This is a genomic window from Bacillus timonensis, assembly GCF_000285535.1.
Taxonomy (GTDB): Bacteria; Bacillota; Bacilli; order Bacillales; family Bacillaceae_L; genus Ferdinandcohnia; species Ferdinandcohnia timonensis.
The window spans coordinates 388,085-503,427 of the sequence record NZ_HE610986.1; the positions used below are offsets into that span (position 1 = coordinate 388,085).

Below are 115,343 nucleotides of genomic sequence, written 5' to 3' on the forward strand. Positions count from 1 at the left end.
CGCTATTTCTATCAAATAGGATTGCATGGCCGGTGAAATTGCCCAACTGAGTATCCCCCATATCACGATGAGTGCAAGAAATAGTGCGAAGAATTCTGTTGTATATGGAAAAATAAAAAATACACCACTAAAAATGATAAGGGAAATAACCATTGTTTTTCTTGAGCCCAGTAAATCTGCCATTACACCACCAAGTCCTCCACCACATACAGCTGAAAATCCAAAAATGAAATAAATGATACTAACCCATGTAGCATTAAAATCAGTGGTTGCTTCTAAATAAGGTTTAAAATAGGCATACATAATCGTATGACCTGTCATATAGAGAAATGTTGTTGTTAGCCCTAATGTAATTTTGTGATTTTTAAATGCTTGAAGCTGCTGCCTCAATGGAATTTGAGGTTTTGGTTGTATTTTTCCCATTAATATATGAACGCCAATAATTGATAAAGCTGTCAATACAGTTATGAGTACGAATGGTGCCCTCCAGCCAAAACGATCTCCAATGATTAGCCCGAGCGGTACCCCTAGAACTAACGAAGCACTTACGCCCACAGACACGATTCCAATTGCCCTACCTTTATACTGTTCGCCTACTAAGCTAGGTGCCATCACTAAACACAATATGATTAACAGTGCCCCACTTAACGCCAAAATAATTCTTCCGATAAACAAAATGGAAAAAGCAGGTGCAAACACTGTTACAATACACCCCATTAAAAAGATGTATAAGCAAATTAATGTTAGGCGTTTTCTCTCTATTTTAGCTGTCATGACAAGTAAAATTGGCGATGCGACTGCAAATATGACAGCAAAAACAGTAATCAGCAAACCGGCTTGTCCTATACTTACTTGTAAATCCTCTGCAATTAAATCTAATATCCCACTAATAATTAATTCAACTAATCCTATGATAAAGGAGATGATCATTAAAAAGTAAATACGTTTATCCATGTTGTCTTCCTTCCTACTGATGTCCAAAACTATATACTAGCTTTTATTAATAGCTTACTCAAGAGTACCATAATCATGTTTTAAAAACATATTGTACGAAAAAAACATGATGGAAGGTGCACGCTTTCTCGTTTTTATTTGATTGTTAATATAAGTAGCTTATTTGTTGAAAAATCTAAATCACGCGAGGCACTTTATTATTTCTTGAATTGATGTCCGTTCTTTGAAAATAGCACGATGTAAAAAATTCTCCCTAGATTCTTGTAATTTTATAGACTCATAGTACGATAGTATAGAATAGGAGTTGAGTGATTTGGAAGCGATACTACATGGAATCGTCTTAGCATTCGGACTGATTTTGCCTTTAGGCGTCCAGAATGTCTTTGTTTTTTCACAAGGGGCTACACAGCCAAAACTACTTCGGGCATTTCCTGCAACGATAACAGCTGGTATATGTGATACACTTTTAATTCTTTTGGCTGTATTTGGTTTATCCGCTATTGTTCTACAATTTGGATGGCTCCGGATTGCTCTGATGAGTGCTGGAATCCTGTTTTTAGTTTACATGGGATTTGCAATCTGGCGGTCTGTACCAACTACAAATGAAACGAACAAAGCATTGCCAATCCGCCAACAAATCATGTTTGCTTCATCCGTTTCATTATTAAATCCTCACGCCATTTTAGATATCGTCGGTGTAATTGGGACAAGTGCGTTAAAATATGTGGGAACAGAACAAATGTTATTTACTGCCGCTTGTATTCTCGTTTCATGGATGTGGTTCTTTGGATTAACCCTAGCAGGTGCAGTCATGAAAAAGTTAGATGGAAAAGGTACTTTAATGAAGGTCTTTAACAAATGTTCTGCCTTGTTTATCTGGGGAACGGCGATTTACCTTTTGATTGGGTTGGTTTGATTGCTAACCCTATTTTTTAAACATCGCCGTTTTAGCTTTTCCTCATTTCATAAAGTACTTTTATATTTTGATGATAAACTTCAGGTGAGCCCCAATTTTTATATTTAGATGGTATCTCAATTTCTTCTAAACTTTCATTTTCACTTACTACGGTAGTAATTTCTGCTATGTAATCGATTAAATTGGAGATGTCTTGCTTTGTGCCTATAGAACCATGTCCTGGTATTGCCACGTTAAAATCTAAACGTTCAACTTCTCTCAATATCTGAATCCATTGGTTAGGATTTGATTCTTCGAAAAATGTAGGATGACCATTAACAAATAATAAATCTCCCATGAATATCACTTTTTCTTCTGGGATATAAAGACAAGCATCACAAAAAGAATGACCTCCACCTAAAGTGAATAGCTTTGCACGACATGCTGTTCCACTGAATGTATGATTTCTTCTAAAGGTTTGATTGGGTAAAACAAGCTCGAGCGTTGGTAATGATTTTTCGATTTCTCGTAAAAAATGTAGCTGGTCATTTAATTTGAGATTTCCTTGTTTTTCTAATGATTGAATATAAGTAGATAGACCTTGGAGGTCGTTTTTCTGTTTGCTAATTCTAGAAGGATGAAACCCTCTCATTTTTGAATAAGTAACTTCACTGGAGATAATTTTGCTTTCCTTGAATGTTTGGTTGCCACGAATATGGTCACCGTGCCAATGACTATTAATAACCCATGTTACTGACTGATTTGTTATTTTTTCTGCAATCTTTTTTAAATCTGCTGATGCCTGTTGTGTATTAAATGTATCGAAAATAAGTAGCTGATCGCCGAGATTGACAAAGCCTGCATTCGCTACCGAACCACTGCCTTTTTTTGCAACTGCAGCATAAACATATGAACTAACTTTTTCAAGTGTAAAATGCGTACTATGGAATTCTCCCATTCATATTCTCCTTTTCATTTTTTATAAAAAAACAGGAACATCTGGAAGGAAACGATATGACCTAGTAAGCCTGACAATCACAAATCTTTGTTTGTTAGTAAAAATGAAAAAACCATATAAAAAATCTTACTTATATGGTCGAATGTATTGTGTATTTAGTTTTTATCTGTGTAAAAATAGCTAAATATAGTAATCACAGTACCATTCAACTTTCATTACAGAGCAAACGGTTCATAAGGTTTATACAGATAACGTTCAATAAAATCAGCTAATCCGTCATTTTGGTGGTGCCCTGTAACAAAATCAGCTGCTGTTTTTACTTCTTTACTTGCATTTCCCATTGCCACACCTGTACCTACACGACGAAGCATCTCGATATCATTTGGCCCATCACCAATAGCTACGACTTCTTTTGGGTTAATTCGGTATGCGTGAAGTAAGCTTTTTATCGCGGACCATTTAGAAACGTTTGGAGCAACTAACTCGAATCCGTCATTCCAATCAATGACTTCTGCTTCTTGTTTAAATAAAGCAGATAACTCAGGATTTGCTGTGCCTGTGCGAACACTATATTTAAGAACATCTTGATAGTTAGCTTGTCGCAAATCCCCAATATATCGTGGCGGATTTTGCCCAACGTTTGTCCAATACTCAATTTCATCATCTTTTTCCTTACAATATAGTCCATTTGCTGTGTGAACTAAAACATTACAAGGAATTTCTGTTGTTAGATGATGAAATCGCTCTTCATTTAATTGGAGAGTTCTCATTTGTAACGCTCTGCCCGTCAATGCATCGTGTATAGCAGCACCGTTCAAACAGATCATCGGAGTTCGCAATCCAATTTCTTTATGATAGGGAACAGTTACTTCATAGTGTCGACCAGTGGCTAGAAACACTTTGACTCCCTGATTCATCAGCCTATAAATAGCCTCTAAATTTCGTTGAGAAATATTGTTTGAAGCCGTTAGCAGTGTACCATCCATATCAATAAATATTGCACGCACATTCATGTAAAATGCCTCCTCATTCGTTGATAAACCAATCATATCATCTGAATATTAAAGCCAGGTTAACGTAGTGTTCAGATAACATAAAGTTTATCGCCGAAGCAGAGGAGAGGCCAAATCAAGTAGCGTAACACGTACTAATTGAAATGCTATTTCCTTGAACTTTTTATTGGTGTGCTGAAAAATAATTCAAATAGATTTTGCTTACTTCACCCGTGAATGCCTTTTATCAGCAGCACTTAGTATAAATAAGATAGCAAAGCCCCAGATAATGCCTTGGATCATCATCGTCATCCAATTACCTAATGAAAAGGAAAACGAAAATAGAAATAATAATAATGGGCTCATTACGATTATCGAAAGGCCAATTAAGAATGCCTTTTTCTCAGGTAGTGCTTTAATTTTTGCTAACATTTTTTTCACCCCGTACGTTTTTTATTGCGTTTTTCCTTTTTTTTATCCAAAACATGAGCTATAGCACCAAATAAATTTTCTAGAATGGTATAGATTGCTTCCACCAACACTTCTCCTATCGTTCATCTTTCTTGTGTATACGAAATGAAAAGAAGAAGGTTTCAAATACCGGAACAACAAATAAAAAAGGTGCTATTCCTGCTTGGATGGACGCACCTGAATTTGAAGTTACTTATCAATTATTTTGATTTCTGTAATAGGCCAAATAACGATATTTGTAGTTCCAACTACTTTATCCATAGGGATTGCGCCGATATGACGACTGTCCATACTATTTCGCCGATTATCTCCTATTACAAATAAATGCCCTTCTGGAACTACATCGCCTCCCACTGGGGTTTCCATTAATGTAAATGAATAAGTTAGCGGACCATCAATGACCTCTTTTTTACCTTTGTCTAAATAAGGCTCATCATATGGTTTTCCATTGATGTACAAAGTATCATCTTTATACTCAATACGATCTCCCGGCAAACCAATAACTCTTTTAATATAGTCCTTTTCCTCTGTTGCATGAAATACCACAAGATCGAATCGTTTCGGCTCACCTATTTTTGTTACAATCATTCGATTTTGGTCTTGCAAAGTAGGCTGCATCGAGGCACCTTCAACAACAGCAGGAGTAAAGAAAAACATACGAACGATAAACGCTATTACGATTGCAATGAAGATGGCTTTTATCCATTCCCAAATCTCATTTCTATCTTTAACCACACTTTCACCTTCTCACTTTTTCTCTTATGTAATAAGTTCCACAATATATAGTAGTAATCCTTCTTGGATATCTCAATAATAAGTAACTTTCATTCATTATATTAATCGTTTATTTCTTTTAGACTCGGCTCTGGTTTTACTGTCACTAAGAAAAAGCAACAAGAAAGCATGCAGATTCTCCTCCTCTGCATGCTCTACTATTAGTTTCCTACCTTTAAATGCTTTTTGAATTTTGTTGAAATCACTTCAAGAAGAATGGCAACTGCTAGGATGAAGTAGGTGATTGTACCAATTTCTCTAATATCAAGGTAGAAATTACTTGCCATAAACATATCAAAACCAATTCCTCCAGCACCTGCTGCGGCTCCCATGGCAACAGCGACGGCAAAGTTAATTTCAAAACGGAGGAATGTCCAGGAAATCATATATGTGAGGGAGGATGGAATCACAGCTTGGAAAATAATCTGCCACCAGCTTGCTCCACTTGCTTGAAGAGCTTCGATTACCCCTTTGTCTAGTTCCTCAAACGACTCTGAATAAGCTTTTACTAAGTAGCTGACAGAGTGAAAAGTCATTCCAATGACGGCTGCAACACTTCCTAGTCCAGCTGCTACTGCAAAAATTAAAACCCATAATACAGTCGGAATCGCACGGATAATTGCGACTGCACTCTTAATAATCGAAGATACTCGCTTAGACGTTAAATTTTCTGCAGCAAGTAATCCTAGAAGTACAGCAATAATCGCGCCGAATAAAGTTGTGAGAAAGGCTAACCCAAGTGTCACAAAGACTTGATGGAACGCATGTGAAAAGGTGAAATGGTTAAAATGTGGCTCCAAAAACATTGATTTCAAATTCACAAGCGTATCCTGGACAGCCTGTATAAAATTTAGCTCCTTATAATCAAAGCTAATAAATGCGTAAACCGTTAACAGAGCCAGCGCCAAAAGCGTCATCCTTGTTACAATCGTTGATTTTGTCATTGTTTTGGTTTTAAATTGCTTTTGTTGGTAGGTGCTCTGCAGACTTTTTGACGGTGTTGATACCTTTTCGATTTGTTCGTTTATCTCCATTACAGAATCACCCGCCTTACATAATTTGAGATGGTCTCAATCGATAGAATTGCAATCGCAATGACAATAACCACAAGCGATGCAATATCATAGTTCAGGCTTTTATAGTACAAATTAAACGTAAATCCGATTCCCGAACCAGTTAATAAGCCAATTAATGTTGCACTTCGGATATTCGTCTCAATCATAAATAATACCCAGCTTATCATTTGTGGTAGACTTGACGGTACGACAGATTGGAAGATGATTGAAAAATAACTGGCCCCGGTGGCACGTAATGCTTCAACTGAACCTCCACTAACCTCATCAATCGTTTCGACAAACGCTCTCGTTAAAAACCCGAACGAACCAAAAAACAAGGCAAAGTACCCAGTCAATGAGCTTTGTCCAAACGAAAAGAGGAGAATCATTGCCCACGCAGCCACATCAATATTACGAAAAACGGTAGCAACCCCTCGACTGATGCTTCCAAAAAACAGATTTACTTTCGTCGTGTTTGAACCCATTATCGCAAACAGGATAGCAAATGCAGCGCCTACAGTTGTAGCAGCAACTGAAACGAGAATGGTTTCGATTAGCTTGTCTAGAATATCAGGAAGTTTTGACAAAGAATCGAGTGTCGGATAAAAATTTCCAAATGCCCACTCTACTGCCTTCGGAAGAGAAGTAAAGCCTTTTACAATATTGTACTCCGTAATCAAAATAGCCAAGATTGTGACAACACCTAAAATCAAGAGAAATGAAAATGAATTTCGTCTCTTCTTAGCAAAATAATTAGCTTGCATGGATGCCTCCTAAATCAAAAATTAACTCATCCGCTTCTGATCCGTAAATCAACTGGATGTCTCCTTTTGTGATGGTTTCAGGAGTACCTTCAAAGACAACCTTGCCACTGTTAATCCCAATAATTCTATCAGAATACTTTAACGCAACATCAACTTGGTGGAGGTTGACTAGAACGGTAATGCCCATTGTTGTTGAAATATTTTTCAAATGATCCATAATTGTCTTCGCTGAGTTAGGATCAAGAGAAGCAATTGGCTCGTCACAGAGCATCATTTTCGGATTTTGAATTAAAGCACGGGCAATGCCGACACGCTGTTTCTGACCACCGCTAAGCTGATCAGCCCGTTTGTATATGAAATCTTCAAGGCCGAGTACAGATAAAATATGATTTGCTTGCACCTTTTCTTCCTGGGTGTAGATACCGAGAACACCTGCAATCGTTGATTTTTTCCCTAGATTGCCATGCAATGTATTTTCTATTACACTCAAGCGATTAACCAGATTATAATGTTGAAATATCATTCCAATCTGTGTACGAACAACCTTTAGCTCTTTCTTTCTTAGTTTCAATACATTTTGATTATCAAACATGATTTCCCCGCTTGATGCATCAATCATACGATTGATACAGCGAAGGAGAGTTGATTTCCCTGCTCCAGACGGACCAATGATTGAAACAAACTCTCCCTCTTTTACGGAGAAGGTAACATCTGATAATGCCTTTGTATCACTGCCGAATTGTTTAGATACTTGATTTACTTGCAGTAAGGCTGTCATTGCTAACCTCTCCTTATTCAGTATTCTCCGGATTCCTACTTAGAAAGCTCGCGAATTGGATTAAACCAAGCATCATCTACTTCTACTAAACGCTCATCTGCTGTTTTCTTAAATAGACCCGAGAACTCAGAATCCTCTGGTACAAATACTTTCTCGTTATTTGTAATGTCATCAGATGTCATGATTTCAAGAAGCTGTTTTTGAAGTTCTTCATCAATTGTTTCTGTGTTAATTACAAATGGTGCATTTAAAACTGGAGTAACAGAGATAAGAGAAAATTCTTCCCCCGTAACCGTGTTAAATGGCTCTGCTGCGTCATCTTTAACGCGGTAGACAGCACCTGGTCTATTTTCTTCACCGTCAACTAACTCCACATAGTTGTTTACGCATGTATCACAGAATGCTGCTACATCAGCTTTACCCGATAAAAGGTTAACAGCTGATCCTTGATGAGAACCGCCATATAATACTTCACTAAAGAAGTTGTCGCTACCACCTTCAAGTAAATCCTCTGCTGTTAAATCTTTGAACTCATCTTTCTCGGTAAAATAACTAACAATTCCAGCTGAAGGTACTTTAAATCCTGATGTGGAGCTGTTTGAAACGAATGAGAATTTTTTTCCTAGAATATTATCAATTCCAAACTCATCGCCATTTTTATATTCTTCTGCATTGTCTTTTTCAACAGACAACCAGCTATAGTAAATGGCGTCCTCAAGTGTTCCAGATTCACCTGTTGGAACAACAAGTGGAAGAACCTTGTCATTTTTGTTGTGTGCTTCAATGTAGCCTTGAGCTCCTAAGAAAGCTATATCTGCATTTCCATTTGCGATTGCTTCAATCGCTACGATGTAATCAGTTGTTGTTTGGTGCTCTACTTTTTTACCCGTTTTCTCTTCAATCACTTTACCAATTTCATCACGTGCTTCTGTTAGATCTGCTCCAGATTCATTTGGAAGCCAAGCAATTGTTAACGTATCTTTCGTACTTGCAGAAGATGAACAACCCGCAAACACAACTACCATTGCTACAGCTACTAAAAACAACAAAGTCTTCTTCATGTAAAATCTCCTCACACTATTTTGATTTTTTAAAAACATCTCTTGCTGATTACTATAGCTTCTTAATATAAAGCTACCGTTAATAGAGTCTTAGAGTTTATTAAGATTTCGTAAAAGAACAAATGCGCAAGTCCGACAAGCATTGACGGATTGGCTTATGACCTCGAGTGGCTAGGCGCTGGAACTGGATGTAGCTACGGGAGAAAAAACGCCATTTTGCATGTTATATTCGCGGTCACATAGATCATTCATAAACTCAAGATCATGAAAGATTCCAAGCATTGTTGTTCCCTCTTTCATTAACTGCTCAATCAAAAGCTTTACCTTGATTTTTGATTCGTGATCAAGGCTGGCAGTCGGCTCATCTAATAACAGAAGCCGTGGTTTCTTGACCATCGCACGCGCAATGTTTAGGCGTAGCTTTTCACCACCCGAAAAAGTGGTTGGGTAGCTATCCCATAACTCAGGATCTAATTCAAAATGGGAAAGAATGTTTTCCGTTTCCCTCTCCGCCCTATCATGGTCGTTCCCCATTTCAAGAATAGCCTGCTTCACCAACTGTCTTGCAGTTGTCCTTGGCATGACATTTAAAAATTGCGAGACATAGCCAATTTCATGCTTGCGTAAATACAGCATTTGTCGATTTGATGCTTCTGCTAGGTTTATCGGACCAAACCTTTTCGAGTGATAGAAAATGCTTCCCTGTTCAATCCGATAGGTCCCGTAGATGCATTTTAAAATTGTTGACTTTCCACTACCACTTTTACCTGTAATTCCAACAAACTCTCCTTCTTTCAGTTGAATCCCTACATTTTCAACCGCACGGATATGTTTTCCCACATGATAAAGATGAAAGGATTTAGTTAAATCTCTAATCTCTAGAAGCGTCTCCATCTGACCACCTGCTTTCTATAGTTATTGCTACCACTTTACATACGATAATTCGTCTTCTGAATCAGCTTCCCGTCGACAAAGACACTTGTGATTACTGGGAATTCATCTGTGATTTTTTCAATGATTAGTATATCTGCCTTTTTCCCTTCACAAATAGAGCCGATTTCATGTTCCATTTTGACCGCCTTTGCTGGATTAATGGTGATGAGCTTAACCATCTCCACCAAGCTTTGGTCGTATTGTTCCACTAATGCAAAAATCGAATGGAGCATGGCTGCAGGGTAATAATCACTGCACAAAATATCAATAACCTCATTTTGGATGGCTTCAGCAGCCCCTAAATTCCCACTATGGGAGCCTCCAAGAAGTACGTTAGGCGCACCCGCAATTGTGTACATTCCAAGTTCCTTTGCCCGGCGTGCAACCTCCATCGTTATGGGGAATTCACTAATTGTTGTTCCAAAGCTTTTGACGAGCTCAAGCTTTTCAATCGAATCATCATCATGAGACGCTACTGCGATATGATGCTCGTGCGCAAGCTCTGCAATTTCCTGTATATCCTCCATTGACAGCTTCTCCTTCGTTTCATGCTTTTTAATCAGCACATCAATAGAAGCGTCACTCATATTGTTATAACTTCTCACCGTATTACGCCAAATTTCCAAATGGCGGTATTGGCCCTGTCCGGGTGTGTGGTCCATAAAAGACACCAAATGCACTTTATCCTCTTTTATGTAGTTTTTTAGATTTTCAATGTCTTCCACATTATCAATCTCATATCTTGCATGGAACCTATGGCGTACGAGGTGTTTCGTGTTATGCGTATCGTCAATGAGATCAATTAATTTCTGGACATTCTCAGGTTCCCGTATTGGTTTATAGGAGTAATCCGACCCTTTATATAAAGAAAGGGAGTGGAACATCGTTGTAATGCCGTGTGAAATCAGTTCTTTCTCTGTTTCTCGTAGACTCAAATCAAAATTCATAAGTGAAGTCGGTCTTGGTGCTGCCATATGCTCAATGTAATCAGAATGAATATCAATAAAACCGGGCGTTACATACCCTCCAGCTGCATCAATAATTTCCATTTGCTCCTCAAATTTAATCTCACCCTTTGGTGCGATTCTCTCAATTCGATCCTCTTTGATAAAAAGGTCATAGCCATGCAATATTGCGTCTTCTGTGATTAGTCTTCCATTTGTAATAACAAACAAACTACTTCCTCCTCGTGTATGAATGGAAATATCTTTTTTAACGGAATGCGATTAATCTCGATTACAGCAAGGAGTGAACCAGCTGTTGAGTATACGCATGCTGTGGGTCCTCGAGAATTTGATCGGTTAACCCTTGCTCAATCACTCTACCTTCGAGCATTACCATCGTTCGGTCAGCTAGCATCCGAACCACACCTAAATCATGTGAAACGAGCACAATACTAATGTTCAGTTCACGTTGCAAACCTTTAATTAAATCAAGGACACTTGCTTGGACAGATAAATCCAACCCTGTCGTAACCTCATCTAATAAAAGCAACGGGGGATTATTGGACAAAGCTTTCGCGATTTGGACACGCTGCTGCATTCCCCCAGAAAACTTCTTCGGTTCTTCCTTCCGGCGGTGTATCGGAATATTCACCTTATCAAGAAGCTCTGTTCCCCTCTCTTCCATCATGCCGACATGATAACTGCCAGCGGCAATTAATTTCTCCGCAATATTACCAATGGAAGAAAAATTCATTTTCAATCCAAGGATTGGATTTTGATACACCTTGCCCATCATATGATTGCGAATATAACGCTGTTGCTGGGAAGACTCTTCAAATAAGTTCCTCTCACCATGTTCATAATCGGCAATATAAGCCTCGCCACTTGTTACATCCTGGTCAAAGTACAGGCATTGCATTAATGTCGACTTCCCGCTACCGCTTTCTCCGACTATACCAAGCACTTCTCCGGGAAAAACATCAAACGAAACATCACGGCACGCATACACGGTACCGCATATTTGACAGTAGTTTTTCACCAAAGATGGGGAATCAGTGGCTTGACAGTGCACACAGCCAGGACCATATTGTTTATTTAAATGTCGTACCGATAATACCGGCATTTCAAATTCAGCCATTTATTTCACTCCAACTGGTTCGTTTAGTTTTTCAAGACAATAGCTAGTATCATTACATTGATACACTGTTTCATTCGTCACTTCATCAACTAGTTCATCTAAGAAAACATCGGTTGATCCACATAGTCTACAATGCTTCCCATAAAAGGACTCTAGTTGAAACGGATAGTCCTCAAAGTCCAACGAAACAACCTTTGTATATGGTGGGACAGCATACACCTTCTTTTCACGGCCAGCCCCTAATAAAATGAGTGCTTCACTATCATTCATTTTCGGATTATCAAAACGTGGAATGGGACTTGGTGCCATTACATACCGATCATGGACAAGGACTGGGTGATCCGCGTCTGTTGTCATACTTCCGTATTTCATAATCTGTTCAAACAGCATAAGCCAAGCACCACTGTATTCTTTTTCTGCATGAAGTTTTTTCGTTTCTGTTTCACTCGGCTCATAGTAGCGAAGCGGTTCTGGGAGCGGTACCTGTAAAACTAGAATTTGATCCTTGTTCAGTGGAACCTCTGGGATTCTATGTCTCGATTGAATAAGGGTCGCTTCCTTTGTATGTTCTGTCGTCTTCACACCAGTTGTGTCCGTCACGAGTTTTTTGATATTGACGGCATTTACTGATTCATCCGAACCCTGGTCAATGACTTTTAGTACATCCGATTTTCCGATTAGCGATAATGTCAGCTGCAAACCTCCCGTTCCCCAACCACGACCAATCGGCATTTCCCTTGATGCAAATGGAACCTGGTAACCAGGGACGGCAATTGCCTTTAGGGTGGCTCTTCTGATTTCTCGTTTTGACCCTTCATCAAAGAATGCGAAATTGTATGTAACATTCATCAACTTCTCACCTCTTCCCTTTCCTTTTGCTTCGTTTTCCTCACGCTATCAAGCTTGGATTGGAACGTGACATAATGAGGCATTTTCAAATGGGAAATAAAGCCTGTCGATTCGACAGAATCAATATGGAATAAAACAAACTCCTCATTATGACTTGGAAACTCAAGGTTTGGATGCTCGAGACTGTTGTCTAAAATGCCCATTGCGATTGCCTTTGTTTCATTCTGACCAAAGCAAAGTCCATACCCAATCTCAAACTCGATTTCCTTTTTCCCATATTCTTTTTCTACCGTTACCGGCATAAGCATTTCTGCTTCGGTTACCTTGATTTCCCCAATATAAAATGCATCGTCCTCATTCTCTGGATGGATTGGATGATCAATTGTTACCGGTAGCCTACCCACACGGAGTTCACCAACCGTCGGATGTAAAGCCCCATACCCCCTAATGACCGCATATGCTAACGAGGTTACCGCCCCAGTTTCACCTCTCGTTAAGATTTGCAGCCGCTCGCTTCGACTCGATGGAAAGGCTAGGCTTTCTCGCGTTACGTCGTCTGGCTCTTTGTCATTGTTTTCACAAGGAGGTATCAAGCCTTCCTTGCGTAAGTAATCAAGTACCTTTGGCAATTTAAGTTGTGCATTCTCCTCATGTTTTTGCTTGTTTTCCTGTTCATACTCCTCCAACCATTCTTGAATGCTACAATCGGTTTCCTTCATTAATTTGAAATCGAGTAGACGGTGAGTATAGTCAGTCGTTGCCCCAAGGATTTGACCACCTGGAATGTCTTTAAAACTTGCAGAAATTCTTCTCTCAATCTTCATTTCTTCAGACTCAATGACTCTCGAATAGTGCTTACGTGGAATAGTTGAGCGAAATGCCCTTAATAAAAACACTGCTTCTTCCGGATTTCCTTCTGCTTGCTTGATTGCCAAGGCTGCTAATGTCTCATCGTATAGACTGCTTTCAGACATTACCTGGTCAATTAAACCGCGCATGCCAGCTTTGATTTTTTCGACTTCCATCGTTAGCCCTTTTTGTGTTCTTTCATAGGTAAGACGCTTAATCGATTCTTCAATTGCCTGCGTTCCACCCTTAACTGCTACATATCCCATTAAATCATCACCCTATTTTCGGTAATTTGTGTAGTTCGCGGCAATGATAAGAGCTGATGTGCTCCATCAACAAACATCAAATCAATGCCGAGTGGATATTCTTTATTCTTTTCTTGACGAACTTCAATCCAATCACCCTGTGTGACAATTTCAACTGACACGGTTGACTGAATACCAGGTCCTTTTAATAGCAGTGAACCACCGCTACGTACTTCCTCCGCTTCAATGAAGACCGTCGCAGAGTGCTGTGGATTTCTTAATGTACCGGGCTTTGCTTTTGTGAGAACATCTGATAAGATGCTAGCTTTTGCATCCTTTAGTACGAAAATATAATCAGCCTGTTCGATGTTAGCAGGCTTTGCATATGTATATTGATGAATGATTGCAGAAACCGTTTCTTCATTTTCAGAAACAACCTTAAAGGACACTTCTTGATCAAGTAGTGTAAGTGCCACTACTATGAGTGATGCTGTGCAGTCTGTTTGAATATCAGCTTCAAGGAGTTCCGCCTCTTTTTGGAGATTCGAAATAAGTCCTGGCCTTGAGGTGGAATCAACCATTTTTCGGTACACAGCTTGAAGATCATGAACGAGATCAAGCTTCATTTTCTCTACCTCCTATAAATCCATCGTTTCAAAGTTTACTTTTGTTTTTAAAATGGAGTGATTAACAGATTCTTGCTGTTTTAGAATCATTTTCTCCTCCTCCAAAAGCCTATCAATCCATTCTTTTGTTTCTGGAAGTCCTGCTACAAAGGCTGCATCAATAATGGCAAGCTGATAAGCAAGCTCGGGTTGATCGCCCGCTACAATACCAATTCCAATCTTGTTAAGAATCTGTACCTTGGACTCGGTCACAAATACCTCACCTGGATAAAACAAGCTTTTCTTTGACGTTTCACGCATCTTTACCATAACTAAGCTATTCTCTGGCTCTTGAATCACATTCACCTCATAGTGATTTTGAATAGACTTTGCGAAAGCCTCTACCAGGTCACGCGAGCCATTGATTAAAATTTCTGTTCTTCGTCTTCTCTTCATTTAAAGGCCACCACCTTTCTTTCTTCTACACCTATTAATCTACCTTGTTGCCAAGTGAGTGCACGTAAAAGAAAGGTGAAGTTTGTTTTGTTTTTGTAAAGGGTGTCCGAACCAAATAAAAAAAGCCACCATACGGTGACCATACTCTTTTCTATATCACATAAGTGAAACAATCACTTCTATAAATAATCTTTGAATATTCAAGCATTGTACCGGTCTTCCTGTCACCACAACCGGATTCCACGAGCAATAGTGGTACAAGGCTTGGACACTTTAATACCTCCCGCTCCCGTTCATTTGGAAACATGACACTTAATTGACTTCTACCCGGCTTAAAATCAGAATAGCCTTGGTTACGATAATATTGAAAAATAGAAGTAATCCCACTTCCATCCCGATTGATATTTTCGAACACCGATTGAGCCAAGTAAGAAGTGTGCACCGCAATTGGGCAATCCTCAACAATGCGTAACCTACTAATTTTAAATACCGAATCTCCCTCACATACTTGTAAAGCGTGGTAAATAGAGGAATCATAGACTATTTGTTCGCAAGAAAGATTGATTGTTTCATAATCATATTTAAGCTCTCTCATTTTTTCGCTAAAGCTAACATCTCCTGTTAAGATAAGCGGGATTTGGAGCTTTTGATTTTGAACATAGCTTCCTTTTCCTTGCTTTGAAAAAATATAACCAAGCTCCTGCAAGCGTTCATAAGCTTTCCGGACAACCATTCTTGGCACTTTATACTGGTCTGCTAGCTCATTCTCTGACGGAAGCTTGTCATTCGGCTTATAATTCCCCTGACGAATATCCAAAATCAGTTTGTCAACCAGTACCGTTTTTTCAAACATCTAGATTGCTCCTTTCAAAACCAACGAAACTTCAAATTATTTAATTGTGTGGTGTCACCTCAGATGGTAAACCTTGCTTTCTTCTACTCTGAATAGCTGCAATTGTTTCAACACCAGGACTTTTACTACCTAGTCGTACAAGCTTTTCTCCGTAGGATCCATGGAAATCAGAACCACCTGTTTTAATAAGATTATAAACGGCTGCTAGCATTGTTGCCCTTTCCTCATGCACTTTCTGATGGAGAGGATGCCACACTTCAATTCCCTGTAGTCCCGCTTCAACTAATTCCGGGACCATCTCAAAATTTCCATACTGCCCTGGATGAGCAAGCACGGGTACTCCACCTGCATCACGAATAATTTGTATCGCCACTTTAGCATCTATATATTTCATCGGAATAAAAGCAATGCCTGGTTCCTCTCCATTTTGTCCCCGATTAAAAAGCTTATTATAAAGGGGACCGTATATTGAATCCGTATAGTTCGCTTCAATTAAGGCTTGCATGATATGCTGCTTATACACACCCGTGCCTCCTCGAGATATTTCTAAGCAGCGTTCCCATGTAATTTCATAGCCTGCTGCGATAAGGCGCTCAACCATTTCCTTCGATGCCAAATGTCTTTGTTCAATTAATGGCTGGCAAACGGACTCAATCGCTTTATGTCCTGGTTCAATATAATATCCCAATATATGTACTCGTCTGCCACGTTCGAAATCATAGCCTGAAACTTCAATACCTGGGATGATTTCAATTCCGCTGCTCTTACCAACCTTAACTGCGTGCTGAAGCCCTTGAGTGGTATCATGGTTTGTAACGGCTAAATGTGTAACACTTTCCTGAATCGCTAATGAAATGACTTCCTCAATCGAGAGTGGGCAATCGGAAATATTTGTATGACAATGAAGTTCTACCTTCAAGTTATTCCCTCCTTACGCTTTTCTTTAGAATAACTTGGTACCATGTAAAATAGGTTAATAGAATGTAAATTTGTATAAAAGTTACGTAAAGTCATAAGGAGCTATCTACAAAAAAGTAGCGCTAATCCCTAGGAACTGGATTAACGCTACTATTGAAAATATGGATGGGGCGAAAAGGCACCCTTATCCCCTTCCACTCAACTTACATCTTAGGTGCTTCCCTCCCTATCATCCCCCATTCCTCTTTGGATGGCCCGTAAATTCCGGGAACAGGTAAACCTGCTTGTCGCATAAGAATAGTCATTTGACCACGATGATGAATTTGATGTTGGATCATAAAAAATAAGAGTTGTGAATTAGAAAACTTCTGTCCGAAAACATCCTGTACTTCTTCAAGTTTTTTGTCATTCCACTGTTCTTTTAGAGCTTGACACAATGCGATACTTGCTTTTTGATAGCACTCTGCTATGTATGTAGCTGAGGTTGGGACAGGATAATCTTCTTTCGGTGACTCAAAGGAAAGATCTGTTTGTGAAGCGATAACGCCAATGGCTGTTACAGTGTGCCAAGCTACTCTTCCCAATGTCCAATTCTGAGGCGTTACCTCTTGGAACAAGGATTCATCTGTAAGTTGATTGAGAATCTTTTGAGTTGCATCTGATTCAAAATTCCATAAGGCGAAAAAACCATTTAGTGTTTTAAACATGTATTTCCTCCTCTCTTAAACATTCCATATATATTCCACATGGTGTTAAAATTTACTGTTTCTTTAACAATATTTTTTCTAGCCAGATTTGACTTTAACCTCGGTACAGTCCAGAACTAGTTTGAATTCTTCTGGGTTACGCATACTTTGAATGAATAAGGGAGAATCAGTTTTTTAGGTTTGACTTTGCTATAATGGCCATTATGGAACTATATTTTTATTAAATTGGAGCGTAAATGATGGAAAATAACGTATTTGAGCAAATGGCAAAACGATATGATACAGAAGAAAGAATTGAATTAGCAAAAGTGATTGTGAAGGAAGTAAGGCCTGAATTACAAAATAGTAAATCAAAGTCGTTAATCGACTATGGGAGTGGGACTGGGCTCGTTAGTTTGGAATTATCAGATTTAGTAAATTCTATTTTACTCATTGACTCTTCCAAACAAATGTTGGAGGTTGCGCAAGCGAAGATTTCTAACCGAGGAATAACTAACTCAAAAGTGCTCTTTTCTGATTTTACTCAAGACACTCCTGGACTGAAGGCAGACATCGTTTTATTATCACTAGTTCTTCTTCATATTCCGGGCACTAAAAAAATCTTACATGAATTGTTCAACATCTTGAATATTGGGGGCAAGCTCATTATTATTGATTTTGACAAGAACGAGAATATACAACATCCGAAAGTTCATAATGGCTTTTCGCATGAAGAACTGAAAAAAACATTATCCGAAGTTGGATTTACATCCACTGAAATAAAGACGTTCTATCATGGAAATCGTATTTTTATGAATCAAGATGCTTCAATGTTTAAATCCATTAGCATAAAGTCTTGATTCAATCATTAATCTAACTACTTGTCCCTAGATTTTCACTGTATATTTTATCCTGAAACTCAAAGGATAAAGGTGGAGGTGAATGATATGCCTGAAGAGAATACTACTTCCCAAAAATACGATTAAGTACAGTATCTGGGATACAAAAATAGATAAAAGCCATGCTCCTTCTATCGAAGATTCGCCTGGATTAACTAACAAGCAAAATGCCACACAAAACAAAAAAGACAGGTAACCCATTATTAACCCAAAAGCTACTCAGATTGAGTTGGCTTTTTTTGTATTTTAATTTATCAAGTTATGTAAATTAAGGCGTGAACTAAACCCAGTTTTGTTCACCTATCCATTCCGTACCGCACAATCGATAGTAGGCGGAGAGTTTCCGGTTAAATGCAGAATGAAGCTCTTTATAAGGGAAATAAGGGGAGGTTTTCCGATTATGAAGTGAAAAGTCTCCCATTTTTGAACGTTTCGAGTGAATAGGCGTAATCTCTCCGTCTATATAAGACTTTTTTAATAATAATTTTGAAATAAGAGAAATCTTTCCGTCTATTTATCAGCTCAAGTGATCAACCTACTCTATTAAATTTCTCCCTCTTAACAAAACTACTTACCTGCATATTACACTCTCTTATTTTAATAAACTTAAAGATACCATTCACCTTGAGCTATTTTTACAACTTTACCTCCTACATGCACGTTAATTTTCCCAAGTTCCTCATCTGCTTTTAAAAATAATAACGAAGGTCTCCCAATTTCATATCCTTGTTCCACCCGAATGTTAATCTCTCTTTTATTGAAATATTGGTATTTTACTAGGTAAGCAGCTAGACATCCATTTGAACTACCCGTTGCTGCGTCTTCGGGTATTCCATAATATTCAGCAAAGTCACGAACATTTATATCATTTTCAGTCTGATACGATTCAGGAGAAAAAACCAGAATGGACTTTGCTTCCGTATGTTCAATTAACGCAAAATATTTTTCCCGATTGATGTTTACTTTCTTTACTGCCTCTAACGTTTTTAACGGGACAATAATAGCTGGCAGTCCAGTCGAAACCTCTTGGATTGGATACCGATCGTCAATGAACTCACTGTCTATGCTTAAAACATCAGAAACTCTATTCTTATCTAACATTTGACCAAAAGTAGGTTCCTTTTGTTTCATCCAAAGAATTTCTTCCTTATTATCAAACGAAACTGGTATCTTTCCTGCTTTAAAATTTAGAAAAAGGTTTTCCAGATGCTCCTTTTCTATTTCGTTTCGAATGATATATGCCGTTCCCAATGTAGGATGACCAGCAAACGGAACTTCTTCATTCGGCGTAAAAATTCGTACATCAAAACCATTATTTTTTTTACATCAGATAAGATAAAAGTTGTTTCGGAAAAATTAATCTCTTTGGCTATTTGCTGCATTTCACGATCAGAAACATGCTCGGCGTTTTTAAAAACTGCAAGTGGATTTCCCGTATATTTCCCCTCTGAAAACACGTCAACAATGGAATAATTAATTTTCATGATTCGTTTCCCCATGTTCATTTTTAATATGATTTATTCTTTTAATTGTAGGGAACGATTAATTGATAAGCAATACCCTTATACCGGTATTGCTTCTGATTAGAGAAAAAACGGCATTTGTAACTAATTCTTTTTACTTGCTAACTCCCCTCTGTCCGGCGTTTTTGGAGGTTCTTCCATATATCCGTATTTAATCATTAAATTGACTCCATCTTCAGCATATATTCCAATTTGAGCTATGATTTTTGTATAATGGACAAATAAATCCCTTCTTGTACTTTCACTTAATGCTAACCCATAAACAGATACAGCATAGTGATTTAGAAAGTTTATTAAGCTTAGCATTAATTTATCTGAGAACGGCGCTTCTGTTGACTCTGTCACACCTAATCCTCCAAATGCAGGAACATGTACTTCATCATCTTTTAAAATTGAGCTAAATATATCTAGTAACTTTACAGTAACTTTTTTTCCTCTGATCAGATAGTTACGAATTTCATCTGATTTCGCTGTTTGGCTAAATCCAGTAATTAATTCTTGTCCTAAGGCATTACGCGTTATATTTAGAAATAAGTGAGTGATTTGTATGGCGTGAAGAGGTCGTCGTTCCCCAAACCAACCCGTTAAATAACTCTGTTCTTTAACAAAATCAACTTTTGTTGGGTATGGTATAAATGGTGCACGAGCAAAGATTCCCTTTTGTAAGAGAACATCCATAATCTTATTTTGAATGTCAGCAAAAAAGAGCAAACTTTCATAACAATAGTTGCGTATATCGGAACGAGGACAAGTGAACATTCCGAGCTCATACTGCTCCACTCCTGCTCTCGCCATAAAGTAAATATATTGAGCCATCAATACATCCGTAAAAAGTCTAGGTGCTTTTAGATTCACATCCAAGTCGGTGTATCCATGGGGCTTGGGAATTCCTTCTTGATGATAAAAGGAGTTTAGTTTTTCTATACGCTTTTCTTTTGCTTCTAGCTTCGTTTGAATGAGCTTTTGAATATCTGCATCTTCTACGGTTGCTAAAAAATGCTGCAGCACACAACGGTTTAGGGTTTCAAACATATACATTTTCCACAAAGCACCTAGTTCTGCAGTCGTCATCTTTATATTTGTGTGGTCCGTCATCATGTTTGACTCCTTTCTATGTATACAAGGTATTTTGTCCAATTGTAAAAATAAGTCGAATTTCTTTTTCATGAATCGCTTTGGAAATTATAGCCTATAAGCAATCACAAAATGATTGGATAATGGGTTCTTTTAAACAGTTACTGAATCAAACAAATTGGAAGATGATGAACAATTTAAGAAATGGATGATCAGAGCATTTGCTCAAGAATAAACTGTAGGATAAAGGTTCTTTGTTGCTAATAGCTGAAATAAACCATTGATTGTAGCGGAAAGCGTCCACCTGCAGCAGAAATCCATTGTGTCATTAACCACAAAGTTTGCGAAAACAGCCATGATGAAGCAGTTTAACGGATGAGCATGTAATAGAACTATCTAAGCTCTGACGATAATAAATTGGTTTAAAAAATATGAGTAAAAAAACAAAGGGGAAAGGACATGGAAAAACTAAGTGAGTCTGCCATTCAAGATAAACTAACAGAAAATCCAAACTGGAAGTTGATTGATGGAAAATGGATTATACGGAAATATCGGTTCCAGGATTATCTAAACGGTATTGAATTTGTACAACATGTTGCCCAACTGTCAGAAAAAATGAATCATCACCCCTTTATCTCCATTGACTATAAACTCATATCCATTAAAATGACTTCTTGGCGAGCAAGGGGACTAACAGAGTTGGATTTTACTCTAGCTAAAAGATTTGATGAGTTGTATTTGCAGCACAAAAATTAGGAATGCTATAAAATAAAAGGACCACACTTGTTAGAAAAAATCGACAAGGTGTGGCCCTATTTTTTTCAAATTACTTCTTCAATTGTAGATTTCCCTTCGGTTTGTTCATTATCTAGCCATTTCCAACTCTCATGGAGTCTAATTCTACCGTCTGGAAGGGATTCAGGAGTTGAATAACATTGTCCTCCCCTTATCTCATTTCTTGTATTCACATGGTTATACCTGAAATTCAAACAGCCATTATCCTCCACAATACCAATCAGAGTGCCTTTTACAATGTCTCCACCACTATAGGAAGCAGAAAGAATATTTCCTTCTTGTTTGTAATCAAAAAACGTCTTTGAAGAAACCTCTCCATTTTCGGTGTTTGCAATTGAAACAAATCTTTTTCCATTGTAATTTATCATATAACCGCCATCACACCTTCCTTATTTAACAATTAAAGGTTATTCAGCTAAATCTAGTTCGTAATGGTAAAATTCAGAATCCCTTTTATAACCATTTCTTTCATATAGTCTTTGAGCAGAATCATTATCTGGTGCTGTTTCCAAACTAATATATTTTGCACCTGTTTGAATTGCATATTCTTTGGCTTTCTGTAAAAGCATTTCTCCTACTCCTTGTTTTCTTGCTTTTGAATCCACATATAAGTCATTTAATACCCATGCCCTTTTCATAGATATGGATGAAAAGGTAGGATAAAGTTGAGTAAAGCCAACATAGTTTTGATCGTCCTTCACCACAAAAATGACAGACTCCTTCCTTTCCATACGTTCTTTTATGTAAGTCTTTGCGCCTTCTAAATCGGATTTCTGCTTATAAAACATACGATATGAATTAAATAAATGGGATACACTCTCTACATCCTCAATTGTAGCTTGAAATATTTCCATCGTTTATCCACCTCACAAATAATTTTCTTTATCAAATTACTTTACACTATATTTGGAATTTTTGCTCTAAATTCGCAAGACTTTTTGTTATAATTAGGTATTCACCAATGATGAGGGAAAAAGTAGGAGGAATAAACGTGGATCTGCTATCAGTTATATCTTTTTTGGGTGCGGCAATCGTCCTCACTCTTATGCCAGGACCAGATAACTTGTTCACCCTGGCACAGAGCATCGCAAAAGGCAAAAATGCAGGTATCTTTACTACCCTTGGCCTTTGTACAGGATTACTCGTCCATATTGCAGCTGCGACCATTGGTATTTCAGCCGTAATTTACAAGTCCGCATTTGCATTTACAATCGTAAAATATGCAGGTGCAGCATACTTATTGTTTTTAGCATTTAAGTCTTTCAAGGAAAAAGCTTCAACTTTTAACCTAAACAACGAGGACTCGCTAGATTACAAATCTTTATATAAAAAAGGGGTCATCATGAACCTATTAAATCCTAAAGTTTCGTTGTTTTTCCTTGCCTTCTTCCCACAGTTTATTAACTATGAAAATGGCAGTGTCTCCATTCAAATGCTTGTCCTAGGAATCCTTTTTCTAGTCCAAACATTTGTCATCTTTTCTTTCATAAGTATCTTCGCTGGAAAGGTTGGGTATTTCCTTCGTAAAAATCCGACACTCTCCAAAAAGATTAACTACATACAAGGGACTCTGTTCACACTTATCGGACTAAAAATTGCCCTTAGCGAAAAATAATGAGTAGATCGTTATAAAATGACCGCACCCCATTTACTTTTAGGATAGAAAAAATGTCTTTGGGTTTCCTGTTAAAAGTGAAGTGTCCTATGACAATGGCGTTGCCCCGTACGGATACATAACAGCAAGTTCGTAAAAAATTTTATGTTTATGAAGGAATAACGGAGGAATTTTCTTATTTAAATAATGAGTAGTCGAGAAAGCAAATCGTAAAATATTTTAAGCCGGAAAACTCTATTTAAGTTTCCGGCTTTTTTGATGTTCTTACTAACGTTGGTAAGAAACTAAGTCAATTCTATTTCTTCTTTAATTATTATGAGCAATCTGAATAAGGTTACCACAGGTATCATCGAAGACAGCTATTGTAACTGGCCCAGCATTTGTTGGTTCCGTCTTAAATTTTACACCAAGCTGTTTCAATCGTTCGTACTCTTTGTGAACATCTGAAACCCCAAACATTGTTGCTGGAATTCCGTCGGCGAAGATCTTTTTTTGATACTCTTTGGCAGCCGGATGGACATTCGGTTCGAGCAAAAGCTCGGTACCTTCTTGATCCTCAGGGGAAACAAGCGTTATCCACCTATATTCCCCCGCGGGAACGTCATGCTTGATTTTAAAGCCCAGGGTTTTAGAATAAAACGTTAATGCCCTCTCTTGATTTTCTACAAATAAACTAGTAACAATAATTTTCATCTCAGTTTTGCCTCCTTTACTAGTTGTGACACATATTGTTATATATTATCAATATGCCCTCAGGGAAATCAACCTGAGCTTTAGTAGAAGACCTGTTATGTAAATTACTCTTTAAACAATTATACTAGTTTAGTAGCTACTTTTACTTGAATGGGGACCTGAATTTTCAGGTATTTGTATTTTAGCAGACTTCTTCTGTTTGTCGATACCTGCCCAGATCACGATTGGAATAATCACCAATGAAAACATACCACCAGCAACTGATAGCACTGGATAACTTGAATGTGCAACAATCACTCCAGATATGCCTCCTCCTAAAGCCCCCGACAAAGCTATCCCAACATCAACAGAGCCCTGGGTCTTAGCCCGAGAGGATGGTGATGTTGCATCTACAAGGATGGCTGTACCACTAATTAAACCGAAATTCCAGCCAAGCCCAAGTAAAACAAGCGCTATAACGAGTACTACCATCGAATCGGCAGGTCCCAAAGCAGCTAGAAGACCAGCGGCAAGTAGGGTAACTGCAGAAGCAAAAGCCATCATGGCACGGCCAATTTTATCAACCAGAAACCCGGTTATCAATGAAGGCAGAAACATAGCTCCTATATGAAATCCAATCACAAGTCCTACTTCATTCAAATGATGGCCATAATGTCCCATATGTATCGGTGTCATCGTCATAATTGCAGTCATAACAAATTGAGTTAGGACCATTACTGAAGCTCCTGCAAGAACTCCTCGCCTGTTTATCAATGTGGAGTCAGACTCTTCCTCTAAACGTAATTTATCGGTTGAACGTTGATTATCAGATATTGCTTTTGCAACAATAAGAGGATCTGGTCTTAGTAAAATTAAGAAAACCATACCAGCAAGAATATAAGCGACTGCAGCTAATAAAAATGGGCCCGCTAAAGCTGGAATTCCGATTGATGTCGCAAATTCTCCCATTACATCAACAAGGTTTGGGCCTGCGACAGCACCGAATGTGGTGGAAACCATGGCTATACTAATCGCCTTCGCCCTTTGTCTTGAATTAGCCAAGTCTGTTCCTGCATACCGTGCTTGTAGATTTGTAGCTGATCCAGCCCCATAGATAAGTAATGAAACGAATAATAGTAGAATACTATTTGTGAGAGCTGAAATGACGACTCCAATGGCACCTAATCCTCCTGCTAAAAACCCAAAAGCAAGTCCAAACCGACGTCCATAGCTTTGCGAAAGTCGCCCCACAAGAAGTGCAGCTCCCGCTGACCCTAGAGTAAATAACGCGGTAGGAATACCTGTGACACTATCTGCACCCAACATATCCTGGGCTAGAAGTGCTCCCACTGTTATTCCTGCTGCAAGTCCCGCTCCTCCAAAAATTTGGGATAAGACCACAACCATTAATGTTCTCTTATATAGTTGTTTTTGTTTTTCTGAAGAACGAATATAGTCTTGTAACCAAGCTTTTTGATTGTCTTTCTTTTTTGCATTTTTGTTGAACACATTCCCACCTACCAATCTATTATCAGAATTAATCCTAATTTCAAACATTTTAACACCAATAAAAATGCCATACAATAAATTAATTGTATGGCAAACACTTTTATAGTAGTTGTGATAGTAACCGTTTAAGAATGATTAGTCCTTTTTCAAGCTCTTCAATTGTTTCTGGAGCACAGACTGCAACCCTTACAGCCCGCTCTGGACAACTATTTCCAACGACAAAACGTTCAGCAGCATACACTTGTATTCCCTGTTGTGCAGCTACTTTTTCAAATTCAGCACCTGTAATCTTACCTGGTAGCAACAACCAACGAAAGATGCCTGTTTCAGCACCTAAACACGTATAGTCTGCCAAATATCGATTTACCACTTGGTTTCTGAGAATGGCTTGTTCACGATGCCTTTCAATTAAGTCCTCAAATTGATTTGATACAATAAGACGTGCTGTTAATTCAGCTAATAACGGTGAAACAGATATATTTATATTATATAGTGCTCTTGAAATTATTTCTTTGTATCGCATCGGGACTGCTACATACGCGAGTCGTAATCCTGGTGCTATTGATTTCGATAAGCTCGCAATATGGATGACATGATCGGGTGCAAATGATGCAACTGCTGGTAGTGGGTTTTCGTTATGGAGATGGTATGTTGCATCTTCAATAATGAACAGATTACACTTTTTGGCAACTTCCGCTATTTTCCTACGATTCTCGATAGACATTCTTGAAGTTGTCGGATTATGATAATCTGGAATGATGTATATCCCTTTAATATTCTCATTTTTACACGCATATTCAACAGCATCTGGACTCATTTCATTGTTTACTGATTTAATCGGGACTACTTGCAAACTTAGCATTGAAGCAACAGTTTTTAAGCCCGGATATGTATGATGGTCAGCACCGATGCGATCACCTGGTCGGCAAAGACTCGCAAGTGTGGCAGCCATCGCATTTTGTCCTCCATTTGCAAACACAATGTGATCAACGTTTGTTTCAAACCCACCTCTTCGGATTAGTTGTACAGCAGCATCCTTTTGCCATAGACTTTCTCCCGTTCTACCATAACCAAACCATTTCTCATAATCTGTCTCTTGCAACATACTTTTCAGTTGCAGCAGTAATGGCTCATAAGATGCATTATCTGGTAGGGTTGCTCCCATTTCAATGAGATGCTTCGGCTTCGAATCTTCAAGTAAATACGCATTCGACAAAGCATCATACGATACAAAGGTACCACTTCCAACAGATGTACTTAACAAGCCATTTAACACACACACTTTAAAAGCTTTTGAAATCGTGCTCAAATTCACATCCAAATAATCGGCCAATTCTCGCTGTGGAGGAAGTTTTGTACCGGGTAATAAAACTCCGTTAATAATGTCCTGTTTAAGCTGATTTGCAAGTGCTTGATAAATTGGCTTGTTGGTTTTGTCCATAGACGGCTTCCAGCTCATCGGATAGTTGTCAAAAGAATTAACCGGCATGATTCTCACCCTTTTTCACACATTTTCTTTATAAATCTGTATCCATCATTCTAATCCTTTGACCTTTTATTGCACTCACTTTCAAACTACACGTTAGCGTCTTGTAAACTGGCAACCACTGAATGATTCGGGCTTAGAGAAATTGGTGAGTAAACCATATTTCACAGCCACTACTTCAATAAGGAGCTTTTCTTATTTTTTTAAGGTTGTAAAAATCCATCTTATAATTCCAATGATAAAAATGACAATACCAATTCCTAATGTTATAAGCCCTAAAAATGCACCACCAAATCCAGCGCCTTCTCCAGTTCCCCCTGAATCCCAATCATAGAAATGAAGAAATAAAGCACCACTTGAAAAACCAACTATTGGTGCAAGTATCATCATAATGACACCTGATACAATAAGGCTTACTTTTCTTTTTTTGAACAAGACTATAAAAGTAATAGTAAGCGAGATAATAAGTAAGATAAATAAAAACAAAATGAAATCTTCCACCACTCAATTCCCCTCTCTGACAGTGTTACTTCTTTTCTTATCACAGCTCAAAATTTATAGTTTTAATATTAACATAATATTCCGAATGTTACCCTAAAAATAAAAGACCATCTTGTGTGATGATCTTTTCTGCCGATAACATGATCATTTTCATAGGGAATCTTTTCTTAGTAAAATTAAACTCTTAGTGCGCCACGAAAACCCCTAGCCGCATAGTAAGAATCAGCCCCATTGTGGTACGTAAAGACAGTGTCATAGCGACGGTCACAGAAGATGGCTCCCCCTAGTTTTCTAATTGCAGCTGGAGTTTGTACCCAACTTGAGGTTTTTAAATCAAATTGATCAAGTTCCTGCAATCCTCGATATTGTTCTTCTGTTAATAATTCAATCCCCATTTCGGTAGCCATATCAATAGCACTATTTTCTGGTTTATGCTTTTTTCTTGACCCCAGTGCTTCACGGTCGTAACAAACACTTCTACGGCCTTTTGGACTTTCCTTTGAACAATCATAAAAAATATATTCGTCCTTGTCTGTATCATGTCCTACTACATCCGGTTCGCCGTCCGTACGTTCCATTTCATGAAGTGACCACTGTTTTTCTGGATTTGCTTCTAACTTTGCTTGAACTTTATCCCATACAAGACCTTCATGACGGTGCATGTTTTTTTCAAATCGTGCTTTCAAGGTTTTTAGTAATTCTTCACTTTGTTCTGGTGATAGTTTTCCGCTGATTTTATTTTCTTTTGTCATATTTGTTCTCCTTTATCTTATTACTATCATGGTTATTACCCCAATCCACTCAGACAACTTTTCTAAGTTTCATATTTCTCACCATTTTACCTACTAGTAAGTATTTTAGCTTCTACGATACTTATCCTCAACTATCATGACATATTCACATTACCATCAACAAAACTTCCCGTTACGAAAAGCCACAAGCTGACAACAACATTTATTACGTGAGGATTGGCAAAAACACCTCCACTTCTTCCATACCGTTATCCATTTGATGATAGGTTTCAACAATATACGTTTCTAAATTTTGATTATCTCCCTGGTCAACTGTCCAATTTAGTAATTTATCATGGAGGTTACCGACATGATTTATGTTTCCCCTAATCGTCGTATACGTTTGGTGGACCTCCATATAAACCATTCCAAATGGAACTTCTGTTAAAGGCTCATGAACAATTACCCCTACATAATAGTGGCCTTCAAGATGGTTTACATCTCTTTTCGGTTCAAATAGGGCGATTTCAACACCTGAACTATTTTCAATTTCGTCTATACGTTTCATAAATTGGTGAGCGAGTTTGGGAACTTCACTACCAAAATCCGCAAAAGCTCCACCACCTTTTATGCCTACAACTCTAAAGAGTTTCTTAGCCTTTTTACATTCCATCATGATTCCTCCAAAGTGTTAATTATATATAAAATCTATCCAGTTTGTAGACTTTTGGTTTGAAACGCTCTACGATTTCCGGATGTTCAATACACAGAAAAAGTGTGCCTTTGTTGAATTGTTGGGTGAATAAACATTTCCACAAGAAGCACACTATTTTAGTTAATGGTCATAAATCTTTTATCTACTTTCACAGCTATTAAAGCAAAACTAGCGTTCACAGTTAGCCTATAATACTAAGCTTCTATCTCTACAAATCTTATAAATATCATGCCATGGTTTTAGTTGTTCAAAAACGGAGCTTGCGGCAAACACATCACTGTCTGCATTTCGCTTTCCAATAATTTGCATTCCTACAGGATACCTACCTTCTGCAAGACCAGCTGGAATGGATGCAGATGGATGGCCAGTAAAGTTTGTAAAATAGGTTAAACACCAACCAATTAACGGGTCAACTTCAACACCATTAATGTGAGTCGGACCTTTCGTATTTCCATCTGTCCGATTATCTACTGGCAAACAAGCAAGTGTTGGCGTGATAATCAAATCATAATCCGCAAAAACCCCTTCGATTGCATCATAAATCTCTGAGCGCATTTCTTGGTCACGAATAAAATCAGTCATGTTCATTTCATAGCCTTTGCTAATCCATTCAATGAATTCAGGTGGCAAATCATCTCTTTGATCCTTTAATAAGTCGATTCCTTGCTTTTTAAATCCTTCAAAAGCACCAATGTTTCCATACATCATCATTCGGTTCCATAAATCACTTAGTTCTTTCTGGTCACGATGAATGTTAAATCGAACCTCTTCAACCTTTGCACCAGCGTCCTCAAATAATTTTACGGCATTTGAGACAATTTCTTTTACTTTATTATCAACAGGGAACACGCCAAAGTCAGGACTATAGGCAATTTTCATGCCTTTAATTGGCTTCTGTAATGCACCCATATAGTCTACTTTTTCATCTAAACTAAATGGATCTCTAGAATCATATCCTGTTAACACACTCATGCCCATCGCTGCATCTTCCACGTTCCGGGTTAACGTTCCTTCAAATAAGAATGGATGTATACCACCAAAAGCGTTTGGCCTTGAAACAAAAGGAACACGACCAAAGGATCCTTTATATCCGTACAATCCACACCAAGAAGCAGGAATGCGGATGGAACCTCCACCGTCTGTTCCTTCTGCAATTGGGACCAATCCATCGGCAACAGCTGCAGCACTACCACCTGAAGAACCACCACTATTTTTCCTTACATCAAATGGATTCTTCGTAGCACCAAACAAGTAGTTATCAGTCACACCTCTTAACCCCATTACAGGGCTGTTCGTTTTTCCTACTAAAATAGCACCCGCTTTTTCAATTCGATCAGCATATGTACAAGAAAAGTCGACAACATAATCCTTAAATGCTGGTATTCCTCCAAACGTTGTTACCCAACCCGGTTTAAAGTCGAATAAGTCTTTCATCGCTGTTGGAATTCCATGGAGCAATTCTAGTCTTTCACCTTTCATAACCTTTTCTTCCGCTACCTTTGCTTTTTCCCGTGCTTCCTCAAAACCAAGGTAAACGAACGCATTGATTTCAGGATTACGTTCTTCAATACGTTCAATTGTTGCTTCCATGACTTCTACAGGCGAAAGTTTCTTTTCAGCAATTAATGAGGACATTTCTTTTACACTCATGTATGCAAGTGGTTCATTATTATTCATAGACTTTCCTCCTTTTAAAAATAGTATATCACCATTTTGTAAACGTTCCCAAATAATTATAAGACTCTTTTGAATTATTAAAACACCGAAAAAGGGCTCTTTTCCTCTCAATCACCTAAGTATAAAGTCATCATTTCTTCTTCTACAATACGATTTTGTACCTTTTTCACAAAATAGGACTTTGCGTTTTGTCTGGAACTAACTGATGTAGATAGGGTTTCATTTATAAAGTGAAGGGCTACACCATCATCCACGCCGTAACCTTCTTTTATTTTACCTTCCAAGATTAACTGGTGATAGGAAGGCTTCCTTTTATTCTCACCATCATAATGGGGACAATTACTTCCCTTTAACAAGCCTAAACAATCCAGTTTATATAATGGAGCATGTAACGGGTCTGTTAATCCTTCCTCAAACCAACATATCGAACCAGCACTAATACCAGCAAGGATAACCCCATTTTCATAGGCTTTTTTTAAAATGGTATCTAATCCCCATTCCTTCCATAAAAGAAGCATATTTCTCGTGTTTCCTCCGCCAACATATATTACATCTTGCGCTAACATGTCATTTTCCAAATCCTTAAAATTGGGTTCAAATAAGGATAAATGAGTTGGCTGACAAGGAAGTGTATGAAACGCCTGGTAAAACCGTTCGATATAATTGGTTTGGTCACCACTGGCGGTAGGAACAAAACATATTTTTGGAGTATCTTTTTTTACTTGAGTAAGGGTGTATTGATCCAGTAAAAGATTTTCTGGTTCCATTGAAAATCCCCCGCCACCCATCGCAATTATCTGTCTCATCTCTCCACTCCTTGTAAAATGCTTAATTTTTTTCGTGCAGAATGAACGGTTAGTCTATGAAATGTAATCAATTTATTTTTATAGATGACTCCATAGATTCCATATGGAGTTGGTGATAGTTTCAATAATTCTTCTCTGTTTTCAATGTTAATTATCTCCGCGTGAATCCCCAATTGGTTTGCTGCCTCGGTTACATTATCGGTTGCTATCTCGACAAATGGACACTGCTGAGTCCGAAGAATGGTTAATTTGTGAAACCTGTTAAGCCGCTCCTCCCAGTCATTCGGGAAATAGGGTTCAGGTGAATTTCCAAGCTTATAAAGTAGTAATTCGAATCCATATGGTGCCTGGTCAACCTCGATGAAATTATTTTTTATAAAAATATCTTTACTAGGTGTCCATGAAGTGTCAGTGTTCGTCACAACAATAACTCCAGCTTTGTTTTGTTCCTTTGCATCCTGAATACATTTTTGAATTAGGGTTGAAGCATAACCCTTTCCCGTTATCTGCACCCATAGACAATGAATGACTAAGTAATTTTCACCGTAGACAACTCTAGACGAATGCTCAATCGGAGTATATTCAATGAAACCCGCTGGTTTGTCGTCTTCCATTATTTTTATATACGTTAATCCTTCGTTTAGCCTTCCCTTCAACCAGTTGTTTTTGTTCTTATAGCCAGTTGAGTTTGGTTTACTACGAAGGCAATAACACCCCACTTCATCTACGTTCCCTTCATTTAGTTCGACCATTGTTGCCAATGTAGATTCCTCCTAAAAATTCCTTTGTCTATTTTATTCTCCATATTTAACCAATTACCTTTTTTAAACGTAACGTTTTTAGTAGGACATTCACCCGGTACATCCAAGATGAATACTCTAATAAACATCTATATTGTTCTATTAAAAAGGAGTGTCAAAAATTGAATCGTTTTTACACACATGCCATTCAACCGGGGGATAATCTTTGGCAATTGGCACAGGCATATAAAACAACGATAGAAGACATTTTCGCAGCAAATCCAGGAATAAATCCATATTATTTGCGAGTGGGAGAATTCATTAAAGTTCCAAGTAACCCATTAAAAAAGGATCGTTGTATTAGCCAAGCAGAAGTCGATTATCGTAACGATTTACGCAGCTTATGGGAGGAGCATGTCGCGTGGACAAGGATGGCGATTATTAGTCTAACTTTCAATCTACCAGATTTACAATTTGTCCTTACGCGACTTCTAAAAAACGCAACAGATATGGGGAATATGATTCGCCGATTATATGGTGATGAAGCCGCCACGACGTATGGAAACTTAATTAAGGAACATCTATTGATTGCGGCTGACCTAGTAAAAGCAGCCATAGCAGGTAACCAACAAGCTGTTATGACGGCCGAGAAAAAGTGGTATCAAAACGCAGATGAGATTGCGAAGTTTTTAAGTACCGGAAATCCATTTTTAACGGAAGAGGCAGTACGAAAGATGTTCTATGAACACCTAGATTTAACGAAACAGGAAGCTGTCTCTATGATTAATAAGGACTATCAAAAAGACATCGAGGTTTATGATGCCATCGAAAAGCAAGCTCGCGCAATGGCCGACATGATTTCGGACGCCATGGTGCTGCTGTATCCGGATATGTTTAAAGTAACGACCCTCCGTTAATAGCAAGGAGGGTTTCGTTTTATTTCTCTCCAAATCTTTTAGCTGATCGAATGCGTGCACGCTCAGCTTCTACCTCACGATTGCGAGGCTCCGCACTGGTCTCCAACGCGTTTAATAAATTTTGAGTAACCAACGCGATTTCATTGATTGCCTGGTAAAATGCCTCTTCATTAACCTTGGAGGGCTTGTTAAAACCTGTTATCTTTCTAACGTACTGTATAGATGCTGCCTGAATCTCTTCATCGGTAGCAGGTGGGTCGAAATTAAATAAGGTTCGTATGTTTCTACACATAATTTACTCCTCTTTGTTTTATTTCATCAAGGGATTAGTCGTCTCCCAGGTTTTTATGTATTATTCAATAAAAGCTTGCACTAATCCTGCTAGCTTTAGACACTTTTACCCGGTTTGCGAACATTTTCGCTAAATGTGATGTCTAATGTGTGATTGCTAAAATGTTCAACCTCTCGTCTATCATCCAGTTGTTTTCGTAATAATACAAGATATAATTGAATTATCTTTCTATCAGGTAGGTAAACAATGAAGCTATTTACACTAAAAGCGCCATTTATGGGATATAAAAGAGGAACTCAATTTTACTTAATTGCTGAATCAGAATTTATCGGGGTAAAAGAGTTTGTGTTACGAACAAAAGAATTAACGGAAAGTATCACAATCTCTGAAAGGGAGCTTCTTCAAAATTTCACTTTCATAAAAAATCTTTAAGCCCTGACTAGGAATGGAGAAAGGATATGTTTATTCGAGGCTTCATTATTCTTATGAAGGACTTTCTCACCGGCCAGGCTGCTCGTTCGGGGCTTCATCGGCCTTATGAAGGACTTTCACATCGTCTGAGATGCTCGTTCGAGGCTTCATCGGCCTTATGAAGGACTTTCCCACCGGCAGGGTTGCTCGTTCGAGGCTTCATCGCCCCTATGAAGGACTTTCTCATCAAACCAGCCGGCCGTTCGAGGCTTCATCGACCTTATGAAGGACTTTCACAACAATCCAACCCGCCGTTCGGGACTTCATCCGCCTCATGAAAACTTCACACCAACAGATTTGCTTGTTCGTACCCATCGACCTTTTCTAATACTCCAACACAAAAAGCGTTAATCCAGCTTGGATCAACGCCCCGACATATTTATTATTGGCGAGCAGTTAGTCTAGCTAATCGCTCATTCAGCATGTCTTTCCACTCATCTGCCAATTCATCAACTGCCAAAATCTTGTTTATTCCCTCGACATCCCGTGGTCTTTTAAAATAAATCTCATTCGCCTCAAGAATGGAAACTTGATTTGGATTTCGCTCCACTAATGTAATTGGAGAATCCTTTCTTACTGTACCTTCTTTTAAAACACGCGCCAAGTATCCGGTAAAACCAGTTTGAACCATCATTTTTAAAAGATACGGATTGTTGGTTCTTTTTGTAATGGTACTACATGGAATTCGACCTTGGGTGATTTGCATAACAGCCTCCCCAACCTGGAAAACGTCTCCGATACAGACATCTTTTTCTTCCATATTGGTCAGGGTTAAGTTCTCCCCGAAAGTTGGAAGTGGTAACTGCACTAAAAACTCATTTTGCCACAATGAATAATGTTCATACGGATAAATACAAACAGCGCGATCAGGCCCACCGTGATGCTTTAAATCGGCAACCCCGTCCCCACGGAATCCATCTTTCGTCAAAAACGCCTCTTCCACGGCTTGTTTCCGAATCCCAGTGATTACTTCCTCATTTTTTCCGTACGTCATTTTTTTGGGTAGCCCAATTGAAAAATTCTTCATTTCGATTGTCATGGCTGTTCCCCCTTTCTAATTACCATTTTACTATATTTGATGAAACGATATGAGCAAGGAAGGCAAGCGGCATTTGGGCCGCAAAACCAATAACAAAATAGGTTATTTGTTTCTTGACCGTTACTTCTCCCATCGTTATCAAAAATCTTGCTGTGAAAAAGGAATAAGGTACTAAAATGAAAATTGACGTTATAATCCCAGGCACATACTCTTTGAAAATCAAACATGGCAGGATATGACCAACAGCATTTGCCAAAATAACTCCTGGGACTAAAAACGAAAGATAGGTACCTGGTTTCATTCCGAGAAATTTCCTACCTTGAAATGCCTGATAACATCCGACCGAAGCCAACACCCATAGCAGCAAAAAAGCAACTGTAAACTCTAACGTCGTTACGCGAAACGGAATAATATCCGAATGCTCAATCAAAAATTTCTCCACGGTTAAAATTTCTTCGATATCATGTATGAGATAAAGTAGTGGGAACAATATGAGATACAAATGGAATCGTGATTGTTTCATCATATTCACATGCCGGTCACAATACCTCTTCTTCCATCAACCGGTTCCGTTCTCCTTTGTAAAATTCTTTCGTGAATTCGGGATGCTGTAGTGCTCCAAGCCCTTCAGCAATAGCGAGTGCAAACTCCACATAGGCATGACCCTGTGCTGTGATGACATTCCCTGATTTGACAACAGATTCATATTGAAAGTTTTCCTCTTCAAAGCAACCGAGAAAGTTTCGCTGCTCTTGATGAAGAGTGACTGTATAGGGTTTCCCTTCCAGTACTCCCGCTCTTGCTAACACATATGTACCACTGCAAATGGCAGCAGTTAGTTTATGTTGGTCATTCAGTGTTTTTGTAATATCAAACAATTCCTTTGTATCTTTCACATGGATGAGGTCTCCGCCCGGAATGATAATCCCCTCGTACTCTGTCGGGTCTACCTGCTGAAACATGACATGTGGCACAAATTGGAGCCCTGATTCGCCAGTGATTGTTTTTAGTGAGTCCGCTGCTGTTACAATCTGGTAAGCCCCTCTTAGTGAAGCGGTCGCAACGGTTATCTCAAACTCAGAAAAAGAATCATAGATTGCTAGTAGTATTTTTTTCATTAAAAACTCCTCTTTCTCTAGACATTCTACAAAGTGAAAACAAATCCCTTCTAGGATTCTATTATAAAAAGGACTGTTGGTAGAACATGATTATTCCTTCCCGACTAAAGCTTTAAATACTTCTACAGCCGTTTCGATGATTTCGTCACGGAAATCATATTCGTAAGTATGGATGGAAGGATATTGTTCACCGTTTCCAATATAAAAGAAGGCACCTTTTACATGTTTTACATAATGTCCATAGTCTTCCGATGCACGATATGGCGCGTTCAGTTCACGTAATGGAATACCTTTTTCAACGACAACTTGACGCACCTTATCAATCGATTCCTTGTGATTAACCGTTTCTGGGAACTCATCCTGAAAATCGAAGCTCACTTGGATACCATGCTCTTTTCCAATTTTTATTGCAAATTCTTCAATCGCCTGTTGGAGTGCGTGTAATTCCGCTTCCTTTTCTGCACGGATGGTTAATCGTAGGACACCTTTATGGGCTGCAATTCCGTAATTTTCGGAGCCAATATTCACTTGAATAATGGTGCATAGAACAAGCCCTTCATATTTTTCTGAAGACGTTAACTCGGGTAAAGTCTCAATGATTCTAGCAAATGCAAAAGAGGGATTTATTCCATCTTCTGGTTGACTTGCATGGGCAGGCAATCCGATCATTTCGATGGACATCCCTTTTGACGCAAAATGGGTTGTTCCATCAATGACATGTACGGTATTAAACTCGATGCCCGACATATTGTGGTAGCCATAAATTTCATCGACTTTTTCTTCCTTCAATACGTCGATACATTCAATCGCTCCTTGTCCTGTTTCTTCCGCATGCTGGAAAAGAAAAACAATATTTGTATCCGCACCCTTTTGGTCCACTTCAAGAGCAAAACCTGCCAGAGTAGCCGTGTGCCCATCGTGGCCACATTTATGGGACACACCTGGAACGTTTGATTTCCATGGTAGGTCAATCGTTTCAGGGATTGGGAGCGCATCAAAATCAGCTCTAAAAGCTAGCATCGGTTTATCCTTACCAGCTGTATATTTTGCATAAAAATACTTGCCCTTATCGATGATTTCTAAGTTTGTTGTATGCATATGAAGAAAATCCATTACATGCTGTTTTGTCCAAACCTCTTGATAGGACAATTCAGGATGTGCATGTAATTCGTGGCGCAACTGAATCGCGAGCTCTAGATTTTTCTTATCCATCGAAATCCCCCCTATTCATTCCATTTTCGAGTAAAATAAACCAGGTTATCTTTTAATTCAGGTTCCCTTTTAAAATTCAATATTTCCATAAGTTTCAATGACCGTATATTTTCAGGTTCGACAGTTGCATCTAGCATATAAAAGCCTACCTCTTCAAAACCATATTGGATAACAGCTCTCATCACTTCTTGCATAAAGCCTTTTCCCCAATACGAAGGTGATAAGTCAAAACCAATTTCCGCCAGTATTCCGTCAGAAGTTTCTCGTAGGTAATGAAAGCCACAGGTCCCAATAAATTCATTGTTTTCCTTATTAAATAAACCCCAGCGACAACCTGAATCTTCTAGATGATAAGTGATTATTCCCTGTGCTTCATCACTCGTTTTACATGGTTCTATATCCATGAACTCCGTAATTTTAGCATCTGAAAAATGGCTAAACACCTCTTCTGTATCTTGAAGCGTTAGTATTTTTAAAATGACTCTTTCCGTTTCAATCCTACCATAATTAAATGGATTCATTCTCATTCTTACCCTTCTGTAAGGAATGCTGTTACTGTAATAATATAGTCTCTCACTACTTTTACATTAGAAAATACTGCCAAAAAAATCAATAAAAAAATCGACAAGTGAAATACTTGTCGAGAACGTTCTTTATGGTTTTAAGACAACCTTGATGCAATTGTCATCACGGCCATTGAAAATTTTGTAGCCGTGGCTTGCTTCTTCAAGGGACAATTTGTGAGTAATGATATCAGTTGGGTCAAATTCCTTATTCACGATTTTTTTGTATAACTCAGGCATAAAATGGACAACAGGAGCTTGCCCCATTTTTAAGGTAATGTTCCGGGAGAAAAATGCTCCAAGTGGGAACATATTATAGTTCGCACCATACACTCCAGTTAGATGCACTGTGCCACCCTTTCGAACCGCCTTTGTTGAAATTTGAATCGGACCAAGTGTCCCACCTTGAAGTTTTAACTTTTGTTCGATGAACTCTAGTGGTGATTTTTTCCCATCCATCCCAACACAATCTATGACAACATCAGCGCCACCGCTCGTGATTTCCTTTAAATGTTCACCCATATCAGGGTTTTGTGTAAAATCAAAGACTTCTACTTTATTTGTCGCCTTTGCATGATCCATTCTGTAACCAATATAGTCGACTGCAATAACGCGTTTTGCTCCCTTCATCCAAGCAAATTTTTGCGCCATTAAGCCAATCGGCCCACACCCAAGAACGATGACTGTGTCTCCTTCCTTTACCCCGGCGTTCACCACACTCCAATAAGCCGTTGGAAGAACATCACTTAAGAAGAGTAACGCCTCATCTTCTAATTCACACGACTCTGGAATTTTAAAAGGAGTAAAGTTTCCAAATGGAACTCTTAAGTATTCCGCTTGACCTCCTGGGTGGTCACCAAATTTCTCCGAATAGCCAAAATACCCCCCTGAATCATAGTGTGGATTCGCATTGTCACATTGGCTTTCCAATTCATGTTCACAATAATAGCATTTCCCACAAGCGACCGTAAACGGAATAACAACCCGATCTCCTTTTTTAACATGGGTTACTTCAGGACCTACTTCCTCAACAACCCCCATTGGCTCATGTCCAATTACATAACCATCTGGGAGTGGAAAATTCCCTTGATATAAATGAAGGTCAGAGCCACAAATAGCGGTTGATGTGATGCGGACAATTACGTCATCCTTTCTAATAATTTTTGGATCCTCGACTTCTTTGACTTCCACTTTATATGGATTTTGATAGGTAACAGCCTTCATGTTTACACTCCATTCCCGTTTTGGTTTTCACGTTATTTTTTGCGATATGCGAGAACTTATGCTTTGGCATAAAAATCCTTGGTTCGTAAAAGCTAAAATTTAACGAGTAAAAATGATTGACACACTTGTATATACAGGTTAAACTGTAAACGTAATCACGACATGTATATACAGGATTCGACATATAAAAAGTGTAAGGGGGAAAAAACATGAGTAAGTACACAGATCCTGCGAAGGAACTGCTTGACCATATTGGTGGTAAAGAAAATATCGCGGCAGTTACACATTGCGCGACAAGAATGCGTTTCGTTTTAAACGATCCAAAAGATGCAGATATAGAAAAGATTGAAGGAATTGGGCTTGTTAAAGGGACATTTACACAAGCAGGTCAATTTCAAGTCATTATTGGAAATGAAGTTTCTACATTTTATAACGAGTTCGTAAAACACGCCGGTGTTGAGGGAACAAGTAAAGATGAAGCAAAAGTTGCTGCCAAACAAAATATGAACTGGCTGCAACGAATGATGGGACATTTAGCGGACATTTTTACACCGCTTATTCCAGCCCTTGTTGTTGGGGGTCTTATTCTAGGTTTCCGAAACGTAATCGGGGACATTAAATTACTCGACAATGATACAAAAACAATTATTGAAGTTTCACAATTTTGGGCTGGGGTTCACTCATTCCTATGGTTAATTGGGGAAGCTATCTTCCACTTCCTACCTGTTGGAATCACGTGGTCGATTACACGTAAAATGGGAACCTCACAAATTCTTGGGATTGTGTTAGGGATTACGCTAGTATCTCCGCAATTGTTGAATGCATATGGGGTTGCTACTGCAGATGAAATACCAGTTTGGGATTTCGGTTTTGCACAAGTTGAAATGATTGGGTATCAAGCACAAGTTATACCAGCGATATTAGCAGGTTTTGTACTTGTTTATCTAGAGCGTTGGTTGCGTAAGATTTCACCAAATTCAATTTCGATGATTATTGTTCCGTTCTTTGCATTAATCCCTACTGTATTAATCGCACACATCGTTCTTGGACCGCTTGGTTGGACAATTGGATCTTGGATTTCTGATATTGTATACAATAGCTTAACATCAGCATTTGGTTGGTTATTTGCAGCAATCTTTGGTTTTGCTTATGCACCACTTGTTATCACTGGTCTACACCATATGACAAATGCGATTGACCTTCAATTGATGAGTGAGTTTGATGGTACAAACTTATGGCCAATGATTGCATTATCGAATATTGCACAAGGTTCTGCCGTACTTGCAATGATTTATATTAATCGTAAAAATGAAGAAGAAAAACAAGTTTCCATCCCTGCATGTATTTCATGTTACCTCGGTGTAACAGAGCCTGCGATGTTTGGTATTAACTTAAAATACGGATTCCCGTTCTTAGCCGCAATGATTGGGTCAATGATAGCCGCTATTATTTCCGTAGCTAGTGGCGTTATGGCTAACTCCATTGGCGTTGGAGGTATTCCTGGATTCTTATCCATTCAAGCAGGAGACTGGGGTATGTTCTTCATCTCAATGGCAGTTGCGATTGTCGTTCCATTTATCTTAACGGTGATCTTTGCAAAAGCTAATATTGGCAAGGTATCATTCGGTAAAAAATAATACAGATGGGAGGGGGAAAAAAATTCCCCCTCCCTTTTTTCGCATTAACGCGGTAAAATAGGAATAATAATTATACATCGATTGGGGATTCTTTATGACTAACAAGTATCTAACAATCTATAGTGATCTAGTAGATGAAATTAAAAATGGAAACATCAAAGCAAATAGCCTTTTACCTTCTGAAAATGAATTGAAGGAAACGTACAATACCTCTCGCGAAACGATTCGTAAGGCGCTGAATCTGTTATCGCAAAACGGGTATATTCAAAAGATGAAAGGAAAAGGCTCCATTGTCATTGATGTAAATAAGTTTGACTTTCCAGTTTCAGGGCTAGTGAGCTTTAAAGAACTAGCAGAAAAGATGGGAAACAAGCCGAAAACGAATGTCCATGAGTTGACAGTTGGCAAACCAGATACCTTCATTAAACAACAGCTTCAGCTTTCAAGTAAGGACCAAGTCTGGAAGGTCGTCCGCACAAGGGAAATGAGTGGCGAAAAAATTATTTTGGACAAGGACTTTATTTCGAAAAAATACGTCCCAGAGCTAACAAGGGAGGTTTGCGAAGATTCAATTTATGCCTATATGGAAAATGAGTTGCAACTAACGATAAGTTTTGCGAAAAAAGAAATCACAGTTGTGGAGCCGACAGATGAGGACCGTGAGCTTCTGGATTTGGACGGTTTTCATAATATTGTCGTCATCAAAAACTTCGTGTATTTGGACAACGCAAGTCTGTTTCAATACACAGAGTCCCGTCATAGACCCGATAAATTTAGATTTGTAGATTTTGCGCGAAGGACACATGTGTAAAACGGTTTTTGACTAGCTAATTTAGTTCGATTTTTTCTAACATACATTAATTAACACTTCATTATTTGCATAGTAAAACGCTCCGAGTGTGACTCAGAGCGTTACTTTTATGTCTACTTAAACAAACGCATCATTTAGTGAATTACATCTCCCACGACCTACATGGCTACCTGTGAGTTATATACCTTTTTGAATTTCATAAAACTTATGATCCTCCATAAGCCAACATACACAAACAGAGAAATAATCGATAACGCATTTAACGTCAAAATATCAATGCCTGGTAAATAGGAATTCACTACTCGTCGGCTAACAAATACTGCGATTAACGCAATCACAAAACCAATGCTCTTTTTTGCATATATGTTCCCATCCTCTCGAATCTCGTAACCAGTTGTATAAATCAATGGAATAGATAAGAGAGTGCCAAATATAACAGAAACAATAATTTCTACTGAAGTCATGTGAACAGAAGGTTGTAACACCACAGAAAAGGCAGGTGACATATAGAGTAGCGGTAGCAAAATTCGAAGGCCAGAACCTTTTATTGGGCGGACCATGGCTCTTGTTCGCCTCCAAAGTATCAATCCAAAAATAACAAGTAAAATTGCGTACATTCCATATTGCATGTTTATTGTCCACTCCATCTCTTATGCTTCAATAGTAATCGAACAGCTAGATTGATAATTGCAAATAACTTGAGTAGATTTATAGTACTTTAAAGGAATTTTATTTTCACTCTCCCATGAACCCAGATTGATATTTAATTTTCATGTTTATATATTCAATGAAAAAGGGCATAAATCCTTTCTGGATTTATGCCCTTTTTACATTTTCTTCTATAACTATCCTGCGTTAATAGTTGTAGAAGAAACAGCCTTGAAAAGGTACCATCTGATGTTTTTAAATTCCTAGTGAGTCTTTTAAAAAGGTTGTTAAATATTCAACATTCGTTATTTTTTTATTGCATTCACAGCTGTCGACACAGATAAGATTGCCGATGGACCTGTAATAGTCCGGATTTTTAGACTTTCTCGCTTTTGTTACGGTGGAAAAATAGGCAACTTCACCAAAGCTATTACAGATGGAACAAAGATTTTTGTTTCTATTTGGGGAAATCTCACATTCAATGCCAACCATTTTCCCCTCTAGCTCATATACGATAAACTTTTTATTATATCCTAGGTCATTCCAGCTTAAATAAGTCAACTGGTTGTGGTCTACATTTGATAAATCAGGTAGTTTCATTTTTTTATGTTTTGGAAACATTTTTTTCAGTTGTTGTTCAGTGATTTTTGGAAAGGGTAGCAAATAGTCCGAAAGTTGCTGAATATATTGTTCATACTCTTTATCTGTTTTCAGCTTGGAGAGATCTAGCATTGCTTGTTGCTCCAATGATGCTTTCGGAAAGAGAGTCAGGATTTTAGCATTAGCTAAGTCGATTACAGCAGTCAAAACGTTTTGAGGTACGTTCTTAGTGGTGCTGTCTTTAATTAACGCAATCTGTTTTTTAATATAATTTAACTGTTCATTTTTAATAAATTTTTCGATCATCTTGTATTTCTCCAATCATTTTGTAGCCATATCTTTACTTATATTATAAACAGAGAAAGTAACCCCTAAAATGGATAAAATGATTTAGAAATGTTTTTTACATAGAAAAGCACTGCTAAAAAATTTTAACAGTGCTGCTCGCCTACCTACTTTTTATGCGAATAAACTATTTTTTTAATGGTTTCGGTTGAAAGGTAATAGTCCTCAGCTAGTTGCTGGATACTGGTGCCATTCATAAAAGAATGCCTGATGGAGTCATTACGTCGGTCAAGTATACGTCTTCCACCACTTGAGGTTCCCCATTTTAGATGCTTCGTTTCCGGCTTAGGAATGTAAATGGTTTCCCCTTGGACATACTTTTGAATTTCTACAAGTAGCTTTTCAGGTAAAACCTTGTTTGCATTAACATACTTCAATTTTGCTCGCTCCTTATTTTGATTTTTGAAAAATAAGGTGCAAAGCCAAAATATTAGAAAAGCTTGTTTAGCGATAAAATTAAATGTTTCGCCCCATGCAAAGTATCGCCTTTCCAATAATAGGCTTTGCATGAGTGGAAGAAGTACCAGATATTCTTAAGTGATTATCCAACTGTAAGCACCCCCCTTTAAATTGAATTATAGCGGAATTTACGATTAGATGAAATCGTCTTTTTATGGATACTTTACATCTTTTTAAATATAAGCACCGAAACTATCAATTTGTTAAACATATTAATCAAAAGCTACTTAAACTATTCTCAAGACTTACCCATAACCAAGCTAGTTCCATATTGACTGAATCAAGTGCTACATGGATAGGCAGTTGGAATGGTTTGAGTTTCCCTGGGATGTTTCCAGCGAACATTAAATCAGCTGAAACAATTGCTTCATTTTACCATTTTCTTTTTTCCCACAGATACCTTATTATCTTCATTAAAAACGCGATAATCCTTCTTGGACTATCGCGCACTTTGGCCACACATAAAAGCAAAAACAGCAAATCAATCATTTCAATCTATCAATCAGCCTCTAAAAATCCCTTATTCCCAACTCATCCCAGTACGCCGGATTGTATAATTGAAGGTCACTTTTATCTCTATATCTTTGTAAATTTCCGACCATTTTTCATCGGTCTTAACTTCCTCGTCCCAATACGTACCGAATTTAGCTCTAATTCTCGCGCCTAACCCTAGGACATCTGCCCCTTGCTCCTGTAGCTGTTTAATGAACTCGCTACTGACTTCTTCCATTTTTTTATTAGCGACTTTTTCAATTTGATTGATTTTGTCTCCACTTACGGTTACGTCAATGGCTTCCTCAAGAATTGCATCTATTTCTACGTCGATTGTTGCGCTCGGTGCACCGTTTTTTACAGTGACATTTATGTTAGAGTTTCGTTCTTGAGTTTGAATCATGTAAACACTCTTATCATCTAATGAAACGCTTATAGGGTAACCGCCGGAGGCTCCCTCTTTCATATCCATAAATGCACCTATTTCAATTGGGGATGAAAGACCCACCATTTTTTCACCTCGAAAATAGACAATTCCATCCACCATAATCCGATCGTTTTCCATGACTTTTACTCCCGGTAGTACTGGATCAATCCCTTTATCTGAAACATCTATCCAAAAGTTTCCAATATATTCCCTTGGTAACTTTCCAAAACGAACCGCATTATCTAAAGTATCTGCTAAATAAAGTGCAGGTACTGTTTCAAGTGGTGGCGCTGCTCTCAAAACTTTTGCTGCATCCTTTTTATTAATAACCATCCATGCTGTTCTTCTGACCTCGTAATCTCGTTTTAAAAACTCACTTATATCGCTTATCCCTTTCTTCGCAATTTCATCAGATACCACAATAATCTGTAAATGACCAAGATAAAGTTTTTCAGCAAGCTGTTGCTGCAGATTTGACATGGCATCTTTTATTGTATGACCATATGTTTCTAATATCCACGCTGTTTTCTCAGAACCCTGTCCACCCCCGCCTTCAGGGCCCAGTTTGATTTTTCCGGGTAATGCTACTTGAGCAGTAACCTTATATAAAATATCTTTTTGTCCCTTTGGAAAGTCTCCATCCCGATGTGTTACATCTCCACGATCATTCCCCTCAGCGAGATCAATTGCAAGTGCCAGTATATTTGCACGATCCTCCAGTTCGTACCTGTCCCAGCATCCTGTTAATAATAGAGTACATACAAGGAGGATTATATGAACTCTGACGATCTTCATCCCGACACTCCTCCTTTATTACGAAACTTTGCTATGCCTAATAGGACCACAGGAAATACAATCGTTAAAGGAAGACCACAAAATGTTACTAGCAATAGTAAATCATACATTTGATAAATATTTTGTGGGAAGATGGCTATAGAAAAAACAACCGGAAAACCTGCTAGTGCGATCACCCGGTAATTGTAGTATCGAAAAAGTTCACCAATTCCACGAACTATTATAAAGTAATAGGAAAGGAGGGTCGTAAAAACACCATATATCCAGGAAATGACCAGAATAGCATCCACCCTTGCTAAAATTTCGCCAGGTACAGTAATCATTCTACCTAGAATGAGTGTTGGCCAAATCGTTTGAAGAATTTCTTCATCTCCAAATACCCCCACCGTCATGAACACAATAAAAATGACAATAAATCCAGCTATTAATAGTCCCCAGACTCCACCCTTTACACATTTTTCTGGTTGTTTCATATAGGGGATGACCATTGTAATAATGAAAAAACTTAACATCGACTGTGTGACCGCTATACTGCCTTTTAAAAATTCACTCCAGGTCGGGTCATTTCCTAAAAATGGAGTAATATGATACACCTCGATATCACCAAAGGCCGGGAGTAAGACGAGTGCTAATGGAAAAATGATCAATGGCATATAGAAAAAATGAATATAGGCAAAGGTTGAGACATTCTGAAACCCAGTCGTTGCACATAAAAAAATCATCATAAAGATAGCAATTTGAATGGGTGTAGTCGGTAAAAGTGCACCTGCAACAACTTCTGCAAATTGGCGTGTTTCAAGGCCCATGTTTATTGTGAAAAACAGAATGATTATCATACTAAAAAGACGACCTATCAATTTCCCTAAGATAATTTCGTTGTATGTAATGAGGGTATGTTTCGGGAATCTTTTTCCTAAATATACGACTGCTAAAAGACCGATGAAAGTAATTCCAACTCCAATTATGCTTGCAAATGGAGCTCCTATCCCCGCTCCCTTGACAACAAACTTCGGAAAGGCAAGCATTGCAACACCAAGGATAGAGCTGACTACAATAAATGCCAATTGTACCACCGTAATTTTTTCTCGTTGCTTATCCATTGGACTCACCATCCTTTTGCCCATTCAATGTCGACATCGGAATCCTTTCTTCTTTAGGGTCCATTCTTTTAGCATCCTGTGGCTGTAACTCAGCAGGCCGATTCTTTAACCATCGAAGAGGAGCACGAATAAAGGAATCTTTCATGCCCGTAAAATTCCCTGGGGCAACAGGTGCCATATACGGAATACCGAAGGAACGCAATGATAGCATATGATTGAGGATGAAGATTACTCCAAACGCTAAACCTAGTAAACCGAAAGTTCCAGCGAGAATGATTAAGGGGAAACGGAGCATCCGAAAAGCGGTTGCTGCATTATACGAAGGTGTTGCGAACGACCCGATTGTTGATAATGCGATAATGACAACTGTAATGGGACTAACAAATCCAGCCATAACAGCCGCTTGTCCAATAACAAGCACACCCACAATCGACAGCGCACCACCGACCTGCTGTGGCATTCGGACAGTTGCTTCACGTAATATCTCCATCGCCACCTCCATCAGGAACACTTCAATAAACACCGGGAAGGGAACCCCGGCACGACCGCTCGATGCAGCAACAACAAATTTTGCTGGAATCATCTCTGGATGATACGAAAGAACGGTTACATAAAAGGACGAAAACGTTAAGGAAAATATGAGAGACATAAAACGAATTAGTCGAATCGCACTCGTAATCAAGTATCTCTCATTATAATCCTCACTCGTTTGATAAAATTGATTAAAAGTGGCCGGTACAACCAATACAAACGGTGAACCATCTACTATAAGTACAACTCTACCCTCTAGTAAATTACCTACCGCTTTATCTGGCCGTTCCGTATTTTGAACTTGTGGAAACGGGGAACGAGGGTTATCCTCAATAAACTGCTCAATATATCCAGCATCCAGTATCCGGTCGATATCAATCCTTTTTAAACGCTTTTTTACCTCATTCAATAACTCTTTGTTCACAATATCCTCTATATAACAAATTCCCACTCTCGTTTTTGTGCGTCTGCCGATTTCCGTATGTTCTACTCTGAACTCAGGTACAGGCAACCGATAACGTAGGAGAGAAACATTCGTCATGATTTGTTCAATAAACCCGTCTCGAGAACCTCGAACCACTCTCTCCGTCTCAGGTTGTGTAAGACTCCGTTTTTCAGGCTTGAAAGTATCAAGTAGGAGTGCATGATTGGAACCATCTAGTAAAACGATACATTTCCCTCGTAACAGACCAGACAGTAAGGTTGATAGTCTCGATTCGGATGTTCCTGAACAATGATAGAGCACATCTTCAAGTATGGCGGACGTGAGACTTTTTGCACTAAGTTCGGATGCAAAATAGGACTCACTGAGTTTCCTCTCTTGAAGAGGCTTAATTATATCCCTATCTAATTTTTCTTGATCAACTAAGCTACTCATATAAAGCACAACAGAGAAGGTTTCACCAAATAAACGAAACCTTCTCGTTGAAAAATCGATATCTTTTTCGAATATTTGTTTAAACTCCTTAACTGTTTCTCCGACATCACCGCTTATCTCAACCTGCTCTGATTCTAAGATTCGATTCTCAGGTAAGGAGACTTTCTGTTGATGGTTTTCTTTCTTTTTAAAAAATGACGGCATCCTTCTCCCTCCTTTAATAAGGTATTTTGTTTCATACACTTTTTCCCATGCATAATTCGGGAAATATAGTACTTTTTTAGGCCTTTTGGATTATAGGGTAGTTGAATGAGGCAAAAAGTTAGAGAGAAGGGGAAGCAAAAGAAAAGTCGCTGTTGGTCCTACCCCCTATTTTTTAAATTGAAGAAAAATTGTTCATTAAATGGGTTCAGGATGTAAAGGATTATTCAGCAGGGAGGTCGGTAGGGTTGTATTTCATCACCAACATTAAAATCGTAAATATAATACATTAGACGAATAAGGAGGGTTAAATAAGATGAATGATTTCAGACTAACAAGCAGCGTACGGCAACCATTATTTCCATGGTACTTTGGTGTCCCGTATTTTTCACCTGGAGGATACCCCCAATATGGATCAGGTTTTTTATATACCCCTTCGTTCCAACCATTTCCACTCATACCCATAACACCATCGTTTGGCGGCCAACTCGTTGGTGGTTTTCATGGGGCTCACGGTTTTCATGGTTCACATGGATTTCACGGAGGAGGTTTCCACGGTTATCACGGTGGAGGATATTCGGGAGGAGGACATCACGGCCGTTCCTTTTAACCCATTAAGCCCATTACGCTAAGTCCTTCTACTAACTTCTTTAAAGATTCTAGTTGTTGGGGCTCGTTCCCTTTTTATAAATTCTATAACTAGTTAAGAAAACTATTTTAATAGAATCTAATCGATTTGTCCGTTTCAAAATATATCACTTCCTCATCTACTAGTAAGGAAAAGGGAGGTGAAATATAAATGTATCGTTCAAGACCAGTCTATAATCCTCCAAAATATCGAGTTCGAAACGAATATGTCAGACGAGTCCACCCTATCATCCAACCAATTGTCGAAGTTAATCGTATTAATGTAATTGATGTACCAAAACGTATTATTAAACCAATAAGAAGAACTGAAGTTGTGCATCATAGACGTAGATACTAATCGTGTTGTAATTCCACACTTGTCCATGTCGTGTTCTATTGTTGATGCATAGACTATGCTATCTTTGAAAAAAGGGGGTGTATCTATGGGCTACGAAGGCGGATACGGTTCGGGAGCAGGATTCGCATTAATTGTTGTGCTCTTCATCCTACTAGTCATTGTCGGGACTGCTTACGTTGGCGGCGGGTACTAATCCCCCCACTTGTCATTGAGAAGTTGAAACCCTAGTAAATAGTCCCCACCTTCAAAAGGTCGGGACTATTTACAAATTATTTTTTCTCCATAACCGCAAAGTAATTTTCTTCATTATCGGCAAAGTTAAATACTTTACCTGAAGGCATTGATACAATTTCGCCTACTGTCACATTTTTGCTTGATAAGTTGCTATGTAGTTGTTCAAGGTTCTCTGTAAAAAACATTAAAGAAGGTGTACCAAGATGTAAGTCAGGTGACATTTTCGCAACGAATTCCTTGTTGTGTAGAATAATGCTTGTTTCTGCATCCTTTTTAGGAGCGATTTCAATCCATCTCATTTGGCCATTATCTTCCTCAGCAATGACCGAAAAGCCCAATTTTTCTGTCCAAAATTTGACTGTCTCGTCTTGATTATGTACATATAACATAATTTGTCCCACTTGATTAAACATACGGATTTTCTCCCTTTCTGGAAATTTGACATCTAGTACTTATATGTTCCCAATTGGTCAACAAACGAATCAGTATCACCCAATATAAGTAGTAAAACTAACACCAGGTGCATTTCTTCCTTTGTCGATTAGGTTCCTCTTTTAGCTTTTTGATCAATTGCCTACATATATAGTCTTTAGTTCATCTTCCACAATTTTAATATGATTCTGCCTTTGTTCTTGTCCAACGTTGCCGAGATACCCTCCTACTGATCCTCAATCACTAGCATATTAGACTCATCGAATTCCCACATTTCCCCGTATGCCACTTCCCAATAGTAGCCATCAAGGTCCGCAAAATAGCCCCCATAGCCACCCCAATCGGTTTTTTTAGGCGCTTTTTGAATGATTGCTCCCGCAAGCTCTGCCTTTTTTAAAACCTCATCCACTTCTTCCATGGATTTAGCGTTATATGCAAGCGTTATCCCTGGAAATCCTGTTCCAATTTTAGGAGGATAATCTTCATTAATATCCAACGCCAATTCCTCGATGGGATAAAGAGCAATTCTCGTACCTTCATTTCTGAAAAAAATAATGTCTGGATTCGATTCGGTACCTCTTATGGAAGTATCAAACCCTAGTTTTTTGAAAAAGTTATGCGACTTAACAATGTCCTTTGTGCCGAGTGTGATAAGGTTTAGTCTATTCATCCTTTTTCCTCCTCAACAGTCTTTGCTAATGTAGTTCTCCAAATTCACCCAATTACCTTCTTTATATTATTTAAAATTTATTGTCCAGTCTCCTAGTTCTATAAATCTCGAGATAGACGAATCATATCCCTACACTGTATTCCATTCTCAAAAATCTCTTCCTGATAGTGCCTAATGAAAAAGTCTCTATCAATACCCGTTATTCTAAAACCACATTTTTGATAAAGGGCGAATTGTCCTATACTGGAATTTCCAGTTCCAATTTCAATTGTTTTGTACCCTTTTCCTTTGGCTGTTTGAATGGCATTCATTACTAACATTTTCCCTATACCTTTACCCTGATGTTTTTCTGCAACTGAAACATTCACCAGCTCCACAGTTTCTGGTCTTGTGGGGAGTAATACAAAAACGCCAACCACCTTTCGATCATTCTCTACAATAAAGCAATCTCCTCTTTTTACATACTCCTCAACAATTTTTCGAGAAGGGTCCGCTGCTAATAACAAATCTAATGGCGGGTTTTCATCTTTATTTAGCAATCTAATCTCCATCATGTTCTCCTCTAAATTAAAAATTATGACTTATTTTTACTATATTATATTCCATGCACCGTTAGCTAACTAACTCCAATAAAAAATGCCTTAATCCTGCTTGGATTAAGGCACTCTCTCGTACAAATGAAAATATGACAATTAGTTTAAAAAGAACATTCCAACGAGTCCACTTAAGGTACTTAAAATAACAACAGAAGCTGCCACGAAGAACAATACCTTTTTAGGAAAAGACCGGCCGACGAGCAACAATGATGGAAGACTCACGGATGGTAACGCGATTAAAAGTGCAGCTGCGGGGCCGCCGCCAAGTCCAAACGAGATAAAGGTTTGAATAATTGGAATTTCTGCTGCAGTCGGAATGACAAACAGCATACCAGCAATCGCAAAGCCTATTACAATTAAAAGACTGTTAGCAGCCGCATCGCTGATATTCGGGAACAACCATACGCGCACCGCACCCATAATCAAAACGGATAAAACATAAGTGGGAACGATGTAAAGAATCATACTGCCCATGGATTTCAGCCATCTGGAAGCGAAAGAACCTTTTGCTTCTTTATCCGCTTTTTCTAGAACTTTTTCAATATCTACCGGATTAGCATTCGGTGCAAAACGGTTTGCCAGATAACTTACACCAAATGTTAAGATAATCCCAAAAAACAAACGAAGCACAGTAAACTTCCACGATAATACAAATGTCATAAAAATTAATGTTGCCGGATTAAGCGTAGGATTGCCTAGCCAAAAAGCTAAACTTGCTCCAACTGAAACATTCTTTTTACGCATCCCGACTGCAATTGGTGCTGCACAGCAGGTGCACATCATTCCTGGAAGTGATGCAAGCCCGGCTGCAGCAGTACTTCCGAATGTGGTTTTACCAAATACTTTTAACAGCCAGTTAGCTGGCAGTAAAACTTGAATCAACGAACCTAGTAATATACCAAGTATAGCTGCCTTCCAAACAGCATTAAAGTAAGTAAGAGCATAAGACCATGCACTCGCCCAGGATGCAGATTGCATATCAGTATTGTTACCTAAAATCGACTCGCCAATTGAATGGGTTGTCACAGCAATAATCGACTTATCATAATAAGGAAGCCATTTTACGTACAAGAGTCCTGCAATTGTTATCAATAAAAAGATAATAGCATACATAGCGGCTCTTCTGGATTTTTTTGGTTCTATTCCCAAGGATGTGTTTACTTGAGCCATTTTCATTCCCCCATAACATTTTTTACAACCTTAAAATTATATCATATTTATAAAGGAAAGATTCTTTTACTGAGCATGGAAATTTCAGGTGGATTTGTATGTCATGATCATAACAATAAGTTGAAACCATGCAATAAACCACTCATTCCTCTTTGGCAAGAGAATAGCAGACAGCTTATACTACATGCTATGTACGTTTTCTAAATGATAAATTCCCTATACTCTCTTTACTCATTTTGGTTTGGTACTGGCATAAATTCTAGTAATCCAGCGTATTTATATTTACCATCCTCAGTTTAAAAACAATCTGATTTTTTCCTTTATGTGAGCCAGATTAATAAACAACTCATAAAAATGCACACAGTAGCCCACGAGACCTTTCTCATTTTTATTTTTCGAATACAAGTCTATCAAGGATTAAGAAAGTGAAAGAGGGTTAGGGGAATGAAGAGTAAAATACATCGGTGCAATTGTAGAAATACTTGGACAGTCCAAAACAGGAAGCGATCTCTTACCGCAGACACAATGCTTCTTAATGGAAAATGGTATGTAGAATTGAAACCTGAAAGGACATACAATCCTAAAGGATTTGTTGCAACTGATAATAGTGAAGAAATTATTATAAATCCATCAGAACAATTAATTAAACGATTTGATAAAATAAAAAAACTTGTTTACGACAAAGAAAATGTAACTTTTAATGTGAATCACGGGGAATATCTATATTTTGCATATGATGGTGCTTGTTACATTCTTCAAATCAAAAAGTAGCAAATTATTCACATCGTCTTACAAAGTAAAGCTGATTGAACAGCTAGTTTGCTTTTATGCACTGTTTTGCAATCATAAACCGAACCCGTTTTTCAACTTCACACCTTCACTTTTCCTACATAAAAACAGGATGGCCCAACGATAGGGCTCATCCTGTTTTTTCCATCATTAGCGAACTGTTTTTAAAGCTCCGCTCCAAGATACTACTTGGTCTAGCATTAAGTTTACATTGTCTAGGTGTAAAGCTTGTGGTTTGAACTCTGAACCATTTTCAAAGTCAGTGAATAAAGAAAGTGTTGGATGTGTACGAACGTCCGCAATCATTAATTCACCCATGATTCCACGTAGGTGTTCAGCAGCACGTGCACCACCAGTTGAACCGTAGCTTACAATACCAGCAGCTTTGTTATTCCAAGCTTCACGAGCAAGGTCTAATGCATTTTTCAATGCTCCAGTGATTGAGTGGTTATATTCTTGAACAATGAATACAAATCCATCAAGGCTAGCTAATTTTTCGTTCCAAGCGCCAATTCCAGGTGCATCTGCTTCACCAAGGAATGGTAATTTGAAGTCTGCAATATCTACGATTTCGTAGTTTGCATCTCCACGCTTATCAGCGATTTCTTTAACCCATGCTCCTACTTGGGGACTTACGCGACCTTCGCGTGTACTACCTAAGATAATACCAATGTTTAATTTTTCGTTTGACATTACTTTTTCCTCCTTTTGTTGATTACCAAAAAGTTTATCTAGTAAACCCATGTTGTCTCTCCTTTTATATATTAAAGGATATTTTTGTAAAATACCTTTAATTTATTTATCTCCGAAGTATTTATCTTAACTTCAAGATAAATTCTAAATGAAAAATAGACTCTTGTCAACACAAACGCCTTTAAAAGAACTTAAAATAAAAACGCCTAGTTAAACTAAGCGCTCGCAAACTTTATTCATCAACGATTTCTTCTTGTCGTTTTGTTCGTAGATGATGGATTAACACACGAGCAAAGATGGCCCGCCTTATCTATATCGTACATGTTTCAACGAACATGCTAATCATTTAATCCTTTTCCCTCAAGAATGTGAGGAATGTATTTTTCAATTCTTGATACTCGCGTTTTTGATTGTTTGGCTCCAGAAAAGTAGAAAATGTATGCTCTTTGCCGTCCCGGTGTCAATGCTTCAAAAGCAGTTTTTAAAGTAGGCATTTCATTAAATTTAGTTTGAAGTTCTTCTGGTACTTCGTAATCCTCAGTTTTCTTCAGCTCTACCTTCAACCCAGCTTTTTCAACTGCAATTGCTTCAAGAATATAGGCTTTTATGATTGGTTCTTTTTCTACGATTTCTTGTACATTTGTGAAGCGAATTTGGCGCGCCGCCTGAACATTCTCCGTTTGTTGGATGAGAATCCCATGGGGATCTTTTAACAAGGCACCCTTGTGAAACAGAAGTGCACAATATTCTTTAAATCCATGCATTAAAACGATGTTTTTGTTGTCATACATGTAACATGGATGCATCCACTTAATATCTACCGTTAGTTCATCACAGTCAAGAATGATATTTCGTAACGCCTCAAATTCTTCTTTCCACTGCTTAGCTTTTTTTAAAAATCCATCAACCTTACGATTCCTTCTATTCTCTGTCATCTAAACACACCTTTACAATTATTCAGTCAGAAAGCAGGAAAGTACACTCTTTCTCAACCTAGTCATGGTGTTATTTTAACTTAACTCAATACTCTAAACAATGACTGTAAAATGGTTGGCGGACTAACAAAAAGGGTTACAATCGGCATGAAACCAAATGGTAACCCTTCATTCTTTAATTGTTGTTGTGTTTAAGCTTCATGATTAAATTGCCATTGGATGTTGAACTTATCAGTTAGGCTTCCGTACATTTTGCTCCATGGTACTTCTTGCAACTCCATTTGAACAGTACCGCCTTCTTTCAACTTTTCGAAAGCATCTTTCATTGCTGCTTCATCGCTACTTATGTATGCAAGTGTAAAATTGTTGCCCATTTTAAATTCCATTCCTGGAAAATTATCAGAAAACATCAATTTGCTGCCCGCTATCTCTAGGTTCGTATGCATGATTAAATCCTTTGCTCCTGGAGGCAGTTCTTCTTCAGAGTGCACCGACCCAAAAGTCATGAATGTAGGTTCTTCAGTTCCAAACACTTTTGCATAAAACTGAACGACCTCTCGAGTATTACCATCAAACACTAAATATGGATTCAACGCCATAAAATCACTCCTACCATTTTTTATTGTATGCTTGAATTTTAGCATTGTATAGTCTTGTAGTCAAACGTATGTTCCTATTTATTTTTATACCTTAATCAAAATTTTGTTATTCTAGCTTATCTACTATATTTTCGATTACCGAACCTATATCAGCATAACCATAATAACGGACAAATATGACTTCTTTTCCCTTAGAAGCAAATACTTCTTTCAATTCCCTATCTTCATGTACAATTAAAAGATCAAAGCTTGGATGCTTCGTTTCAATATATTCATCTAAACTATATTCATAGTTATATCTTTTTATCAAATCAGAGAGTAGGTTATCCGCCATAGATGATAAACTCAGTCGATAATACCTTGTTTCAATACTTGGCGAATATTCACCACTCCCATCATTCCACATTTTCCCCGGAACTACCCCGTTTTCATCTGTTTCATATTGCACGGTTGCAAACAGACTCCAATTAGTTGAATATCGATTAGACCAGTCCACATTGTCATTCATATATTCAGATTCCCCTCGAACTAAAGCTGGATTCTGCTCAATATCTGCTAATCTCACAAACGGTAAGTTGGGACTTTCTACCGGCAAGGTTTTCGTGTCCATTTTTACAAGTTGTACGAATGGGAGTATAGCGCTCAGTCCAGCAACTACAGTAAAAAGGATTGCGATAACTGAATTTACTCGATGGTGCTTCTTCCATGGAGCTTGATGATCAATTGGTTTTCCTTCAATTAAACCTTTTCTTAGTGCGCGAATGGATAAAGCCGCCTGCAGTGAGGTATAGGCAAAATACCCAATAATGATGGATAAAATTGTTTGTTGAACAGCGAATCCCTCAACTAAAATATAGGTAGGTGTTCTATCAAGAAACCAAACTGAAGACAACATGCCTATCATTACTAGCAACCCGATGACAACAAATCCAGCATTTAAGACTAATTTCTTGTCCATTTCCTTTAATGTATAGGATTGCTCGGCTGGGTCTGTGTGTAGCTCTGGTGCATCTCGTTCAACAGGTGATGAAAACACTTGAAAATATTGATAGCCTGTCACGTAATCCCAGCCACTTTCTGAATACATCTCGATTTGTTCTGGTGACATTCTCTTTTTCATGGATACTTCGATTCTGTATCTCATTTTTTTCGGTTCACCTTTTGCAAAATGTGCAAAATATAACCCCATCTTTTTTAGATGGAATCCCTTAGCCGCCATGTCTTGAAACCAGCTCTCATGCTCACCAATTCGCCAATAATCACTAGGCCGCAGTTTACGAACCGTTTTAATCATTTTCATCACCACCCTCTAAAATTTCGCCGTCTTGTATCATAGATTTTAATCGACTATACTCCATTCTTAGTGCACTCTCTCCCTCTGGAGTAATTTCATATGTTTTTCTTCTGCCATCATCTTCAGCTAATGAAATAAGACCATCTTTTTGCATGCGTGAAAGCACTCCGTAAAGAGTCCCCGGACCCATTTTTACTCTTCCACTCGAAACTTCTGTAATGGCATGCATCAGCTGATACCCATGGTTTGGATGCATTAACGCAAGCAGAACATAGTACATTGCTTCAGTCATCGGTCCACCGTTATAGGCCACTCTATCCACCCCTGTTAAGTATTATGTCTCTCGATATTATGTATAGCGATATATCGCATAACATAATAGTACTTTATAAAATATATATTGTAAACCACAAAAAAACGACTGCCCTACAATTCAAAGAGGTCCGATTTCGGGTGCATTCTTAATATTTGGCACAAGAATTGACGTATGGGGGATGGCATACATCTTTTTCTTTATTGATCAACGATTTTACGGAATTTCATCCACTTTGACATAGGAATTGACATCATTATTATGATGGACAATAAGTATTGTACAATGAATAAAGGTGGGCAACCTTCTGTCATTTACAGTGCTATTTTTTAGTTCGCTATAAGATGTTCGATAAAAGCTGCGGATTCTTGTTGCTAGGATCAAAAGGGTCTGCACTTATTGGTAGGGGAATAGGTTAGTTAACCACCCGGGCTGATAAATAGACGGAAGAGTTCCGTTTATTAAGTAATTTTTAGTAAAAAAGGGGTAAATAGACGGAGAGATTCCGCCTATTGACTTGAAAAGCGTTGAAATGGAGGATTTTGTTTTCCATAACCGGAAAACCTACCCTTATATACCCCGAAACGAGGTCAATTCTGAATTTAACCGAAAAATTTCCGCTTATAATATTTTTACTAATGATTCGATTAAGGACAAGACATCCTGTTTAATAAAAATAAGGTCTTTTTCCCCAATAAAGAAACTCGCCAATACTATGGCGAGTTTTACTTTTTATCTACCAATAAGGAAGCATTTCCACTGTCATTACGGCATGTATTTTGGGAATTGCACCTCAAATCGAACGGTTTACTTACAACTGCAATCGCTCTTTTTTCCGTATATCTTAATCGGCAAAAAATGGTACACGAAGGACAGGGTCCATGTCCAAATTGGAACGAGGAACCTATCCTTTGTGTACCACATTATACTCCACCATATCTTCTTTTTCGTTGTTGGTATTCTTGTAATGCCTGTAGGAATTCTTCTTCACAGAAATCTGGCCACAGCACATCGGTAAACCAGAACTCCGTATAGGCTAGTTGCCATAATAGGAAATTGCTAAGACGTTTTTCACCGCCAGTGCGAATAAGTAGGTCTGGCTCTGGCAGATCCGCTGTATATAGGTATTGATTAAACTGCACTTCATCTAGCTCATCGAGACTCAACTTCTCGTCTTTCAAATCCAGAAGCATTGTTTTCATGGCATGAAGAAGCTCGTGTCTGCTTCCATAATTGAGCGCGAAATTCAGAAGAAGTCCATCGTTATCTTTTGTACGTTGGATTGCATACTCGATGGCTTCACGTGTATGACTTGGAAGATTCTCCATATCACCAATCGCCTCAATCCGCACATTGTTAGAAATTAGTTCTGGTAAATAAAGATGCAGAAATTCCTTTGGAAGTCTCAAAATAAATTCTACCTCAGGCTTTGGACGCTTCCAATTTTCAGTGGAAAACGTATATAATGTCAAAACCTTCACATTATATTTGACTGCTGCCTTAACCGTTTTTAAGACTGCAGAAATCCCTTCCTTATGGCCAGCAACTCTAGGCAAGCCCCGCTTCTGAGCCCATCGTCCATTCCCATCCATAATAATCGCGATATGTTCCGGAGTTTGACCTTCACGATAATCGAAGGATTCTTTCGATTGCTTCTGATTAAAAAAAGGAATTCTCATTGCCATCATTTTATCTCCTCAAAAATTAGTTTTGCCAGTGGGTCACAGTGACAGGTCCTTTGTCCTCTCATTCATCACTTCGGTATTCTAATATATCCCCTGGCTGACAGTCTAAAGCTTTACAAATTGCTTCTAATGTAGAGAAGCGCACCGCTTTTGCCTTTCCATTTTTTAAGATAGAAAGGTTTGCCATTGTTATGCCAACTCGTTCCGAAAGTTCAGTTACGCTCATTTTCCTTTTCGCCAGCATCACGTCAATATTTATGATAATTGCCATTGTTTTCACCTCAGACTGTTAAATCGTTTTCTGTTTTGATATTGATTGCTTCTTGTAAAAGTTTTTTGAGTACGGCAGCAAAGACTGCAATCACCATTGAAGCACCAACAATGACTAATCCGATTAGTACGAGGCCTGGTGCGTCATCCCATTCCGCTACGATAAAGACAAACGGTAAGGCTAGCACGTACAATCCACAGATTGTGATGGCACAGGTTCTTATTTTCTTTAAAGCATTCACAGAAACTTGAGAGAAGGCAATGTTCTTATCAATATAATTTAAAAGCTTAAGAGCTTGGTACAATGCAACGTAAAATGGGATTGCCGAAACATACATAAGTGTTAAAATGCCAAGAACCATATAGCCCAACGTTGCACCATTTGCTGCTTCTTCAAATGCGACACTCACAATCCGTGGAAGCCCAAATAAGCAAAGAGCTAAAACGGGAACCCCCATCATAAAAACAGCAAACCTTAAAAAACGTGTTGAACTTAGTTTCATAAACTGCACCTCATTTATTTATTGTCAATTTAATTTACCATATCTTTTATCGTTTTACAATAAAATATTATTGATTTAAATTCTATTTTTATTGTGACCATCTTGATTTCAGGACATATAAAAAGCATTCTTCATGACCGAAAGAATGCTTTAACAGACATATATCTATTTGTTACTCATGGATATCATGATTATTGAATCGGATTGCCCGCGCGAACTTTTTCCGGTATATGCCTTCTAATTGCAAAAAGGAGTTCACCAAGGAAATACAGACCTACTGTTGGCCAGATCCATGCCCAATATCGTCCAACTACTTCATACAAAGCAACAATCCCTGGGTGTACATATGCCAAGCAAACCAAGGAAAGGAAAATCCAGCAGATCGAATATGAAAAACAAATATGGCCTTGTAGCTGCCACTTATGCCCTGAGTAGTCCCACCATTTCCGACCAAAAAACCACTCAAGTAACATCCCGCTACAATACTCCACAACGGTTGGGATGAAAAAACAAAGAAACAACACCACCGACCAATGCATGTCTTTTCCAATTAAAAGGATTAGGAAAAGAGGAGCAAACCCGTACATCGGCTTAAATGGCCCAAAGAAAAAGTTATCCTTAAAAAACACTCGTTTCCTTGCAAAGTTATAGCTATTTTCTAGCAACCATCCTAAAAATGAATAGGCTGTAAAGAAAAAGATAACAGCCATTACACCATCCCAAGAAAACAAGATTGGCATCCCAAATTCAAAACCGCTTGCTAAACTTTGTAACACTGATAAATCACCTCAAGGATAATATTCCCATATATGATTTGCAGTTTTTTGGTTAAATATACCTTACTTTAGATGTAGAGTTTTAACTATCAAGCAACTACTTAAAATGCTTTTGCACACTTGGGTTGTATACTCGATATATCTATTTAATGCCCATGGATGATTACTTGAAACACTTGGAAATAGCCAATCAAAAAAAGTGCCCATATGGACACTTTAATGGCTGACACATGTTACACATAAAATCTAATATAAACCCCAACGGCAATCAGTGAAAGCAGGATAACCACCGCATAAATGACTGTTAAGTTTATGCTGTTTCTTTTCGTCTTTTCACGGTAGTTTGCATCCCCTTTTCCTGCAATCAAAACTGTTCCGAGTAATGCAGCGATACCAAGGATAATTACGATGATAAATGCAATTTTCATTTTTCAAAATTCACCTCGATTATAAAGATGTCTCATTATCCATCAACGTTTTTTTTGGAAGCTTTTCACTCTTTTCTTGAACGATGATTACGGCTGCTATTACCATGATAATCCCAATATATTGCCACATGAGCAATGTTTCTTGAAAGATAAAAAAGCCAATAATTGCAGCAACGACAGGTTCAATCGTTGCAATAATAGATGCCCGACTTGACTCAATATACTGTAATCCTTTTGTATATAGGATGAACGCCATCATCGAAGAAAGAAAACCAAGTCCAATAATATAAATCCATGATTTTAGTTCTGTAAACAGATTTGCCACCGACCAAATTCCGCTGAACGGTGTTACGGCGACTGCTGCAAAAATAAACGTATACACTGTGACGGTAAGAGAATCATATTTTTCGAGAGCAAACTTGCCAAAAATACTATAAAGAGCGTAAAAGAAGCCGGAAGCAATTCCTACTACTAGCCCGAAGAGTGAGATTGTACCTGTAAAGTTTGGAAAGACTCCGACGACAAAGGCACAGCCCACAATTGTTACCACAAGTGCCAACATCTTTCGAATGGTCAATTTCTCTTTAAATAGGATTCTTGCAAAAATCGTGACAAACGCTGGTGCCGTATAAAGCAAGATGGCCGCAACGGAAATCGAGGTTTCCTCAATCGCAACAAACATACACCAGTTAAAAAAGACAATACTTATGATTCCAGTTCCAATAAAGTATTTGCTATCCGTTACTTTGATTTTGAAGACTTGGGGATTTTTTAAAAGAGCATATGTAATCAGAAAAATGGAGGCAGCGATTGCTCTTACTGTTACAACCTGTAGTGGCGTAAAGCCAATTTCATACAAGTTGCTTACAAATAAGCCAATAATCCCCCATAATGACGCACCCGCTGCAATGTAAAGCCCCGCCATCCGTTTGTTCATCAGCACTTCCTCCGATTTATGTATTGCCAATATGTTACCAGAATTTGAAAGACTTGAAAAGCAATTATGCTCCTTTTATCTATATATGAAGTTTATAAAAAAAGGCCAAGCAAATAATCTTGCTCAGCCTTACCTTGTGTTTCTCACTATCTATTTTTTATCTTATCGGCAATTCAAATTCTTCTTCACCTAAGAGCACTTTCAGAACTAATGGTTTATCAGTTTCAGAAACAGGTGTTGGAACTTGGAAATAGATATGTACATTCCCCTTTGTTAACGGATCAACACTAGCCCCACCAAATTTTGTACCATTCTCTTCTTCGGTTGCTGCTAAACTTTCAAACTCATGTTTCCCATCATATAATAAAAAGAATTTTACCGGAGCAAGCTTGTGACCATAGTTAAAAATTTCTGTTGTATCATTGTTAATAGTACCTGTTATATGAAAGTAGATTTGCGAATCAGAAGTTGTACCACGAGTTGCCCATGTATCATTAGGATCTGCATTGGACGTTGAAAACTCTCTAACAAATGAAGCATTTGTTAGCTTAATTTCGACAGCGTCATTATCATAATAGATGACTTTGTCTGAATCAAATAAGTTTTCAGCAGGTTGTGCTTCCTTTTCTTTATCTTCACCTGAAGATCGAATCACTTCTGCTTCCTTTTCATCAGCTTCATCCTTATTTTTTCTGTTTCTTCTACTTTTGTGCCCGCTTCCTGAGCATTTGTCTCTTTGTCTTCTATAGTCGTATCAGGCTCGTCATTATTTTTTGCAGTTTCATTTGAACTACCGCAAGCGGTTAAAAAACCTGCAACTACCAATGTTATAAGTATACTTCCCCATTTTTTCTCCATAACTCTCCTCCTATCTTTTCTCCAAAGGTAATTATAGTATCCAAATTTTAGGCGAACAACAAGAAAGGAGGAAAAGAGGAAAAGATAGGAAAAAGGTAGCTTATCCTCCAAAGCAAGAGACATGACTTATTAATCAGCCATCACTAAAAACCACAACTTTTTACCTGTATGAAAAAGCTGTTCATTACTAGCTATTGTAAACATGATACTGGTTTTTCCCTTTTCGTTTTGCTTCAAACATGGCCATGTCCGCGTGTTTCATGATGGCCTTTGCTGTGTCTCCGTCTTCCGGAAAAAACGCAATGCCAATACTTGAGGTTACGAAAATAGACTTATCTTGAATGACAACATCTTCCTGTATCGAATGGATGATTGTTTTAGCCAATTGTTTTGTATCCTCAACATTTGTATCCGGAATGAAGATGTTAAACTCATCACCTGCCATCCTTGACGCAACAGCCTTTTCCGGTAAAAGATCCTTTAATCTTGTTGAAATATGTTGAATAAGCGTATCACCTACATCATGACCGTATGTATCATTAACATCTTTAAATCCATCTAAATCAAGAAATAACACGGAAAGAGGTTGGCCCTTGTCAATTGCTTTGTTCAGTTCTTGGGCAAAGTACCTCCGATTTGGCAAACCAGATAATGCATCATAAAACGCAAAATGATACATCATTGTCTCGGCTTCTTTTCTAGCCGTAATATCTGTGAAAAAGACTTGTACATATGTTTCACCATCAATTTCATAAGGGAAACCTGAAACTTCAGCATAAATGGACTTTTTATCGAGCCGAATCATTTCTTCTTCCATTACTCCAACAGACTTATCGTTACGAATTGTCTTCCATCTGCTTTTTATCATTTGATGGTAATTTGGATGAATGAAGTCAAGAAAATGCTTTCCAAGGATTTGCCCTTAATGGGTGCCTCCTAAAATTTTAATACCGGTCGGATTGATATAGTGAACAATTCCAAATTTATGAATAACGATTCCGACAGGCGCTAATTCTACTAAACGTTTATAGTGTTCCTCACTAACTAATAAACGAGATCTTAGCTGATTATCGCGACTTGCTTGAAAAAGGAGAAGAGCAAGCAAAATGAGAATGAAAATACTAATGGCTGTTGCGATTGTATATCCAGATAAAACATATCCTGCAAAGCCTTCTTGAGAATGAAAATGCATTTTTTCAAAAGATGTCGCACTCATTCCAATATAGTGCATACCAGCGATGCCGCTACCAAACGTAATGGGGCCGACAATCCGATACCAGTTTTCATCACGATAGGAAGAAAATAGAGCAAATGTAACCCAAGCCCCGAAAATGGCCACCAAAAGTGAAATCAGCAACAACATCGTCGAATAGGAAAGATTGGCCTCCATTCGCATCGATCGCATGCTTAAATAATGCATGCTAAAAATTCCGAGACCCATTAATAAACTACTAATCGCCACTGATTTTGTTTGTTTCCCTTTGCACATAAGGGAAAAAGAAAGAATTGAAAACATCACAATCAAAAATAAGGAGGCTAGGACGAGCCAAATATTGTAGGTAACAGTTACTTTAATATGGACCGCTAACATTCCAATAAAATGGACTGCCCATACACCTCCACCCATTACAAATGAGGCTGAGACCAGCGAAAACTTATCATTTCTTTTATTTTTCAAATGTTGATTTACTAAATGAAGTGCAACATAAGAGGTAAAAATTCCGATTATGATTGAAAGAATAACCAACCCTACATGATATTCTGTCACATAGCTGCCTTGCGTAGAAGATAACATACACGTACACCTTTTCTATTTTTTTGCTTTGACGTTATATTTACCTAGTATTTGGATGGATGATACGAAATAATACATTTAACAAAACACGAAACCTATAAAAACTTAATCTTACTGTACAAAATGATAAAAAGACTTTTTTCACTTGGATAGATAACAAGCTAACTATCCCAACTACTCCACCCTACGCTAAAACAATAAAAGTGCGTAATCCTCATTGGATTCACGCACCCCGTTTGTTACAGTTATTCACATTACTACTTTAGATTTCGATACAAAAAAGATTTTGTACGTTCATGTTGCGGATGTAAGAATAGTTCATCAGGATGACCTGATTCGATGATCTCTCCCTTGTCCATAAAAATCACCTTATTGGCAACTTCCTTCGCAAATCCCATTTCATGTGTCACGACAATCATCGTCATTTGCTCTTCCGCAAGCTTTTTCATAACCTGTAAGACTTCCTCCGTTAATTCTGGGTCTAGTGCTGATGTTGGTTCATCAAACAATAAGATTTCTGGGTTCATCATTAAAGCACGTGCAATCGCTACCCTTTGCTTTTGACCACCGGAAAGGGTAGATGGGTATGATGTTGCCCAATTGGCTAGTCCAATTTTCTCAAGTAGTTCTTCGCTTCTCTTTTGGATCTCTAATGGAGATTCTTTTCTAACCAATTTTGGAGCAAGTTCTAGGTTCTCTTTAACTGTTAAATGAGGGAAGAGATTAAAATGTTGAAAGACCATCCCCATCTTAGAAGTGATTTGCTTAATCTTTTGTGGTTTGGAATAGACCCCATCCTTCACAAGATCTTCACCATCCACTCTAATACTGCCTCCGTTTACTTCTTCAAGGTAAACAAGACTTCGAAGTAATGTGCTTTTACCTGATCCGGAAGGTCCAATAATCGCGACAACATCATTTTTATTTACTTCAAAACTTATTTTTCTAAGAACCTCTACTTGGCCATATGATTTTTTGAGGTTGGATATATCAATTATCGCCACACCCTCCACTCCTTATCCTTAATATTTCAAGCGTTTTTCAATGCCTTTAAACAGAATCGTTAAGATGATTGTCATCAATAAATAGATAATACCTGCTACAAAGTAAGGAATAATTGTAAAGTCACGATTTACTGCCGTTTGGGCAAAATGCAATAGCTCTGGTACTGCTACTGCGTATAGTAAGGCAGTATCTTTTACTAAGGTCACCGATTCATTTGCCACTGCAGGCAGTGCAATCCGAAACATTTGTGGAATAATGATACGAGTGGTAGTTTGCCATTTATTAAAACCAAGCACCTGAGCTGCTTCATATTGCCCTTTATCAATCGCTAACAAGCCTCCACGAAAAATCTCTGCGAAGTATGCAGAATAATTTAAGATAAAGCCAATCGTAGCAGCAACAAAACGGTCTAGTACTAGATATTCTCCCACGATTGGTAGCATTGGAAGCCCAAAACATATAAACAAGAGTTGTAGAAGAAGTGGTGTTCCACGCATTACATATATATATCCTTGCGCCAACCATGAAACAGGTTTTAAACTACTTTTTACGGCTAAAGTTAGACCAAAGCCTAAAGGAATAGATATTAAAATGGCGATTATGAACAGTAGTATGGTTGCTTGAGCACCCTCTAACATGGGCATAAGGATTGAGATTAAGTATTCATAAGACATTATGAAGATTCCTCCAAAAAACAAAACAGGGTTCCCACCAGGAAATCCTGTTTCGCCTATATTCGCTAATTTATTTTAAAACCTTATCTTCACCAAACCATTTTTTAGAAATTTCTGCTGCTGTACCATCTTCATTCATTTCATCTAAAGCTTTTTGTAGTTTCTCAAGCAGTTGTTCATTTCCTTTTTTCACACCTACACCATATTCTTCAGGAGCAAGTGATTCTTCAAGAATTTTAAATGTACCAGCCTCTTTAGATGAATAATAGTTAATGACAACCTCATCGATAACAACCGCATCCAAACGGCCAACTTTTAAATCATTTAAAGCTAACACATTATCAGAGAACTCTGTAACCTCTTTAATTTTTGATTTGATCGGGCTAGATTCTAAAGCATCCGCTGCAGAAGAAAGAGACTGAAGACCAACAGTTTTTCCTTCTAAATCATCTACTTTTTTGATATCGGAATCGGCTAGAGTTACAATAACTTGTGCGTTTTTCAAATATGGTTTTGTAAAAAGAACTTTTTCTTTTCGTTCATCTGTAATGGTATACCCATTCCAAATTAAATCGATTCTACCACTACTTAGTTCAGATTCTTTTGTTTTCCAATCAATAGGTTGAAATTTGACTTCTACACCCATCTTTTCAGCAGCAGCCTTTGCATAGTCAATATCAAACCCTACGATTTCATTATCTTCATCTCTAAATCCCATAGGAGCAAATTTATCATCAATTCCAATCACTATTGTATTATCATCCTTTGAGCCATTAGAATTTGAATTTGAACATCCTACTAATAATAAAAATATACTGATTATAGCTAGAAAAATTGTTGCATTACGTTTCATGATGAATAAAGCCACCTTTATATTAGATTGATTTTTTCCATTTATGATTGCGTTCTTTCGTTCCTATGAATATGATAGATTACTAAACGCTTTAGTCTGCTAACATATTAGAGTAATGAACTAACGATAATAAACTTAGCACAAATTGAAAATACCTGTCAATGGAATTTTTTAGTACATTAGCAAACTAAAGTGTTTTGAGAATAAACAGGCTTAGAGAATCTTGTTTTTCTCTAAGCCTGTTTGATGTGAATTTGAATGTAACCTGTGATTTCTGCTTGTAAATTTTGCACTTTACAAGTAACCTTTCACTTTCCATAGCTTTTAACTTATGGCCTAGCCTTTGTTGCACTTCCTCTAACAATGAGTTTCGTGTGTATGGTTATTTTTTTGCAGATTTCTCGCTTTGTTGCGATGCGCTCGAGCAGTAAATCAACTGCGGCTTCTCCCATAATCTCTGTGTATAACTTTACTGTTGTCAGCGGAGGCAACATGTATTGTGCTGAAGATACATCATTAAAGCCAACAATGCTGAGATCCTCTGGAATTTTTACACCTAGTTCATATGCAGCCTTATAGCAGCCTACTGCTATCGTATCATTGGCAACAAACAGGGCTGTTGGTTTTTCGTCCTTGCTTAGCATTTCCTTTAAAATCTGGTAGCCATCCTTTGGATTGTAACCGCCAATTTTAACGAATTCCTCATTGAAAATTCCTTTTTCCTTTAAATAAGATTCAAAGACGTCTTGGCGTAAGTCTTTAAACCGATTGCCAAACATGTCTGTTTCAACACCGCCGATAAAGCCGATGTTTTTATGACCTAAGTCAATTAAATAGTTAAGTGCCTTTTTCGTAGCCGAATTAAAGTCAATCACCACGGCATCGAACTGGTCTTCATCTGGGTTTGAGTCAACGAACACAGACGGTTTATCAAAACTCTTAATCAATTCAATATCTGCCTTTTTAAAAGTTCCAAGGCAGATGATTCCATCCAATTTAGAAATACTTCTCTTTGTGTCGTCTTTGGAGATTTTAATGATTTCCATGCCCATACTTTCAAGCTTCTTTTCTAAAGCGACCCGAATGGAAAGGTAATAGGTGTCGACCAATTCCTCTTCCAGTGAATAGGAATAATAAAGTCCAACCAACCCCTTCTTTTTCGTCTTTTTCTTTTTCGGGGTAATGACATAATTTAATTCCTCTGCCGCTTCAAAAATCCGCTTTTTTGTCTCTGGGGTAACATTCAACGTTTCATCATAGTTTAAAACCCGAGAGACAGTTGCCATGGAAACCTGTGCTAAATCCGCTATATCTTTAATTGTCGCCATTTATCATACCCACTTTGTTATCATATGTGCCTTGGCAATTTGAGCCCGATTCTTTTCAAGCTTGCTCGAAAAATCCCCTTTGAAAAATCGTAGCATCCGCCGGAGGCTTTAACTATATTTAGAAGAAGTGGGGCTTCCACTAAATATAGTTACATGTCTTTATTGTAATACAAAAAATACCAGCTTCACACTGCTTCTTTGTAGCTTTTCTTCTTGAAAAATTTCAATTTCGTTTCAGCAATGATAATTGCTAGAAGGATTACGATTGCCCCGATAATCATTCTTACAGTTAAAACTTCACTTAAAATGATGACCGAAAATACCATACCCCAGAATGCTTCTGTTGATAAAATAATGGCCGCATTCGTCTCGGTTGTGAATTTCTGTGCAACTGTCTGTAGCAAAAAGGCAATTGTTGTTGAAAACACACCTAAGTAAAGAACGGCAGATACCCCTTCAACGCTAGCCGTAAAATCAGTTTCTCCCTTGAAAAGGACGACGATAAAACCTAATACAGTGGCAGCTGCCATTTGAATAACCGTTAACAGCACCGGGTCTTCATCCTTCACAAACTGTGCCGTGTAGAAAATATGGAATGCGAAGCCGACTGCACATAATAAGGTAAGGAAGTCCCCAAAATTGACGCCTCCTGATAGTTGCAGCGAAAGCACACCCACACCCGTAACCGCGAGCACCGCCCCCAAAAGCTCAAACTTATCCATTTTTCGTTTAAAGATAAAAAAGGCAATAATAGGTACGATGACTACATTCACAGCTGTTAAAAAGGCATTTTTCGATGGTGTCGTATATACCAATCCAACCGTTTGCAAAGCAAATGCCAGATATAGAAAGATTCCTATAATTGTTCCTTTCATTATCGTGCTCTTTTTAATATGTTTTAGTTTCTTAAAAAAGACAAGACTTAACAAAATGACACCAACAAAGAAACGGATTGCAAGAATTTGATATGGTGTGTAGTGATCAAGCGACACTGCACTTGCCACAAACCCGCTTCCCCAAATAATGGCTACAAATGTAAGACCTAGTTCCCCCATATATTTTCTCATGTAAACCTCCACCATGGGACTCAAGGGAAAGGCCTCTTGTCCCGTTTTTTTACTCTAGTGGGACAGCGAACCTGTCCCCTTGTCCCATTAATTGAAGAAAGACACTTGATGTCCACGTGAAGGAGGTATCGACGAGCCCTTTTCCGCTATGCGGGTCGAAGTTTTCTGCCATTCCGCCGACAAGTGTTAGTTGTAAATATTTCTCTCTGATTCTCTCTCCAATTTCACTGTAGCCAAAACTTTTTAATGAATCAACAAAAAGATATGTGACAGGGGCCCAAATTGGTCCAAGCCAATAGCCATTTTCCTTATAAAATGAACTTGATGGCATTTCCGTTGCAAATCCGTATTTCGTTTCAAAGTTTTCCACTAGGTCATCAACAAGCTGATCCATCACCATTTTGTCTAAACGATATCCGATTAACACGGGCAAACGTAAAATCAAGCTTGAGCGGATATCCATTTTTTCAGCATCTTTGCCCACACGGCCAAAGAACCCTTTTTCATCGTAAAGTCGTTCCATTAACAACGCAAAAAGTGAGTCTGCTTTTGCTTTAAATTGCTTTGCTTCCGCTTCTTCTCCAAGTGTTCTAGCAAATTCCGCTAAAATATCATATGTTCGAATTAAAAAGCTTGCTAGATCTGGAGCTTCAACCGGCATACCACGATGGAACAATGACGCATTATCCCAACCCGAGTCATTGCCGTGCTTATAATGTGGAAGTCTGCCTTCATACGTTCGATAACAATCAAAATAGTTCATCACCTTTTTTGTTGATTCATAAATCTCTCGTAGTCGGCTCTCTTCCTTAAAATAGTCATTCACATTCATGAGTTTTTCATAAACATATGCAAAGATAGGCGGTTTAATACAGTTGTATGATACAAATTTATCATTCACAAAATCAGGATATGCCCCTGATTCATCCTGAGTATCAATGAAGATTTTCAACTGAGAGTAGGCGAGTTCTGGGTATTTTGCGCCTAAGTTCAACGCATTAAAACAATTGTCCCAAGACCAGATGTTATACATCCATAACTTTGACATATACATCGCGTACTCTTTTAAAAGGCCATGTGGGTGAACGACACTTGACCAAGTAATATAAGCAGCACGGTCAATTGATGCTTGGTAAACCTTGCTTTTCTCAGTTAGATTTTCTACCCATTCTTGATAGAGCTTTTCAACCTTTTCCTTTCCGGCCTCAAAGCTTGCGTACTCCTTCGTCTTAAAGACAGTTCGATAGCTTTCGATGACAAAGTGACCATCCTTCATGCGAATATCAATAAAGTCATTGCCGATTACATTCCACGGTGCATCTACGGACATTTCACCAGAGAGCTTACTAATCATGAGCTTTAATTCCTTCGGATAGATGTGATATTCAAACATGCCATCTTCATATTCATGTAAAGTGTCATACTTCACTTTACTAGCTTGTAAGCGAACTTCGACTCCTTTTACTTTAATATGGAGCTCATCTTCTTCTGGAATGATGATTTCCGCATATTTTCCTAAATCATCTAGTAAGTAAAAACGCAAGGATGTTTCAGTAGCCAGGATGTCAAACTCTTTTTCAACGCCATTCAGCAAAAGATCGAATTTAAAAAGCTTCGATGGTGCGTCATCCCCACCATGAACATCTCGTATATAAATTTCCTCTGAATCCTTTTCCTGTGATACACAAAAATAGGAACCAAATCGTGAAAAAGGAATTTCTCGAATATCTACTTTCATCTATCATTCTCCTTTATGGAATAAGCAGGGTTTCCCCCTGCTTCAGAGTGTAGTTAAAGTCAGTATTGACTTTATCTACACTAGTTTTTTGATTATCCCAGACATTAAATACTTTCTCTCTAGCTTAACTCTTAGCGCGCTGTAAAAAATTTACTTTCTTCTACTAGATGATCCTTTTCAATCTTTCTTATTTCAAATTGAAGGCGGAAGTCTTCGATAACTGTACGATATGGAGGTAGCTGTTCTTCACCACAACTATTGCTTCCAACACCGCTTTGCTTGTAATCAATCGTCAACACATTGAACGGTGACTTTTTAATATTCCCACGGTGCTTGGCCTCTTCAAGAGCACCCGTTTCATAATCATGAATCGTGAAATCATGCTCCTCTTTAAAATTGATGAGGTAGGTGTGCTCACCTTTGGCGAGAGTTAGGAAAGAGGTGTCACAACGTGCCCCATTTTCCTGCGGGTATACATAGTCGGTATGCATGTCTTGAACGGACTTACGATAAAGTCCAATTGGTTGGCTGCGTTTTGTATCCTGATAGGATTCAGAATCTCCGCGGCCATACCAAGTGACCTGGTTGTAATCCTGATTAAGATGCATTGTTACCCCGATTCGTGGTAGCATGTCTGGAATTTCCTTACCACGTAGCACTTTTTCACCTTTTACGTCAATGTTTAGGGCACCATTTTTCGTCATTCGGTAGTTGTATGTTAGGTGAAAACCCCATGCTTGGTTGACGGTTGATAAGAACTTCGTGACAATGACGTCCACATGCTCTTCGGCCATTTCGTAAGAAACTTCACTAAGGTGTTCTTTTGTATTTTTTAGGAAGTACTTATTCGTCCAGTCATCCTTTTTGTACATGTCATTGTCAATAATCGCTCTCCAAAGCGTTACTTCTGGGCCTTTGTTGATAATTTTTTCCCCTTCAGATTCGAAGTACTCAAGTGTTCCGTACACATTTGAAAAGACAGCTTTGAGCATGTTGTTTTCAATTGTAAGCAGGGTTGCTTCCTCTTCAATCACGAAATCAGATCCAGTCTGTGCAACCACCTTCACTTCTTTATCAACTTTTGTAGAGGCTAATAAGAAGCTTTCTTTTGTAATCTCATGATCTTTTTTCGCGTAAAGAGTGTCTTCAGCTTCACGGTAGCTTAGGTAAATACGAACATCGTCATACTGAGTAGCCTTCTTAAGGTCTACCGGCAAAACGACTTCTGCTACTTCATGTGCTGGGATACTCGGTAACTTGATTTCTTTTTCTTCAATCAGCACACCGAAGGATTTCACTTCAATATGAAGGATGATTCCACTTAGATTTCTAAAATCGTATACGTTCTTCACGTTGATTTTTCCTTCAGCTAGGTCTACTTCTTCAGTTACAATTGGCTCGATTACCTTTTTATATTCGATAAGTCCTGGCGATGGCGTTCGGTCCGGGAACACAAGCCCATCAATACAGAAATTTCCGTTTGTCGGGAAGTCTCCGTAATCCCCGCCATATAGATAGATGGTTTCCCCATTTTCATTGGTTGTTTCGATTCCATGGTCACACCATTCCCAAATGAAGCCACCTTGTAATCGAGGATACTTTCGCATGACCTCTTGGTACTCTGTTAAACCACCAGGGCCGTTCCCCATGGCATGGCCATATTCACATAAAATATGAGGCTTCTTGCCTTCTGCGTCTTTGCCGATTTCTTCAAGTGGTTTTAGGCGAGTGTACATAGTTGTGTAAACATCACTGTATGCAGCAACTCTATCACCCTCGTAATGTACAAGTCTAGTTGAATCAATTGCTTTGATTGCATTGTACATCGCCGTAAAGTTGCGTCCTGCACCAGATTCATTTCCTAGTGACCACATGATCACACTTGGATGATTACGATCTCTTTTTACCATTCTTACAGCACGGTCGACATATTGTTTTTCCCAAAGCTCATTATCAGAAATCCAATTGTAATTACCTGTGTTTTCAAAGCCATGGCACTCAAGGTCCGCTTCATCGATGACGTATAGACCATATTCATCACATAAATCATAAAACACATCATTATTTGGGTAATGTGCTGTCCGAACCGCGTTAATATTATATTGTTTCATCATTTTAATATCTTGAAGCATATCTTCATAGCTTACCGTTCTACCAGTCTTCGGATGTGAATCATGGCGGTTCACCCCGTTAAAGAAAACGCGTTTTCCATTGACCCGAATTTCGTTATCTATAACCTCAATTGCACGGAAGCCAATTCGTAGTGGCACAATTTCCTGGTCACCGTTTGGCAAGCAATATTCAAATTGAAGTTGATAAAGGTTAGGCTCCTCTGCATTCCACAAAAGTGGACTTTCAACGAATCTACTTGTCTCAAATTTACCGCCGACTACTTCAATATCAAATGTATCTACTTTTTCACCTTGATGGTATAGAGTTGCGAATAAACCTTTTACACGATTGGTTAAAAATGCCCCAGCAATTTTCAACGTGAAATGTTCATAGTTTTCATCAGGAAGTGTTTCTACATAGACATCTTGAAGGGTGTCCTTGTTAATTTTAAAAAGCTCCACACTTCTAAAAATTCCGGATAACCACCACATATCCTGGTCTTCAAGGTACGTACCATCAGAAAACTGATAAACTCTTACAGTTAGACGGTTACTACCTTTTTTCAAGTACTCTGTAATATCAAATTCAGACGGTACTCTGGAAACCTTGCTGTAGCCGACATGCTGGCCGTTCACATATAAATCAAATGCAGAGTCCACCCCATTGAATTTTAGAATAAGAGCCTCACCATCTGTTAGCTCGTCCACCATTACTTCTCTAAAATAAATCCCCGTTGGATTTTCCTGTGGTACAAATGGCGGATTGATGGCAAATGGGTACAATACATCTGTATAATGCATGTTTCCATAGCCCTTAATTTGCCAGCTTGACGGTACCTCGATATCGTCTAAACCTTCAATTGTGAAGTCCTCTGCCTCAAATCCTTTTGGTGATAGTTCAGGTGCATCTACAAATAAAAACTTCCACACCCCATCTAGCAATCTATATCCAATACTTTTTTCTCGATTTAATGTTCTTGCTTTCTCTTTTGTATCGTATCTATAAAAATCGGTATGGGCAGGGAGTCTGTTAATCCCCGTCAGTTGGATGTTCTCCCATCTTTTCATCTTTCGTCGCATAATATCTTCCTCCGCATTTCTGTGTTGTAAATCAAATGCGCCATGGCGTATTTGCGCCCAGATTTTTTTCGAACTTGCCTCGAAAAACTACCTATGAAAAATCTGCGGCATCCGCCGAAGGCTGTAACTGTAGTACGCGCTAAAAAATAGTTACTTAATAGAGCCGCTAATTCCTTCAACAATATACTTCTGAGCAAATAGGAATACGAGAACTGGTGGAATAATCATGACTAGTGTAATCGACATAATTGGTAGAATTTGAAGATCATGAATTCCTTTAAACGCTGCAAGTCCTAGTGCCAATGTATATTTTGATTGATCCTGAAGGTAAATTAATGGACCTAAGTAATCGTTCCATACTAATAAAATATTTAATACGGCGATTAAGATAAGGGGGGCCTTCATAATCGGTACGAATATTTTAAAGTAAATCTGGAATTCGTTTGCTCCATCAATTCTCGCGGCATTTTCAAGATCCTTTGGTATATTCATAAGGAATTGTCGTAATAAAAAGATATAGTACGCTGATCCAAAAAACGCTGGGACAATTAGTGGCTTTAAAGTGTTAATCCATCCGAACATATTAAACTCCATATATAACGGAATCATTGTTACGTCCCAAGGAATCATCATTGTTGCAAGTAACAAGATAAAAAGTCCATTTTTATATTTGAAATCATATCTGGCAAAACCGTATGCAACTAAGGAACACGAGATCAACTGTCCTAAAGTGGTCATCACGGTTACGATGACTGAGTTTTTAAAATATGTTCCAAACGGTTGACTGTTCCATGCATCCATAAAGTTTCCCCATTGCGGTACATCTGGGAAAATTTTTGGTGGAAAGCTAAACACTTCAGCCTCTGTTTTTAACGCAGAAAGGATTACCCACACAAATGGTAGTAAGAAGTAAAGTGAAAATAATCCAAGAAGGCTGTACATGATGATTTTATATTTCTTTGACATTCTCATTTTTTCTTCTTCCCTTCTTTTTTCACTTCATTTTCGTAAAATACCCATGTGGATGATGATTTAAAAATTAACATCGTTAAGATTAAAATGACGATGAACATAAACCATGCGTTTGCACTTGCATACCCTAATTCATGATGTTTGAAGGCATTGTTATACACATAAAGTCCGTAGAAATAGGTTGATTTTAATGGACCTCCACCGGTTAAAAGTAAAACAAGTGTTAACTGTTGTAGTGCCGCAATTACCGATGTAATTACGTTGAATAAAATGGTTGGCGTAATACTTGGGATTGTAATGCTGAAAAACTGACGAAACGGGCCCGCCCCATCGATAGCTGCAGCTTCATATAATTCAGGTGGGATTCCTTTTATATCTGTATAAAAGATTAGCATCATCGTTCCGACACCCCAGGCACTCGCAATTACGATTGTCAGGATTGCCCACTTTGGATCAACAAGCCATCTTGGTCCTTCAATGCCAACTAATGAAAGTAAGTAGTTTAAAATTCCGTACTCAGAGTTAAAAATCCAGCCCCAAATTATTGAAATCGCAACTCCGGAAACAACGGCAGGTAAATAGAAAATGGTACGGAAAATTTTAATTCCTCTTAATGGTTGAGTAATGAGGAGTGCTAGAATTAGAGCGATTACTAAGTTTAACGGTACAAAAATCGCGGCAAATTTAAGTGTAATAGTTAAAGACTTATAGAATTGTGGGTCGTCCGTAAACATCGTTTTATAGTTTTCGATTCCCACAAAGCTTGGTGCACTTGTAATTGGCCAATCAAAAAAGCTCATGATTAATGAAAAAGCTAATGGGCCAAGAGTGAACACCAAAAATCCGATGATCCACGGTAAAATAAATAAATAGGGTACTTTCCTACTTACTAGCTGATAGCTATTCGCTTTCTTCGTTATATTTAACATAAGATGACCCCTTAAATCAGAATAAGAAAATAGGGTAAAGCACTTTAACTAACGAAAAGTGCCTTACCATAGGATTTTTACTCAGCAGCACTCTTTAATGCTTCTTTTGGATTCATTTGTGTGCTTGGGTTAAAAATAGACTCAAATACATAGTTTAGATTGTCTGAAACTTGGCTCCAGTCATCCACGATAAAGGAAGCAGGAGTGTAACCTTCACTCTTTTCTAGCATGGAATAGAACACACTCTTAATTTCATCTTCCTGAAGCTTTTCGCTTTCAACTACAGATTTTAGAACCGGTAGTTCGAAATCGATTCTCGCTTTGTTTGCTTCTTCACCCGTCCAGAATTTAATGAACTCAAATGCTTCGTCTTTATGCTTAGAATCTTTCGAAATTGAAATTCCAGACGAACTTAAAATACTTACACTTTGTCCACCCTTAAACTTCGGTAATTCCACTACACCGTAGTCAATTCCAGCTTCTTTTAATGGAGCTAGACCCCATGCGCCATATACAAACATGGCAACTTTACCAGATTTCATTTCAGTTGCCCCAGAACCCTCAGTAGTGATAGCGTAGCCATCCTTCGCCATGTTCTGGAACATATCAAATACTTCAATTGATTCCTTTGAATCAAGATTGCCTTTTAAATTACCTTCTTCATCAACGTAAGAAGCATTATTCCCCCATAAGAACATTTCAAAATCATATGGGTCAGGCTTTCCTGAAAAAGCAAATCCAGATACTTTCGTTTCTTTGTTTGTCAGTTTCTTAGCTGTTTCTTGAAGATCTTCCCAGGTCCAGCCTGCTTTTGGATAGTCAACACCCGCTTCATCAAACAAAGCTTTGTTGTAGTAAACAACATGTGTTGTGTATCCAACTGGTAATCCTAGGATTTGACCATCTGCTGAGTTATAATTCCAGAGAGTTTCATAGAAATTATCTTTGAACTCAGCCCCTTCTTTTTCCATATAAGAATCAAGTGGCTCTAATGCGTCCTTGTATGTTGGATAATTCCACATATACATAATGTCCGGAGCATCCTTTGCACCCATACCCGCTGTAATTTTCGTATCATATTCACTTCCGTAAGCCTCTAAAACTACTTCGATATTCTCGTGAGATTCATTGAATTTATCAATCATTTTCTGCTGTAAGCCAACATCATCACCGACATCCCAGGTTGCAAAGCGAAGTTTCACTTTACCATCTTTCGTAGTGTCGTCACCGCTTTCACTAGATGTCGAGCTACAGCCTGCTAAAAGTAACATTGCTGCGATGAATAATAAGAAAATAGATTTACATTTTACTAGCTTCATAATTGACCTCCTTTTTATATGACATCCTCATTATATTCTGAGTTTTACTAAATGTAAACGTTTTATTATTATTTTTACTAAATATTTTCGTGGTATTTATTTGGTTATTACGTTGTGTTTGGTAAGGTTTTACATGTTTTACATACGTTTAGTAAATTGTAAGATAAAGGTTTCCGTTAAAGGTAAAAAGTGTATAGTTACTTATTAGTTTTAGTAAAATGATTTATTACGTGGTTGGGACGGACAGGTTCGCGGGCGATGAATCTGCCTCTATGCTATACTAGTTTCCATATTGTATTTCGGAGGGGTTTCTTTGAATTCGATGGTGAATTTATATAAAACGATTACTCTTAAACATAAAATATTTTACATATTTATTTTCCTTTGTTTTGTGGCCAGTATTGTGTTTGTCCATAACAATTATTCCTTTTATGAACGTTCGATAGCAAAGGTTATTGAGGTAGAGCTAGAAGATGAGACGGAAATGATGGATGGATTTGAAAACAAAGATTCTTTGTTCAAACAACACATCATTGCGGAAATAAAAAATGGAAAGGAAAAAGGAAACCAAATTCATTTAGTTAATGAATACTCAACCTCAAAAGCATATGATTATGAATTTCATGTTGGGAATGAATTGTTTGTTACCATTGATGCAAATAACGAGGGGAACACAAATTTAACCGGAACGATCCTAGAGGTCAAACGTGATACATTTTTAATGATGGTCGCATGGATCTTTATTTTCATATTACTTTTGGTTGGTAAAAAACAAGGGCTATTTTCTATATTCACGCTTGTAATCAACGCTGTCATTTTATCGTATGCACTTGATCTTTATTTAAACAAACCAGACCGGAGTCTATTATTGATATGTAGTATTGGGATTATTCTGTTCACAGTTATTTCTTTGTTACTCGTTAATGGTCTAAACGAAAAAACATATTCCGCCATTATTGCGACCCTACTGGGAACATTCGTTTCACTAGCCGCTGCCTATCTTGTTATCACGATAACTTCTGGAAATGGTCTGAGGTATGAAGAACTGCAATTTATTACAAGACCATATAAAACAGTATTTATGGCTGGCTTATTTATAGGTTCCTTAGGGGCGGTAATGGATGTAGCCATCACAATGTCCTCTACAATCTTTGGGTTGTATGAAAAAAATAACAACATCCCCGTCAAAGCGCTTGTAAAGTCGGGGATGGAGGTGGGCCGAGATATCATGGGAACGATGACAAATATTTTGTTTTTCGCCTATATTAGTGGCTCTATCCCATTATTAATACTGTATTTTAAAAATGCTTCTCCTCTTGGCTTTACTCTTAACATGAATCTGTCCCTGGAATTAGCTCGTGCACTAGCAGGTGGGATTGGAATTGCCTTAACAATTCCAATAGGTCTATACACGACAATCTTTTTTGTGAACAGAAAGAAGGCAAGAGTATGAATACATTAGTTGTTCTCGCAGCCATTTTATTTATCCTGATGACTCTTATCGGTGGAAAAAAAGGAGTACGGTCATTTTTGGCATTATTCTTCAACTTTGGTGTGCTTCTTATTACGGTTATTTTTATGAATGATCAGAATCTAAATCCAATATACTTAACCCTGTTTGCCTGTGTTGCGATAAGTGGCATTAATCTTTTTTATATAAATGAAGTGAATAGTAAAACAAAAACAGCTTTCATTTCGACGATTATTACAACCGTAATATTACTCTTATTTATTATCGTGGTCACGGACAAGGCTATGATTCAAGGATTTGGGGAAGAAGAAATAGAGGAGCTTGGTATGTTCTCCCTTTATATCGGTGTTGACTTCGTTAAAATTGGGGCTTCCGTCATCATTATGAGTACGATTGGAGCTATTACGGATGCAGCAATTGCAATCTCCTCGCCAATGCGTGAAATCCATTACCACAATCCAAATCTAAGTCGGAAAGAGTTATTCGCTTCGGGGTTAAGCATCGGAAGGGATATCCTTGGAACAAGCGCAAACACGTTATTTTTTGCCTTCTTTGGCGGATATCTCGCCCTGTTCATATGGTTTAAGGATTTATCATATTCAATGGGGGAGGTCGTGAACTCAAAGATTTTTAGTGCCGAAATGATTACAATTCTTATCTCAGGAATTAGTGTTACTCTCGTTATTCCCATTACCGCCTGGATTACGGCCTATATGTTCGTAAAAAAGGATAAGGGGATTTTAGGGACAGGTCCATCTTCCAAATTGAAGCAATGGACCTTTGTCTCCTACTTCTTATTCGTTAGAAACGTATCCAGTTTTTTAATGACGTCACTGCTAATATGTGATTCTACTTTCTTCACTTCCTCCTCTATCTCCTCATCTTTTACATGGATTAAATGAAAGAAACGAGTGAGGACTTCATGATTTAATGCCAATTGCGTTGCTAACCTCTCACCTTTTTCTGTAAGTGTAAGAATCCCGTAACGCTGAAATTCAATAAGGCCCTCTTCTTTTAACTTCTTTGCCATTTTTGATACAGAGGGAACGGAAACATTCAATGACTTCGCTAATTGAGATACACGGGTGTAACCTTCTTCGTTTAAATTTACATATACTTCTAAAAGATATTTTTCCTGCTTAGCGGACATCACGTTTCAACACCACCTTTAGTCAATCGTCTGATTCCAAATAATCGATAGAACAACTACCTATAATTTGTTGAAAGTCGTCTTTATCAATTATTCCTAACGCTTTTAAAATAATGGAGTATTTTAGTATTTTTGAGTTGATTCTTGAACTTCTTTGCATGTTCCACCATCCTTTCTGAATATATGTTTCAGGTCAGGCTATCGTCCAAATTGGGACGATGGCCCTGTCCCTCTGTCCCTTGCAGGGCGTATCCAATTTGAAAGAAGACCGTGTCTCGGTGAGATGAAAAAGCTTATTAAAAAGATGATTCCTGTGGAAAAAGCCATTGAGCCAGAGATGGATGAATCAATCCACAGTGCAAAATAATAACCAAGTACAGCTGAAAACACTCCAAATCCCGCACTTAGAAAAAGCATCACTAGAAGTTTGTCAGTCCAGAGGTAGGCAGCTGCTGCAGGAGCAATAAGCATGGCAACCACCATAATGGCACCAACCGCATCAAATGAAGCAACTGTTGTAACCGATACAAGCGTCATGAATAAATAATGCAACCCAACTACTGGAATTCCGATACTTGCTGCTAGCGCTGAATCAAAAGTAGTTAGTTTCCACTCCTTATAAAAGAGACCGATTACCACAATGACTATGAATAATACAATAAGTAGCATGAGTGTAGCTAAAGGGATATTACCAAGCACGGGAACGGCCACCGTATTCCAAGGAACAAATGAAATTTCTCCCATTAATGCATGTTGAACGTCTAGATGGGCATTTCCTACTTTTGTCGCAATCAGAATAACTCCGATAGCAAAAAGGGTTGTAAATACCAATCCAATGGAGGCATCCTGCCCAACTCCTCTTGAATGAAACCACTGAACAAAATATGTTGTTAAAATACCAGCGACAGCAGCACCAATTACCATGTGTATTCCACTTAAGCTATGGGTAAGTAGGTAAGCTACGACAATACCAAGTAGGACAGTATGGCTAATGGCATCTGCCATCATTGCCATTTTCCGGAGAATTAAGAATACCCCCACAATCCCACAAGAGATACCGACTAGGGACGCTGTAAGGAGGATCCACGCTGTATAAGTCATTGATTTCCCTCCTTTAAATAGGAATTAGAAATCGACAAGTTTTGTACTTCCTTCTTTTTATCTCGTAGCATGATATGTTCAATGACCAATCCTTTTTTTATCCCAAAAAACAAGGATAATAGAAAAATAGTACCTGAGGTTACGACAATAAATGGACCTGTTGGCAAGCTGACACCTAATGCACTTATCGTTGTTCCAACAGCACCCGAGATTCCTCCGAAAATTCCTGCTAACCACATCATGGTTTTAAAGGAATGCGTCCAGTATCGTGCACTGACAGGAGGAATGATAAGTAGTGCGGACATTAGAATCACACCTACAGCCTGTATTCCCACAACAACCGTAAGAACTAGCAACATTAAATAAATGAAATTCATTCCTTTTATCGATAGTTTCAGACCCTTTGCAAAATCAGGGTCAAAGAGGAATAGCTTCCATTCTTTAAAGCCGATAACAACAATCAAAATCACAGCTACTGCAAGGACAGACATTGTCATAACATCGGAAGAAACCATTGAGGCTGCCTGCCCAAATATAAAATGATTCAACCCTGCTTGATTGCCTTCACTACTCTGATTGACAAGCGTAAGCAGGACAATTCCTCCACCGAAAAATACCGCTAGTATCATCCCCATTGCTGTATCTTCAGTTATCCGAGTATTTGATTTGATAAACATAATACATAATGCTCCAACTAAAGCACTAAAAGCAGCACCTATAATTAATACATGCAAATCCTTCACTTGGAAGAGTAGAAACGCTACCACAACACCAGGAAGAGCTGCATGTGAGAGAGCATCACTCATGAGACTTTGTTTTTCCAATAAGCCAAGCAACCCACCAAACCAGCAGCGATTCCTAGGAGCAGTGTGCTAAACAGTACCCATTGAAAGTTACTTGAGAGTAGCATCGACAAGGCCGCTCCCCCCTTTTAACCAACGAACAGCTCCACCGTAAGCTTTTTCAATATTAGTTGTTGTGAAGGTTGAAGGAACATCCCCATGTGCGATAACCGTTCGATTTAAAAATAAAACTTGATCAAAATAGTCTTCCACCGTTTGTAAGTCATGGTGAACAACGAGTACGGTTCTTCCTTCGTTTTTTAACTCTTTCAAAATGGTCATGATGGCTTTCTCTGTAGCAGCATCGACACCTGCAAGTGGTTCATCCATGAAGTACAAATCAGCATCTTGAATCAATGCTCTTGCTAAGAATACCCGTTGTTGCTGCCCACCCGACAATTCACTAATCTGTCGGTTCGCATAATCAGCCATCCCCACTTTATCCAAAGCCTCAAGGGCCTTTTCTTTATGACGTTTATTTGGCCATTTCACCCAACCTATTTGTCCGTACATTCCCATCATGACAACATCTAATGCATCTGTAGGAAAGTCCCAATCCACAGATCCCCGTTGTGGTACGTAACCTACCTTTGCTTTTACCTTTTTTAAAGATGTACCGAAGAAAGAAGCTGTACCTGATAAACGAGGATGAAGTTCCAACAATACCTTGATTAAGGTTGATTTCCCAGCACCATTTGGTCCAACGATACTAGTAAGTGACCCCTGCTTGATTAAAAATGATACATCATGTAGCACTGTATTTTTACGATAAGCTGCACTAAGCCCATCCACATGAAGAACATCCATTATTTAACACTCCTTGTAAGTCCATCGTATACTGTATTTACATTGTGACGATACATACCTAAATAGGTCCCTTCCTCTGTTCCCGCTTTACCCATTGCATCCGAGAAAAGCTCACCGCCTAATGTTACGTCTAAGCCCTTTTTTGCTGCGCCTTCAATAACTGCATTAATCGAGTTTTGATTGATGCTGGTTTCTACAAAGACTGAAGGTATCTTATTTTCAAGCAACAAATCCACTGTTGACTGAATGTCAGATATCCCGACCTCGTCTTCAGTACTTAGTCCTTGTAGGCCTACAACCTCAATGTCATACATGCGGCCGAAATATCCAAATGCATCATGTGCAGTGACAAGGACACGTTGTTCTTTTGGAATTTTCGACATTTTACTTGTCGCTTCTGCCTTTAATTCATCTATTTTTTTGAAATATGCTTGCTTGTTTTCTTCGAAATAGCTAGCATTTTCAGGAGAATACTGTTTTAATTCTTCGGTTGCACTTTCTAATGCATCCTTCCAAATATCCAGGTCAAACCAAATATGTGGGTCGATTGCACCTCCTTCATCCTTCAATAGTCGCTCCTTACCGATTGAGTCTCCGATTGCAAGTATCGGTTTTGATTCTCTTAGTTTCACGAATATCTCTCCCATTCTCCCTTCAAGGTTTAAGCCACTGTAAAAAATAATGTCTGCATTTTGGAGCTTTGAGATATCACCTTGTGTTGCTTGGTACAAATGCGGATCGACTCCTGGTCCCATCAGGCTTGTTACGTTTACACGGTCACCGCCTATGATTTGCATCGGTTCACCAATTTGAGCAATCGTCGTGACAACTTCAATGGATTCATCTGTTGCCCCTTCAGTCGTTTGAGTTGTCGAATTAGCACATCCCATTAAAAACACGGTTATGACAAATCCTAAAACAAAGAATTCAAAAGCAGTTCTTCTTTTTTTCACTTTTAATCCTCCTTGGTCTAATGAAGAAATGTTGCTCTAGGGAAACTTTTTGAGTAAAAAAATTTATGGTTTTTTACAAGCGCTAAAATGTTTCCTTAAGGAAAGATTAATTCCTACAAGCAAGTCTTGTCAAGTGTTTTTTAAAAAGACTAAAAATTCTTTTGATTAGGAACTACCTGTTGTACTTAAATTAGGTCTGATATGATACAACCTGAAAAAAGCCGATTTCCCCCTTAGGAAACCGGCACGCTTTCTACAATGCTTCTTTTATCAATTTTTTATAATACATCACCGATAGAATACCGAAGATAGAGTAGAGCAAGGTATAAAATACCATGACGATGATCATCGGTGTCCATAGTTCGGTTCCGAAGAAGAACCAGCCAGATTTAACCGCAAAGTAGCTATGACACAATCCAACGATTAATGGAATGCCGAAGTTAAACAATTGTTTTGCTTTGATTCCATTTACCAAATCATTTCTCGTGAATCCTAATTTTCGAAGAATGGTGTAATTCCCTTTTTCCTCTTCGCCTTCATCCATTTGTTTGAAATAGAGAATACAGCCAGATGTAATTAAGAAAGTTAATCCGAGAAATCCAACGATAAACATCATTAAGCCCATGTTCACTTTTTGCATCGTAAATGAATCGAGCTGTGATTCATGTCCTGCCCATTGTCCAAGGTCTAAATCATTAAAGATTTGATTCGCTTCTTTTAATTCTGAACGTTTCTCAATATCCACTCCGATATAGACAGGAAACTCATTTTCCACTTCTGGGTCAGCATCTGCAACTAATTGCTGATAAATCGAATCATCAATGACTGCAACAGGAAATCCGCCACCCGTTAACCGTAATGGAATCAAGCGTTTATTTTCATATTTTATAAAATTTAACTCGAACGATTTGGTTTTTCCGGACATTGTAAATGTACCTTCTTTAAAGGTAAAAAAGGCTTGTAAAGCTGCATTGCTATTGACGAACACAGAGTCATTTTCACCAACATCAATATCCTCAACAAATCGATCCGATACAACCGTCATTGGAGCTGTAAGGTCCAGCATATCTGTTTGTTCGATTTCTAATACATTCGACAAATCGGTTTTCGCGGTCATCAACTCAATTTCTGTTCTCGTAAAGCCAATTTGCTTAGCGTCCAGCATCTCTGTAAATTGTTTCGCGCGTTCCTCATTTGGAATCGAAAAGTCATTCACCACAGCTTCTCCCGCTGCTTTTTCTGCTGAGTAATACGAAATATAGGTGAGTGATAACAATCCAAGTGATAAGGCGGATACAGTGGTAATCACGGTTAGCAACACCGAATTTGATTTCATTCGGAACATGATAGAGGATAAGGACAACACTTTATTGACCGACAGATATCCGTTATCCTTTTTACGAATCAGATTAAAAATAAACCGGATAGAACCCTTGTAAAAGAAATACGTTCCGATAATCACAGATGCTAGGATTACGACCATGATGGTAAACATTTGTTCCATCATCTTGAACTGACCAGAAAACAATTCCGTTGATAAATAGTAGCCAAAGATAATCAGTGCAAGCCCAAGTATCCCCATGATGACTTCGAGGACAGAGACCTTCCGTTTTCTATCTTCTGTTGTCGAAGTCGTATGAAACAAGGATAAAATTTGTTGCCTTTTAATAAACAACGCGTTCAACACCATGATAACAACATAAATGGCCACAAACACAATCACCGTTTGCACGAGTGCTTCCGTAGAAAAGCGAAGCCCCGCAACTTCTTCAATCCCAATGATTTTTAACAGAATCATCATGACGAGTTTAGACGAAACAAATCCAAGAAAAATCCCAATCATCATCGAGCCGAAATACAGAATCATGTTTTCGACACTTAAAATCCAAAACGTTTTCCCTTTTGAGATTCCGACTAGTTGGAACAACCCAATTTCCTTACCACGACGCTTAATAAATAAGGTATTGGCATAGACAAGGAAAACCATGACGATGCCGATTAACATGACGGACGCAGCTTTAATCGCGGCACCGCCTTTGACCGTACCCTCCATTTCATCCATAGAGGGGTCATACTGCAGCGTCACAAAAGCAAAATACAAAGCAACACTAAAAATAAGCGCAAACACATATAAATAATAGTTTTTGATGTTCTTTACTAGATTTCGAAAGATGAGGCTTTTAAAGCTCATGCTCCCACCCCACCTAACACAGCTTGCGTCTTAATGATGTCGTTGAAAAATTCCTGTCTGCTCTCCTCACCACGATTTAATTTCGTGAAGATTTGTCCGTCCCTGATAAAAATGACGCGACTGCAGTAGCTGGCTGCTTGTGGGTCATGGGTAACCATCACTATCGTCGCTTCCCGTTTTTCGTTTAAGTCACTTAGTTTGTTAAGTAAATCTGAGGCAGATTTTGAATCGAGCGCCCCTGTTGGTTCATCCGCAAAAATAATACTTGGCTCATGAACGAAAGCACGTGCAGCCGATGTCCTTTGCTTTTGACCACCTGAGATTTCATTCGGATACTTATCCTTGACCTCAAAGATTCCTAATTCCTTTGCTACATCTTCAAACATGATTTGCGCAGCTCTAGGGGAAATTTTATTCACTGTCAGTGGTAGCATAATATTTTCTTTTACCGTTAGTGTATCTAATAGATGATATTCTTGAAAAATAAATCCAAGGTGACGTTTGCGAAACTCCGCAAGTTCCTTATCTTTCATGCTCGTGAATTCCTTACCTTCTACCTTAATCGACCCTGAACTTACACGGTCAATCGATGAAAGGACATTAAGCAAGGTTGTTTTACCAGAGCCTGAAGGACCCATAATCCCCACAAACTCACCCTTTTTGACTTCAATATCAATTCCTTTTAACACATCTTGACGATTCCATTTATTTCCGTATGTTTTTATCAGTTTATTAGCCTCTAAAATATTCAATCTTATCCACTCCTTATCTCTATCATAGACTCAGATTGGTATCTTTTCCTTCGAATCAACGAACAAAACATGAAAGCATGTGACACTTTTGTCACATGCTTGTGAGTGTAAGAAAATCATTTTTCTTTGGAAAGGTTAAGGTGAAAATCGTACCCTCTCCATAATTCGATTGGACATCGATTCGGACTTTTAACGGTTTGGCCGCATTCTTTGTTAGGTAGAGGCCCATGCCAGTTGCGGCATGATCCCGATGGTCAGTTGTAGATGTGAAGCCTTTTTCAAAAATCCGTGGAAGGTCTTTCTCCTTTATTCCACGCCCATAATCCTGGATCTCCAGGACAACTTGGCCATTTTTTTGATAGCTACGAATGGCGATATCGGCCTTTTCACTGTACTTCACTGCATTGGTTATGAGTTGGCGTAAAATAAATTGTAGCCATTTTCCATCGGAGTATACCTCACTAGCCTTTAGCGACAAATCAAACCCGATTCCTTTTTGAAAGCACCATGTTTTTAATGATTGGATTTCTGGAATCAGTAGTTTTTCCAAATCAATTTTTTCGATAAACAGGTCGTTTTCCATGAAAGGCAGCCGCCTCTGGTGCAATTGTTGGTCAAGAAGCAAGTGAACCCGAAGCCATTCAGACATGAGTTGTTCTTTTAACGTGTGGTCTTCCACTCGATCAATCATTAATTTCATCGTCGTGAGTGGGGTCTTTACTTCATGAATCCAGGATAATAATTCATCTTTTTCCTGCTCGACACTTGTTACGTGACGGCTGATTTCCTTTTTATAAAAACGGTGTTGTCCAGAGATTGTGCTCTCTACCATTTTTTCAAAAGGGCTCTTTCCTTCTTTTAGACTATCCACACCGACATTCGGGTCCCATTCCATTATATGGTTATAAAAAGAAACTTCTCGATTGTAACGAACGATCAAGAATAAAACGAAAATGATGAAAAAAACAAAGACTATATAGAGCATCGAACGAAATGAAAGGGACGGATCAAGGTATCCAATCAGTAGAATTAACAGCTGGAAGGAGAAGAATAATAGAATCCAACTTCGTCGCTCGATTAAAAACTGTTTGATCATTCGTTTTCCTCTTCCCTCGCCATATAGCCTTGCCCGACTTTCGTTTCTATATATTGGCCAAGTCCAATTTCTTCGAGTCGTTTTCGGAGGCGATTAACGTTCACGGTTAGCGTGTTGTCGCTCACAAACCGTTCGTCGTCCCATAAGCTTTTGATGAGCTCCTCGCGGCTGACGATTCGGTTCACATGTTCAATTAGGATTTTTAATATGTACATTTCATTTTTCGTTAATTCTATGGTCCCAGCTTTATTTTGCACGGTATTTTTCACGTAATCAACAGAAGCGCCATTCCAAATTTTTAAGTGAATTTGCTGCTCAAGGCTATAATTGTAGACCCGTCTCAGTACAGCTTGAATCTTCGCAATGAGGACATCGAAATGAAACGGCTTCTGGACAAAGTCATCGGCACCAAGCTGCATCGACATTACCATATCAGTCGGATGGTCCCTTGATGACAGAAAAATAATCGGGACCTTGGAGTGCGTCCGAATCATCCGACACCAGTGGAAGCCATCAAACTTCGGCAACTGAATATCGATGATAACCAGGTCTGGCTGAATCGCCGTAAACTCCTTCATCACATTGCTAAAATCCCGAATGCCATACACATCATACGACCATTGAGTCAACCGCTCCCGAATCTCGTTATATAATGTTACATCATCTTCAATCAACAAAATCTTAAACACAGTACCACCATTTCTTTCTGGGTAAAGGGTAACATCTCCGTCCCACTAATTTTTGGTAAGAAAACCTCGTAATCAGGTTCTACCTTTTGCATAAATCATACCATAAAATGCCAAAGGAGGCCTGAATAAATATGGATGTTGGCTGCTTATGAAAGGGTGTTTCCCTCTGGCCCCAGGCTTCTTAGGGAGGTTGTGGTTTGGGGCGGGTTTTGTCAGGGCTGAGCCAGGAGAACCGTCCCTGCGGTACCTGTTGTTGTGGGGTGGTTTTCGCCCCGGTGGAACCAGGAGAACCGTCCCTGCGGTACCTGTGGTTACTTACTGGTTTCGTTGACTGTGCCCATGCCTTTGATTTCGACTTCTACGGATATGTTGATATTGGCTTGTGATAGTGCTTCGCCCCAGTTATCTTGGACTTTTTTGAAATGTTCGTACTCATAGGCTCTGGCGTAGACTCCAAATCCGATTGGATCAATTTTATGACTTTGGATTTTCTTAAATAGTTTCTCATATTCCGATTTCAACCGTTCTTCAATGATTTCCTTGATTTTCTCTTCATTTGATTTCATATCCATGGATAATAGACTTTCAAGAATCAAAATGGACATGGAGACTTTGACATCAAATGTAACCTTGTCCATATCGTACGATGTTTTAATTTTGGACTTCACATTTGTCACTTCAAAACTTAGGTCATGCTTATGAAAGATCCCATCCTCTTTATCAGTCGGTATTGTGATGGTTGTGTAACTAATTGGGTGTTTCTGATTATTCTTTAAGAAGAGGAATAACGTGGATTCTGATAAATCAAGAGAATCCACATATTTTCCTCGATCATTAAGTAACACGGTTCCTGTTACTTCAACCCGTTTATCCTTTTTCACATGAGATAAAGCTGGGGTCACTCCCTTATCATAAATCTCCGAATGAAGCAGTTGGAGAGTCCCTTTTGCCGTCCTTGTTCGTTTATGATTTTTATCGATGACATTCTTCAAATACATCACAAGATACGCATTGCTTTTTGGCTCATAGTTGATAACGTCAGATACATTCCCTTCCACAACGACAACTCTTGTATTAAGCGAAAAATTACTGTTCCTGTACAAGGTGTCTAATATCGGAAACCAATCTTCATGTTCCACAACCTTTTTTCCCAATAAAAGGACCTGGATTTTCGCACCTGAAACCTCGCCACTTTCTACTGTATCAAAATACTTCTTAGAATCCCGTATCGTATCCGCTTTTGTCTGATATGTCTCCGTTTGAACCTTTGCCCCCTTATTAAATACTGGGCTGGACTCATAAAAGATGAGGTTATTGTCTTCATCAAGATCAATCCCTAAAATGAAGACAATCGTCGTATCCTCTAAAGGAACTTGGTACCCACAACTAGTGAGCATCATTAAAAGTGGAAGGATCATAAAAATCTCGAACCAACGTTTCATTTCAAGCTCCTCCTTTTAAAAAGGCCACGTATGAGGATATATCCCCCTAAACAAACAGGGAAAGCGTACGTAAAGAGGAAACTTAGGGTCTCTAATTCCTTACGCCATATCAAACTAATATGTACGGAAGGAGGTAACAAAAACACGTAAATCACACTACATACCAGTAACCAAAATAGCGGTTTTGTATGTTCCTCTTTACCAAATACCCAACTTGTACTAAACACAGATACAAACATAAGCGGGAGGACTTTTGTAGACATCACAAATATATATAATGCGAACAATACAATCTCTAATCGTTCGATAAATGTAAGCTCAATGACCTTCAAGATGGTAATGGTTGGTTCATTAAACTTTGCAATTTCATCAGGACTAAATACCACGAATGCCACAAGCGTAATCAACAAATAGGCAAACATTGTAATGGTATTCGCAATGACAATTCCAAGTGATGCGAACTCCTTCTTTTGTAAATAAGGATATAGGAAAAAGGCGATATCAAATCCAACATATGTAATAATGGTTATTTTTACAGTTTTAATGACAGGATACCAACCTTCTTTTAGTAAAGGAAGTAGATTTAGAAATTGGGCATTTTTTAAAGAAAACATATAAAAGAAAATAATCCAAATCGTCATAAAAAAAACGAATACCGAATATCTGGCTAGAATTTGAATATTGTTACGGACCAATAAATATGATGGGATAGCTAACAAAATCACGAGTAATGTGATGGATGCTCGAGGTAAGACCCAAGCTTGTATAAACATCGCTTCAGTAATAAACGAGTAGAGGCCTAAAAGACCAAAATACACGGCCAAGATTACCCCACCCACTTTACCTACCCACTTACCAAAGTAATATGTCAACACATCAAGAATCGTTCCATTCGGATGCTTTTTCATAATTTGAATAATAAGTAAACTAGTACCTGTTGCAATGAACCACCCTAAAATAATGCCAATCCACCCATCAGTCCCCGCCTTTTCCGCTAATTCTCGAGGTAAGGTAAGAACGCCAACCCCAATCTGTACACCATGAATTAATAAAATGAACTGGAGCAATGTGATTTGTTTCCCTTGAACATTCATCATTTTTTGTCACCCTTTGGACGACTAGAGTCGGCCCTTCTTAATTGAATGGCCATCGAACTAACCGGACGTTTGAGGATAGACCATTGCGGGAATCGAATAAACAAATCCTTCCAGTCCTGAAATCGCAAGGGTGAAACTGGACTAGCATAGGAAATTCCAAGCGATTTTAACTCAATAAGATGGATGATTAATATCATTAAACCTACACTTAATCCAACAAAACCGAATAATGAGGCCATAATCATCATTGGAAAACGGATGAGCCTGACGGAGGCTCCCATTTGATAATTTGGGATAATAAAGGAAGCAACGGCTGTTAACGCGACAACAATGACCATAATATTGCTGACGATCCCTGCCTGTACTGCTGCCTGTCCAATGACAATACCTCCAACGATTCCGATGGTTTGCCCAATTTTTGCTGGTAATCGAATTCCAGCCTCACGTAGCATCTCCAGGGCAATCTCCATTATTAATGCTTCAATGAAAGGAGGAAATGGCACCTTTTCCCTCGACACCCCAATAGACATAAGCAGTTTCAATGGAATGACCTCGAAATGAAACGCAATAACCGCGATATACGTTGCCGGTAAAAAGATAGCCATAAAAAAACCCACATACCTTAACAGTCGGATAAAAGAAGCGACCAACCAACGTGCAGTATAATCATCCATGCTTTTAAAAAAGGAAAAAAATTCGCTGGGGCCATTAAGACATTGGGTGCTCCATCCACCACTATCACAATTCTTCCCGCCAAAATTTCCAAAGCTGCAAAATCAGTACGCTCTGTTAAGTGAAATTGCGGGAATGGCGAATAGGGATTATCCTCAATATACTCTTGTAATACGACACAATTTGTAATACTATCAACCTTCATTTTTTTAAGACGGGTTTCAAGTTCCTTAATCAAATCTGGGTCAGCAACATCATCTAAATATAAAAGGGAGACCTTTGTTTTCCCTCTCTCACCAATGATGCATTCTTTTATTTTCAAATTTTGATTCTTAATATGCTTTCGTAGAAGTGCAATATTTTTACTTCCAGACTCCGTAAATCCGATATGTTCTGCATACACAGAGGACTCAATCGGGGTATCTTCAATGGAACGTTCCGGCCATTTTCCAGTATCTAAAAGAAAAGACACTTGGGATTGTTCCACAAATAAGACACTCTTCCCCTGTAAAATTCCGTCTGTGATTTGTGACCATGTATTTACTTCCTTGATTTGGCCAATTGATATCTTTGGTGTAGGATTCTCATTTTCCTGATCAACCTTGAATAACAATGGCCGTAACACATGCTCATTGATTATCGTAGGATCGGTGAGTTCATTGATATAGACGAGTGCAGCTTTTCCCTTTGTTTGGTTAATCACAAGGTTTGTTACAACCAAATCAGGCGTTTTATTGAAAATGCTTTGTATTTCAGCAAGATTCTCTTCTAGCTGCAAGCTAATCAGTTTCTCTTGAGGAGCTGAATTTTCATTACAATATGATGGCTGCTGCTGAATTTCCTTCTTATTTTTTTAAAAAAAGACATACTAAAACCCACCTACTATTTGATAGTTTAGTATGCGACAGAAACTGGAAAAACATGCAAAAAAAGAACCGGGTGATTGCCCGGTTCTTCCTTGTAGTATATTTGTACTTTAGTGCTTCATGATGGTTACCCTAACGCCACGTCAAGTATCATCATCACGACAAATCCAATCATTAAGCTCATGGATGCGAGATCTTTATTGCCTTTTTCCTGCGAACTTGGAATCACTTCTTCTGCAACAACGAAAATCATCGCACCCGCTGCAAAGCTTAATGCGTATGGAAGCAGAGGTTCAATGAAGGAAACGGCCACTGCCCCAACAACAGCAGCAATTGGCTCGACCATCCCAGAAAATTGCCCATAGAAAAAGCTTTTTCTGCGCGACATGCCATCCCCTCTTAATGGCATCGAAACGGCAATACCTTCTGGAAAGTTTTGAATTCCAATTCCTAGCGCCAACGTCAACGCACCTGCTAAAGAAGCTTCCGTTCCACCATTCGCAAGGGCACCAAACGCGATCCCGACAGCCAGCCCCTCTGGAATATTATGTAGCGTAATCGCGAGCACTAACAGTGTACTCCGTTTTTGCTCTTTCGAATGAAAGCCTTCTGCATCTTTGATCGGTGCATTTGGGTGAAGATGGGGTAAAACCTTATCAATTCCCCATAAAAAAATCCCCCCTAATAAGAATCCGAACGCTGCAGGAAACCAAGCTCCGATTTTATTGTCGCTGGACATCTCAATCGCCGGTCCCAATAGCGACCAATAACTAGCAGCAATCATTACGCCACCAGCAAACCCTAACATACTATCCAGAAGCCGTTGATTAATCGTCTTTGTTGCAAAAACGAGAGTTGCCCCCAGCGCGGTCATCCCCCACGTAAACAAAGTCGCAAGCAATGCTTGCATAACCGGATGAAAATTCTCGAAAAAATCTACCATACTCAAGAACTCCTTTTTTACCAACTACATTATAGTTTAGCATAACCAATCCTGGGGTTAAATATGGTAAAGGGGTTGGGATATTGATTAAGTTGGCTATGGGACAACGTTTTCGAGATATGGGACCTAATTTCCGGGATATGGGACAAAGATTGAAAGATATCGAACAGAAAACTGATTATATGGGACAACCTAGGTTTATCGCTTAATGTTGGGTAGATATCGGCAAACCAATGATCCCGGACCAAAATCGGATTATATCGTACAACTCATAGCACATCGTCATTTTGTATTAGAAATGGCTCGCTCTGCTATAATCATGAGTAAGTGAGGTGAGATTATGCAAAAACTAGTTTTTGAGGACGCGTGGAATCGGACGATTTCGCAGAAAGACCGAGAAGAAATCGAACTTATTTTTCATCATGCAGTTTCGAATTTACATACAGGGGTAACATTCTCAACCGTTCGGATTGCAATAAATTATAAAAATGAACTGCTGGTAACGGCGATTGTTCATAATAAAACGGAACAAAACCTAGTATTCGAAAATACACCGCTACAGGTTCACGATGGAGATTTAATGCTGGCCGATCATACATTTACCCTTCCGGCTCTCCAAGTACCACCTGAAACTAGCATGCCCTGGACCTTTATTTTTCCGGCTGGTAGTTTTGAGATACCAGATTCCAACGGTCCATGCCCGTTACATAAAAAGAATAACTTCATTTTAAGCTGTTACTACTCTTTTTAGTAAATTTATAATTCTCCGGATTGGAAATTGTTTTAAATTTCTCAAAAGTTAATATTGACAATTCTTAGGAAAACAGCGAAAATGAACGCGTGTACATTAAATGTTTAGGGGGTGAATACATTAGCAAGCAGAAAAGATGTGGCACAACTTGCCGGAGTATCCGAAGCTACTGTTTCACGCGTTTTTAATAACATCGGACCTTTGCGGGAAGAAACAAAACGAAAAGTGTTACTTGCTGCCAAAGACTTAGATTACCATCCAAATGTCATAGCTCAAAGCTTTGCGCGTGGAAGGAGTAACAATATTGGTGTTATTGTTCCCTACTTGCCAAAGGTTAACTTAATGTCCACGAATTATTTCTCGGATCTACTAAGCGGAATTGGTGGCGAATTAGCTGAAAGAGGATACGGTTTACTCCTGTTATTTCAAAAACCTGATGAACCAATAGACTATCTACAGCATTTTCGTTCACAAAAGGTAGATGGATGTATCATCCTTGGTTCGAAAGATATTCCCGGAGAAGTTGAAGCACTCGAAAAACTTCATCAATTGGACCTCCCTTACTGCCTTGTGAACCAAACCTTTTCTGGCTATTCGTTTCATTCAATTGACGCAGACCATAGAAATGGAAGTTTTCAAGCAGTCACTTCATTATTAAATAAGGGGTTTAAGCATGTCATCTTTTTAAATGGTCCAATGGAGTTTTCGAACAGTGCTGATCGTTTAAAGGGATATGAAGAGGCTCTAACAAAACATGGACTCAATGTAGATCAACGTTTACTATTTGAAGGCAATTACAGCCAAAAAAGTGGTTTTCAGACAGCGGCAAAAATAGCTAAATTACTACCAGAATATAAAGCCATTTTTGCAGCAAATGACCGAATGGCCATTGGACTCATGCAAGGCTTGAGCAATCTGGGGTACCAAGCAGGCCGTGATTATGCACTAGTTGGATATGATGACTCAGAATACTCAAAAATGACATCACCTCCCCTTAGCACAGTAAAGGTACCACTCTTTGAGATGGGACAATTAGCAACTGAAAAGGTCCTTCAATTAATCTCAAAAGATAGTAAGGGAGAAATGAATGTACGATTGCCTGTTACTTTGATTGAAAGAGAATCATCAAGAGGCTTACCTAAGTACAACAAAGCGTAAGCCGCTCTATACAATGTGAATAAAGAGTGACTATTATCAAGTTTATAAACTACTAATGTATTATTCTACGAAAAATCCTAAGTAAAGGGGTTATGAAATGAAAAAAATTAATGTCGGGATGATAGGTTATAAATTTATGGGTAAAGCACATAGCCATGCATATCGTGACCTTCCGATGTTTTTCCCAAACACACTTCACCCTGAAATGAAGGTCATTTGTGGGCGAAATCTGAATGGAGTAGCAGAAGCAGCCAAACAATTCGGTTGGGAAGAATATACCACTGATTGGAGAAGCCTTTTACAAAGGGATGATATTGATTTAATTGATATTAATGCGCCTAGTGATGTTCATAAGGAAATTGCAATTGCCGCAGCTCAAGCAGGTAAACATGTTTTTTGTGAAAAACCGTTAGCGCTTACATTAAAGGATTCTAGAGAGATGCTTCAAGTAGTGAATGCAGCCGGTGTGAAGCATATGATAGGTTTTAATTATCGGTTTGCACCTGCTGTCATGTTAGCTAAAAAACTAATCGACGAAGGAAGACTAGGTGATATTTACCATTTCCGTGCATTCTTTTTACAGGATTGGCTAATCGACCCTAACTTCCCTCTTGCTTGGAGACTGCAAAAGGATATCGCAGGATCAGGCTCTCATGGGGATTTAGGTGCCCATCTCATTGATATGGCCCATTATTTAATTGGTGGTATTGATGAAGTTATTGGAATGAACGAAACGTTTATAAAAGAAAGACCAATTCCAACAAATATGACTGGTTTATCTGCAACTGGTAACAAAAATGCAGAAAAAGGCGAAGTTACCGTTGATGATGCAACATTATTTATGGCTCGTTTTGCCAATGGTGCTTTAGGCACCTTTGAAGCGACACGCTTTGCGTCAGGTCATCGCTCTACAAATTCATTTGAAATTAATGGTAGTAAAGGTAGCGTCATTTTTGACTTTGAACGAATGAATGAATTACAAGTGTATTTTACCGATGACAGAGAAGATGTTCAAGGCTTCCGTCGTGTTTTAGCAACTGATCCTGCTCACGCTTTTGCTGAAAACTGGTGGCCACCAGGACATACAATCGGGTACGAGCATACATTTATTCATGAAATTGTCGAACTAATGGAATCTTTCCGTGAAGATCGTCTGCCTGTCCCAAATTTCAACGATGGTGTTAAATGCCAAGAAGTGTTAGAGGCAGTTGAACAATCAATTGAAACACGTCAATGGATTAAAGTATCAGATGTATAAATAAAGCTAAAAAGACCTAGTGAAGGGGTGACCATATCCCCCTTTGTACTAACATACCTACTCAAAAAGGAAAAGGAGTGTTCATACATGAAAAAAAATGCGCTAATCGTTTGGGGTGGATGGGATGGCCATGAACCAGAACAGATTGCACACATTTTTAAAGGAATACTTGAAGAAGAAAACTTTAACGTAGAAGTTTCACATTCACTTGAATCCTATGCCGATTCCGAAAAACTAAAATCACTAGATTTAATTGTTCCTCACTGGACCATGGGTGAAATAAATAAAAAATATGTACTTAATATATCCGAAGCGGTAATGAGCGGTGTTGGATTAGCTGGATGTCACGGTGGAATGTGTGACTCATTCCGAAATAATGTTGACTGGCAATTTATGACGGGTGGAAATTGGGTAGCACATCCTGGGAATGACGGTGTGGAATATATGGTTAACATCAAACATAATTCAAGCCCACTCTTAGACGGCTTATCGGATTTCAAAGTAGTAAGTGAACAGTATTACCTCCACTTCGATCCTGCTGTTGAGGTATTAGCAACCACTCGGTTTCCCGTAGTTGATGGTCCACATGTAATGAATGGTGCTGTTGATATGCCTGTCGTTTGGACAAAACGTTGGGGGCAAGGCCATGTTTTTTATAATTCTTTGGGACATAAAGCCAATATTGTAGCTATGCCAGAGGTTTCGCTCATAATGCGCCGCGGATTTTTATGGGCAGCCGAAGGTAAAGAACGAGCGAATAGGATAGCAGTCTCTACATATGGGGAGCAGGGCAACGGAAATGGACGTGTGTATTCCGGCATGGGAGATAGTAATTAATTAATTCTATTAAGCATACATGATCAAAACCACGTAATTTGACTTTTATATATGAAAACAGCGGAGGGTTTTAACTATGGATAAACTGAAAATTGGTATTATTGGGTGTGGAACGATTAGCTCTATTTACATGCAAAATTGTAAAAACTTTGATCATATTGAGCTTGTGGCTTGTGCAGACTTGGATGAGAAACGAGCACAAGCTCAAGCAGAAAAGTATCATATTCCTATCGCATGCTCTGTTGATGAGATCCTTAAAAATCCAGATATTCAGTTAATCATCAATTTAACAATTCCGAAAGCACATGCTGCTGTTTGCATTCAAGCGCTGGAAGCCGGTAAACACGTGTATACTGAAAAACCTCTAGCTGTTACACGTGAGGAAGGTCAGGAAATTCTTGAAACAGCAAAGAAAAATAATCTCATTGTCGGTAGTGCACCGGACACTTTCCTAGGTGCTGGTATTCAAACAGCCATCCATTTAATCGAACAAGGTGAAATTGGTGTTCCGATTGGGGCCTCTGCGTTTATGATTGGCCGTGGACATGAACATTGGCATCCAGACCCGGCCTTCTACTATGATATTGGTGGGGGTCCAATGTTTGATATGGGACCATATTATTTGACAGCTCTAGTAGCTTTATTAGGGCCGATTAAACGAATTTCTGGTAGCACCCGAATAAGCTACCCTGAACGCACTGTTACTAGTGAACCAAATGCAGGTACAAAAATCAATGTGGTAACACCAACACATATTTCAGGAACAATTGATTTTGTATCAGGTGCAATCGGAACAATCACAACAAGTTTTGATGCTTTTGGTGGCTCTACACTCCCTCCGATTGAAATTTACGGTAGTAAAGGGACTCTACTTGTTCCAGATCCAAATACATTTGGAGGACCAGTACGTATTCGGAAAACCGGAGAAAAAGAGTTTGTGGATGTGCCTTTATCATATGGTCACTCACAAAATAGTCGGGGCCTAGGTGTTGCTGACATGGCTCAAGCTATCATGGATGGTGGTAAGCACCGAGCAAATGGTGAATTAGCTTATCACGTATTAGAAGCGATGCACGCCTTCCATGATTCTTCAGATAACGGAATACATTATAGTATGAAGAGTACTTGTGAAAGACCGAAATCATTGTCTATGGAGCAGAAGATTGTTAGATAAAGTACTTAATAGAAAAATATAGTTGTGAGACCGAGCATTCTTTAGCATTCAATACTTATTGAATGCTCCAGACTGTTGACAAACGCTCGCATACTGCGTTGCTTGCCTCTCTCGTCCGCTCATGAAGGCAACTTCTATTCGCGTCTTCACTCAGCTGCGCGCCTTGTCTGACAAGCGCTTTCAAGACAGTCTGGGACTTGAGTTAAAATTTAGATATCCTTAAAAATTCATGTAGCATTCAATACTTATTGAATGCTCTTTTTATGAAATACAGGTGATGGCCGAACATGCCAAACTTGGACTAAAAAAAGAGAAGTAGACTCCATATTAGAGTCTACTTCTCTACTTTCATTTTATTGGACCTTTTGTGATTTCAGTAAGTTTCGGGTTGATGGCAAAGATTTTTGCATGTACATCGTTTATACCAAAGCCAGCTAATCGTTTCGTATGCATGTCGAGATAGTTTTGTGCGGTTTCCTTTGTCTCGAATATGTAAATTCCACCCGCTTCTTTTGCTTCAGGATCTTCAGTCCAAATTTTCCAGAGGAAACCTGGTTCTTCATTAATACTTTTTGCTAAATCAGTGAAGCTTTGAGCCATTTCATCCCCGAATGGTCCATCCATTTTAAAATCTACCTGTAATACGTATGGCATTGCAATTCTCCTTTACTTTTTTGTAAATAGGCATATAGGTCCTGATTTGTCCCGATGGAACCAAGAGAACCGTCCCTATGGTTCCTACTCTCTCACCGTTTTCAATGCCGTCGACCAAGATACAACATCGTCTATTGTCTTCGTTAAAGAGTCCTCGTGATAAGGTGCTGGATTAAATGTACTCATATCTTGAAAATCAGTAAATAAGCTTAGGGCGACTGACGGTCCAACTGTTGCTACCTTTGGTACTGTTAAAATAAGCCGTAAATTATTTGCAGCTGTAACCCCAAGCGTTGAGCCGTAACTCACAATTCCTGCAGCCTTATGATTCCACTCAACATATAAATAATCAATTGCATCCTTTAATCCAGACGTAATGGCTTTATTATATTCTGGAGTGACAAAAATAAATCCGTCAAGACCGTTAATTTTTTTAGACCAAGGATATGCTTCCGGTGCTTGATAATCCTGTGACATAATTGCCGGGATTGGTTCATTAAACTTTGGTAGATGATAATCTTTAATATCTACCAACTCAAATTCTGCATCCGTTCTTTTGTCCGCAATCGATTTTACCCATTCAGCTACTTGAAGATTGACCCTTGAATCCCTCGTGCTCCCTGTAATTATCCCAATTTTAACCATGCTTGTTTCCTCCTATTCATATTCGTTATCTGTAGTGTAACAAGCACGAGATCATTAAGGTACCAACAGTACATGTGATATGTTGTTTATCCAACACATTTCAAAAAGTGTATAAAAAATGACCCTAAAAAAGGTAGGGTCATGGACAGGTTCTAAAAGTCATACATCGCTTCTTTTGCTTCTCGAAGTTTTGTATACGTTTCTGTTAACAAAATGCTGTCTTCGACAAGACGTTCAATTCTGAAAAGCACGTCGTCATTTACAATTTCTTTATTGTGGAAATCTTTTTCTTCGATAAACACATACGTCTGAACGATTTGGCCTTTCATATAGGCAATGATTGGTTTTAACTGCTGTTCTGCCACCAAGTAGTGCTTTGATGAACCTGCAGTAACAAGCATACTTACCACTTTATCACGAAACGCACTCACTGGAAGTAAATCAAATATGTTTTTAAGGGTTGCTGGAATCGATGCCTGAAAAATCGGTGTTCCGATGACAATGGCATCTGCCTCCATGATTGTTTTTGCCACAAATCCAGTATCGCCTTCATACTCCAAATAATTTCGCCCATCACTAAACTGAATTTGATACTCCGCAAGGTCAATGAGGGTACATTCTACGTCAGGATATTTATCGGCTATTTCTTTGGTTATGTAATTCATCGCTGTTCTTGTTTTAGACCCTATGATGGAGCCAGAAATACCAACAATTTTCATGATGGTGACCTCCTATTTTTTCGCTGTATATTTTCGGATGGCTGGTAAAATGTCAGTCCCAATTATTTCAATGTTTTTCGCTAATTTTTCAAATGGCACACCACCAAAGTCCATTTGCGCAAGATACCGTTGATGACCGAATAACTCATGTTGATAGAGAATTTTTTCGATGATCTCCTGCGGGCTACCGACATTGATAATACTTCGTTTATCAGCAGCTTGAGCAAATATTTGTTTTGGAAAACCTTGTCCATTTGTCAGCTTCATTCCCTCATTAATATAGGGGTACATTTCTCGCATGGCATCTTGTGAGTTTTTAGCCGCATAGAAAAATTGGGTTGTTCCGACTGGCAAAGTGGCTGGGTCAAACCCATTACTCTTCGCGACCTCTCGATAAGCATCGATTGTATATTTAAAGACACTTGCCGGACCACCTAAAGCTGCTAACATCATTGGAACACCAGCATAACCTGCTTTCATCGCACTTGCTCGTGTACCACCCACCGCACGCCATATTGGAAGTGAGCCATTTTTAGGTCGAGGTAAGATTTCGGCATTTCGTAACGGCTCACGGAATTCACCGCTCCAATTCACGATTTCTTCTTCATTAATCTTGCGCAGCAAATCAAACTTTTCCTCAAATAAGGCTTCATAATCACGTAGATTGTAGCCTAATAGTTCATAAAGACCCACACGTGATGCCCGACCTGCAATAATCTCCGCGCGGCCATCTGAAAGTAAATCGATTGTCGCAAAATCCTCATAAACACGAACTGGATCTGAAGTACTAATAATGGTTGAAGTACTTCCAATTTTAATTTTTTCTGTTGCTTGGGCAATTGCTGACAACACAACTGTGTGTGCCTGAGTAGCAAAATACTCCTGATGGCTTTCACCCACACCAAAGAAGTCCATACCAGCCTGTTCTGCAAGCTTTGCTAATTCAATTAGTTCTTTTATTCTTTGCTTAGCAGAAATACGCATTCCTGTATTAGGATCTGGGATATGGTCCCCTAGTGTAAAAAGTCCAAATTCAAGACCTTTGCTTTCATCTATTCTGTATTTTTCCATAACATTCAACTACCTTATTTCGTTTTCTAATGCGAAGGATCTACTTTTGCATACTTTTTTGCAGAGAAATCATTTCCTCAGCGAGTGTGTTTATTCGTTTTAGAAGTCCCTTATTCGTAATTTCATTGTCGTCATCGAAATTGTCATTGTGAATAAAAACCTGATGAACAGGTACCGTCCCTTTTAAGTAAGAAAGGATGGGTTTTAGATGGAATTCCGAAACGAGAAAATGCTTTTCCGTGCCACCGGTTGTAATAATCCCGGTCACTTTATTCTTAAACGAATCGACCGGAAAAAAGTCTAACAAATTTTTAAGGACCCCTGAAATAGACGCCTGATAAATCGGCGATCCAAAGACAAGCATGTCTGCTTCTAACATTTTATTGACGACCTTAATGGTATCGTCATTGTAATAGCTCAGTGGGCTTCCGTTTACAAATTCAATCTCGAAATCCTTTAAATCAAGTAATTCGATTTGAGCAGAAAAATCATGTGATTTTATGGCTGCTAATACTTCATATACAGCCTTCGATGTTTTTGCACCAATCAGTGATCCTGATATTCCAACGACTTTCATAACGTTACCCTCCTATAATTCATGTTCCAATCATAGCGTTTGCTTATATTTATTCATTTATGTTGGATTACGTATGTTTCTAAAAAGCAGTAGGGAAAGAATGAAATTATCGTAGCACCATAAAATTACGTAGTCAAATTTAAAGATTCTTGGATTCGAGATATTAATTTGTCGAAAAAAATAACGAAAGCATAGGTGCCTCGTTACTTTCATTATTTATTCATAACATAAACAGGACGAATGTAATTGGTAATAGCAATACCGGTAACCATGAAATCGATAGAAATGCACCCTTTTTATAACCGAATTCAGGAAATGGAATCGATACAGGGTTAAAAAACCAGTTTGCCATTCGGGATAGCCTTGATTTTTCCATGGGAAAGTCGGGCACCTCTACGCTGAATTGATTGAGTTTTTCTTTTAATTCCTTTTCAAATTGGTCATGATTCAATCCTCATTCACCTCTAATTCTTCTCTCAGTTTTTTCAATGCGCGATGTAATTTGGATTTTACCGTTCCGACTGGGATGTGTAGAATCGTAGAGATCTCTTTTTGTGTAAGGTCGTGGTAGTAGGTCAGCAACACAATCGCCCGCAAATCCTCTGATAGCGATTGAATGGCAGCTTGTACGGTTAATTTTTCATCGGAGTTTTCATGATGTGGATGTCGTTCTGCCAGAATCGGTAATAAGGTCCGAAATACATTCTGTCGCCTCAACCTTGTCATCATTGTGTTGTAGGCAATTTGATAGAGATAGGTTTTCAGTTTTCCCTTTTCCGGATCAAATTGATGAAATTTATGCTGTAGTTTTTCAAAGGTATCCTGAACAAGGTCGATACTGAGCTGTTCGTTATTCGTATATCGAAAAACAAACTGATAAAGCGGTGCCTTGTACACATTGTAAATGACCTCTAGCGCCTCTTTATCCCCTTTTTGAAGTTGTAGGATTGCCTCCTCTGCACTACTGTAACTCATCAGACCACCGCTCTTTTATTCCTTTATAGACGTACGCAAGCTTTGTAATGAACCATAAAAACGTAATTAAGCTGAAGACAAAGGTTTGGTGAATGAAAAACTGGATAATCGGACTATTGATGTTGTCTCCACGTAAAAGGAAAATCAAAAGCCCCGTAATACATAAAAAGGTATACACAGCTGCTATTGTTATAATCGTATCCCATCTTGACCAATAAAAATAGATGTTAGATTTCGTAAAATCAATTTTCCCGTTATGATCACGGACAACCTTTTTATTCATCGAACCAATCACTATCGCAAAAACAGAACCAAGAACCGCTACAACAACGGAACTTACAACCATTCCTGTTATCGTTGTCATCTTACCCACTCCCTCATTTTTGTTCTTACTTCTTATACTAATGAGGTGAGGGAAAGGTTCAGTTTTTAGTAAAACTTCAGGACCAATTTTTTATGAAAGGAGCAAAACCGCTTTGTGAGAATGATTCATATGTACGGAACTAAAAAAGAGTGCTACTAATTGTAAGCACTCTCCATACACGTTTTTTATTATCTACCAAAGCCTGGGTAGAATCCGCCATGACCGTGGTGGAATCCGTAGCCTGGATAGAATCCGCCATGGCCGTGGTGATAGCCATAGCCTGGGTAAAATCCGCCGTGACCATGGTGATAGCCATAACCTGGGTAAAATCCGCCGTGGCCGTGGTGATAGCCATAGCCTGGATTAAAACCACCTTGACCAAAGCCGTAACCAGGGAACATACCAAACATTTGTCTTTCCATATGATCTCTCCTCCTCGAAGTAAGCTGCACAATAGTGTATGTGTCTCAATTCGAGGGGGTGCAGAAAAAAATGTGTTTAAATACAAGCACTCATGAAGTTTTTACGGGCTCTCGTTATTTTTAAAGTTGATATACCTTTACATATTTTTCTTCTAAGTAATTCACTAGATATGTAGCATTTAAGCTTTCACCTGTGACCTTCTTAATTAATTCATCAGGCGTATAAACAGCACCATATTGGTGTATTTTTTCTTTCAGCCAACTTTGGATGACTGTAAATTCGCCTCTTTCAATATGGCCGGAGAAGTCAGGTAGCTCCTTCTTAATGGTATTCAAGATTTGGGCCGCATATAAGTTTCCAAGTGAGTAGGATGGGAAGTATCCTAAGCCACCAAATGACCAGTGCACATCTTGGAGTACACCCAATGTGTCAGTTGGAGGTACGATTCCCAAATAGTCTTTCATTTTTTCATTCCATATAGCTGGAAGGTCCTTGACTGCAATATCCCCACTGATAAGACCTTTCTCGATTTCATAGCGAAGCATGATGTGGAGATTGTATGTTAACTCGTCTGCCTCCACACGAATATAAGATGGTTCCACAATGTTGACAGCACGATAAAAATCATCTAAATCGTGAGTCCCTAATTGATCAGGGAAATGATTTTGTAGGTCTTGATAGAAAAACTTCCAAAATTCTTTACTGCGACCAACCATATTTTCTAAAAATCTTGATTGTGACTCATGAATTCCGAATGAAGCTCCAGTACTGACGGAAGTACCTTCTAATTCAGGGCTAATATTTTGCTCATATATACCATGTCCAGCTTCATGGATGGTACCGAAAATCGCAGAACGAACATTTTCCTCAAGATAACGAGTTGTGATTCTCACATCACCCGTATTGACCGTTTGAGCAAATGGATGCACCGTCTCATCAAGTCGTCCCGCATTCATATCAAATCCAATTTTTGGTAGCAGGAATTGGTTAAACTCTTTTTGAGTGTTGGCATCATAAAGCTTTTCAAAAATCTCGCCACTTGGTTTAGCAGATGATTGTTTGATTCTTTCTAATAAATCGATACTGCTTTTTCGCAATTCCGCAAAAAGAGGATCCAATTTTCCGACCGTCAATCCTGGCTCAAATTCATTTAATAATGCATTATATGGATGTCCTTCATACCCGTAATACTCCGTAAATTGCTTTTTAATTTCAACAATTCGTTCAAGATATGGCTGATACACCTGAAAGTTATTAGTTTCTCTCGCTTCTTCCCAAGCATCATTCGCATTTGCCGTTAACACAATATATTCATTGTACAATTCAGTTGGAATACTTTTTGATTGTTGGTAGAAGTTATTTCTTTCACGTACAGTTGCTTTGGTTACATCATCTAATTGGGGATACACGTCTTCAGCAGTTAATGCCTCTAGTAGCTCACCCATTTCTTTTGAAATTGATAATTTAAAGATTTCTGTAGACAATGTTCCAATGGAATTGGCAAATATAGAACGGCCCTTTTTCGGCGCCATTACTTTTTGATCCCATTCTACAAGTCCTAACACACTATTCAAATGCGTGATTTTTTGATCTAATTCTTTAAATTGGTTTAGCTTCTCTTGAAGTGCGGCGTTTAATCCTTGTGTAATAGACATACTCTTCCCCCTTATTGAATAACAACTGTGTCAACATACCCTATTATAATTAAATTTCGAAAATTAACAATAATAAAATAGAAAATACTGTACATGTTTGTGGTGTGCTTTTCTAATGGTTACACGTTTGGATAACAAGGTAAATCCACAATAGGAAGTTAAGCGGAGATTTTCCGGCTAAATGCACAATGAAGCTCTTTTTTGGGGAAATAAGGGGAGGTTTTCCGATTAAGCAATGCAAAATCCCCCATTTTTGAATTTTTTAAGTCAATAGGCGGAAGCTCTCCGTTTATTTAACCACTTATTTATTAAAAATTAAAATTAAGAGGAATTTATCCGTCTATTTATTGGTTCGAGTGCTCAACCTAATCCCCCAATCGATAAGTGTGACCAACTATTTCCCATCTCCTGTGACAAACACATCTAGAGTAGCAGCGAACCATACCACTGCTCACTATACTGATGTCAATCCCGTATATTTCAAATTTCTTCTGACTTTTTAACAGGTAAATGCAGGATATAATCCGAATCTACACCTTTATATGGGTTATAAACTTCAAAACCAATGAGATCGGTTCCTTCATATCCTTCACTCGTAAACCATTGATAAAGAAACTGATAGGGATTAATATCATCGGTCTTTGGATTAAACGCTAATACGGCATATTGATGCGCGGAAATGGTTATAGACGTCATCTCTTTTGGGATATCTTCATCATTCGTTACTTCCACACCCGCAATCCAAGTAAACTCATCATTTTCAGGGTTAAAGTTTGGAGGGTCAATAAAAATACCATAAGAGATGGTTTCATCAATTCTATTTTTGACCTCGCCAATTCTAGAAGAATGGAATTCCTCAACGATATTAGGGACTTTAATATCTTTATCGTTCATGGTTGTACTACACGAAATTCCAACAACTTTAAATTCCCTTTTATCTATAATTTTCGGCTTATGCTTTTCCACTAATTCCTGAAAATCAATATTCATTTCTTCATCCCCTTTACATCTTTCTAATTTCTAAAAATAAACTAGTGTCCTATCTTCCCAATTCTATAAATCTGCACCGATAGTACAGCTTTAATATTATCACAATATTCAAAACACAAAAATCAAAAAAGAAAAAGCGACCATTATGATCGCCATGTTTAAGTATCTGCCCCGTTACTGGAAGATACATATGATGTTTGCAATCGAAAAAAACTAGACTCTTCTGACACGGGATGTTTCTTTTATGACTGCTCCTTTATGCTGTTAATGAAACATTGAACAAAAATCATAAATTGAATTTTTCCTCTTCCTCTTTTTCCTCTTTATCAAAGGCACCGTCCAGCCATAAATGGATAAGAAACGAAATGGCCACTGTAACAATTACTCCAATAAACCCAATACCAAAATAATGTTCAAAAATGACATAACCTATAAATCCAATACCTGCATATGCAATCAAATAAAATATTCCATAGATCGAACTAAAAAACAATCCAAACACCAGCATAAAAATGGTTAAAATTATCCCTAGAAATGTAAGTTCCTTTGTTTCTTCTTTTCTGTATTTCTTCCTCAACAATCCCACCTCGATGTAAACTGTTTATAATTTAACAAAACTCTCCCCAAAAAATCACTTCTTCTAACAATTATACGGCATTAGCATGTACAAAAATAACTGCAAAAAATGAGAGGTGCAGTCACACCTCTCATTTCAGACTGTTGACAAACGCTCGCATCCTGCGTTGCTTGCCGCGCTCGTCCGCTCATGAAGGCAACTTCTATTCGCGTCTTCACTCAGCTGCGCGCCTTGTCTGACAAGCGCTTTCAAGACAGTCTGGTACTTGAGTTTAAATTTAGATATCCTTAAAATTTCATGTAGACAAAGTCAGTACTGACTTTGTCTACACTCTGAAATGAGAGGTGCAGTCACACCTCTCATTTCACTTTAAACCTTAAAAATTTCACACTGCTTTATGCTTCCACCCTTTTCCTTCGTTCACAAAAAGGATGCCAAGTTCGTGGTGCTCACCTTCGTATAGGGCACGTTGGACGAAACGGACCTCACCGTTGACATCTAACACATCAAGCTTGCATAATGCCCGATTTTTTTGAAGTGCCATGTAAAATTCTTGGACGGTTTTTACTTGTATTCCGTTGACCTTTGCAATCGTCTCTCCAATTTTGATTTGCATTTTTTCAGCTGGCGATTGTGGAATAATACCCAGCACGAGTAAACCTTGGTTTTGTTGTGAAAAAATCGATGGTTTCGATTCGTCCATGAAATAGTGCTGAAGGTAAATGAATTCTCGACCCGCTAAAGCAAAGCACGCTGCGATGATAGCTGTAACTGGATACCAAATGCTTGCGACTGCTAAGCCCACGACAATGACGCCCAGTAGGATTACACGCTTTCCGACAACCGGGACACTTTGTGTTGGCAACATACTTTTTACTTTATGATAAAAACCAATGCTAAACGGTACTAAAATTAATGAATAAGCTTGTCCGGATACAGTGAACACTGGCCACCATTCATAGTGAGTTGTGAGTGCATCTCCCGGTATGAGTAAAAACACTGGAGCGAGCCACAATCTTTGGGATATATGGGTACCAACCGGAAGTCCGCGTTTACTCTTTAATAGGTCTGGAGAACTGCCGATATGGCCTTTTTTCAGAATGAGAATTCCTTCTGCCAGTAAAAGCGCACCTAGTAAAATGGCAATTGATGCTAGGCTTGTGTTGCCCATATCATCTAGCAATCTCGTAATAACTTTATTTTCAACTGATAATTTGGAAAGCAAAATGATCCCGAAAAAGGATACTCCTAAGATGTATGCTGGAGATAATAAACGAGTTGTGATTGGCAAACTTAGTAGCAATGTGACAAGTGCAATGAACACGATGCTACCGAGTGGAATGACAACGCCAGCTGCAATTGTTACGACTGATATGAGTAACCCCGCGAGCCAGCCACCTGGAAGAAGTGATCTCAGGTCGTAAAACCCGTCTTCTACTCGTATATGAAAGGCGCGACGCTCTCGCTTCACGCGGAAATAGCCTAGTAAAACACAGTACCCCGCTAAATAATAAAACAATGGATGCAAAAAGAAACGTCCGATTCCTTTTACAAACTCTAGTAACCATAACGCAATCAATCTTTTCACCACCTATGAATTTGACTTTATATGTAAAAATTTCGTTCGATATACTAACTTTTATTGTACCAAATACTTGACACAAAGCATACGTTGATTTTTATGGAAAAAGGAATTGTTGGGTTTTTGACCTGGAATTTTTGGTTTGTCCGATATTTTAGGATTTATGTCCGATATAATTTGATTTGTGTCCCATATATTTCATTCTTTGTCCCTTATCTTCATATTTTGTACCATTTTTCGAAAGCCCTATTCTTCCGATTGAACCGGAAGGCTCTAAGACCAATAAAAAAACACCTCTCCAGCTGGGAGAGGTGCACTTTGATTTTATTTAAATAGGACTTCCATTGCTTTTTTGAGCTGGAGGTCGTTCTTTTCATCTCGAATTGCTTCGATTACTTTTGCTTCGATGGCGCCGGCTGTTTTTTCATTGATGGTGCCGGTTGCATCTAGTTTATTTGCTTGTTGAAAGGCTTTTACTGCAATGACAGTTTCTCCACTGAAGTAGCCATCTTCACGACCAGGGTCGAATCCTAACCCACTCAACATGATTTGTGCATTTTTGATTTTTTCATTATTCATGTTTTGTGTCAGTTCTTTCTCGAACTGAATTGGGTTTGCGTAGAAGTATTCAGGTTGTTTCACCTTGACGGTCGGCTTGATTCCTTTTTTATGAATCCAGTTTCCGTCTGGCGTTAACCACTTGAACATCGTTAGCTTCAAGTTACTTCCGTCACCCATGTCTCTTGCTTGTTGAACGGTTCCTTTACCAAATGTCTTTTCACCGACTAGGTCATAACCGCCTGCTTCTTTTAATGCACCTGCTAAAATCTCAGAGGCTGAAGCACTACCTTCGTTTGTTAACACAACAATCGGATAATCCTTTGGTTTTTCAAGAGTGGAGAAGAAACGTTGTTTTTCGCCATCCCTGTTTTCGATTTGAACATAAGGCTTATCTTTTGTAACAAGCTGTTTTAAGATTTCCTCAACACTTTCTAATAAGCCACCTGGGTTACCACGAACATCGATAATGAGACCTTCAATGCCCTTGTCCTCCAATTCACTTAAGCCGGTGACGAAATCTGCTGCTGTGTCTTGTGCGAAAGATGTAATCTCAATATATCCAAGCTTTTTATTATTATATTCCTTCAAGTCTGTGTAAACAGTCTCGATTGGAATCGTATCACGTGTTACTTTTACATCCATCAGATCTTGTACACCTGGTCTCATGACTTGTAGTGTAACAATGGTTCCTTTTTCACCACGAATTTTCAATACCGCTTCATATAAATCAAGGCCTTCGATGTTTTCACCGTCAATTTTTATGATTTGGTCATTTGGCTTTAGGCCTGCTTTTTCGGCTGGTGAATCCTTGAATGGGGCAACAATTGTGACTTTGCCTTCCATCATGCTTACCTCGGCGCCAATTCCTTCAAAAGATGATTCTAATGAATCATTAAACTGGGCAGCTGTTTCTTCATCCATATATGCAGAATACGGGTCATCCAAAGTGCTGACCATCCCTTGAATGGCACCTTCAATTAATTGTTTTTCATCAACCTTTTCAACATAACTAGATAAAATCATGTTGTATGCTTGACCGATTTTAGATAGATTGTCTGTGTTCTCTTTACTATTACCATTGTTTGAGCTTGGCTGTTGAACGAGTGGTTGTTCATTAGTATCAAGCAATTGAACTACTAAAAACGTAGCGCTCGCGCCTAATAGTAAGGATAGTACCATGTATAATGCGACAACTTTACGACTCACCCTGTGTTCCTCCTCCGTTACGAATACAATACATACCGTTAATTTTTGTAGCTTTTATGTTCTTATTCATGCTTTACTCACGAATAATAGTCAAAAAGTCTTGATTTAGGGCATGACAATGACTAATTGACTATATGGGTAGAGTTGCAGGAAAAGGCACCACACATGCGTTAGTGCGATGCCTTTGTATAAAAATATGTAATGCTTGTACACTTTATGACAAAAAAGAGGCATCGCCTCAATATGCAGTTGGTAAATATTTCGTCGCTCCTTTACCATTATAAAAGTTTTTTTAGAATGAAGTAAAGAAAAAAGTGGTAACGAGTCGCCGAGCACAGTATGATAGAGGAAATCTTTTTTGAGGAGTGGTTGTAATGGCATATGAAGTTCGTGAATTGAAGAATGCTGATGAATGGAAAATGGCGTTTCCAATCATGAAGCAGCTACGAACCCATTTAGAACTCGAAGAATTTGTGGCATTGGTGACAGAAATGCAGCCTCAGGGGTATCGATTGTTTGCTTTACTTGATGAGGGAAAGATTGTAGCTATTACAGGTGTCGCACAGCAGCTCAATCTTTATTATGGTAAGAACTTGTATGTGTATGATTTGGTAACGAACGAGTCGAGTCGTTCAAAAGGCTATGGTGAAGCACTTCTTTCTTTTGTACATGAACTTGCACGAGACTTGGGCTGCGGCAAGGTTGCTCTTACATCAGGCCTTCAGCGTGGCGATGCACATCGCTTTTATGAGGACAAAATGGGATATGAACGGAAAAGTTATGCGTTTGTGAAGGACTTGTAGGTTGGAACGGTGCTTCGTTTTCAGGTAGGGTGCTTCGCGATATTTTCATTGCTTAGCACCCATTTTTTACTATCAGCTGTGGGAGACGCAAATACTTGAATTCTGGTGCAAAAAACCTAGTGGTGACGCAAAAAAACTTGTGGAGACGCAAATATCTGGATAATGAAGCATATATCTGAATTCTGACGCAAAAAACCTTGTGGGGACGCAAATATCTGGATAACGAAGCATATATCTAAATTCAGACGCAAAAAACCTAGTGGTGACGCAAATATCTGGATAACGAAGCATATATCTGAATTCTGACGCAAAAAACCTTGTGGGGACGCAAATACTTGGATAATGAAGCATATATCTGAATTCAGACGCAAAAAAACTTGTGGAGACGCAAATATCTGGATAATGAAGCATATATCTGAATTCTGACGCAAAAAACCTAGTGGGGACGCAAATACCTGGAAAACGAAGCATATATCTGAATTCAGACGCAAAAAACCTGGTGGAGACGCAAATACCTGGAAAACGAAGCAAATATCCGAATTCCGACGCAAAAAACCCGGTGGAGACGCAAATACTTGGATAATGAAGCATATATCTGAATTCCGACGCAAAAAACCTAGTGGTGACGCAAATATCTGGATAATGAAGCATATATCTGAATTCTGACGCAAAAAACCTGGTGGAGACGCAAATACCTGGATAACGAAGCATATATCTGAATTCTGACGCAAAAAACCTAGTGGAGACGCAAATACTTGGATAATGAAGCAAATATCCGAATTTCGACGCAAAAAACCCGGTGGAGACGCAAATACATGGATAACAAATCAAATATCCGAATTCTGACGCAAAAAACCTAGTGGGGACGCAAATACATGGAAAACGAAGCAAATATCCAAATTCAGACGCAAATACCTGGAAAACGAAGCAAATATCCGAATTCCGACGCAAAAAACCTAGCTTAGTTCTAGTAAAAACGAACTAATTCAGTGCAATTTAATAGATAATTGTGTGAGAAACCTCTAAAATGGAACAATAAGTCATCTAAGGAGGTTTTCATTTTGGTACAAACAAAGACAAAAGTTGAAAATAATCGTAAAGCGGATTATCCAATTGATCCACTTTTTATCAATCGTTGGTCTCCGCGTGCTTTTTTAGAAAAAGAAGTACCTGAAGAGGTTTTATTAAGTGTATTTGAGGCTGCACGTTGGGCTCCATCTGGTTTTAACAATCAGCCATGGCGCTTTATTCTGGCGCGCACGAAAGAAAATCTTGAGCTGTTTCATTCATTTATTTTACCGGGCAATCTCTCTTGGTGTAAAACAGCACCGGCGCTCGCCCTTATTGTTTCAGAGACTGAAACCGAACAAGGACCAAATCCATATCACGAGTTTGATGCCGGTACGGCTTCTGGTTATCTTGAAATCCAGGCAGCTAAACAGGGGCTAAGCACACATGTGATGGGTGGAATTGATCGTGAAAAAGCACGTGAAGTTTTACAAATTCCTGAAAAGTTCGCAATCCATTCTGTGATTGTAATCGGATATCTTGGTGAAAAAGACACATTACCAGAAAACCTTCAGGAACGTGAACAACCAAATTCACGTCGCCCATTAAATGAAATCTTGTTTGAAGGAAAGTTCAATCAAACGCTTATTAAATAGCTGAACCCTCTCTAACAAGCAATTTTTGCGTTCAAACGCTTGTTTCACACAAAAAGCATCGGTCCCTTTTAAGACCGATGCTATTTTTTTAATCTTCTATGAACCATAGCTCGAAAGTCACAGCATCCGCCGGAGACTTTACCGTTATTCGACTTTATAAATTTAATACCGGTCTGATTCCTGTCCCATATTTTTAGACTTTTCGACTGCCTCATTTGCAGCTGCAGAACTTGTATCGGTTGTATCCATCGCTTTTGCAAGGCCTTCTTTTACACGTCGGCCATAATCCTCATCTGCATTCGTGAAGTACTCAATCATTTTGGTTTGAATTTCTGGTGCGCAAACCTTCAAGTTGTCTACCAGATTACGGATGAGTTCCTCTCTTTCCGCATCCGAGAAGCTACGATATGTTTCACCTGCTTGTCCAAAATCATTTGGGCGGTCAATTTTTTCACGAACCAGCTTGTCATTATAATGAGGCTCATGAATCTTCCCCTCTTGCTTTGCTTCCTTCAAACCGCCAATCGTTGACGGCTCATAATTGATATGTGGATTGCCGCTCGGTGGTACATCAACATGATAAGACATTTGTCCACCACGTTGATTGGTTGCCACTCGCTTTTTCGGAGCATTGATTGGCAGTTGCAGATAGTTTGTGCCAACCCGATGTCGCTGCGTATCTGAATAAGAGAACGTTCTCCCTTGAAGCATTTTATCATCTGAAAAATCAAGTCCATCCACCAGCACACCCGTACCAAATGCAGATTGCTCCACTTCATTAAAATAATTATCAGGGTTCTTGTTTAATACCATTTTTCCAACCTTTAAAAATGGGAACTTATCCGTTGGCCAAAGCTTTGTATCGTCGAGCGGATCAAAATCAAGCTCCGGATGGTAATCGTCACTCATAATTTGCACACAGAGTTCCCACTCCGGATAATCTCCACGTTCAATAGCTTCATATAAATCTTGAGTTGCATGGCTTACATTTGTCGCTTGAATTTCATTTGCTTCTTTCTGCGTTAAATTTTTGATTCCTTGTTTTAATGGTTCCCAGTGATACTTCACTAAGACAGCCTCGCCATCCTTATTGACCCATTTATATGTATTAACGCCTGATCCTTGCATTTGGCGGTAGTTTGCCGGAATTCCCCATGGTGAAAAGAGGAAAGTTATCATATGTGTTGCTTCCGGTGTTTTTGATAAAAAGTCAAACATTCTTTCAGGGTTTGATAGATTTGAGACTGGGTCTGGCTTAAACGCATGGATCATATCGGGAAACTTCATGGCGTCACGGATGAAGAAGATTTTCAGATTGTTACCGACTAAATCCCAGTTCCCATCTTCCGTATAAAATTTCACTGCAAATCCACGTGGATCTCGTGCTGTTTCAGGTGACTCCATAGCTCCTGCAACCGTTGAAAAACGGACAAATACGGGGGTCTTTTTTCCAGCTTCTTGAAACAGCTTTGCACGAGTATATTTAGAAATCGGTTCATCCCCAACCTTTCCGTACGCTTCAAAATATCCATGCGCACCAGCACCTCTTGCATGCACCACACGTTCTGGAACTCGCTCACGGTCAAAATGGGACATTTTTTCAAGGAAATCGTAATTTTCCAAGGTAGAAGGTCCACGATTCCCGACCGTACGGATATTTTGATTATCCGTTACAGGATGTCCTTGCCTATTGGTTAACGAATCAGCAGATTCTCCTGTGCCTAAACGGTCATCATGAGGACCGCCCACTCCTTCTACACTGCCGTGATGTTTTTTATCGTTCATCTTGCACTTCCTTTCAAACTGAAATATCAATGTAATTATTTCCAACTGACTCTTTTCTATGTAAGCAAAAAACAGGATAATTTGTCGAAATTTTTCGTATTCTCAAAGAAGGATTAAAAACACTTCTAATTGAAAAGTAATAGAGTAGAGTGTCCAAGCATAGGTTAATAGTACGGTTTATTTTTATATAGATAACATCTTACACTGTAAGCGTTATAGTAGTGATATACTCTATTCTAACGTTATAATGAAAACAGCAAATCTAAGAATCTATTTTTCCTAGTTTATAATTATTATAAAAAAGTATTGATTTTTTATTTGTAGATGTTATCATAATATATGTATTCAAAAACAATAAACAAGAGGTGATCTAGTTGAGTAACAATAAACTAACGACAAGTTGGGGAGCTCCAGTAGGAGATAACCAAAACTCAATCACAGCTGGTTCAAGAGGACCAGTATTAATCCAGGACGTACACCTCCTAGAAAAATTAGCACATTTTAATAGAGAACGTGTTCCTGAACGTGTCGTACACGCGAAAGGTAGTGGCGCGCACGGTTATTTTGAAGTAACAAATGATGTTTCAAAATATACAAAAGCAAAAGTATTCAATGGCGTTGGCAAACGCACTCCTTTATTCATCCGTTTCTCAACGGTTGCTGGGGAAAATGGATCTGCTGATACAGTCCGTGACCCACGTGGTTTCGCTGTTAAATTTTACACAGAAGAAGGAAACTACGATATCGTCGGAAACAACACACCTGTTTTCTTTATCCGCGATGCGATAAAGTTCCCTGATTTTATCCATACACAAAAACGTCATCCTCAAACACATCTTAAGAATCCAACAGCTGTTTGGGATTTCTGGTCTCATTCACCTGAATCTTTACACCAAGTAACTTGGTTAATGGGTGACCGTGGGATTCCTGCAACATGGCGTCACATGCACGGGTATGGAAGTCATACTTTTAAGTGGACAAATGCAGAAGGTGAAGGTGTTTGGATTAAGTACCACTTCCGTACTGAACAAGGCGTAAAGTGCTTAACAAATGAAGTGGCAACAAAGCTTGCTGGGGAAAATCCAGATTACCATACAGAAGATTTGTTTAACGCAATTGAAAAA

General features: G+C 38.5%; 121 protein-coding genes and 4 pseudogenes (2 of these 125 running past the window's edge). 23 read left to right on the plus strand and 102 right to left on the minus strand.

Features of this window, described 5'->3' with window-relative positions:
* Positions 1-954: the 5' portion of an MFS transporter gene (locus tag BTHG_RS10615; protein ID WP_010676724.1), read on the minus strand. 213 nt of this gene lie to the left of the window's left edge; only the first 954 of its 1,167 coding nucleotides appear in the window; the start codon lies at positions 952-954; its stop codon lies beyond the left edge, outside the window.
* Positions 955-1,267: 313 nt separating this feature from the next.
* Between BTHG_RS10615 and BTHG_RS10620 the strand changes: the two genes are divergently transcribed.
* Positions 1,268-1,870, plus strand: coding sequence for a LysE/ArgO family amino acid transporter (locus BTHG_RS10620; RefSeq protein WP_010676725.1), 603 nt, complete (start codon positions 1,268-1,270; stop codon positions 1,868-1,870).
* Between the two features lie 31 nt (positions 1,871-1,901).
* Here BTHG_RS10620 and BTHG_RS10625 read toward each other — a convergent pair whose 3' ends face one another.
* The 18 genes from BTHG_RS10625 to BTHG_RS10715 form a co-directional block, all read right to left on the minus strand.
* Positions 1,902-2,807 (minus strand): MBL fold metallo-hydrolase, encoded by a 906-nt coding sequence (locus BTHG_RS10625; protein WP_010676726.1) that lies wholly within the window; start codon positions 2,805-2,807, stop codon positions 1,902-1,904.
* Positions 2,808-3,022: 215 nt separating this feature from the next.
* Positions 3,023-3,820 carry a Cof-type HAD-IIB family hydrolase gene (locus BTHG_RS10630; RefSeq protein ID WP_010676727.1) on the minus strand — a complete coding sequence of 266 codons (798 nt, stop codon included), beginning with the start codon at positions 3,818-3,820 and terminating at the stop codon, positions 3,023-3,025.
* A gap of 201 nt (positions 3,821-4,021) precedes the next feature.
* Positions 4,022-4,231, minus strand: coding sequence for a hypothetical protein (locus BTHG_RS10635; RefSeq protein ID WP_010676728.1), 210 nt, complete (start codon positions 4,229-4,231; stop codon positions 4,022-4,024).
* A 228-nt stretch (positions 4,232-4,459) separates the two neighbouring features.
* Positions 4,460-5,005: a signal peptidase I gene (gene lepB, locus BTHG_RS10645; RefSeq protein ID WP_010676729.1), complete on the minus strand. Its 546-nt coding sequence runs from the start codon at positions 5,003-5,005 to the stop codon at positions 4,460-4,462.
* A gap of 200 nt (positions 5,006-5,205) precedes the next feature.
* Positions 5,206-6,078, minus strand: a complete 873-nt coding sequence (locus BTHG_RS10650; protein ID WP_010676730.1) for a PhnE/PtxC family ABC transporter permease — start codon at positions 6,076-6,078, stop codon at positions 5,206-5,208.
* Positions 6,078-6,863 (minus strand): PhnE/PtxC family ABC transporter permease, encoded by a 786-nt coding sequence (locus BTHG_RS10655; protein ID WP_010676731.1) that lies wholly within the window; start codon positions 6,861-6,863, stop codon positions 6,078-6,080. Before BTHG_RS10655 ends, BTHG_RS10650 begins: the two co-directional genes overlap by 1 nt.
* Positions 6,853-7,641, minus strand: a complete 789-nt coding sequence (gene phnC / locus BTHG_RS10660) for a phosphonate ABC transporter ATP-binding protein (protein ID WP_010676732.1) — start codon at positions 7,639-7,641, stop codon at positions 6,853-6,855. Before phnC ends, BTHG_RS10655 begins: the two co-directional genes overlap by 11 nt.
* Before the next feature lie 35 nt (positions 7,642-7,676).
* Positions 7,677-8,702, minus strand: coding sequence for a phosphate/phosphite/phosphonate ABC transporter substrate-binding protein (phnD, locus tag BTHG_RS10665; RefSeq protein WP_010676733.1), 1,026 nt, complete (start codon positions 8,700-8,702; stop codon positions 7,677-7,679).
* A 171-nt stretch (positions 8,703-8,873) separates the two neighbouring features.
* The gene (locus BTHG_RS10670) at positions 8,874-9,596 is read right to left on the minus strand and encodes a phosphonate C-P lyase system protein PhnL (protein WP_010676734.1); all 723 of its coding nucleotides are present in this window, start codon (positions 9,594-9,596) and stop codon (positions 8,874-8,876) included.
* A 35-nt stretch (positions 9,597-9,631) separates the two neighbouring features.
* Entirely contained in the window at positions 9,632-10,810 is a 1,179-nt protein-coding gene (phnM, locus tag BTHG_RS10675; protein WP_010676735.1) for a phosphonate metabolism protein PhnM, read from the minus strand.
* Between the two features lie 61 nt (positions 10,811-10,871).
* Positions 10,872-11,717 carry an ATP-binding cassette domain-containing protein gene (locus BTHG_RS10680; protein ID WP_010676736.1) on the minus strand — a complete coding sequence of 282 codons (846 nt, stop codon included), beginning with the start codon at positions 11,715-11,717 and terminating at the stop codon, positions 10,872-10,874.
* A complete protein-coding gene (locus BTHG_RS10685; RefSeq protein ID WP_010676737.1) occupies positions 11,718-12,566 on the minus strand; it encodes an alpha-D-ribose 1-methylphosphonate 5-phosphate C-P-lyase PhnJ in 849 nt (282 codons plus the stop codon).
* Complete coding sequence (locus BTHG_RS10690; RefSeq protein ID WP_010676738.1) at positions 12,566-13,681, minus strand: carbon-phosphorus lyase complex subunit PhnI; 1,116 nt, start codon at positions 13,679-13,681, stop codon at positions 12,566-12,568. Before BTHG_RS10690 ends, BTHG_RS10685 begins: the two co-directional genes overlap by 1 nt.
* Positions 13,681-14,286: a phosphonate C-P lyase system protein PhnH gene (gene phnH, locus BTHG_RS10695; protein ID WP_010676739.1), complete on the minus strand. Its 606-nt coding sequence runs from the start codon at positions 14,284-14,286 to the stop codon at positions 13,681-13,683. The genes BTHG_RS10690 and phnH overlap by 1 nt, the downstream gene beginning before the upstream one ends.
* 12 nt (positions 14,287-14,298) lie before the next feature.
* On the minus strand, positions 14,299-14,721 hold the full coding sequence (gene phnG, locus BTHG_RS10700) for a phosphonate C-P lyase system protein PhnG (protein WP_010676740.1): 423 nt from the start codon (positions 14,719-14,721) through the stop codon (positions 14,299-14,301).
* A 151-nt stretch (positions 14,722-14,872) separates the two neighbouring features.
* Positions 14,873-15,574 (minus strand): GntR family transcriptional regulator, encoded by a 702-nt coding sequence (locus tag BTHG_RS10705; RefSeq protein WP_010676741.1) that lies wholly within the window; start codon positions 15,572-15,574, stop codon positions 14,873-14,875.
* Positions 15,575-15,614: 40 nt separating this feature from the next.
* A complete protein-coding gene (locus tag BTHG_RS10710) occupies positions 15,615-16,493 on the minus strand; it encodes a PHP domain-containing protein (RefSeq protein ID WP_010676742.1) in 879 nt (292 codons plus the stop codon).
* Between the two features lie 202 nt (positions 16,494-16,695).
* Positions 16,696-17,199: a DinB family protein gene (locus BTHG_RS10715; protein ID WP_010676743.1), complete on the minus strand. Its 504-nt coding sequence runs from the start codon at positions 17,197-17,199 to the stop codon at positions 16,696-16,698.
* Between the two features lie 239 nt (positions 17,200-17,438).
* Here BTHG_RS10715 and BTHG_RS10720 point away from each other — a divergent pair, with 239 nt between their 5' ends.
* The gene (locus BTHG_RS10720) at positions 17,439-18,038 is read left to right on the plus strand and encodes a class I SAM-dependent methyltransferase (RefSeq protein ID WP_010676744.1); all 600 of its coding nucleotides are present in this window, start codon (positions 17,439-17,441) and stop codon (positions 18,036-18,038) included.
* A gap of 645 nt (positions 18,039-18,683) precedes the next feature.
* Here BTHG_RS10720 and BTHG_RS24690 read toward each other — a convergent pair.
* Both BTHG_RS24690 and BTHG_RS10735 read right to left on the minus strand, forming a co-directional pair.
* Positions 18,684-19,564 (minus strand): annotated as a pseudogene (locus BTHG_RS24690) (PhzF family phenazine biosynthesis protein).
* A gap of 120 nt (positions 19,565-19,684) precedes the next feature.
* The gene (locus tag BTHG_RS10735; protein WP_187370778.1) at positions 19,685-20,698 is read right to left on the minus strand and encodes a DUF3231 family protein; all 1,014 of its coding nucleotides are present in this window, start codon (positions 20,696-20,698) and stop codon (positions 19,685-19,687) included.
* Between the two features lie 435 nt (positions 20,699-21,133).
* Here BTHG_RS10735 and BTHG_RS10740 point away from each other — a divergent pair, with 435 nt between their 5' ends.
* On the plus strand, positions 21,134-21,430 hold the full coding sequence (locus BTHG_RS10740; protein ID WP_010676746.1) for a 4a-hydroxytetrahydrobiopterin dehydratase: 297 nt from the start codon (positions 21,134-21,136) through the stop codon (positions 21,428-21,430).
* Positions 21,431-21,495: 65 nt separating this feature from the next.
* Here BTHG_RS10740 and BTHG_RS10745 read toward each other — a convergent pair whose 3' ends face one another.
* Both BTHG_RS10745 and BTHG_RS10750 read right to left on the minus strand, forming a co-directional pair.
* Positions 21,496-21,837 carry a hypothetical protein gene (locus BTHG_RS10745; protein ID WP_010676747.1) on the minus strand — a complete coding sequence of 114 codons (342 nt, stop codon included), beginning with the start codon at positions 21,835-21,837 and terminating at the stop codon, positions 21,496-21,498.
* Positions 21,838-21,876: 39 nt separating this feature from the next.
* Complete coding sequence (locus BTHG_RS10750; RefSeq protein WP_010676748.1) at positions 21,877-22,323, minus strand: GNAT family N-acetyltransferase; 447 nt, start codon at positions 22,321-22,323, stop codon at positions 21,877-21,879.
* A gap of 137 nt (positions 22,324-22,460) precedes the next feature.
* Here BTHG_RS10750 and BTHG_RS10755 point away from each other — a divergent pair, with 137 nt between their 5' ends.
* Positions 22,461-23,084 carry a LysE family translocator gene (locus tag BTHG_RS10755; RefSeq protein ID WP_010676749.1) on the plus strand — a complete coding sequence of 208 codons (624 nt, stop codon included), beginning with the start codon at positions 22,461-22,463 and terminating at the stop codon, positions 23,082-23,084.
* Between the two features lie 306 nt (positions 23,085-23,390).
* On the opposite strand, the gene BTHG_RS10760 is transcribed toward BTHG_RS10755, so the two are convergent.
* The 9 genes from BTHG_RS10760 to BTHG_RS10800 all read right to left on the minus strand — a co-directional run bounded on the left by BTHG_RS10760 (position 23,391) and on the right by BTHG_RS10800 (position 31,933).
* The gene (locus tag BTHG_RS10760) at positions 23,391-23,777 is read right to left on the minus strand and encodes a VOC family protein (RefSeq protein ID WP_010676750.1); all 387 of its coding nucleotides are present in this window, start codon (positions 23,775-23,777) and stop codon (positions 23,391-23,393) included.
* A 129-nt stretch (positions 23,778-23,906) separates the two neighbouring features.
* The gene (locus tag BTHG_RS10765) at positions 23,907-25,313 is read right to left on the minus strand and encodes an MFS transporter (protein WP_010676751.1); all 1,407 of its coding nucleotides are present in this window, start codon (positions 25,311-25,313) and stop codon (positions 23,907-23,909) included.
* 52 nt (positions 25,314-25,365) lie between these two features.
* Positions 25,366-26,754, minus strand: a complete 1,389-nt coding sequence (locus BTHG_RS10770; RefSeq protein ID WP_010676752.1) for an aminotransferase-like domain-containing protein — start codon at positions 26,752-26,754, stop codon at positions 25,366-25,368.
* A 192-nt stretch (positions 26,755-26,946) separates the two neighbouring features.
* Positions 26,947-27,252, minus strand: a complete 306-nt coding sequence (locus BTHG_RS10775; protein WP_010676753.1) for a hypothetical protein — start codon at positions 27,250-27,252, stop codon at positions 26,947-26,949.
* Between the two features lie 176 nt (positions 27,253-27,428).
* A complete protein-coding gene (locus BTHG_RS10780; protein ID WP_010676754.1) occupies positions 27,429-28,004 on the minus strand; it encodes a DUF4256 domain-containing protein in 576 nt (191 codons plus the stop codon).
* 205 nt (positions 28,005-28,209) lie between these two features.
* Positions 28,210-28,656 carry an effector binding domain-containing protein gene (locus BTHG_RS10785; RefSeq protein WP_010676755.1) on the minus strand — a complete coding sequence of 149 codons (447 nt, stop codon included), beginning with the start codon at positions 28,654-28,656 and terminating at the stop codon, positions 28,210-28,212.
* A 228-nt stretch (positions 28,657-28,884) separates the two neighbouring features.
* A complete protein-coding gene (locus tag BTHG_RS10790; RefSeq protein ID WP_010676756.1) occupies positions 28,885-30,375 on the minus strand; it encodes an amidase in 1,491 nt (496 codons plus the stop codon).
* Between the two features lie 107 nt (positions 30,376-30,482).
* Positions 30,483-31,181, minus strand: a complete 699-nt coding sequence (locus tag BTHG_RS10795) for a Type 1 glutamine amidotransferase-like domain-containing protein (RefSeq protein ID WP_010676757.1) — start codon at positions 31,179-31,181, stop codon at positions 30,483-30,485.
* A complete protein-coding gene (locus BTHG_RS10800; protein ID WP_042341832.1) occupies positions 31,178-31,933 on the minus strand; it encodes a GNAT family N-acetyltransferase in 756 nt (251 codons plus the stop codon). The genes BTHG_RS10795 and BTHG_RS10800 overlap by 4 nt, the downstream gene beginning before the upstream one ends.
* A gap of 221 nt (positions 31,934-32,154) precedes the next feature.
* On the opposite strand from BTHG_RS10800, the gene BTHG_RS10805 reads away from it, so the two are divergent.
* Positions 32,155-32,838: a LysM peptidoglycan-binding domain-containing protein gene (locus BTHG_RS10805; protein ID WP_408605276.1), complete on the plus strand. Its 684-nt coding sequence runs from the start codon at positions 32,155-32,157 to the stop codon at positions 32,836-32,838.
* A 19-nt stretch (positions 32,839-32,857) separates the two neighbouring features.
* On the opposite strand, the gene BTHG_RS10810 is transcribed toward BTHG_RS10805, so the two are convergent.
* A complete protein-coding gene (locus BTHG_RS10810) occupies positions 32,858-33,130 on the minus strand; it encodes a DUF2277 domain-containing protein (RefSeq protein WP_010676760.1) in 273 nt (90 codons plus the stop codon).
* Positions 33,131-33,376: 246 nt separating this feature from the next.
* On the opposite strand from BTHG_RS10810, the gene BTHG_RS10815 reads away from it, so the two are divergent.
* The gene (locus BTHG_RS10815) at positions 33,377-33,562 is read left to right on the plus strand and encodes a hypothetical protein (protein ID WP_010676761.1); all 186 of its coding nucleotides are present in this window, start codon (positions 33,377-33,379) and stop codon (positions 33,560-33,562) included.
* Between the two features lie 421 nt (positions 33,563-33,983).
* Here BTHG_RS10815 and BTHG_RS10820 read toward each other — a convergent pair whose 3' ends face one another.
* The 6 genes from BTHG_RS10820 to BTHG_RS10845 form a co-directional block, all read right to left on the minus strand.
* Positions 33,984-34,640 carry an MOSC domain-containing protein gene (locus BTHG_RS10820; protein ID WP_010676762.1) on the minus strand — a complete coding sequence of 219 codons (657 nt, stop codon included), beginning with the start codon at positions 34,638-34,640 and terminating at the stop codon, positions 33,984-33,986.
* A gap of 19 nt (positions 34,641-34,659) precedes the next feature.
* Complete coding sequence (locus tag BTHG_RS10825; protein ID WP_010676763.1) at positions 34,660-35,166, minus strand: HXXEE domain-containing protein; 507 nt, start codon at positions 35,164-35,166, stop codon at positions 34,660-34,662.
* 13 nt (positions 35,167-35,179) lie between these two features.
* Positions 35,180-35,758, minus strand: a complete 579-nt coding sequence (locus BTHG_RS10830; RefSeq protein ID WP_010676764.1) for a DJ-1/PfpI family protein — start codon at positions 35,756-35,758, stop codon at positions 35,180-35,182.
* 90 nt (positions 35,759-35,848) lie between these two features.
* Entirely contained in the window at positions 35,849-36,970 is a 1,122-nt protein-coding gene (locus tag BTHG_RS10835; protein ID WP_010676765.1) for a M20 metallopeptidase family protein, read from the minus strand.
* A gap of 11 nt (positions 36,971-36,981) precedes the next feature.
* The gene (locus tag BTHG_RS10840) at positions 36,982-37,497 is read right to left on the minus strand and encodes a GNAT family N-acetyltransferase (protein ID WP_010676766.1); all 516 of its coding nucleotides are present in this window, start codon (positions 37,495-37,497) and stop codon (positions 36,982-36,984) included.
* Between the two features lie 126 nt (positions 37,498-37,623).
* Positions 37,624-38,757 (minus strand): zinc-dependent alcohol dehydrogenase, encoded by a 1,134-nt coding sequence (locus BTHG_RS10845; RefSeq protein ID WP_010676767.1) that lies wholly within the window; start codon positions 38,755-38,757, stop codon positions 37,624-37,626.
* A 209-nt stretch (positions 38,758-38,966) separates the two neighbouring features.
* On the opposite strand from BTHG_RS10845, the gene treP reads away from it, so the two are divergent.
* Both treP and treR read left to right on the plus strand, forming a co-directional pair.
* Positions 38,967-40,394 (plus strand): PTS system trehalose-specific EIIBC component, encoded by a 1,428-nt coding sequence (treP, locus tag BTHG_RS10850; protein WP_010676768.1) that lies wholly within the window; start codon positions 38,967-38,969, stop codon positions 40,392-40,394.
* Between the two features lie 94 nt (positions 40,395-40,488).
* Positions 40,489-41,205, plus strand: a complete 717-nt coding sequence (treR, locus tag BTHG_RS10855) for a trehalose operon repressor (RefSeq protein WP_010676769.1) — start codon at positions 40,489-40,491, stop codon at positions 41,203-41,205.
* A gap of 158 nt (positions 41,206-41,363) precedes the next feature.
* Here treR and BTHG_RS10860 read toward each other — a convergent pair whose 3' ends face one another.
* The 6 genes from BTHG_RS10860 to BTHG_RS10885 all read right to left on the minus strand — a co-directional run bounded on the left by BTHG_RS10860 (position 41,364) and on the right by BTHG_RS10885 (position 47,683).
* Positions 41,364-41,852, minus strand: a complete 489-nt coding sequence (locus BTHG_RS10860) for a CcdC protein domain-containing protein (protein ID WP_148361196.1) — start codon at positions 41,850-41,852, stop codon at positions 41,364-41,366.
* Between the two features lie 256 nt (positions 41,853-42,108).
* The gene (locus tag BTHG_RS10865) at positions 42,109-42,759 is read right to left on the minus strand and encodes a FusB/FusC family EF-G-binding protein (protein ID WP_010676771.1); all 651 of its coding nucleotides are present in this window, start codon (positions 42,757-42,759) and stop codon (positions 42,109-42,111) included.
* A gap of 146 nt (positions 42,760-42,905) precedes the next feature.
* Positions 42,906-43,175, minus strand: a complete 270-nt coding sequence (locus tag BTHG_RS10870; protein WP_010676772.1) for a CD3324 family protein — start codon at positions 43,173-43,175, stop codon at positions 42,906-42,908.
* A 602-nt stretch (positions 43,176-43,777) separates the two neighbouring features.
* On the minus strand, positions 43,778-44,971 hold the full coding sequence (locus BTHG_RS10875; RefSeq protein WP_010676773.1) for a Ger(x)C family spore germination protein: 1,194 nt from the start codon (positions 44,969-44,971) through the stop codon (positions 43,778-43,780).
* Positions 44,968-46,071 (minus strand): GerAB/ArcD/ProY family transporter, encoded by a 1,104-nt coding sequence (locus tag BTHG_RS10880; protein ID WP_010676774.1) that lies wholly within the window; start codon positions 46,069-46,071, stop codon positions 44,968-44,970. Before BTHG_RS10880 ends, BTHG_RS10875 begins: the two co-directional genes overlap by 4 nt.
* Complete coding sequence (locus BTHG_RS10885) at positions 46,064-47,683, minus strand: spore germination protein (RefSeq protein WP_010676775.1); 1,620 nt, start codon at positions 47,681-47,683, stop codon at positions 46,064-46,066. The genes BTHG_RS10880 and BTHG_RS10885 overlap by 8 nt, the downstream gene beginning before the upstream one ends.
* A 313-nt stretch (positions 47,684-47,996) precedes the next feature.
* Here BTHG_RS10885 and BTHG_RS24695 point away from each other — a divergent pair, with 313 nt between their 5' ends.
* The 3 genes from BTHG_RS24695 (at position 47,997) to BTHG_RS26240 (ending at position 48,858) form a co-directional block, all read left to right on the plus strand.
* Positions 47,997-48,290 (plus strand): hypothetical protein, encoded by a 294-nt coding sequence (locus BTHG_RS24695; protein ID WP_010676776.1) that lies wholly within the window; start codon positions 47,997-47,999, stop codon positions 48,288-48,290.
* A gap of 189 nt (positions 48,291-48,479) precedes the next feature.
* Positions 48,480-48,665: a hypothetical protein gene (locus tag BTHG_RS10895; RefSeq protein ID WP_010676777.1), complete on the plus strand. Its 186-nt coding sequence runs from the start codon at positions 48,480-48,482 to the stop codon at positions 48,663-48,665.
* A gap of 85 nt (positions 48,666-48,750) precedes the next feature.
* Positions 48,751-48,858: a YjcZ family sporulation protein gene (locus BTHG_RS26240; protein WP_087947074.1), complete on the plus strand. Its 108-nt coding sequence runs from the start codon at positions 48,751-48,753 to the stop codon at positions 48,856-48,858.
* Between the two features lie 76 nt (positions 48,859-48,934).
* Here BTHG_RS26240 and BTHG_RS10905 read toward each other — a convergent pair whose 3' ends face one another.
* From BTHG_RS10905 to BTHG_RS10920, 4 genes are all read right to left on the minus strand, one after another.
* A complete protein-coding gene (locus BTHG_RS10905; protein WP_010676778.1) occupies positions 48,935-49,312 on the minus strand; it encodes a VOC family protein in 378 nt (125 codons plus the stop codon).
* 245 nt (positions 49,313-49,557) lie between these two features.
* Complete coding sequence (locus tag BTHG_RS10910; protein WP_010676779.1) at positions 49,558-50,001, minus strand: VOC family protein; 444 nt, start codon at positions 49,999-50,001, stop codon at positions 49,558-49,560.
* A 98-nt stretch (positions 50,002-50,099) separates the two neighbouring features.
* Positions 50,100-50,552, minus strand: coding sequence for a GNAT family N-acetyltransferase (locus BTHG_RS10915; RefSeq protein WP_010676780.1), 453 nt, complete (start codon positions 50,550-50,552; stop codon positions 50,100-50,102).
* 141 nt (positions 50,553-50,693) lie between these two features.
* Entirely contained in the window at positions 50,694-51,767 is a 1,074-nt protein-coding gene (locus BTHG_RS10920; RefSeq protein WP_010676781.1) for a permease, read from the minus strand.
* 444 nt (positions 51,768-52,211) lie between these two features.
* On the opposite strand from BTHG_RS10920, the gene BTHG_RS10925 reads away from it, so the two are divergent.
* Positions 52,212-52,538 (plus strand): hypothetical protein, encoded by a 327-nt coding sequence (locus BTHG_RS10925; RefSeq protein ID WP_010676782.1) that lies wholly within the window; start codon positions 52,212-52,214, stop codon positions 52,536-52,538.
* Between the two features lie 168 nt (positions 52,539-52,706).
* Here the strand turns inward: BTHG_RS10925 and BTHG_RS10930 are convergent, their stop codons facing one another.
* From BTHG_RS10930 to BTHG_RS11050, 25 genes are all read right to left on the minus strand, one after another.
* Positions 52,707-53,300, minus strand: coding sequence for an NADPH-dependent FMN reductase (locus BTHG_RS10930; RefSeq protein WP_010676783.1), 594 nt, complete (start codon positions 53,298-53,300; stop codon positions 52,707-52,709).
* Positions 53,301-53,587: 287 nt separating this feature from the next.
* Positions 53,588-54,184: a YdeI/OmpD-associated family protein gene (locus BTHG_RS10935; protein ID WP_010676784.1), complete on the minus strand. Its 597-nt coding sequence runs from the start codon at positions 54,182-54,184 to the stop codon at positions 53,588-53,590.
* Positions 54,185-54,375: 191 nt separating this feature from the next.
* A complete protein-coding gene (locus BTHG_RS10940) occupies positions 54,376-54,783 on the minus strand; it encodes a VOC family protein (protein WP_010676785.1) in 408 nt (135 codons plus the stop codon).
* 106 nt (positions 54,784-54,889) lie between these two features.
* Entirely contained in the window at positions 54,890-56,077 is a 1,188-nt protein-coding gene (locus BTHG_RS10945) for a DUF2812 domain-containing protein (protein ID WP_010676786.1), read from the minus strand.
* Positions 56,070-56,390, minus strand: a complete 321-nt coding sequence (locus BTHG_RS10950; protein WP_010676787.1) for a PadR family transcriptional regulator — start codon at positions 56,388-56,390, stop codon at positions 56,070-56,072. The genes BTHG_RS10945 and BTHG_RS10950 overlap by 8 nt, the downstream gene beginning before the upstream one ends.
* Positions 56,391-57,313: 923 nt before the next feature.
* Complete coding sequence (locus BTHG_RS10955; protein WP_010676788.1) at positions 57,314-58,075, minus strand: isoprenyl transferase; 762 nt, start codon at positions 58,073-58,075, stop codon at positions 57,314-57,316.
* Positions 58,076-58,136: 61 nt separating this feature from the next.
* A complete protein-coding gene (locus tag BTHG_RS10960; RefSeq protein WP_010676789.1) occupies positions 58,137-58,346 on the minus strand; it encodes a helix-turn-helix domain-containing protein in 210 nt (69 codons plus the stop codon).
* 10 nt (positions 58,347-58,356) lie between these two features.
* Positions 58,357-58,848, minus strand: a complete 492-nt coding sequence (locus BTHG_RS10965) for a DUF2975 domain-containing protein (protein ID WP_010676790.1) — start codon at positions 58,846-58,848, stop codon at positions 58,357-58,359.
* Between the two features lie 191 nt (positions 58,849-59,039).
* Positions 59,040-59,624 (minus strand): putative ABC transporter permease, encoded by a 585-nt coding sequence (locus BTHG_RS10970; protein WP_010676791.1) that lies wholly within the window; start codon positions 59,622-59,624, stop codon positions 59,040-59,042.
* Between the two features lie 233 nt (positions 59,625-59,857).
* The gene (locus BTHG_RS10975; protein WP_010676792.1) at positions 59,858-60,052 is read right to left on the minus strand and encodes a hypothetical protein; all 195 of its coding nucleotides are present in this window, start codon (positions 60,050-60,052) and stop codon (positions 59,858-59,860) included.
* 19 nt (positions 60,053-60,071) lie between these two features.
* Positions 60,072-60,989, minus strand: coding sequence for a DMT family transporter (locus BTHG_RS10980; protein ID WP_010676793.1), 918 nt, complete (start codon positions 60,987-60,989; stop codon positions 60,072-60,074).
* A gap of 157 nt (positions 60,990-61,146) precedes the next feature.
* Entirely contained in the window at positions 61,147-61,644 is a 498-nt protein-coding gene (locus tag BTHG_RS10985) for a hypothetical protein (RefSeq protein ID WP_010676794.1), read from the minus strand.
* Positions 61,641-61,847 carry a hypothetical protein gene (locus BTHG_RS10990; protein ID WP_010676795.1) on the minus strand — a complete coding sequence of 69 codons (207 nt, stop codon included), beginning with the start codon at positions 61,845-61,847 and terminating at the stop codon, positions 61,641-61,643. Before BTHG_RS10990 ends, BTHG_RS10985 begins: the two co-directional genes overlap by 4 nt.
* A 187-nt stretch (positions 61,848-62,034) precedes the next feature.
* A complete protein-coding gene (locus BTHG_RS24700) occupies positions 62,035-62,763 on the minus strand; it encodes a sensor domain-containing diguanylate cyclase (protein WP_269719501.1) in 729 nt (242 codons plus the stop codon).
* 6 nt (positions 62,764-62,769) lie between these two features.
* The gene (locus BTHG_RS11000; RefSeq protein WP_010676797.1) at positions 62,770-63,642 is read right to left on the minus strand and encodes an MHYT domain-containing protein; all 873 of its coding nucleotides are present in this window, start codon (positions 63,640-63,642) and stop codon (positions 62,770-62,772) included.
* Between the two features lie 257 nt (positions 63,643-63,899).
* Positions 63,900-64,646 (minus strand): amino acid ABC transporter ATP-binding protein, encoded by a 747-nt coding sequence (locus BTHG_RS11005; protein ID WP_010676798.1) that lies wholly within the window; start codon positions 64,644-64,646, stop codon positions 63,900-63,902.
* Between the two features lie 18 nt (positions 64,647-64,664).
* On the minus strand, positions 64,665-65,321 hold the full coding sequence (locus BTHG_RS11010; RefSeq protein WP_010676799.1) for an amino acid ABC transporter permease: 657 nt from the start codon (positions 65,319-65,321) through the stop codon (positions 64,665-64,667).
* A gap of 70 nt (positions 65,322-65,391) precedes the next feature.
* Positions 65,392-66,174, minus strand: a complete 783-nt coding sequence (locus BTHG_RS11015; RefSeq protein ID WP_010676800.1) for an amino acid ABC transporter substrate-binding protein — start codon at positions 66,172-66,174, stop codon at positions 65,392-65,394.
* Between the two features lie 329 nt (positions 66,175-66,503).
* Entirely contained in the window at positions 66,504-67,502 is a 999-nt protein-coding gene (locus BTHG_RS11020) for a LacI family DNA-binding transcriptional regulator (RefSeq protein ID WP_010676801.1), read from the minus strand.
* A gap of 185 nt (positions 67,503-67,687) precedes the next feature.
* Entirely contained in the window at positions 67,688-68,569 is an 882-nt protein-coding gene (locus BTHG_RS11025; protein WP_010676802.1) for a DMT family transporter, read from the minus strand.
* Between the two features lie 49 nt (positions 68,570-68,618).
* Positions 68,619-70,307, minus strand: a complete 1,689-nt coding sequence (locus BTHG_RS11030; RefSeq protein ID WP_010676803.1) for an amylo-alpha-1,6-glucosidase — start codon at positions 70,305-70,307, stop codon at positions 68,619-68,621.
* Positions 70,308-70,438: 131 nt separating this feature from the next.
* Complete coding sequence (locus tag BTHG_RS11035; protein ID WP_010676804.1) at positions 70,439-73,498, minus strand: glycoside hydrolase family 2 TIM barrel-domain containing protein; 3,060 nt, start codon at positions 73,496-73,498, stop codon at positions 70,439-70,441.
* A gap of 150 nt (positions 73,499-73,648) precedes the next feature.
* Complete coding sequence (locus tag BTHG_RS11040) at positions 73,649-74,470, minus strand: carbohydrate ABC transporter permease (RefSeq protein WP_010676805.1); 822 nt, start codon at positions 74,468-74,470, stop codon at positions 73,649-73,651.
* Positions 74,467-75,399, minus strand: a complete 933-nt coding sequence (locus tag BTHG_RS11045; RefSeq protein ID WP_010676806.1) for a carbohydrate ABC transporter permease — start codon at positions 75,397-75,399, stop codon at positions 74,467-74,469. Before BTHG_RS11045 ends, BTHG_RS11040 begins: the two co-directional genes overlap by 4 nt.
* Positions 75,400-75,476: 77 nt before the next feature.
* A complete protein-coding gene (locus BTHG_RS11050) occupies positions 75,477-76,718 on the minus strand; it encodes an ABC transporter substrate-binding protein (protein ID WP_010676807.1) in 1,242 nt (413 codons plus the stop codon).
* Positions 76,719-77,040: 322 nt separating this feature from the next.
* Here BTHG_RS11050 and BTHG_RS11055 point away from each other — a divergent pair, with 322 nt between their 5' ends.
* Both BTHG_RS11055 and BTHG_RS11060 read left to right on the plus strand, forming a co-directional pair.
* Positions 77,041-78,171, plus strand: a complete 1,131-nt coding sequence (locus BTHG_RS11055; RefSeq protein WP_010676808.1) for a YibE/F family protein — start codon at positions 77,041-77,043, stop codon at positions 78,169-78,171.
* A pseudogene (locus tag BTHG_RS11060) lies at positions 78,168-78,917 on the plus strand (YibE/F family protein); the annotation flags it as partial. The gene BTHG_RS11055 and the pseudogene BTHG_RS11060, both read left to right, overlap by 4 nt.
* Before the next feature lie 59 nt (positions 78,918-78,976).
* On the opposite strand, the gene BTHG_RS27925 reads toward BTHG_RS11060, so the two are convergent.
* From BTHG_RS27925 to BTHG_RS11130, 13 genes and pseudogenes are all read right to left on the minus strand, one after another.
* Positions 78,977-79,339, minus strand: coding sequence for a metal-dependent transcriptional regulator (locus BTHG_RS27925; protein WP_148361198.1), 363 nt, complete (start codon positions 79,337-79,339; stop codon positions 78,977-78,979).
* A 198-nt stretch (positions 79,340-79,537) separates the two neighbouring features.
* Complete coding sequence (locus BTHG_RS11070; protein WP_010676811.1) at positions 79,538-80,440, minus strand: metal ABC transporter permease; 903 nt, start codon at positions 80,438-80,440, stop codon at positions 79,538-79,540.
* Positions 80,437-81,350 (minus strand): annotated as a pseudogene (locus BTHG_RS24705) (metal ABC transporter permease). Before BTHG_RS24705 ends, BTHG_RS11070 begins: the two are co-directional and overlap by 4 nt.
* Entirely contained in the window at positions 81,334-82,089 is a 756-nt protein-coding gene (locus tag BTHG_RS11080; protein ID WP_010676813.1) for a metal ABC transporter ATP-binding protein, read from the minus strand. Before BTHG_RS11080 ends, BTHG_RS24705 begins: the two are co-directional and overlap by 17 nt.
* A complete protein-coding gene (locus BTHG_RS11085) occupies positions 82,089-83,042 on the minus strand; it encodes a metal ABC transporter solute-binding protein, Zn/Mn family (protein WP_010676814.1) in 954 nt (317 codons plus the stop codon). The genes BTHG_RS11080 and BTHG_RS11085 overlap by 1 nt, the downstream gene beginning before the upstream one ends.
* 253 nt (positions 83,043-83,295) lie before the next feature.
* Positions 83,296-85,233 (minus strand): ABC transporter permease, encoded by a 1,938-nt coding sequence (locus BTHG_RS11090; RefSeq protein ID WP_010676815.1) that lies wholly within the window; start codon positions 85,231-85,233, stop codon positions 83,296-83,298.
* Complete coding sequence (locus BTHG_RS11095; protein WP_010676816.1) at positions 85,230-85,985, minus strand: ABC transporter ATP-binding protein; 756 nt, start codon at positions 85,983-85,985, stop codon at positions 85,230-85,232. The genes BTHG_RS11090 and BTHG_RS11095 overlap by 4 nt, the downstream gene beginning before the upstream one ends.
* A 91-nt stretch (positions 85,986-86,076) precedes the next feature.
* Entirely contained in the window at positions 86,077-87,081 is a 1,005-nt protein-coding gene (locus BTHG_RS11100) for a sensor histidine kinase (protein WP_010676817.1), read from the minus strand.
* Entirely contained in the window at positions 87,078-87,770 is a 693-nt protein-coding gene (locus tag BTHG_RS11105) for a response regulator transcription factor (protein WP_010676818.1), read from the minus strand. Before BTHG_RS11105 ends, BTHG_RS11100 begins: the two co-directional genes overlap by 4 nt.
* Before the next feature lie 311 nt (positions 87,771-88,081).
* On the minus strand, positions 88,082-89,212 hold the full coding sequence (locus BTHG_RS11115) for a Ger(x)C family spore germination protein (RefSeq protein ID WP_010676819.1): 1,131 nt from the start codon (positions 89,210-89,212) through the stop codon (positions 88,082-88,084).
* A complete protein-coding gene (locus BTHG_RS11120; protein ID WP_010676820.1) occupies positions 89,209-90,309 on the minus strand; it encodes a GerAB/ArcD/ProY family transporter in 1,101 nt (366 codons plus the stop codon). The genes BTHG_RS11115 and BTHG_RS11120 overlap by 4 nt, the downstream gene beginning before the upstream one ends.
* Positions 90,306-91,684: pseudogene (locus BTHG_RS27930) on the minus strand (spore germination protein). The gene BTHG_RS11120 and the pseudogene BTHG_RS27930 overlap by 4 nt, the downstream one beginning before the upstream one ends.
* 290 nt (positions 91,685-91,974) lie before the next feature.
* Positions 91,975-92,790: a ZIP family metal transporter gene (locus BTHG_RS11130; RefSeq protein ID WP_010676821.1), complete on the minus strand. Its 816-nt coding sequence runs from the start codon at positions 92,788-92,790 to the stop codon at positions 91,975-91,977.
* An 83-nt stretch (positions 92,791-92,873) separates the two neighbouring features.
* Here BTHG_RS11130 and BTHG_RS27640 point away from each other — a divergent pair, with 83 nt between their 5' ends.
* The 6 genes from BTHG_RS27640 to BTHG_RS11160 all read left to right on the plus strand — a co-directional run bounded on the left by BTHG_RS27640 (position 92,874) and on the right by BTHG_RS11160 (position 97,968).
* Positions 92,874-92,999 (plus strand): hypothetical protein, encoded by a 126-nt coding sequence (locus BTHG_RS27640; RefSeq protein ID WP_269719491.1) that lies wholly within the window; start codon positions 92,874-92,876, stop codon positions 92,997-92,999.
* A gap of 131 nt (positions 93,000-93,130) precedes the next feature.
* Positions 93,131-93,541, plus strand: coding sequence for an SLAP domain-containing protein (locus BTHG_RS24715; protein WP_010676822.1), 411 nt, complete (start codon positions 93,131-93,133; stop codon positions 93,539-93,541).
* 111 nt (positions 93,542-93,652) lie between these two features.
* Positions 93,653-94,699, plus strand: coding sequence for a LacI family DNA-binding transcriptional regulator (locus tag BTHG_RS11145; RefSeq protein ID WP_042341682.1), 1,047 nt, complete (start codon positions 93,653-93,655; stop codon positions 94,697-94,699).
* A gap of 97 nt (positions 94,700-94,796) precedes the next feature.
* Positions 94,797-95,957: a Gfo/Idh/MocA family protein gene (locus tag BTHG_RS11150; RefSeq protein WP_010676824.1), complete on the plus strand. Its 1,161-nt coding sequence runs from the start codon at positions 94,797-94,799 to the stop codon at positions 95,955-95,957.
* An 87-nt stretch (positions 95,958-96,044) separates the two neighbouring features.
* The gene (locus BTHG_RS11155) at positions 96,045-96,794 is read left to right on the plus strand and encodes a ThuA domain-containing protein (protein WP_010676825.1); all 750 of its coding nucleotides are present in this window, start codon (positions 96,045-96,047) and stop codon (positions 96,792-96,794) included.
* Between the two features lie 76 nt (positions 96,795-96,870).
* Complete coding sequence (locus BTHG_RS11160) at positions 96,871-97,968, plus strand: Gfo/Idh/MocA family protein (RefSeq protein ID WP_010676826.1); 1,098 nt, start codon at positions 96,871-96,873, stop codon at positions 97,966-97,968.
* Positions 97,969-98,316: 348 nt separating this feature from the next.
* Here the strand turns inward: BTHG_RS11160 and BTHG_RS11165 are convergent, their stop codons facing one another.
* From BTHG_RS11165 to BTHG_RS11235, 14 genes are all read right to left on the minus strand, one after another.
* A complete protein-coding gene (locus tag BTHG_RS11165) occupies positions 98,317-98,622 on the minus strand; it encodes a monooxygenase (RefSeq protein WP_010676827.1) in 306 nt (101 codons plus the stop codon).
* An 84-nt stretch (positions 98,623-98,706) separates the two neighbouring features.
* Positions 98,707-99,267: an NADPH-dependent FMN reductase gene (locus BTHG_RS11170; RefSeq protein WP_010676828.1), complete on the minus strand. Its 561-nt coding sequence runs from the start codon at positions 99,265-99,267 to the stop codon at positions 98,707-98,709.
* 152 nt (positions 99,268-99,419) lie between these two features.
* Positions 99,420-99,986, minus strand: coding sequence for an NADPH-dependent FMN reductase (locus BTHG_RS11175; RefSeq protein ID WP_010676829.1), 567 nt, complete (start codon positions 99,984-99,986; stop codon positions 99,420-99,422).
* 12 nt (positions 99,987-99,998) lie between these two features.
* On the minus strand, positions 99,999-101,057 hold the full coding sequence (locus BTHG_RS11180) for an LLM class flavin-dependent oxidoreductase (RefSeq protein ID WP_010676830.1): 1,059 nt from the start codon (positions 101,055-101,057) through the stop codon (positions 99,999-100,001).
* A 40-nt stretch (positions 101,058-101,097) separates the two neighbouring features.
* On the minus strand, positions 101,098-101,634 hold the full coding sequence (locus BTHG_RS11185; protein ID WP_010676831.1) for an NADPH-dependent FMN reductase: 537 nt from the start codon (positions 101,632-101,634) through the stop codon (positions 101,098-101,100).
* A 220-nt stretch (positions 101,635-101,854) separates the two neighbouring features.
* Complete coding sequence (locus tag BTHG_RS11190; protein WP_010676832.1) at positions 101,855-102,085, minus strand: hypothetical protein; 231 nt, start codon at positions 102,083-102,085, stop codon at positions 101,855-101,857.
* The gene (locus BTHG_RS11195) at positions 102,082-102,609 is read right to left on the minus strand and encodes an RNA polymerase sigma factor (RefSeq protein ID WP_010676833.1); all 528 of its coding nucleotides are present in this window, start codon (positions 102,607-102,609) and stop codon (positions 102,082-102,084) included. Before BTHG_RS11195 ends, BTHG_RS11190 begins: the two co-directional genes overlap by 4 nt.
* The gene (locus BTHG_RS11200; RefSeq protein ID WP_010676834.1) at positions 102,596-102,973 is read right to left on the minus strand and encodes a hypothetical protein; all 378 of its coding nucleotides are present in this window, start codon (positions 102,971-102,973) and stop codon (positions 102,596-102,598) included. Before BTHG_RS11200 ends, BTHG_RS11195 begins: the two co-directional genes overlap by 14 nt.
* A gap of 188 nt (positions 102,974-103,161) precedes the next feature.
* Positions 103,162-103,425 carry a hypothetical protein gene (locus BTHG_RS11205; RefSeq protein WP_198420975.1) on the minus strand — a complete coding sequence of 88 codons (264 nt, stop codon included), beginning with the start codon at positions 103,423-103,425 and terminating at the stop codon, positions 103,162-103,164.
* Positions 103,426-103,515: 90 nt separating this feature from the next.
* Positions 103,516-105,051 carry a carboxypeptidase M32 gene (locus BTHG_RS11210; protein ID WP_010676836.1) on the minus strand — a complete coding sequence of 512 codons (1,536 nt, stop codon included), beginning with the start codon at positions 105,049-105,051 and terminating at the stop codon, positions 103,516-103,518.
* A gap of 480 nt (positions 105,052-105,531) precedes the next feature.
* The gene (locus tag BTHG_RS11215; RefSeq protein WP_010676837.1) at positions 105,532-106,041 is read right to left on the minus strand and encodes a GyrI-like domain-containing protein; all 510 of its coding nucleotides are present in this window, start codon (positions 106,039-106,041) and stop codon (positions 105,532-105,534) included.
* A 286-nt stretch (positions 106,042-106,327) separates the two neighbouring features.
* Complete coding sequence (locus tag BTHG_RS11220; protein ID WP_010676838.1) at positions 106,328-106,618, minus strand: hypothetical protein; 291 nt, start codon at positions 106,616-106,618, stop codon at positions 106,328-106,330.
* Positions 106,619-107,003: 385 nt separating this feature from the next.
* Positions 107,004-108,197 (minus strand): PDZ domain-containing protein, encoded by a 1,194-nt coding sequence (locus BTHG_RS11225; protein ID WP_010676839.1) that lies wholly within the window; start codon positions 108,195-108,197, stop codon positions 107,004-107,006.
* A gap of 327 nt (positions 108,198-108,524) precedes the next feature.
* Entirely contained in the window at positions 108,525-109,967 is a 1,443-nt protein-coding gene (locus BTHG_RS11235) for a S41 family peptidase (protein ID WP_010676840.1), read from the minus strand.
* Between the two features lie 374 nt (positions 109,968-110,341).
* On the opposite strand from BTHG_RS11235, the gene BTHG_RS11240 reads away from it, so the two are divergent.
* Positions 110,342-110,770: a GNAT family N-acetyltransferase gene (locus tag BTHG_RS11240; protein WP_010676841.1), complete on the plus strand. Its 429-nt coding sequence runs from the start codon at positions 110,342-110,344 to the stop codon at positions 110,768-110,770.
* A 1,061-nt stretch (positions 110,771-111,831) separates the two neighbouring features.
* On the plus strand, positions 111,832-112,434 hold the full coding sequence (locus BTHG_RS11250) for a nitroreductase family protein (RefSeq protein WP_010676842.1): 603 nt from the start codon (positions 111,832-111,834) through the stop codon (positions 112,432-112,434).
* Positions 112,435-112,596: 162 nt separating this feature from the next.
* Here the strand turns inward: BTHG_RS11250 and BTHG_RS11255 are convergent, their stop codons facing one another.
* Positions 112,597-114,219, minus strand: coding sequence for a catalase (locus tag BTHG_RS11255; RefSeq protein WP_010676843.1), 1,623 nt, complete (start codon positions 114,217-114,219; stop codon positions 112,597-112,599).
* A 374-nt stretch (positions 114,220-114,593) separates the two neighbouring features.
* On the opposite strand from BTHG_RS11255, the gene katA reads away from it, so the two are divergent.
* Positions 114,594-115,343 carry the 5' portion of a catalase KatA gene (katA, locus tag BTHG_RS11260; protein WP_010676844.1) on the plus strand. Its footprint extends 711 nt past the window's final position, so the window shows 750 of its 1,461 coding nt (coding positions 1-750); the start codon lies at positions 114,594-114,596; the stop codon falls past the right edge of the window.

Coding starts and splice junctions, on each gene's coding strand:
- BTHG_RS10625 (WP_010676726.1), bottom strand. CDS start 2,807: ATGGGAGAATTCCATAGTACGCATTTTACACTTGAAAAAGTTAGTTCA.
- BTHG_RS10630 (WP_010676727.1), bottom strand. CDS start 3,820: ATGAATGTGCGTGCAATATTTATTGATATGGATGGTACACTGCTAACG.
- BTHG_RS10635 (WP_010676728.1), bottom strand. CDS start 4,231: ATGTTAGCAAAAATTAAAGCACTACCTGAGAAAAAGGCATTCTTAATT.
- BTHG_RS10650 (WP_010676730.1), bottom strand. CDS start 6,078: ATGGAGATAAACGAACAAATCGAAAAGGTATCAACACCGTCAAAAAGT.
- BTHG_RS10655 (WP_010676731.1), bottom strand. CDS start 6,863: ATGCAAGCTAATTATTTTGCTAAGAAGAGACGAAATTCATTTTCATTT.
- phnC (WP_010676732.1), bottom strand. CDS start 7,641: ATGACAGCCTTACTGCAAGTAAATCAAGTATCTAAACAATTCGGCAGT.
- phnD (WP_010676733.1), bottom strand. CDS start 8,702: ATGAAGAAGACTTTGTTGTTTTTAGTAGCTGTAGCAATGGTAGTTGTG.
- BTHG_RS10670 (WP_010676734.1), bottom strand. CDS start 9,596: ATGGAGACGCTTCTAGAGATTAGAGATTTAACTAAATCCTTTCATCTT.
- BTHG_RS10680 (WP_010676736.1), bottom strand. CDS start 11,717: ATGGCTGAATTTGAAATGCCGGTATTATCGGTACGACATTTAAATAAA.
- BTHG_RS10685 (WP_010676737.1), bottom strand. CDS start 12,566: ATGAATGTTACATACAATTTCGCATTCTTTGATGAAGGGTCAAAACGA.
- BTHG_RS10690 (WP_010676738.1), bottom strand. CDS start 13,681: ATGGGATATGTAGCAGTTAAGGGTGGAACGCAGGCAATTGAAGAATCG.
- phnH (WP_010676739.1), bottom strand. CDS start 14,286: ATGAAGCTTGATCTCGTTCATGATCTTCAAGCTGTGTACCGAAAAATG.
- phnG (WP_010676740.1), bottom strand. CDS start 14,721: ATGAAGAGAAGACGAAGAACAGAAATTTTAATCAATGGCTCGCGTGAC.
- BTHG_RS10705 (WP_010676741.1), bottom strand. CDS start 15,574: ATGTTTGAAAAAACGGTACTGGTTGACAAACTGATTTTGGATATTCGT.
- BTHG_RS10715 (WP_010676743.1), bottom strand. CDS start 17,199: ATGTTTAAAACACTAAATGGTTTTTTCGCCTTATGGAATTTTGAATCA.
- BTHG_RS10720 (WP_010676744.1), top strand. CDS start 17,439: ATGGAAAATAACGTATTTGAGCAAATGGCAAAACGATATGATACAGAA.
- BTHG_RS10735 (WP_187370778.1), bottom strand. CDS start 20,698: ATGATGACGGACCACACAAATATAAAGATGACGACTGCAGAACTAGGT.
- BTHG_RS10740 (WP_010676746.1), top strand. CDS start 21,134: ATGGAAAAACTAAGTGAGTCTGCCATTCAAGATAAACTAACAGAAAAT.
- BTHG_RS10745 (WP_010676747.1), bottom strand. CDS start 21,837: ATGATAAATTACAATGGAAAAAGATTTGTTTCAATTGCAAACACCGAA.
- BTHG_RS10750 (WP_010676748.1), bottom strand. CDS start 22,323: ATGGAAATATTTCAAGCTACAATTGAGGATGTAGAGAGTGTATCCCAT.
- BTHG_RS10760 (WP_010676750.1), bottom strand. CDS start 23,777: ATGAAAATTATTGTTACTAGTTTATTTGTAGAAAATCAAGAGAGGGCA.
- BTHG_RS10765 (WP_010676751.1), bottom strand. CDS start 25,313: ATGTTTGAAATTAGGATTAATTCTGATAATAGATTGGTAGGTGGGAAT.
- BTHG_RS10770 (WP_010676752.1), bottom strand. CDS start 26,754: ATGCCGGTTAATTCTTTTGACAACTATCCGATGAGCTGGAAGCCGTCT.
- BTHG_RS10780 (WP_010676754.1), bottom strand. CDS start 28,004: ATGACAAAAGAAAATAAAATCAGCGGAAAACTATCACCAGAACAAAGT.
- BTHG_RS10785 (WP_010676755.1), bottom strand. CDS start 28,656: ATGGAATGTAAAAAGGCTAAGAAACTCTTTAGAGTTGTAGGCATAAAA.
- BTHG_RS10790 (WP_010676756.1), bottom strand. CDS start 30,375: ATGAATAATAATGAACCACTTGCATACATGAGTGTAAAAGAAATGTCC.
- BTHG_RS10795 (WP_010676757.1), bottom strand. CDS start 31,181: ATGAGACAGATAATTGCGATGGGTGGCGGGGGATTTTCAATGGAACCA.
- BTHG_RS10800 (WP_042341832.1), bottom strand. CDS start 31,933: ATGGTCGAACTAAATGAAGGGAACGTAGATGAAGTGGGGTGTTATTGC.
- BTHG_RS10810 (WP_010676760.1), bottom strand. CDS start 33,130: ATGTGTAGAAACATACGAACCTTATTTAATTTCGACCCACCTGCTACC.
- BTHG_RS10815 (WP_010676761.1), top strand. CDS start 33,377: ATGAAGCTATTTACACTAAAAGCGCCATTTATGGGATATAAAAGAGGA.
- BTHG_RS10820 (WP_010676762.1), bottom strand. CDS start 34,640: ATGACAATCGAAATGAAGAATTTTTCAATTGGGCTACCCAAAAAAATG.
- BTHG_RS10825 (WP_010676763.1), bottom strand. CDS start 35,166: ATGATGAAACAATCACGATTCCATTTGTATCTCATATTGTTCCCACTA.
- BTHG_RS10830 (WP_010676764.1), bottom strand. CDS start 35,758: ATGAAAAAAATACTACTAGCAATCTATGATTCTTTTTCTGAGTTTGAG.
- BTHG_RS10835 (WP_010676765.1), bottom strand. CDS start 36,970: ATGGATAAGAAAAATCTAGAGCTCGCGATTCAGTTGCGCCACGAATTA.
- BTHG_RS10840 (WP_010676766.1), bottom strand. CDS start 37,497: ATGAGAATGAATCCATTTAATTATGGTAGGATTGAAACGGAAAGAGTC.
- BTHG_RS10845 (WP_010676767.1), bottom strand. CDS start 38,757: ATGAAGGCTGTTACCTATCAAAATCCATATAAAGTGGAAGTCAAAGAA.
- treP (WP_010676768.1), top strand. CDS start 38,967: ATGAGTAAGTACACAGATCCTGCGAAGGAACTGCTTGACCATATTGGT.
- treR (WP_010676769.1), top strand. CDS start 40,489: ATGACTAACAAGTATCTAACAATCTATAGTGATCTAGTAGATGAAATT.
- BTHG_RS10860 (WP_148361196.1), bottom strand. CDS start 41,852: ATGGAGTGGACAATAAACATGCAATATGGAATGTACGCAATTTTACTT.
- BTHG_RS10865 (WP_010676771.1), bottom strand. CDS start 42,759: ATGATCGAAAAATTTATTAAAAATGAACAGTTAAATTATATTAAAAAA.
- BTHG_RS10875 (WP_010676773.1), bottom strand. CDS start 44,971: ATGAAGATCGTCAGAGTTCATATAATCCTCCTTGTATGTACTCTATTA.
- BTHG_RS10880 (WP_010676774.1), bottom strand. CDS start 46,071: ATGGATAAGCAACGAGAAAAAATTACGGTGGTACAATTGGCATTTATT.
- BTHG_RS10885 (WP_010676775.1), bottom strand. CDS start 47,683: ATGCCGTCATTTTTTAAAAAGAAAGAAAACCATCAACAGAAAGTCTCC.
- BTHG_RS24695 (WP_010676776.1), top strand. CDS start 47,997: ATGAATGATTTCAGACTAACAAGCAGCGTACGGCAACCATTATTTCCA.
- BTHG_RS10895 (WP_010676777.1), top strand. CDS start 48,480: ATGTATCGTTCAAGACCAGTCTATAATCCTCCAAAATATCGAGTTCGA.
- BTHG_RS26240 (WP_087947074.1), top strand. CDS start 48,751: ATGGGCTACGAAGGCGGATACGGTTCGGGAGCAGGATTCGCATTAATT.
- BTHG_RS10905 (WP_010676778.1), bottom strand. CDS start 49,312: ATGTTTAATCAAGTGGGACAAATTATGTTATATGTACATAATCAAGAC.
- BTHG_RS10910 (WP_010676779.1), bottom strand. CDS start 50,001: ATGAATAGACTAAACCTTATCACACTCGGCACAAAGGACATTGTTAAG.
- BTHG_RS10915 (WP_010676780.1), bottom strand. CDS start 50,552: ATGGAGATTAGATTGCTAAATAAAGATGAAAACCCGCCATTAGATTTG.
- BTHG_RS10920 (WP_010676781.1), bottom strand. CDS start 51,767: ATGGCTCAAGTAAACACATCCTTGGGAATAGAACCAAAAAAATCCAGA.
- BTHG_RS10925 (WP_010676782.1), top strand. CDS start 52,212: ATGAAGAGTAAAATACATCGGTGCAATTGTAGAAATACTTGGACAGTC.
- BTHG_RS10930 (WP_010676783.1), bottom strand. CDS start 53,300: ATGGGTTTACTAGATAAACTTTTTGGTAATCAACAAAAGGAGGAAAAA.
- BTHG_RS10935 (WP_010676784.1), bottom strand. CDS start 54,184: ATGACAGAGAATAGAAGGAATCGTAAGGTTGATGGATTTTTAAAAAAA.
- BTHG_RS10940 (WP_010676785.1), bottom strand. CDS start 54,783: ATGGCGTTGAATCCATATTTAGTGTTTGATGGTAATACTCGAGAGGTC.
- BTHG_RS10945 (WP_010676786.1), bottom strand. CDS start 56,077: ATGATTAAAACGGTTCGTAAACTGCGGCCTAGTGATTATTGGCGAATT.
- BTHG_RS10955 (WP_010676788.1), bottom strand. CDS start 58,075: ATGGCAATGAGAATTCCTTTTTTTAATCAGAAGCAATCGAAAGAATCC.
- BTHG_RS10960 (WP_010676789.1), bottom strand. CDS start 58,346: ATGGCAATTATCATAAATATTGACGTGATGCTGGCGAAAAGGAAAATG.
- BTHG_RS10965 (WP_010676790.1), bottom strand. CDS start 58,848: ATGAAACTAAGTTCAACACGTTTTTTAAGGTTTGCTGTTTTTATGATG.
- BTHG_RS10975 (WP_010676792.1), bottom strand. CDS start 60,052: ATGAAAATTGCATTTATCATCGTAATTATCCTTGGTATCGCTGCATTA.
- BTHG_RS10980 (WP_010676793.1), bottom strand. CDS start 60,989: ATGAACAAACGGATGGCGGGGCTTTACATTGCAGCGGGTGCGTCATTA.
- BTHG_RS10990 (WP_010676795.1), bottom strand. CDS start 61,847: ATGGAGAAAAAATGGGGAAGTATACTTATAACATTGGTAGTTGCAGGT.
- BTHG_RS11000 (WP_010676797.1), bottom strand. CDS start 63,642: ATGTTATCTTCTACGCAAGGCAGCTATGTGACAGAATATCATGTAGGG.
- BTHG_RS11010 (WP_010676799.1), bottom strand. CDS start 65,321: ATGTCTTATGAATACTTAATCTCAATCCTTATGCCCATGTTAGAGGGT.
- BTHG_RS11015 (WP_010676800.1), bottom strand. CDS start 66,174: ATGAAACGTAATGCAACAATTTTTCTAGCTATAATCAGTATATTTTTA.
- BTHG_RS11020 (WP_010676801.1), bottom strand. CDS start 67,502: ATGGCGACAATTAAAGATATAGCGGATTTAGCACAGGTTTCCATGGCA.
- BTHG_RS11025 (WP_010676802.1), bottom strand. CDS start 68,569: ATGAGAAAATATATGGGGGAACTAGGTCTTACATTTGTAGCCATTATT.
- BTHG_RS11030 (WP_010676803.1), bottom strand. CDS start 70,307: ATGAAAGTAGATATTCGAGAAATTCCTTTTTCACGATTTGGTTCCTAT.
- BTHG_RS11035 (WP_010676804.1), bottom strand. CDS start 73,498: ATGCGACGAAAGATGAAAAGATGGGAGAACATCCAACTGACGGGGATT.
- BTHG_RS11040 (WP_010676805.1), bottom strand. CDS start 74,470: ATGAGAATGTCAAAGAAATATAAAATCATCATGTACAGCCTTCTTGGA.
- BTHG_RS11045 (WP_010676806.1), bottom strand. CDS start 75,399: ATGTTAAATATAACGAAGAAAGCGAATAGCTATCAGCTAGTAAGTAGG.
- BTHG_RS11050 (WP_010676807.1), bottom strand. CDS start 76,718: ATGAAGCTAGTAAAATGTAAATCTATTTTCTTATTATTCATCGCAGCA.
- BTHG_RS11055 (WP_010676808.1), top strand. CDS start 77,041: ATGGTGAATTTATATAAAACGATTACTCTTAAACATAAAATATTTTAC.
- BTHG_RS27925 (WP_148361198.1), bottom strand. CDS start 79,339: ATGTCCGCTAAGCAGGAAAAATATCTTTTAGAAGTATATGTAAATTTA.
- BTHG_RS11070 (WP_010676811.1), bottom strand. CDS start 80,440: ATGACTTATACAGCGTGGATCCTCCTTACAGCGTCCCTAGTCGGTATC.
- BTHG_RS11080 (WP_010676813.1), bottom strand. CDS start 82,089: ATGGATGTTCTTCATGTGGATGGGCTTAGTGCAGCTTATCGTAAAAAT.
- BTHG_RS11090 (WP_010676815.1), bottom strand. CDS start 85,233: ATGAGCTTTAAAAGCCTCATCTTTCGAAATCTAGTAAAGAACATCAAA.
- BTHG_RS11100 (WP_010676817.1), bottom strand. CDS start 87,081: ATGATCAAACAGTTTTTAATCGAGCGACGAAGTTGGATTCTATTATTC.
- BTHG_RS11115 (WP_010676819.1), bottom strand. CDS start 89,212: ATGAAACGTTGGTTCGAGATTTTTATGATCCTTCCACTTTTAATGATG.
- BTHG_RS11120 (WP_010676820.1), bottom strand. CDS start 90,309: ATGATGAATGTTCAAGGGAAACAAATCACATTGCTCCAGTTCATTTTA.
- BTHG_RS11130 (WP_010676821.1), bottom strand. CDS start 92,790: ATGGTAGATTTTTTCGAGAATTTTCATCCGGTTATGCAAGCATTGCTT.
- BTHG_RS24715 (WP_010676822.1), top strand. CDS start 93,131: ATGCAAAAACTAGTTTTTGAGGACGCGTGGAATCGGACGATTTCGCAG.
- BTHG_RS11150 (WP_010676824.1), top strand. CDS start 94,797: ATGAAAAAAATTAATGTCGGGATGATAGGTTATAAATTTATGGGTAAA.
- BTHG_RS11155 (WP_010676825.1), top strand. CDS start 96,045: ATGAAAAAAAATGCGCTAATCGTTTGGGGTGGATGGGATGGCCATGAA.
- BTHG_RS11160 (WP_010676826.1), top strand. CDS start 96,871: ATGGATAAACTGAAAATTGGTATTATTGGGTGTGGAACGATTAGCTCT.
- BTHG_RS11165 (WP_010676827.1), bottom strand. CDS start 98,622: ATGCCATACGTATTACAGGTAGATTTTAAAATGGATGGACCATTCGGG.
- BTHG_RS11170 (WP_010676828.1), bottom strand. CDS start 99,267: ATGGTTAAAATTGGGATAATTACAGGGAGCACGAGGGATTCAAGGGTC.
- BTHG_RS11175 (WP_010676829.1), bottom strand. CDS start 99,986: ATGAAAATTGTTGGTATTTCTGGCTCCATCATAGGGTCTAAAACAAGA.
- BTHG_RS11180 (WP_010676830.1), bottom strand. CDS start 101,057: ATGGAAAAATACAGAATAGATGAAAGCAAAGGTCTTGAATTTGGACTT.
- BTHG_RS11185 (WP_010676831.1), bottom strand. CDS start 101,634: ATGAAAGTCGTTGGAATATCAGGATCACTGATTGGTGCAAAAACATCG.
- BTHG_RS11195 (WP_010676833.1), bottom strand. CDS start 102,609: ATGAGTTACAGTAGTGCAGAGGAGGCAATCCTACAACTTCAAAAAGGG.
- BTHG_RS11200 (WP_010676834.1), bottom strand. CDS start 102,973: ATGACAACGATAACAGGAATGGTTGTAAGTTCCGTTGTTGTAGCGGTT.
- BTHG_RS11210 (WP_010676836.1), bottom strand. CDS start 105,051: ATGTCTATTACACAAGGATTAAACGCCGCACTTCAAGAGAAGCTAAAC.
- BTHG_RS11215 (WP_010676837.1), bottom strand. CDS start 106,041: ATGAATATTGATTTTCAGGAATTAGTGGAAAAGCATAAGCCGAAAATT.
- BTHG_RS11240 (WP_010676841.1), top strand. CDS start 110,342: ATGGCATATGAAGTTCGTGAATTGAAGAATGCTGATGAATGGAAAATG.
- BTHG_RS11255 (WP_010676843.1), bottom strand. CDS start 114,219: ATGAACGATAAAAAACATCACGGCAGTGTAGAAGGAGTGGGCGGTCCT.